This is a genomic window from Marinitoga arctica (genome assembly GCF_054657315.1).
The window spans coordinates 1-96,331 of the sequence record NZ_BAAHYY010000006.1 but is presented as its reverse complement, the minus strand read 5'-3'; the positions used below and the strand labels follow the sequence as shown (position 1 = coordinate 96,331).

Sequence of the window (96,331 nt, the reverse complement as noted above, 5' to 3'; positions counted from 1 at the left end):
AAGCAATTAAAATATCCTTTACTCCTCTTGCTTTCAAATCATTTAAAACACTCATCCAGAATCTTGAAGATTCATTCTTTTCAATATATATACCCAAAATATCCTTATAACCATCAAGATTAATACCAATAACGTTATATATAGCTTTTTTCTTTACAATACCATCTTTCTTTGTGGTTCAAATTCTCCATTTCTATCTCTTGGAACAGTTAATTCCATATCACCATTCTTAGTTATTACCGTTTTCTTTGAATAAGCATTTCGATAATTATCATTATCATCATTTTTTCTTGAATATTTTTCATATCCTAATTCATAATCCATTTCTGCTTTTAACATTTCTTCAAGCATTATTTTTACAAGCTTTTTACTTATATATTCAACATCTTCTCAATCTTTAATACCATTTTCTTTTATATACTGTTTTATGAATTCTCTATCAACATTACCAAGAATTTTTTCATTTTCTTCTTTTCTTTTCCTTGGCATTATTATCCCCCACAAATTATTTTCCTCTTATTTTTCACTTTTTTAAATTTCTAACTCCTTCACTTTTTATACTACCGAATTTTATTTATAATTGAGGCTTCTATATAGAAGCCTCAAGCTTTTAATTATTTACATGTCACCATCTAATAATTTTTTGACAATTTCATTAGCTTTTTGTGGATTAGCTTTTCCCTTTGTTTCTTTCATAACTTGACCTACAAAAAAACCAAATAATTTTGTTTTTCCATTTTTATATTGTTGATATTGTTTTTGATTATTTTCAATGATTTTCTTTGCAATTTCTTCTATAACCGAATCATCATCAATTTGTTCTAACCCTTTTTCTTTTACTATTTCAGAAGGCATTTTTCCATTTTTAAACATTTCTATAAATACATCTTTTGCTATTTTGGTTGATATTTTTCCAGAAGTTATTAAATCTTCTAATTCTGTATAATGTTCTGATTTTATTTTTACATCTTTTAGTTCAACGTTATTTTTGTTCATTTCTCTCATTAAATCAGTAATTATTAAATTACTTACAAATTGTGGATTTTTCACGTTTTTAACAGCTTCTTCAAAGTAACTTGCCAATTCTTTATCACCTGCTAAAATTTCTGCGTCATATTCTTTTATTTTATATTCTTTTATAAATCTTTTTGCTTTTTCATCAATCATTTCTGGCATTGTTTTTTTAATTTCTTCTATTTTTTCTTGAGTTACAATTATTGGAGGAATATCTGGTTCTGGAAAATATCTATAATCAGCTTCCTCTTCTTTTGATCTCATAGAGAATGTGGATTTTGTAGAGAAATTCCATCCTCTTGTTTCTTGAGGTATATTTTCACCCTTTTCCATTAATTCTATAATTCTATTTCTTTCGTATTCTAGTGCTTTTTCAACAAATTTAAAAGAATTAATATTTTTTACCTCAACTCTATTACTTTGGATGTTTTTTTCTGTATCTGTTATTGAAATATTAGCATCACATCTTAATGCGCCTTTCTCCATATCGCCAGAGGATATTTCTGCGTATCTTAATATATTTCTTAATTTTTCCATGAACTTTCTGGCTTCTTCTGGAGATTCTATATCCGGTTCTGTTACTATTTCTATTAAAGGTATTCCACTTCTATTATAGTCAACATAGCTGTACGATGCATTTTCTAAATCTTCACCTTCATGAAACATTTTACCGGAATCTTCTTCAAGATGCATTCTTTGTATTCTTATTTTTTTTCCATCTATTTCTATATAACCATTATTTGCTAAAGGGTAAAAATATTGTGTGATTTGATATCCTTTAGGTAGATCAGGATAAAAATAGTTTTTTCTGTCAAATCTTGAGTATTCATTTATTTTTGCGTTTAAGGCTATAGCAGCTTTGATACCTAAATTTAAAGCTTCTTCGTTAAATACAGGCAATGCGCCAGGTTGTCCTGTACATACAGGACAAATATTTGAATTTGGTTCACTTTCAAAAGCATTTGCAGAACAAGAACAAAATGCTTTTGTTTTTGTTAATAATTGTGTGTGTATTTCAAGACCAATTGTTGTTTTATATTTCATTTAAAGCACCTCCGCTAATTCAAGAGTTCCAAAAATATTTTCGAATTGTTTTGCTATTCTCAATAATTTAGCATCATTTAAAGGTTTTGATATTAAATGTATCCCAAATGGAAGTTCATTTATTTTTCCTGCAGGAATACTAATTGCAGGAGCGCCAATCATATTTGCTGGTATTGTAAATAAATCCATTAAATAATATTGCAAAGGAGAATTTAACTCCCCAAATTTTGGAGGTAATATAGGTGATGTGGGAGTTAATATAGCATCATACTTTTCAAAGGCTTTTTCGAAATCTTGATTTAATAAATTTCTTATTTTTGCAGCTTTTGCAAAGTATGCATCATAATATGCAGAGCTTAATGTAAATGCTCCCATAAATATTCTTCTTTTTACTTCGATACCAAAACCTTCATCTCTTGTTTGCATATATGTTTCTTTTAAAGAATTATTCTCTTTTCTTAATCCGTATCGCATTCCATCATATCTTGAAAGATTTGAACTTGCTTCAGATGGAGCAATAATATAGTAAATAGAAACTGTATATTTCAAGTGCGGAATATTTATTTCTTCTACTTCAATTCCATTTTTCTTTAAAGCTTCTACATTTTCTCTAAATTTACTTAACACATCATTTTCTATTCCCTCTAATTCAAAAACTTCTTTAGGAACAGCAATTTTTACGTTTTCTAATTTTTCGTTTATTTTCGAGGTTAAATCCCATTTTATATCTAATGATGTGGAATCATTTTCATCTTTTCCACTCATAATTTCTGTAACTATTGCAGCATCCTCTACATTTGTTGATAACACTCCAATTTGATCTAATGAAGAAGCAAAAGCAGATAATCCATATCTTGATATTGCTCCATATGTAGGTTTAAATCCTACTATTCCGCAAAAAGATGCAGGTTGTCTAACAGAACCACCTGTATCTGACCCTAAAGCAAATGGAACTATTTTAGCAGCAACAGCAGCAGCAGAACCGCCACTTGAACCACCTGGAATTCTGTTTAAATCCCATGGATTTTTAACAGGGCCAAAAGCAGAATTTTCATTTGAACCGCCCATAGCAAATTCATCAAGATTTGTTTTTCCAACTACAGTAAATCCTGAATCTAACAATTTTCGAACTGCAGTAGCTGTATATGTTGAATTATAATTTTCCAGAATTTTTGATCCGCATGTATTTTTTGTTCCTAATACTTGAATATTATCCTTTACTAAAAATGGCGAAGAATAATATTTCCCTTCTTTATTTCCTTCTATTATTTTAAATTCTAAAACAGCATTTATTTTTTCATTTATTTTTTTTGCTTTTTCTATATCGAATTTAAAGTTTTTCATCTAAATTCCTCCCAGTATAAAATTTCTTACCATCTTGTTGTTATATTAATTCCTCCAACCTTTGGAATTAAATTTAATCTTTTTAATATTTCTCTTTTATCTTCTGTTAGATAAATTCTAGAAATTTGTATTAAATTACTTTCCATAAATTTATATGCAGGATATCTTTCAAATACTTCATCAAATCTTAACACATCACCATTATAGTCTAGTATCGATACATCAGTAGATAAGAATTCTTTTGGATGCATTAGAGCTAGTTTGTATGGTGTGTCAATGATAAATAAATTGTCAAAATTATCAAGTATATAAGATAATTCTTGTTTGTCTTCTTTAGAGATATCTGTTTTTATTATATTTTCTATATTTGTTTTTAATTGTTTTAAAACATTTTCCGCCACACTAACACTTATAACTGATGGATCAAGACCTGTTGTTGAAAATGGAATTTCAATTAATAATTTCCATAAATCCCTAGATTTTAATCTTTTTACTAATTCATGAGCTTTAGCTACTTTATCGGCTTTTTGCATTAATTCAGGACTTATTTTAAATAATTCATTATTAGATTTATCATATAATTCCTCATATACAATTTCAATTTCATTTATTATCCTTTGGTCTGTTAATGATGTAAATTTATCTAAATCTTCTACTCTTGATTTTAAATCCAAAATATCATCTGCTAATCTTAGTATTTCCTGAATCATTTGATCAGCAGCTCTCGATGTTTTATGGAAATATACATTTTTATACATCATGAACCTGGCGAATAATACAGTATATATATTATCTATAATTTTAATATTATAACACAACTTTTCTCTATTATTTGCGGTTTTTATAGAGGAATTTCTTATTATTCTATCTAAATCACCTGTTCCAAAATCTCTTGTTCCTGCATAATAAGAATCTCTTAAAACGAAATCTAGTCTATCAGCACCAAGAGGACCTTGAACAATGTTGAATTCAGGACTTCCACCGGTATTTTCTGTTTCAAATAATTCATTTATCATTGTCATAACATCTTTTAATCCTTCTTTTATGGAGTTTTCTTCATCAATAACATCTTTTCCAATAGTTAAAGATAAATCTTTTAAAAAGTCTTTTTTTGTTCTAGGATCATTTAGTTTTTTATAAACATTATATGTTTGATCAATTAATTTAGTATTTAAAATTTTCTTTCTGTATTCGTCATGTCCATCTACTAGCCCCATTCTTTTGTATATTACATCATCAAATTGATGACTATATGGGCCATGACCAAGATCGTGAAGCAGTCCTGCAAGTCTTAATATTCTAGTTTTTTGATGATTATTTTTAAAGAGTTTTTTTGCATATAATCCAGCAATATGCATGACTCCTAATGAATGTCCAAATCGTGTGTGTGTTGCACTTGGATAAACATATTCTGCTCCTGCTAATTGACTAAGATATCTTAATCTTTGAACTAAAGGAGTATCTGCAATAACTATTTCCAATGGATATATAAATATTTCGGAATAAATAGGATCTCTTGAGACCTTAAAATATAATTTTTCCATATAAATCCCCCTAACTTAAAAGGTATTGTATATCAGTTATTAAAAGCCATATAAAAGATATTAATATTAAAGATAAGCTTGTATAACCAGCTATTTTCCATTTTTTATATGATGTATATGTATCAGAAACAGATGTCATCCAACCAAATGTAAAACCAACAATTAAACCACCAATATGAGCAAGATTATTAATTCCTGATGATGTAAACCCTAAAAATAAGTTTATAAGTATAACAGGTAATAACGCAGTTCCTGTCATGGGTTTTAACATAGGTGGTGTATCATCCCTAAATCCTGCACCAAATAATAATCCTATTAAACCAAATATAGCTCCACTAGCTCCAACTGAAAAGGCATCTGGCATAAATAATTGAGTTAATGCTGCACCACCTATACCAGAGGAAAGATAAATAGTTATAAATTTATATGGTCCGTATACTCTTTCTACTATGGTACCGAGATAATATAAGGCATACATGTTAAAGAATAAATGTAAAAGACCACCATGAACAAACATTGATGTTATAAATCTGAAGTATTGATGAGATATAGATATCAATTTTCCATATTGAGCTCCTGAAAAAATCAAAGTGTAAGGATTAGAAAATGCGTTAAACCCACCACCAAAAACAAACATCAATGCAAATATTACGATATTCCACGTAAAAATTTTTTGGCTGACATTATCAAAATTGAAAAACTTTTTTATATAATCCATATTTCCACCTCTATTAGTTTATAAATTATCGCGAATGATACATTGCTGCAGCAGAAGCGCCTAAAATTCCAGCATCCTCTACTAATGAAGATAACATAATTTTAAATGAATTTCTAAATGATGGCATTAAATAAAAATCTACTTTTTCTTTTATTGGTTCTAATAAGAGTTTTCCTGCTTTACTCATTCCACCACCGATAATAACCATTTCAGGATTAAATATATGTACAAAATTACTTATTGCTTTTGCTAGAGCATCTGTAATTTTATCTACAACCATTTTTGCTACCATATCATTTTGTTCTAATGCCATAAATACATGTTTAGATTCAATATTTTCTATACCACCTGCTAATTTTGCAACTTTGTTATTAGGTATTTTTACAGAGAATTCTTTCGCCCATCTTGCAGTATTTTTTGCAGATGCAATTGCCTCAATGCATCCTCTTGAGCCACAACCGCATAATGGTCCATCAGGTTCTACAATAACATGACCTAATTCTGTTCCTATGCCATCTTTCCCTGTGATAAGAATTCCATGTGAAACTACACCGCCACCTATCCCTGTTCCTAAAGTTAAGGCTACAAAATGTTTTAGACCTTGTGCTGAACCAAAATACCATTCTCCTAATGCAAATGAATTTGCATCATTTTCAACAAATGTGGGAATTTTTAATTTTTCTGAAATAAAGCGAGCTAATTCAAAATTATGAAAAGGAAGATTTGGAGCATATCTTACAACACCATGATCTCTATCTACAGAACCTGGTGAACCAATACCAATACCTTCAACTCTATTTAAATTATTTTCAGCAACGAGATTTATTGTTTTTAAAATATTTTCAACAACCTGAGTTTCTCCCATTTCGGCTTCAGTAGGTATTGCAACTTTATTTATTATTCCCTTGTCTTTTGAAACTAATCCTGTTTTTATTTCTGTTCCACCTAAGTCGACGCCTATTAAATACATCTATATCTCCCCTTTCTTAATAAAGAAATTGTTATTTTAACATATAATGTTGTATAATTAAAATGAAATAATACCATTTTTAAAAAAGGATTTTAAATAAATGAGGTGGTTTTATGAATATCGGTATTATTGTTGCTGCTGGTAAGGGTGAAAGGACAAAATTAAGCTACCCTAAACAATTTTACCAGATTTTAGATAAAAGTTTGTTAAGAATTGCATTAGAAAAATATGAATATTCAAAAATGATTCATAAAATAATAGTAGTAGCTAATGAAAAATTTATGGAAGAAACAAAATATGAATGTTATGGAATTAACAAGGTTTATGATATAATTAAAGGTGGTGATTCAAGGCAAGAATCTGTATATAATGCTTTAAAATATTTATATAATATTTTTAGTTTTGATGTTTCTATTGTGTCTATCCATGATGCTGCAAGACCTTTTATTAGTGTGTCAAAAATTGATGAAAGTGTAAAAGCAGCTCAAAAATATGGTTCTGCAATATTAGCCTTGCCTGAAAAAAATTCTGTTTCTTATGTCGTTGAAAATGTTATAAATAAAATTCTTGATAGAAATGAGATATATTTACATCAAACACCGCAAACATTCGATTTTCAAAAGTTATATAAGGCATATACAAATTTTGAGAATGAATTAAAGAGTTTTACAGATGATGCAAGTATCTTTCATAAAGCGGGTAATTTTGTGAGAATTATTCCTGGAGAAGAGTATAATATTAAAATTACTACAGAATTTGATTTGAAATTTGCAAAATGGTTGATAAAGGAAGGTAAAATAGATGTTTAAGATTGGAGCTCATATGAGTACTTCTAAAGGATTTTATAAAGTGCCTGAAGCAACAGTAAATATAGAAGGAAATACTTTTCAGATATTTTCACATAGTCCTAGAACTTGGAAAATTAAAATACCTAAAGAATCGGATATTATTAAATTTAAGGAGAAAATGAAGGAATTTAATATTGATTTTGAAGACGTTTTAGTACATTCGGGGTATTTGATTAATCTTGCAACACCAAATGACGAAAATTGGGGAAAATCTATTAAGCTAATGATTGATGAGATAAAGGTTACATCTATGCTTGGAATTAAACATTTTAATGTTCATCCTGGTTCGCATCTTGGTGAAGGTGATGAATTTGGTTATGATAGAATTGCTAAAGCGCTAGATATTATTTTAGGCGAATTAAACGATTTAGATATAATAATTCTACTTGAAAATGTGGCTAAAAAAGGTGGAAATATAGGTTGGAAAATGGAACAACTTGGCGAAATTATTAAAAGAAGTAGTTATCCTGATAAATTGGGAATTACATATGATACATGCCATGGTTTTGATTCAAATTATGATATTAGAGATAAAGATGATGTGAGAAGGTTATTGAATGAAATAGATAAATATATAGGTATAAATAAATTTAAGATGATACATTTGAATGACTCAAAGTTCCCGTTAGGTGCAGGAAAAGATAGACATGAGTTTATTGGTAAAGGCGAAATAGGAATAGAAGGATTTAAAACATTTTTATCTTTTGATGAAATAATTAAATTACCTATGCATCTCGAAACACCAGGTGATGATAGTGAGCATGCAGAGGATATAAAGACAGTAAAAAGAATTTTAGGAATTTAAGGAAGGGGTGTAAGGATGACAGATAATTTTGAAGTTTTTGATGTTGGAGAAGAAAAACCTAAGAAAAAGAAAAACTTCTTCAAAAAAATTGTGTGGCTTGTAGTAATATTATTGATTTTAGGGTATTTTAGTACAAGTGTTTATCAAGTTGGGCCGTCAGAGATGGGATTGGTTTTGACTTTTGGTAAATATACTTCTTCAACAGGGCCTGGTATTCATTGGCATTTACCTTATCCATTTCAAACACATAGGATTGTAGATATTAAAACTTTGAAAAAGATTGAAATAGGATTTAGGACGGTGAATTATAGGGGTAGGATTGAATATCAACCAGTTACAGAAGAATCTTTGATGATTACGGGAGATGAAAATATTGTAAGTCTTGAAGCAGTTGTTCAATATAGAATTTCCGATCCTGTAAAATTTGAATTTAGAGTGTTAAATGGATTCGATATGGTTAAATTCGCAACAGAAAGTGTTTTAAGAGAAATGGTTGCAATTAATCCAATCGATAATGTTTTAACATCTGAAAGGGATAGAATTGCTATGGAAACCGCAGCAAAAGTTCAAAAGATATTAGATGAATATGGTGCAGGAATTAAGGTAGAAAATGTTTATTTACAAGAAGTTGCACCACCAGATGAAGTTGTTAAGGCTTTTGATGATGTTAATAGTGCAAAACAGGATAAAGAAAAGTTTATAAATGAAGCTAATAGATATGCTAATGATGTTATTCCTAAAGCAGAGGGACAGGCACAAAAAATATTAAGGGAAGCTGAAGCATATTCATATGAAACAGTTGCTGTTGCAACAGGTGAAGCTAAAAGGTTTAAGGCAATGTTGGAAGAATATAATGCAGCTAAGGATATAACAACTAAGAGAATTATATTAGAGGCTATTCAGGATTTATTAGAAAATTCTAAGCAGAAGATTATTGTTGATAGCTCTAATACGCTTAAATTGCTTAACTTACCTGAAATAGGTGGTGATACAAAATGACAAAAAGAACAAAATTAATCATATCAGGAATAATTTTAGTGATATTAATATTATTTTTTACAACATCTTTATTCATCGTGAATCAAGAACAACAAGCAGTAGTATTAAGATTTGGGCAAATTAAGAAAGTTGTTACAGAACCCGGTATAAGTTTTAAAACACCTTTTATTGATAATGTGGTAAAATTTGAGAGAAGGTTAATGTTATATGATATTGAACCTGAAAGAATTATTACAGCTGATAAGAAAACAGTTATTGTTGATACATATACAATTTGGAGAATAAATGATCCTAAAACATTTATGGAAAGTATGAGATCTGTACAATTAGCTTTAACTAGAATTGATGATGTAGTATATTCTAATGTTAGGGATTTAGTTGCAAAATATACATTAGATGAAGTTTTGTCTAAAAAAAGAGAAGAAATGCTAACTGAAATTACCAAAAGAAGTAGTGAAAATTTGAAACAATTTGGTATTGAAATTGTTGATGTTAGGGTGAAAAGAACAGATTTACCACCAGATATTTCAAAATCTGTATATAATAGAATGATGGCAGAAAGATATTCTATAGCTGCACAAATAAGAGCAGAAGGTCAAAGAGAGTCTGAAATTATTAAAGCAGAAGCTGATAAAAAAGTAAAGATTATAACTTCTGAAGCACAAAAAAATGCCGAAATCATAAGAGGTACAGCAGATGCAAGTGTTATTGCAATATATGCAGATGCATATGGACAAAATCCTGAGTTTTTTGAATTAAGAAGAATAGCAGATATATACAAAGAATCATTTAAAGATGGAATGTTAATTTTATCTCCAGATTCACCAATATTAAAATATTTGTATGAGGAGAAATAATGAGAAAAATTTTAATACCTGTTCTATTATTAATAATAATTTTGAGTTCATGTTTTTCACAGAATAAAAAAGTAGAAATAACAATTGAAGGTGACATTGTGTCACCTTCTTTTCCCATAAAAATAGATGTTAATATTGAAAATTATGAGTTAAAGTTTTTTGATAAAAATAATGTTGAAATTAATTATGAAAAAAATGGAGACGAGTATTATCTTTTAGATTTAAATGAAGGTGAAAATGAAATATATGTTCATGTGTACTCGGAAAAAAAGAAAATATTTGAAAAAGAAATAAAAGTTTTTTATGATAGTATCCCTCCAGAAATAGCTTTTTTGAATTATTATCTTAGAGGCGGTATCTTAAATATAACAGCATCTTCACCTGCAACAGATCTTAGAATGTTTGTTTTGGAAGATAAAGGTAAAAGATATGAGTTCAATATTAATTTAAAAATCCCCATTGAAAAAAATAAAGGGATAATTGAATATAAGTTATATGCTATAGATAAATATAATAATATATCAAAACCCAAAATAATAAGATTAAATACAAATGAAGATAAGAAACCAACGATTATAAATAATGATTTAATTGTTTCTCTTTTTGGAAAAACAAATATACAGGCAATTGATGATTGGACGCCAAGTGATCATTTGAGAATATATTTAAAAACAGAAAATAATAGTTATTCTTTGATAAATATAGATGAAGTGTTATTAGAAAATTCAAAGGAAGGTACATTGGTGGTTTTTGATAATGGAAATAATTTTACCGAAAAAAGAGTAAAAATTGAAGTAGAAAAAAATATTCCATCAATTGCAACAGGAAATCCGAGGTTGATAGATTTTTCTGTAGATACTTTTGGATGGAATTATGAAACTGATGTTGAATCATATGTTGTAGAAATACCATATGATTATGGATGGGAAGCTGAATTAGATACTAAAGCTGCATATGCAAGAGTAACAGATTCTAAAATTGCAATGATAAGAAAGAAAAATAAATTTGGAACATTGAGTTTTCCGTCTTATCCTACTATTCGTTTTTCAGGTACATTTGTACATCTTGTAAGAAATATCTTAGAGTCATCTGAAGATAATTTGTATTTGCCGCAGATTAATTCAGAATTTTTGATAGGTGGTCAGACAGTTCTTGGTGAGAAAAGCATAGTAATGGTTGAATCTGGTAGTACTTTAAAATTTGTTTCAAATTCAAAATTGATAATTAAAGGATTGTTTTTCATTATGCCTGGTGCAGGAAAGTCTTTGATTAGTGGTAATGGTGAAATTATAGTTGATGGTGGTATTTTTATTGCCTCAAAAACAATATTTGATAAGGTGCGAATAATTGGTAATAACGCTAAATTAATATATTTAGAAGATTCAGAATTTTTGAATGATTCAGATTTATTTTCTTCAAATGATTATAGAATATGCTTGTATAATACTTTAGGGTATAAGAGTACTATAAATTTATATAATACAGAAGAAGTATATATAAAAGAAAGTTCATTTAAAGATTTAAATTTGCAAAATGTTAGTATGTTAAATACAAGTAAATCTTTTTTTGTTAATATCAATTTAAGTAATTTAAGTAAAATGTTTTTAAATCAAACAAATGTGAAGAATATAATTCAAAAAGGATTTTCATGGTCTAAAATGATGAAATCAACAATTGATAAAATGGATATTTCTGATTATTCTAGAAGTATATTATATGAAACAAGAGTAGGTACAATTACTGAGAATACAAGTGTGGTGGTAAAGTGAATTTGGATAAAATTTTTAGAGAATTAAATTTAGAATCACCTAATAAATTTCATTTGCCAACACATGGAACAACATTTCTTATTGAAATTTCTAAATTTTTGAAGAATGAAAAAAAGATATTGGAGCTGGGTTCTGGAATTGGTAGTGTATCACTTGCTCTGGCAAAAATATATAAAGATATTGAAATTGTAGGATTTGAATTGCAAAAAGAACCATATGAATATTCTATTATTAATGTTAAAAACAATAATCTTGAAGATAGAGTAAAATTTATAAATGATGATGTTGATAATATAGAAATTTATATAGATAGAGAATCTATAGATTGTATTATAACAAACCCACCACATTATTCAGAAAAATCTTTAAAAAGTCCATTTGAAGATCGTAAAACTGCTAGAACATTTAATGAAAAAAGTTTAGAGAAATTTTTTAAAGCAGCAAGTTATGCATTGAAAAATAAAAAAAGAATGATTTTTGTTTATCATCCAACGTATTTTATAACTTTTTTAAATTTAGCTCAAAAATATAAATTTATGCTTCAGGAAATGTATATTGCTTATGGTAATGAAAATGGGACTGCTCAATTAATAGGAGGTGTTCTTAGGAAAAACGGTGGAGAAAATCTAAAAGTATATCCCCCTGTTTTTTTTAAAAGTAGTGGAAAATAAGGAGGTAATTATGCTTATAACTTTTGAGGGAATAGAGAGTTCTGGAAAGTCAACATTATCAAAAAAATTAAAAGAATATTTTGAATTAAAGAATTATTCGGTAATTTGGAATAGAGAACCAGGAGGTACAGAATTAGGCGAAAAAATAAGGGAATTACTTTTAGGAAATTATAATATATGTCATGTTAGCGAAGCTTTATTATTTGCAGCTAGTAGAGCCCAATTAGTGGAAGAATTAATTAAACCAAATAAGGATAAAATTATTATTTTAGATAGATTTGTGGATTCTTCAATAGTATATCAAGGATATGCAAGAGAATTAGGTTGGAAGGAAGTTTATGAGATAAATAAACATGCTCTTGATGGCATAATGCCTGATTTGACTATTGTGGTTGATGTTTCTGTTGAAACTTCTTTTAAAAGAATGGCTAATAAAACTAAAGATAGAATAGAGAGAGAAGGGAAAGATTTTTTTGAGAAAACAAGAGAAGGATTTTTAAAATTAAAAGAATGGTTTCCTGAAAGGAATATTGAAATAATTAGTGGAGAATTGGATTTAAATGAAGAACTTGATATATTATTGAAATTATTAAAAAAATATATAAGATAATAGAGCCCTTGTGGGCTCTATTATTAAAGTAATATAACTTCTTTTAATTCATTAATATTTTTAATATCTTCTGGTATTTTATATAAAAAGTATTCAAAATTTGGAATGATTTTGTTTTCCCAGAAAATAGGTTTTGAAAGGATTTTTTTTACTTCTGTTTTGAAAAAATATTCTGATATATAGTTGGACAATATAAAGAATGTATCCTTTTCAAAAGAAATATAATCGTCAGGAAATAAATTATTTACTCTATCTATTAAACAACTTAAAACATTTTGATCATCTAAAAAGTTTTTATAACGTGCAGTCAAAAATATAAATTCTTCATATAAGTTAAAAAACTCTTCTGCTTTTTCAAATATGAAATCTTTAGTATAAGTACCATTATTTTCGATATTTGATTTTTTTAATAAAAACGCTTTGTTAAGCAATTTTTTTCTTTTTAATATTGAGGAATATGCTATACTTATAAAATTAGCGAAACTTTTTGATAATGAAATAATTTCATCGGTAAAGATATTTTTATCAGTGTAATTATCTATATTTAAAAAACCTATATTTTTATCGTTCATAATTATAGGTACAGATAAATATGTTTTTATTTTTAATAGGTTTCCACCTTTAACTAATAGTTCTAATTGTTCAGGATCTTCTCTTTCAACTTTTGTTTTTATAATATGAGTGCTATGGAATTTTTCTTTATATATATTTTCAGAACTAAAGCTTATTTTTTTTAAAAATTCCATATTATGACCTTTGACGGCAATATATTTATAATATCCGTCAATATCACGCAAAATAATACTTCCTGTAGTCAGGTTTTTATTCATGGAAATCAGGTTAAATAGAATGGTTTCAAATATATTTTGCATATCATAAAAATTGGAAAAATTTTGCTCAGAGATTTTTTTCAAGATACTAGAAAATAAATTTAAAAGATTTTCTTCTTTTATAATAATCAACCCCCGATTTTTAATTTTCAAATTATATTATAGCAAAATAATGAAACATATTCTCTTTTTAATTAAAATTTTACCATAATTTTACTATAAAAAAACTCCCTAAGGAGTTTTATTCTAATTCATCTAAAGAGTTTTCTAAAGTATGCCACGCTAGTGTAAAACATTTTACTCTTACTGGAAATTTAGAAATTTCTGAATATATAGCAACATTACCAATTTCATCTTCATTGAATTCATCACCTTGTGCCATTTTTTCTACTTCTTCCAATATTTTTTTTACTTCGTCTAATGTTTTTCCTTCTATAGTTTCACATAATAGGGCAGCGGATGATTGACTTACTATACATCCATGACCACTAAATTTTGCTTCTTTTACTATATTATCTTCTATTTTTAAAAAAAGAGTTATTTCATCTCCACAAGATAAGTTTTTTCCATCTTCTTTTATGGTTGCTTCAGGGATTTCGCCTTGAAATTGAGGATTTCTTGCATAATCTAATATAATATCTGAATATAAATCTTCCAAGCTCATTTAAACCACTCCTTAATATATTTTAAACCTTCAATTAGTCTATTAACTTCTTTTTCTGTATTATAAAAATAAAAACTTGCTCTACAAACAGATTTTGTACCTAATTGCTTTAAAAGTGGTTGAGCGCACAAATGACCGCTTCTAACAGCCACACCGAATTTATCACTTAAAATTTGTGCAACATCATGTGGATGGATATTATCAATATTAAATGTAATTATTGAAATTCTATCTTCTGGTCCGTATAGTTTTACGAAATCCAATTCTTTGATTTTTTCTATAGCATATTTTGTTAATTTTTCAGAATGTTTTTTTATATTATCCATTCCTATTTTATTTATGTATTCAATAGCAGCTTTTAATCCTATAGCGCCACCAACGTTAGGTGTTCCAGCTTGAAATTTTTCTGGCAGTTCGGCGAAATCAGTTTGTTCAATGCTCACCCAGTTTATCATTTCCCCGCCATAATGAAAAGGAGGAAGTTTTTTTAACAATTTTTTCTTGCCGTAAAAAATACCTATTCCCATAGGGCCCAGCATTTTATGTCCAGAAAAAGAAAGAAAATCAATATCCATTTCATTAACATCAATACCAAAATGTGGAACTAATTGGGCTCCGTCTATATGAATTAAAATATTTTTTTCATGGGCATAATCAATGATTTCTTTTATAGGAATTAATTGACCAGTGACATTTGAAAGACCAGTTACACTAATTAACTTAGTTTTTTCGTTTATATTGGATAAAAATTCATCAAGTTTAAAAATACCATCTATTGGATTATAATATTTCACATTGAAATTAAAAGTTTTAGCTAATTGTTGCCATGGAACGAAGTTTGAATGATGTTCTATTGAAGTAATTAAAACCTCTCCATTTTCAAGCCACCCGCTCTTTCCAATTGAATAAGCAAATAGATTAATAGATTCAGTTGTACCTTTTGTGAAAATTGTCTCTTGTGTTTTAGCATTTATAAATTTTGCTACAACTTTTCTTGCATTTTCATACATTTCAGTAGCTTCATTAGAAAGCAAATGTGCCCCACGGTGCACATTTGCGTTATGATAATCATAGAAATCTTTTATAGCATTAGTAACATTAACAGGTGTTAATGTAGTAGCAGCATTATCAAAATATACTAAATTTTTTCCATTAATTTTTCTATCAAGAATTGGAAAATTCTCTATCAAATCTTTTTTGTATAACATCTCTTAATTCCCCCGCTAATTTAGTATTGTATTTACTTACAAATTCTATAGATGGTTCAAAAATACCAAAAGCAATTTCCTTTTTAGCTTCATTTTTACTATAACCTCTTGTCATCATATAATACAATTGATCCTCTTCAATGCTTCCAATACTTGCTGCATGTCCAGCAGTAACTTCGTTTTCATCTACGTATAGTGAAGGATAGGCCATTACTTTTGCTTTATCTGAAAGTATAAGATTAAAATCTTGTTCATTGGCGTTAGCTTCTTTAGCTCCTTTTTTTATATCAAGATTACCTCTAAATATTACTCTAGAAGAATCCATTAAAACACCATGTCCCAATATATGACCAAATGTTTCTGGAGCATAATACCTTATTAAATAGAACATATCTATAATTTCTTCATTTTGAGTTAAATAGTAAGGATAAATATTTATATTACCTTTTTCTTCAGCCATTCTTACAATAATATGAGGAGCAGTGACCTTTCCTCCAATGTTAATATCATATATAATTACATTAGATTGTTCACCTATATCAAGAAAAATATTATCTGTTGAGATATCATTATCAAATAAATTTATGTTTATGATAGTCAATTCTGAATTTTTGCTCAATCTTCCCCGTAAAGAAGATATTTTAGAGCTATTACCTTTTGATTTAACAAATCGTATTAATGTAGCTTTACTATTTTCAGCTAAATTTATTATGCCTAAATCATATAAAGGGTTTTTATTGTCGATTATTGATTCTGTTGTATAAACAGAGTGTTCTTGGTTTTTTTCTGTTTTTAAATAGAATCCACTATTGAAAAATATGTCAGACATTAATAAGAATTTTCTATGAGATCCATCAAAGTCCATATCATTTAATATTTCAATTCCTTCATCATCAAGATCATTTAAACTTTTTAGATTTTCTGATGAAAGAGAGTTAAATTTTGAGATAAAAGGTATTGGATCAAAACCATTTAATTTAGCTCTTTTCCATTTAGGGAATCCCATTTTTTTATACTCTTCAAATCTATTTAATCTAAATTTATTTAATTCATTATTTGTAAAAACCTTTTTTGATTCATCTATTTCAATTATACCATAATCTTTTTTAGATTCTATTTCTGGCACTTGCCATTCTGTTGCGAAAAAATCATCATGTCTTAAAATAAGAGCTTTTTCATACATAGATACACCTCCGGTGATAAATTTAATTATAAATTTTTGAATACTTTTTAATCTATCCTATAGAAGATTCTACTTCTAAATTAATTAATTTATTTAATTCTAATGCATATTCTAAAGGTAATTCTTTTACTAACGGTTCAATGAAACCTCTAACAATCATGTTTTTAGCATCAATTTCTGATAATCCTCTAGACATTAAATAGTAAATTTGATCTTGTGAAATTCTTCCGATTTTTGCTTCATGTCCTACATCAGCATCATCAGTTAATACTTCAATTAAAGGAACAGTATCACTCTTTGATTTGTTATCAAGCATTAAAGCATTACATTCTACTGCAGATTTAGCACCTTTAGCATTTTCTCCAATTTTCACCCAACCTCTATAAAATGCCCATCCGCCACCTATACTAATACTTCTGGCATTTACAATAGAACTTGTGTATGGTGCTAAATGAAATACTTTTGAACCAGTATCTAGATGTTGATTTGGACCTGCATATGTTAAAGTTACAGAACTATTTTTAGCACCTTTTCCCCTTAAAATGGTCATAGGATATAACATGGTTTTAAAACTACCAAGAGATCCTGATACCCATTCCATAGATCCATCTTCATCAACTATTGCTCTTTTTGTATTTAAATTATATGTATTTTTACTCCAATTTTGAATTGTGGAGTATTTCATTTTAGCGCCTTTTTTTACATATATTTCAACCATACCAGCATGTAAATTAGTAACATTATAAAATGGAGCTGAACAACCTTCAATAAACTCAACTTCTGCTCCTTCATCTGCAATGATTAATGTATGTTCTAATTGACTCATTCCGGGATTATTCATCCTAAAATATGCTTGTAAAGGTAAAGGAACTTTAACTCCCTTTGGAACATATAAGAAAGAACCACCACTCCATAATGCGCCGTGTAAAGCAGCGTATCTATGGTTATGTGAAGGTACTAATTTCATGAAATATTCCTTAACTAAGTCAGGATATTCTTTAACAGCTGTTTCCATATCTAAAAAGACAACACCCAAATCATTTAATTCTTTTTGAATGTGTTGATATACAACTTCTGAATCGTATTGCGCCCCAACGCCAGCTAATGCTTTTCTTTCAGCTTCTGGAATTCCAAGTTTTTCAAAGGTATCTTTTATTTCTTCTGGTACTTCGTCCCAGGATGCGGATTTTTTAGCATCTGGTTTCATATATGCAACGATTTTACTTAGATCTAATTTTCTTATATCAACACCAAAATGTGGTTCATGATAATTTTCGAAAATTTTGAAAGCCTGTAATCTGTGTTCTAACATCCATTTTGGTTCGTTTTTAGCTTCTGAAATTTCTCTTATAACCTTTTCATTTAATCCTGGTGGTGTTTTATATGCATATTTTGCTTCATTTCTAAAATCAAATTTAGATTGATTTATCATTAAATCTTCATAATTTATTTCATTAACATCTTTCATATTACCACTCCTTCACAGTATTTGCGTCAACATCAGTATACTCACTTAATACTGTGTATCCCTTTTCTTCAATTTCTTCTGCAAGTTTAGCATCGCCAGTGTATACAATTTTTCCATCAACGTATACATGAACATAATCGGGATGTAAATATTTTAATATTCTCTGATAATGTGTAATCATTAATATACTCATATCATCTGATCTTAATTTATTTATAGCGTCTGCAACATCACGCAAAGCATCAACATCAAGTCCTGAATCTATTTCATCTATAATAACTAATTTTGGTTTTAAAAAGAATAATTGTAATATTTCACTTTTTTTCTTTTCTCCACCGGAAAATCCGGAATTTACATATCTATCTAAAAATTCTGGTTTGAGATTTATATCCTCACATAATTTTTTTAACCTTTTGTTTAATTCTATAGGGGAAATTTTTTCTTCAGGATGCATATGTCTATATGCGTTTATTAAAAATTGTCTCATTTTAACCCCTTCGATTTCTTGTGGGTGTTGAAATGTTAAAAATATCCCTTTTTTTGCTCTTTCATTTGTATCTAAATCTAATATATTTTCACCTTCAAATAAAATTTCACCATCAGTTACTTCGAATTTAGGAGAACCCATTATAACATTTGATAATGTAGATTTACCAGATCCGTTAGGCCCCATTAAAACATGAGTTTCTCCAGCATTAATATCTAAATTTACACCTTTTAAAATTTCTTTGTTATCTTCTATAACCTTTGCTTTTAAATTTTTCACCTCTAACAACATTTTAATTCCTCCCTTTTTTATCGTATTTATTCTACTTACATTATACTAAATATGATAAAAAAAGTCAAATTATATTTTGTACTTTTTGTAACTAATTGTAGGATTTTTTATTAATAAAAATAGAGGGTAAAAAACCCTCTATAATGAATTGACCAAAAATATGAAAAAAAGTAGGTTATAATTATTTTTGACTTTATAAATGTTTTAATAAAATTTCGGCTTTTTTTTCATCAAATTTGGTTATTCCATTTTTAAATTTTGAAAGCGATTTCAGATTAAATTTTAATACAATATGTTCTTTTAATTTATATTTAACAACTTTATTGTTTTCAGGTTTATAAATAGAAAGATTATTATTATCAAAAGAAATTATATATGTAGATAATGCTGTAGAAATAGAATTTAATTCATAATCTTCTATTTTACAAGAAATGTTATTTATAACAATAAAATAAGGATTTTCAATTCTTATATCTAATAATTGATATAATAATTCAGATGAATTGGTTAAAAAGTAAAAATTAGATGTTTTAAAATAGGTAATATTATTATTTTTAATTTTTTTAATTGTATTTTCTTTTATTAGATAAAGTTTATTTTTATATAAAATCAAAAGAGGTACACTATATATTTCTGCAATTTCAGAAATATATTTTATATATTTTTTTGAAAAATTGTTTAATACAATAAATCCTATTTTATTGCTAAATTTAGAAAAACTATGCAAATGAGATATAAATTTAAATATATGTTTTATTTTCAATAGTTTTAATGACATTGTTCCAAAATTAATTAAATATAAGTTAGAATCATCATATGATGATTCATTAGGTAAATTGTAATAATAATGCTTTAATTTTTTAAATAGCAATTTTTCAGTTAATATGTCAATAAAATTTTTCGTTGAACCCACCTACTTTTTTTACAAAAGAAGATAATTTGTTACGAAGTTTGTTTCTATAAAAACCATGAAGCATAATGATATTTTCTTTATTTTTTTTAATATCCATATAAGCATAAGGAGAATCTTTAAAAATAATAGGTTCATTTTTATTGGGATAAAAATAAGAAATTTCGTGTTTTTCTTGGTATATTTTAAATAATAAAATTGGTATATTTACAAGAAACATATTTGATAAAATCACATTTAAAAGATAATTATATGATGACTTACTTAATAAGTCAATTCTCATTACTATTAAATTGATATTTCTAATTTTGGCATAAAAATAGTTTTCAAATTTAAACCCTTCTTGTTGTAATAAGAAAAAGATTTTATTTTCATTATTTAAATTTATTATTCTATCTTCAAATGAAACTAAATTTTCTTCTGATAAACCATTAAAAATATTAACATTGTCTTTATTTAATATAACAGAAACCCCACTCTGGTCCAAGAAAGACCAGGAATGGGATGTAATATTTATATTTATATTATCATTTTCAAACTCCATTAAATGAATGGGAGAGCCAGCAAAGATTTTCAAAATTTCACTTCCAATAATTAGTTGTTATTCAAAAATACCTTGTATGCATAATAAGTTTCGTATAAATCTCCTTTTGAAGCTAATTCATAAGGAGAATGCATGCCTAAAAGTGGTACCCCAGCATCTATAACATGTAACCCTTTTTCTGCAAAAAATTTAGCGATTGTTCCGCCTCCACCTTGGTCAACTTTTCCTAATTCTCCTGTTTGCCATATTACATCGTTTTCATTAAATATTTTTCTTAATTTTCCAAATACCTCTGCATTTGCATCATTTGTGGATGATTTTCCACGAGCGCCGGTGTATTTTGCAATAGCAATCCCATAACCGAGTTTTGGAGCATTTGCAGGGTCATGAACATCTTTGAAATTAGGATCAAATGCTGCAGTAACATCAGCTGAAAGTAATGTTGAATTTAACAATGTATCGTCCATATCTAGTTCTATATTAGTGCTACCTTCTAAATGTAATAATTTTCTAACAACTTTAATCCAGAAATGATGTTTCGCACCTGTATTTCCGTCACTTCCAATTTCTTCTTTATCTGTTAAAATAATAGCAGCACTTCTTATTTTTGGTTCTGATTCAATTAATGCCGTTAAAGAAGTATAAGAACAAATTCTATCATCATGGCCATATGCGGCTATTAATGATCTGTCTAAACCAACATCTCTTGCAGGTAAAGAAGGTACAACCTCCAATTCAGCAGAAATTAAATCTTCTTCTACGATTCCATACTTTTCATTTAAAATTTTTAAAATATTTAATTTAATGCCATCTTTTACTTCCTCATCATAAGAAATAGAAATTGTTCCTAATAATAAGTTTAAACTTTCTCCTTTAAATATTTCTGAGACATCTCCTTTTCTTCTATCTAAGTGTGGTAATAAGTCTGAAATTACAAATACGGGGTCATCTGGATTATCTCCAATTGAAATATCTATTTTTGTTCCATCACCCTTTATTACTACTCCATGCAATTCTAAAGGAATATTTAACCATTGATATTTTTTCACGCCACCATAATAATGAGTTTTTGCCATAGCTACGCCTGTATCTTCTATAATGGGTTCTGGTTTTAAATCAAGTCTTGGAGCATCAACATGAGCACCGACTATATTTATACCGTTTTTTAAACTACCTTTTATTTTAATAGCAAAAATTGCTTTTGAATTATTAATATAATATACTTTGTCTCCATCTTCAATTTTACCTTTATTTAAGTAAAAATCTAAAGGTTTAAATCCATGTTTTTCCAATTCTTTTACGGTGTATTCAATGGCTTTTCTTTCTGTTTTTGAGTAATTTATAAATTTTTTATATTCTTTTGAATAACTGTCTATGATTTTTTTATCTCTTTTTTCCCATGTGGTTATTTTTTTTCTAAAAAGTTTATCTTTTAGTTTTTTTATTTCCATGATAATCACCCCTCCAAATAGTTTTTTCAATTAAATTGTATCATAATATATATATATTTCAAAGTGTGAAAATTGTTTCATAATTTTTATCATTGAGTTTAAATAGTTATATTTAGATAATATTGCATTAAACGAAGATTTTAAAAAGAAGTATTTTTTAGTATAATAATAATGGAGAAATAATATAAAAAATATAGTTAGGGGGGATTTCATGAAAGATAAAATTGATAGGGAAATAACACTTGATTTAGTAAGAGTTACTGAAGCAGCAGCATTAACAAGCAGTTTGCATTTGGGTATGGGAGATAAGAATGCGGTGGATCAAGCTGCTGTGGACGCAATGAGGGGAATGTTGGATTATATTGAAATAAAGGGTACAGTTATAATAGGTGAAGGTGAAAAAGATGAGGCGCCAATGCTATATATAGGCGAGAAAGTTGGTACTTGGAATGAAGATGATGATGAATATGATATTGCGGTAGATCCTATTGATGGTACAAGGTTAGTAGCTTATGGATTACCAAATGCAATAAGTGTTATGTTGCTAGCAGAAAGAGGTAAGTTGGCATATTTACCAACATTTTATTCATATAAACTTGCGGTTGGGCCTGATTTAAAAGGACTGTTGGATATTAGAAGTTCTATAAGAGAGAATTTAAGAGTAGCAGCAGCAGCTTTGAAAGTTCCAGTTAGTGAGATAACTGTAGTTGTTTTAAATAGAGATAGACATAGCAAAATTATCGATGAGATTAGAGAAGTAGGTGCAAGAATAAAATTAATAGGTGATGGAGATATAGCTGCAGCAATAGCTACAGCTATGCCGGATAGTGGAGTTGATATATATATAGGTATAGGAGGATCGCCCGAAGCGGTACTAGCAGCAGGAGCTTTAAGGACACTAGGTGGAGAATTACAAGTTCAATTATATCCTCAATCAAATGAAGAAAAAGATAAATTAATTGAAGAAGGTTGGGATCTAAATAAGGTATATTATACAGAAGATTTGGCTGGTGGTGAGAATGTTATTTTCTCAGCTACGGGTGTGACAGATGGAGACTTTTTAAAAGGCGTTCATTTTTATAAAGGGAAAGCTATAACAGAAAGTATTGTAATGAGATATAAAACAAGAACAATTAGAAGAATTACAACATATCATGATTTGAAATATAAAACTATTAGATTAAAATCAACAGAGGGGGATTTGAAATTATTAAATATAAATAAAAAAAGAGAGGATTATCCTGGGGGAGGTATTTAAATGATAGCTTTTTTCACTGATTGGGGAAATGATAGCCATTATGTGGGCGTTTGTAAAGGTGTAATGAAAACTATTAATAAAAATGCAGAAATAATAGATGTTTTACATGAAACTAAAAAATTTGATCCAAAAGTAAATGCATATATATTGCATAGATTTTCAAAAGATTTTCCCGAAGGGACAATCTTTTTGAGTGTTATAGATGCAGGAGTGGGTAGTAATAGAAAGCCTGTTATTATGAAAGCAAAAAAGAGGAATTATTATTTTATTGCACCAGATAACGGGCTCCTGACCTTAGTTGCAGAAGAATATGGAATTGATAAGTTGGTAGAAATAAGTAATGAGAAATATTTTTTTAAAAAACAGTATTCAACAACATTTCATGGTAGAGATATTTTCTCTCCAGCAGCAGCATACTTATCCAAAGGTGTTCCTTTAGAAGAGTTTGGTCCTGAATTAGACGATATTAATTTATTTAGATATAAAAAACCAGAGATAAAAAATGAAAGTATAGAAGGAGAAATTATATTTTTTGATACATTTGGAAATATACAAACAAATATACCTGCAGAATTAGGGGATACATTATTTAAAAAAGATGATGAAATAATAATCCATTTAGAGGATAGAAAAATTAAAGCATATTATGAAAGAATTTTTAGTGATGTATTGCCAGGTGAATTATTGATTCATCCCGAAAGTACAGGTTTTTTAGAAATAGCAATTAATCAAGGAAGTGCTAAAGATGTTTTGGAATTAGAAAGTGAGGGAGCTGAGATAATATTAAGAAAAGAAAATTCTTAGGTTGGGATTTATCAACGAAGATAGCTATTTTTCATATGGTAATATTATTTATATTGTTGTATATTCTTAATATTTTACATTATTGGTATTTGTTACCAATTGATTTTTTTGTTATGTATTTTTTGATTTATTTTTTTGTTGAAAAAAGACTTTTAAGAATATTGCATAAAGGAAATGCTTATTCAACGAAATATTATAATCTTGAATATTCGGGGATATTTAGAGATTTAGATGAAATGTTAAGGACTTATGCAATTTTATTATCTAAAGAAAGAGAAGGGTTAAAAGAATATTATGATAAATTTAATGCAATATTTGATAATATAGGTTCTGGAGTTTTAGTGTTTGATGAAAATGGGATTTTGCAAAAATCTAATCAAAAAGCAAAAGAAATAATTTATAATATTCAATTAAAATATGGGATGCAATTATCGGATATTTTTATTAAAAGTGGAATAAAAATAACGCTTGAATCTGGGCTGTATGAGATATATTCAAAAAAATTAAAAAAGAATTTGCAATTAATTGTAAGTAAGAAGAGTAATTTTATTATTATAGCTATTAATGATGTTACGTATTATAAAAAGTTAAAAAGAAATTTGGAAAATGCAAGGCACTTTGCTCGGCTAGGAGAAATATTGGCTGACGCGGCCCATGGGTTAAAAACACCAATAGCGAGATTAAAAATGACATTTCAAATGTATGAAATTACACAAGATAAAAAATATTTAATTCAGGTAAGTAATGAAATAGAGAACATACAAAAAATTGTTCAAGAAACATTACAATTGTTTAAAATGACAGAAGAAATAAAGATTTTTAATGTAAATCAAATAATGAAAGAAATAATTAATAACTTTAAAGAAACGTATCCAGAGATTAAATTTATTTTTGAAGAAAAAACAAATATCAATATAAAAAGTGATATTTGGATATTTAAATCGGCAATATTTAATGTAATTCAAAATGCTATTGATGCTGTTTTAATAAAAAAAGGAAAAAGCTGTTTGGTAATAAAATTATTAGAAAAGAAAAAATATTATAAAATAATGATTTATGATAATGGTATTGGAATGTCGTCTGAAGAAAAAGAAAATTTTTTAAAACCATTTTTTACAACTAAAGATTTTGGAACTGGATTAGGAACTGTATTTTTAGAACGATTTATTATTTTTCAAAATGCAAGGTTAAAAGTAAATTCAATAAAAAATAGTGGTACAATAATAAGTTTAATTTTAGAAAAGTAAAATTGATATTGAATAACAATCACTCATGATATTCTAGAAATTCCATTATTTTTATTTGAATATTTTGTTGTATCCATAGTGAACATAGTTCACTATTTTTTTTAGAATGTAAATTTTTTATTTTTTATTCTATAAAATATAAGCGAAGTATAAAAAATATGTTATAATTATAGTTAGACTTATTTTGGGAGGAGAATATGAAAGAAAAAGTATATATTTTAACATTGGGCTGCCCAAAGAATGAGGCAGATATGGATGTTTTAAAGGGTATTTTTTTACAAAAAGGGTATGAATTGACTGATAATCCTAATGATGCTGATTATTCTATAGTAGACACATGTGGTTTTATTGAACCGGCTAAAGAAGAGTCAATTAATGAAATTTTTAATTTAGTTTCGATAAGAGAAAATAACCCTAATATGAAAATTATACCTATAGGATGTCTTGTTGAAAGATATTATGATGATTTAAAAAAAGAATTGACAGAGGTTGACGGGTTAATAGGAGTAGTGCCTCCAGAAAAAATTGTTGATGCAATTGAAAAAAAGAATTACTTTTTTAAATTGCCAAAACCATATGATGTATATGAATGCAATTATAGAATAGTTCAAAATAAACCATTTGCATATATCAAAATTGCAGATGGATGTAATAGAAAATGTGCTTTTTGTTCAATTCCTTATTTTAAGGGAGAACCTGTAAGTAGAAAAATTGAGGATATAAAAAAAGAAGCAGAGTTTCTAATAAATAATGGAGTTAAAGAAATAGTTTTAGTTTCTCAAGACAATACTTTATATGGAGTGGATTTATATAAAAAACAAGCATTACCAGAACTTTTGAGAGAAATCAATTCTATTGAAGGTGATTTCTGGATAAGAGTGATGTATTTGCATCCGGATTTTGTAAACGATGAAATTATAGAAGCTATAAATACGCTTGATAAAGTTGTAAAATATTTCGACATTCCTATGCAGCACGGTTCAGATAATGTGTTAAATCTAATGGGAAGAGTTAGAAAAAAACAACAATTGAAGGAGATTATTTCCAAGATAAGGAAAAATCCTGATGCAATTATTAGAACAACTATAATTGTAGGATTTCCTGGTGAAACACATGAGGATTTTGAAGCGTTAATGAACTTTGTTGATGAGGTGGAATTTGATAGATTAGGCGCTTTCACGTATTTTGATGAAGAAGGTACTCCATCATATTTGTTACCTAATAAAGTTGATGAAGTAACAAAAGAGAAAAGAATGGAAGAATTAATGGAATTACAAAAGGAAATATCTTCTGAAAAATTAGAAAGATTTGTTGGAAAAACATTAAAAATTTTAGTAGAAGAGTATGAAAATGATGTCTATATAGGTAGGGCATATTCTGATGCACCAGAGATCGATGGGTCTGTATTTTTTAAATCTGAATCTAAATTAGGAATAGGAGAATTTATAGAGGTTGAGATAGTAAATTCATCCGAATATGATTTGGAGGGTATAGCAAAATGACAATTTGGACTGTACCTAATATTTTGACTTTTATACGAATTTTAGCAACGATTCCTATATTTATGATTACTTATAATGAAAAATATTATTTATTGGCTTTTTTTGTATATATTTTAGTATCATTAACCGATTTATTAGATGGATATATTGCTAGAAAATATAATCTTGTTAGCGATTTTGGGAAATTCATGGATCAAATTGCAGATAAAATTTTAATAAATGCACTATTTATCGTTTTTCTAGAAGTTCATAAATTGCCAGGATGGTTTGTTGCTATTATTATTGTTAGGGATATTTTTATTAGTGGGTTAAGAATGTATCTGGCTAATAAGAATGTAGTTGTAGCTGCAGATAAATGGGGAAAAATAAAAACATTTTTACAAACAATTTTAATAGCATCACTTTATTTGACGCCGACATTTTCATTTTTGGGGAATTTTAATTTTATATTAATTTTATTAACAGCATTTTCTTCTATTTTCTCGGGGTATAACTATTTGGCAAAAAACATGGCCTATTTTAAGGGGGAGTAAACAATGAATAATAAGAATAAACATCTACGGACATTTATAGCCCTTGACGTCAATCAAAGTGTTAAAGATATTTTGAGAGACACAATAATAAAACTTGAAAGAATGGGGTTTAAAGGTAACTGGACAAAACCCGAAAATATTCATTTAACTTTATATTTTATGGGGGATACATATATTTCAAAAATTACAGAAGTAGCAAAAAGAATGGAAGAAAGGATAACAGGATTTCCAACATTTGCATTTAATGTAAGTAGAGTTGGATATTTTAAAACAAACAATTTCCCAAGAGTAGTTTGGTTAGGTGTAGAAGGTGGAAACACTCTAAAACAATTGCATAATGAAACAATAAAGTCTTTGAAGTTATCAAATATACAGATTCCTGATAGTGAAATAAATTTTCATCCGCATTTAACTGTAGGAAGGATAAAAAAAGCACCAGATTTTTGGGAAAAACTTATTGGAGTTTTAGATGTTAAGAATGTTATTGTTCCTGTAAATTCGGTTCATATATATTCATCAACTTTAACAAAAAACGGTCCAATATACAAAAAAATGTATACTATTGATTTTGAGGGAGGAATGATTATTAATGGCTAAAAAACCAGAAAAAAAATCCGCCATAAATAAAGAAGATATGTTAGATAAATTAGTTAAAGAATTAGAAAAAAATTATGGCGAAGGATCTATAATGATTTTGGGTAAAGGGTTAGAAGAGGAAAGGAAATTGGATATAGTTCCAAGTGGAGTTTTATCAGTTGATGCTGCATTAGGTGTAGGAGGATATCCTAGAGGAAGGATTATAGAAATATATGGAAATGAGTCAAGTGGTAAAACTACCCTTGCTTTGCACTCTATTGCTGAAGTTCAAAAAAGGGGAGGAATTGCAGCATTTGTAGATGCTGAACATGCTCTTGATTTAGAATATGCCAAAAAATTAGGTGTAAATCCAAATACTTTAATACTTTCTCAGCCAGATTTTGGCGAACAAGCTTTGGAAATAGTAGATAGTATTGTAAGGTCAAATATTGTAGACCTTGTAGTAGTAGATTCTGTTGCAGCGTTAGTTCCAAGAGCAGAAATTGAAGGTAGTATGGGCGATTCACATATGGGATTACAAGCTAGATTAATGTCACAAGCGTTGAGGAAATTAGCTGGTAGTATAAACAAATCAAAAACGATTGTAATTTTTATTAACCAAACACGTATGAAAATAGGTGTTGTATATGGAAATCCTGAAACTACAGCTGGAGGAGTAGCATTAAAATTCTATTCTACAATAAGAATGGAAGTTAGAAAAGGAACAGCGCTTAGAGAAGGCAAAGAAGCATATGGTAATGAGGTTAATGTTAAAGTAGTTAAAAATAAGGTAGCGCCTCCATTTAAGGAAGTAAAAATAGATATGATATATGGGAAAGGATTAGCTAAGGATAATGATATTTTTAATTTAGCTGTTGCAAATGATATTATAAAGAGAAGTGGAGCATGGTTTTCATATACTGATTTAGAAGGAAATGAAATAAGTTTAGGACAAGGTAAAGTAAAGGCACTTGAATACCTAAAATCAAATGAATATCTATTAGACGAAATAGAATACAGAATTAGAGAAAAATTGGGTTTAATTATTCCTGAAGATTTAAAAGAAAAAATAAAAAACAAAGGAGATTCTAGCTCTAATAATGAGAAAGAAAAAGCAGATTGACCCTTTTGATGAAGAAATGGCGCAGAAAAGCGCTATAAATTTACTAAAATTCAGGGCAAGATCAGAATTTGAAATAAAAAAACGCCTTCTTGAAAAAGGATTTGATGAAAAGGTAATTAATAAAGTAATAAAAAAATTAAAAGAATTTAAAATGTTAGATGATGAATTATTTGCTTATTTATATGCATATGACAAATTAACTATTAATAAAAAAGGGCCATTTTTTATAAAAATGGAACTGATTAGTAAATTCCATATTGATGAAGATGTTGTTTATAAAGCAATAAATAAAGTGTTAAATGAAGTTAATTTGAAAGAAATTGTTCGTGAAATAGTTTTATCACAAATTAAGTTAAAAAAAGATAAAAGAAAAATAAAGGAGTATGTTTACAAAAGAGGATTTGAATCATATTTAATTGAAGAAGTATTAGATGAAGTTGGAGGTGAATAAGATGGATGTTATATATATAGGCATCGTTGTTGTTTTGGCAATAATATCTGGTGTTTTATATAAAATTGGATTGAATAATGGTCTAAAAAAAGGAAATAAAGAGTTTATTGAAAAGTTAAAGTCAGAAAAAGAACAATTAAAAATGGAAATAGAAATAGCAAAAAGAGAAAAAAATGAAATATTAAGGAATGCTGAGAAGGAAGCAGATAATATAGTAAAATCAGCACTTATTGAAAGTAAAGAAGAAATACAGAAAATGAAAGAAGAGTTTAATAGAGAACTCAAACTTGAAAAAGAAGAATTAAAATCAATGGAAGAAAGATTAATCAGAAGAGAAGAGATGATAGATAGAAAAGAACAAAATCTTGAAGAATTAAAAGCTAAATTGGATAAAGAAAAAGAAGAAACATTAAAATTAAAAACAGAATTAGAAAGCAAATTATATGAGATTGCTAATCTAACAATGGAGGAAGCTAGGGAAAAAGTATTAAATGAAGCTAAAGAAAAATATGAATTAGAATTAGCCCAAACATATAAAGCAATTAAAGAGGAATATGAAGATGAAGCAAAAAAACATGCACAATGGGTTGTAAGTATTGCGGTTCAACGATATGCGTCTGACGTAACTTCTGAAATTACAACTTCTACTATAGCATTGCCTACAGATGATATGAAGGGTAGAATAATAGGTAGAGAAGGAAGAAATATTAGAGCATTTGAAAAAATGACTGGTTGTGATTTAATTATTGACGATACACCTGAGGTTGTTGTTATTTCAGGATTTAATCCTTTAAGAAGAGAGATTGCCAAAAGAACACTTGAAGCATTGGTAGCAGATGGAAGAATTCACCCTGCAAGAATTGAAGAGGTATATGAAAAAACAAAAAGAGAATTAGAAGATATAATCAAAGAAGCTGGAAAAGAAGCCGTAATGAGAGTTGGTATTAAACCATTGCATCCAGAATTAGTAAAATTATTAGGAAGATTGAAGTTTAGAACGAGTTATGGTCAAGATGTATTGGAGCATTCAATAGAAGTAGCAAACTTTGCGGGATTAATGGCTGCAGAATTAGGGTTAAATGTAGAATTAGCTAAAAGAGCAGCATTGTTGCATGATATTGGAAAAGCTATTGATCATGAAGTAGAAGGTTCTCATGCAGTTGTTGGTGGACAGATAGCTAAAAGGTATAATGAAAAATTAGAAGTTGTTAATGCAATACAATATCATCATAATGAGGTTGATCCTATGACGCCAGAAGCAGTAATAGTAGGAGCAGCAGATGCAGTTTCAGCTGCTAGACCTGGGGCTAGAAGAGAGACTCTTGAAAATTATATTAGAAGAATAGAACAGTTAGAAGAAATTGCAAAAGGTTTTAGACATGTTGATAAAGCATATGCTATTCAAGCAGGAAGAGAGTTAAGAGTTATTGTACAACCAGATAAAATAGATGATGCGTTAGCAGATAAATTAGCAAGAGATATATCTGCTAAAATTGAAGAAACAATGGAATATCCTGGAGTTATTAAAGTTACAGTTATAAGAGAAAAAAGAAGCGTAGCTTATGCATCTTAATTAAATGGCGGCTTTAGGCCGCCATTTAGTGAATATGGGGTGTTATAATGAAAAAAATTCTATTATTTTCATCATTAATATTTTTGATTTTAACAATGTCTTCATGTGTAACTTTTAATAAACAAAGTCCACTAGTTACACGGGAATATCTAGAAGGGATGCCATTGGTTTTGGATTTTGCAAGACCAGTAATTAAAGTTGAGATTTATAATGGAAATTCATTGATTTATATTTTTGAAGGAGATATCATTTATAATCTAAAAACAAATTTGATTTTACATGATGATATAACAGTAAAAACAACAGAATTTTATAAAAATAGGCAATATACAAATGTTGTAAAAAAGATAGAGCCAAAATTGCAATTTTTATTGTATGGTGGAGCGGATAATAATCTTGATGTTAAATATGAGGATCCTTTAAGTAAAGAAACAGATTATTTTTTTGATTTAGATATAGATGAAATTAAAACATCTATTGAAAAGTCATCAATGGATATATCTGTAGCAATTTTAGGTGATAGAAATGCTAAAAGCGATGAAATAATATTCATTTCAAAATTTAAAGGAAATTATATTGAACATAGATTTTTACCACTAGAATTAGGGTTTGATAGCGAATTAAGTTCAGCATCAACACAAACATTATTTAAATTTATTGATAAATTATTAGTAAAAAATAATAACACGGTAAAAATATTAGACTTGTGGGATCATGGTAATGGGTGGGCACTTGAATCAAAAGGAATAGAACCTAAAGCTATTATACAAGATGATACAACAAATAATGTTTTAAGGATAAAAGATATAAGAGATGTTCTTAATGAATACAATAATAAATATAACTCAAAGATTGACATTCTTGCTTTTGATGCATGTAATATGACTAGTTTAGAAATTATATATGAATTTAAAGATTTAGTTGATTATTTTATTGGATCGGTGTATTCTATAGCAGGATTTGGATTTTATTATGATTTTTTTCATGATTTAGATGAGGATGATTTGATAAAATCTTTTTTAAAAAAAGTAGTGGAAGATTATAGATATTATTATTCAGATATATATCCTTTAAACAGATTATCATTGTCTGTTGCCGATATGTTTAAATTTAAAGAAATATGGAATAAAATAAATAATATTATTGGAGTGAAATATGACTATTCTTTATATAAAAATGATGGAAATAACTATGTTTCAGAACCAACAGATATGATAGATGTCAATGATTTAATATTAAACACAGGAGAGTTTTTAAGCAGTTATATTAATTCAGCAATAATAAATTCTGTTGTTAGAATTGATGGTATTGATTACCCTGGATATAGTGGGATTGGAATGATGTTTGAAGATATTTTCAATAATAGCAATTCAAATTATGCTGATTATAAATCATTATCTTTTTATAATGATTTTCAAAATTGGATAGAAATAACATGGAAAAATATTATAAAAAACAAATAGTTGTTTTTTTATATATTTTCTTGTATAATATTACTTGAAAATGATATGGGAGGAAAGAATATGGCAAAACATGATCTTGGAATAGATTTAGGGACGGCTACATTTATATTATATAAAAAGAATGAAGGTATAATTGTTAATGAACCTTCAGTTGTAGCAGTTGATAGATTGACAGATACAGTTATAGCTTTTGGTAACGAAGCTAAAGCAATGATAGGTAAGACGCCTCACGGTGTTGAAATAATCCATCCAATGCAAGATGGTGTAATTGCATATCCTTCGTTGATAGAACAATTGTTGAGATATTTTATAAAAGAAGCAAAAACAGGTTTTTTGCCTTCTAAACCTAATCTTGTAATAGGTATTCCTGCAAGAACTACTGATGTTGAAAGAAGAGCGGTAAAAGATTCTGCAGAAAAGGTTGGAGCAAATAAGGCATTTTTGGTTTTAGAGCCAATTATAGCTGCTATAGGTATTGGTCTTGATATAACAAAACCAAATGGTCATCTTATAGTTGATTTGGGTGGTGGAACTACAGATATTGCTGTAATAAGTTTAAGTGGAAGTGTTATTTCTGAATCAATAAAATTAGCTGGAGAAGCTATGGATACAGAAATAATAAAATATATTAAGAGAAAATATAAATTTTTAATAGGAGAAGCAACAGCTGAATATTTAAAAAAAGAAATTGGAAAAGCTCATAAAGATATTGAAACATTGGAATTGGAAATAAGAGGGCAAGATATTGCTACAGGAATGCCGTCTTCTAGAACAATTAATTCAGATGATATTTATGAAGCAATAGAAGGAGTATTAAATGAAATTATTCAAAAAACAAAAAATGTTCTGGAAAATACACCACCAGAATTATCAGCTGATATATTGAAAAATGGAATATATTTAGCAGGTGGCGCAGCTAATTTAAGAGGATTAGCACAATTATTTGAAGAAAAAACAGGTGTAAAAACAACAGTTGCAGAAAATCCTCAACTGTGTGTTGCTCAAGGTGCAGGTATTTTATTAGATAATCCACAATTGCTTGCTAAAGTAGCTGTTATATAATAAAAGGAAATGGTATCAACCATTTCCTTTTATTTTAATATCTATTTGTGTAAATGGAATTTCTATGGCATTATTATTTAATAATCCAAATATTTCTGTTGCAATTTTCTTGGTGCCTTCAAAAAAGTCTTCTTTTTTTAACCAAAATTTTATTGAAAAATCTATTGAGGAACTTCCAAATCCAGAAAATAAAACAAATGGTTTATGATTTTCATCTATGTAAATTGAATCTGAACTGTTTAAGTAATTTGTTATTAGGTCTAAAAACTTATTTAAATCTGTATTATATGAAACTCCTACATTTACTTCACTTCTTCTAATTTCTGATGGCCAATAGTTTGTAATAGAACTACTCCACATGGTTTTATTAGGTATTCTTACTAGTTTTCCATCAAATGTTTTCAAAATAGTATGATTTAAATCTATTTGAGAAACACTGCCAGAAATACCATTTACTTCTATAGCATCTCCTTCTTTAATAGCTTTTGAAAACATTAATAGAATTCCACAGATGAAGTTTGCTAAAGGTTCTTGAACTGCAAAAGCTATTATAACACCAGATACACCTAATCCGGTTAAGAATGGCATAAAATCTTTAAATATCAAAGATAAAATTATAAACCCACCCAGCGTATATACTGCGATGTTTATTAAAACCTTTAAAGTATTTTTATAAGATAAACTTCTCCCTGTTTTTTCAGCAATTTTTAATAATGAAGAATAAAATATTTTAGAAAAAATCCTTGATAAAACTAATATGAATATACTAATGCCTATTCTTAAGGAATAATCGATTACAATATTCCAATTTATATTCATAAAATTATCCTCCATTATCTTTTTAATGTACCAACAGTTCTTAAGAAATCATCAGCGGTTTGAACTGCTCTTGCATTTAAGTCGTAAGTTCTTTGTGCTACAATCATATTAACCATTTCTTTTACAACATCAACATTAGATTTTTCTAACGAGCCTTGTTCTATAGAACCATATCCATCTTGGTTTGGAATTCCTTCTGTGGCAACTCCTGATGCAGGTGTAGATAAAAATAAATTATTTCCTATAGATTTTAATCCGGCTGGATTGACAAACCTTACAAGTGTTAAATTACCGACATTCTGAACAGTTCCATCAGGTAGTTTTGCACTTATTATACCATCTGGAGAAACATTAACACTTTCGGCATTTGTGGGTATAGTAATATTTGGAACTAAAAGCAAACCATTTGAGTTAACTAGACGTCCATTAGCATCCACTTTAAATGATCCATCCCTTGTATAAGCAATTCTTCCATCTTGCAATTGAACTTGAAAAAATCCATCACCCATTATAGCCATATCAAATGTTCCACCTGTTTGTTCAATGTTTCCCTGTGTAAATAATCTATTGGTTGCTGCGATTCTTACACCATGACCAACATATTCTCCTGTAGGTAACATGGAGTTTTGAGCTGTGGGAGTTCCTGCTTCTTTTATTGGAGTATATAATAAATCTTGAAACTCAATCCTTTGAGCTTTATAACCAGTAGTGTCGACATTAGATAAGTTGTTTGAAATTGTATCAAGTCTTCTTTGTTGTGCCATCATTCCAGTTGATGCAGAATAAAGAGATACTAACATATTCTTTTCCTCCTTGAAATTATATTATTATATTCTTTGAGCGCTTTCGATGACCTTTCCTGTCATTGCATCCTGAGTTTGAACAGATTTTTCTAATATACTAAAAGCTCTGTTTGCATTAATTAAATTTATCATTTCTTTCAAAGTATTAACATTAGATTTTTCTATACTACCTTGTATTACTTTATAATTGCTTGCTGCTACCTCATTTCCAGTGAAGAGATTTATTCCGAATTTAGAAGGTTTTTCAAGATTAACAACTGATATTTTTTGTCCAGTTGGTTGAGAGCCATCATATATGGTTCCTTCGCTATCTACCGAGAAATTATCAGGAATTTGAATTCGTTGATTATTTGAATCTAAAACAAAATCTCCTTCAGAAGTTATTAAAAATCCTTCATTATTTCTTTTAAATTCACCATTTCTTGAATAATATATTTGTGAATTTCTTTCAATTTTAAAAAAACCATCTCCGAAGATAGCAAAATCTAAGGGATTATTTGTTTCTTCTATTTGACCTTGTGTGATAATTGGTTTTGTTTCATCTGCTATTAAGGCCGTTTCCATATATCCAATATGATTTCCTTTTTTTATATCTGTAGAGTCATAATTTCTGAATTCCTTTTCGAGATATGCTTTGAACATAATTTCATCTTTTTTATATCCTGCAGTGTTAGCATTTGCTAAATTGTTTGAAATTTTGTCCAGTTGAGCCATATTAGATAACATACCCATTGTTGAAATGTATAATCCTCTATTCATTAAATCGCCTCCTGCGATAGTACTCATTAATATATTTCTTTTCTTTTTTTACATTATCCTAAAAAAAATTACCGCATATGCGGTAATTATTCTTCTAATGTTTTAATATTATGAAGAAGCTTTAATACTTCGTTATAATTGCTTTTTAATATATTTAAAATATTTTTATTAATAGGCATCTCTTCCATGATTTTTAAAGCTTTTTCTGGGGATAATCCGTATCTATATGGTCTATTACTTATTAAAGCTTCAAATATATCTGCAATAGTAATGATTTGAGAAATTATAGGAATATCTTTTTCTTCTAATCCGTAGGGATATCCAGAACCATCTAACTTTTCATGATGATATAATATATATTTTGATAAATATTTTAGTTCATCAAAACCATTTATTAATTCAGCACCTATTTTAGGATGTTTTTTTATTATTTCAAATTCTTCATTAGTTAATTTTCCGTTTTTATTTAAAATATATTCAGGAATTCCTATTTTACCAATGTCATGTAGTAAAGCGGCATGTTTTAAAGTATTTAATTCATTTCTTTTTAAATTTATTTTTTTTCCTAAAAAATAACTGATAATAGCAACATTTTTTGAATGGTTTGCTGTATATTTGTCTCGTTTTTCATATAAATCGATTAATTTATATAATCCTATGGTTTCGTAATGAAGTTTTATAGAATGAAAGGCAATTAAAATGTATAATAATACGAATAATAAACCTATAGAAAGAGAACTAATATAATGTCCTAAAGTTAAAAAGGATTTTATTGGAATAATCTTAAAACCATATATGAAATCATAACCATTTTTAGAAAGTTTTATGGAATTTTTTGTATCTAAATCATTTAATAATTTTTTAAAGTTTAAACTTATTTCCACAAATTTATCTTTCAGATATTTTTCACCATAATCATCAAATATTTTAAATATGATTTTAAGAGAATCATTTTCATGAATATAATAATACTTATCATCAAAATAGTCAACTTTATTGCTTTCTATAATATTTATCTTTTCAATATATTCAGGGTGTAAAGAGTTAATTTCATCGAATAGTTCGTTATATGTTTTTATGTCGTTATTATCAATAGCTTCAAGCATAACATTCCATTGAAAATATCCATAAGATATTTCATTAGAAATAGTGTTTACTAAAAGTCTTATAGAATTTTTAATCGAGTTAGTGTATAGAAAGAATCTATTTTGGTTTAGGTAATAAAATGAGAATAAAGATATACTAAAAAAGAGTAAAAAAATTATAGGATGAAATATTGACTTTGATTTTGATGTCATTTAATTCCTCCTTATATTACTTATATGATATTTTTATTATTATATCACATAATATATATTTGTCTATGATTTTTAACTCATAAAAGAGGAAATTTTTGACATCTCTGATGAAATGTTTATTTCGCATGTATATTGTGAATTTTCAAAATTGTTTGATACCAAAGTGGAATCATCTTTTTGAATAAAATTTTGTAAATCTTTTAAAGTTAGATCTCCAATATAATTAATTACTACAAATACATTGGATGGTATTTCTAGAGTTAGATTACTTACTTGAATATTTATATCTATAATAGAATCAGTTTTAGCAGATGGTATCAAATGAATTTTTGAAGCTTTTGAATTTATTTTAATATAGTTAGATTTAATATTATACAAATCCAAAGTGACATCACTTACATTTGCTGAAATGTCAAATGATGAATTTATATGCTCTGAAGTGTGAATAACTGTTTCAGCTCTTTCTGGAATATTAATAGAATTTATCCTTAATTTTTCTTCAAATATTAAATTATTTTTTTCAAAGATAGATTTTTGATTAAAAATAGATTTATTATATACGCTGTTAATTTTAACAACATTTTCAAAAGTTGAGGTTATATTACATTTATTCCAATCTATATTAGCAATTATTTTTAGAGGAGAATCATTTTTTAATTCAAAGTTTTTTTCGTTTTGAATGAATTTATTTTGTGAAAATTTTAGTAATTTCTCTCTAAAGAATAATTCTATTAATCCATTAGCCAGTAACTGCGACCCAATAAATAATAATATTAATTCTCCGAAGGAAGCATCAAAGTTAAATAAATCAAGCAAATCAATTATTAGAATTATACCAAAAATTAAATTCCCAAAATTTTCACTTTTTAATTTTTTAAATATTTTCAAACCGTCAAAAATGAATATTATTGCTAATATTGATTCAATTAATATGCTCAAAGTGAAAGAAATATTAAAAATTAAATTTGCAAATATTAAAAATCCTATTAAGATAGAAATTATTCCTAAAACCATATTATTTCCTCCTTGAAAAAATTGCAGATAACCCCGAAGCAATTAACCATGATGCAAAAATAGCTAATATAACTTCCCAAAAATTAAATGATTTTTCAAAAATATTTAAACTGTCTAAAATTAAAAATATTCCTGCAATTAACCCAAAAATAAGAGACTTTAATTTAAAATTTCTATGAAAAATTTTTAATCCTTTAAAAAACCAACCTTGCTGAGTTTCTAGAATATCATCAATTACTCCTTCAGCTTCAACTCCATTTAAAATTACTTCTTTTTTCCCTTTTTTAATTTTTACTTCCTGTTTTGGATGAAATCCAAAGTATATAATAATTATACCTAGAATAAACTCCAGTGTTTTCCAAAAAGTTAAAGTATATCCCCAAAAAACCGATAAAATAATTGCTAATCCAATTAATATAAATACTAAAGCTAAAAATTTCATCACACTCACCCCTTTAAAATAATTTATATATAAATTGTATTTATAAAAATAATATACCATATTTTTTTAAAAAAATCAATTCTTTTTTTAAAAAAATCAATTTGTTATTAAAAAGTATGTATTGTATACTGTGGAATTATTACTTTGTAAAATAATTTAATTATGTTATAATTAAATTATAATATGAAAGTATATAAATGGAGGTGTTACAATGGATTTTACAGTAGATTTTTCAGAAAAGGATAAGTATTATTTAATTAAAGTAGAAGGAGAAATAGATGCTTATCATTCTGCTACATTTAAACAAAAAACAAAAGAAAAGTTGACAGAACTATCTTACACTAAATATGTTATTGATATGTCCGCTGTGTCATATATAGATAGTGCAGGGTTAGGGGCTATAGTAAGTTTATTAAAAGAGTCAAGAAATTTAAAGAAAGAATTAATTCTTGTAGGATTGCAACCACAGGTTAGGAAAGTTTTTGAAATGACTAAGCTCGATAAAATTGTTAAAATAATTGATACAATTGAAGAAGTTGAATAAAGCTCCCTTTTGGGAGCCTTTTTATATTACATTTTCATATTTTTTTGAAAAGATTGAGCTAATTTTTTTTGCAACATTTGTAATATCACCAGCGCCTAAAAATAGAAAAACACCATCATCTAAATCAAGTATCCTATCTATCATATCATTTTCGGAATTTATAAATTCGGAATTTTCGATTAATTTTGCCATCTTTAATTCATCTACGCCATCTATAGGATCTTCAAATGCTGAATATATTCTATATACAAAAACTTTATCAGCGCTTTTTAATACCTGACTAAATTTTTTATAATGTCTAAATAATCTAGTATATCTGTGTGGTTGAAATATAGCGACTATTTTAGAATTAGGGAAATACTCTTTTGCAGCTTTTATTGTATGTTCAACTTCTTCTGGAGTATGTGCATAATCATCTACAACAAAGATATGACTATTTTTAAATAGAACATTAAATCTTCTATTTACGGAATTAAATGTTTCAAAAGCATTTTTGATTTTTTCAAAATTAATACCACTTTCTAGAGCATAGGCAATTGCTGCTATTGCATCATAAGCATAATGAATACCGGGTAAATTCATTTTAATTCTTCCTATATATTTTCTTTTATAGTTCACATCGAATGTTTGATAATAACCATGAGGAGTTCTATTGGTAAAATAATAATCAGATTTATCGGTAGATCCAAATTTTATTGTTAAATTATCATAGAAACTATCTAATATAGCATCATCTCCATTTAGCAATACAAAATCCCGAGCATTTGAAGCATGGTTATATATAGAATCGATAAGATTTTCAAAGGAATTTCCATAATGTTCCAAATGGTCAGGTCTTAAATTAGTAATTATAGAAACATCGGTAATAGTATCTTTTATAAATCCATCGCTTTCATCAACTTCGCTTATTATAGGACCAGAACCAATTCTAAAATTACCATCTTCTAGACTTCCGTGTATTCCACCTAAAAATACTGTTGGATCTACAAGAGCTTCTTTTAATATATGAGAAATCATGGCAGTGGTTGTAGTTTTTCCGTCAGTTCCAGTAATACCTACACTATAATTGCTTTTTAATATATAATTGAGATACTCCATTCTATTTAGAATAGGAATATTTAAATTTAATGCTTTTTGAATTTCGGGATTATTGTTTTTTATAGCAGTACTTTTTATTATTAGATCAGCATCTAAAACATTTTTTTCTGAATGACCTATTTTTACATCAATATCTTTTGTTTTAAGATATTGAGTTCTTTCGCTTTCTGAATTATTTGAACCACTAACATCAATCCCTTTATATTTGGAATAAAGAGCTAATGAACTCATGCCTATTCCGCCAATGCCGGAAAAAAAGTATTTCATTTTAGGCGCCTCCTAAAGATTCTAAAATTGTTTTTACAATGATTTTTGAGGGATTTTCTTTCTTGATAATATAATTAGATTTTTTCTTTATACCATGAATTATATCAATTATATTTTGTGATTTCGCGTCATTTTCGGTAATAATATGTATATTTTCTCTATTAAAACTTTTTGCGTTTAAAAATTGTTGATTTTCTGCCGAATTTCCCCACGGTATAATTATAGCAGGTAAATCAAAAAAGTCAATCTCTGATAAACTTGTTGCACCACCTCGACTAATGGCCATATCACTAATTGCTAGATATTCAGTTAAATTATTAAGGTATTTAAAAGTTTTTACATTTGGCCATTTTGATATTAATTTTTTTGATACATGAATAAAATTGACGGTAGTAATTTTATTATAAACCTCAATCATAAGATTGTCAATAAATTCTGAACCAAGGCTTCCGCCAAAAACAGTGACTAAGGGTTTGTTATAATCAAAACTTAATTCTTTTAATAGTTTTTCTCTATTGATGGTTTCGGGCACTCTTAAAGGATTACCACATACCATACTTTTGTTAATATATTTATTACCTATTGTGTTTTTATATGTAAGAAATATTTTTTTTGCATATTTGCTTAAAACTTTATTAGCAACACCCATAATTTTGTTTTGTTCAAGAATAAATATAGGTACATTTAAATCTTTTGCGGCTAATCCAACAGGTACGGTAACATAACCACCAGTTAATATTACAAAATCAGGTTTATTTTTCCTCATTATTTTTTTTATGCGTAAATAATTTTTATATGTATTTAACAGTATATTGATATTTTTTATTGAGTACAGAGGTCTTATTAAGCCTTTTACTTTTAAAGGAATATTTTTGGCGTTTGGAAAATCTTCAGGGACTTTAAAATAATCCAATCTATTATAAATAGTAAAATATGTTAAATTAAACTCAATCTGTTTTTCCAATTCTTTTATTACTGAGTAAGCGGGATAATAATGCCCACCTGTTCCTCCTCCTGATACTACAATATTATACCTCATCTGTTTTTTCCACCTTTTCTATGTTCTTCGCTTCATCGGTAATATTTTTTTCATCTACTATTTCATAATAAATCATACCCATTATGTATCCTATAGAGACCAAAGTGATGAGTAGAGAGGAATTTCCATAACTCATTAAAGGTAGAGTAACACCTGTTGTTGGCAACATTCCTACAGAAACACCTATATTAATAAAACTCTGAAAGAATATCCAAAATGCAAAGACAACCATAAAATTACGTGCAGCAGAAATTTTTATATAATTAGAAATTAAAATTAATTCTCTTGATATTAAAAAGTACAGAGTTATAACCATTATTATTCCAAGTTTTCCCCATTCTTCTCCAATTACTGCAATGATAAAATCACTATATGAGTAAGGAACGTAGTATTTTTCTTCTCCTATAAAGGTTCCGGAACCGAATAATCCGCCATTAGAAATAGCATCTAAAGACTGTTGTAATTGATAATTTTCTTCTTTATTTGTGAATTTTTCTAAACGAGATTTTTGATATCCTTGGAGAAAATTTGTATTTGTAATAATAAATATGCCAATTATAGCAATTAGGAATATGGTTAGATAAAAATGAATATTTTTTACACCGTTTACAAAAATAGTAAGTATAGCAATTATGAAAATCATTATTGAAGAACTCAAATCTGGTTCTATAAATATTAATCCTATTTCGAAAAAAATTATTAGCATAGGAATAATTATACCTAGAACAAAATTATATTTTTTTTCCTTAATTTTATAATAGTACCATGATAAGTATAAAGGTAAAAATAATTTCATAAATTCTGATGGTTGAATTTGAAATCCTAAAAGAGTTAACCATCTTTTTGTACCATTAATAGGATTTTGGGTTAAAGCTAATACCAGTAATATGGTAAAAAATAAGAAAATAAGATTCATTATATGTTTTCCTTGTGTAATATATTTTGATAATATAAAAGTAATAAAGCCAAAAAAGGAGGAAATTAAGATAGTTGTTATATGTTTTTGAAACATTCGGTCAATTTGCATAGATGAAAATGTATATTCCATAGCTTTTAAAGAACTATAAACGAAAAATGTTCCTAAAACTAATGCCATACCAACGGCAACTATAAATAATATAGCTCTATTTTTTAATATCTGAGGGTTTTTCACTATACCATCTCCATTAATTTGTATACTTCTTTTTTAAAAGCTTTTCCTCTTTCCTTATAATTTTTAAATAAATCATAACTTGAACCTGAAGGTGATAAAATTATATGATAATTTTCTTTTGATAGAGATAATGCTGTTTTAATTGCAGATTTTAAATCTTTTTCTATAATAAAATTAGTAAAAAAAGTATATTTTTTTATTTCCTCTACCATTTCTCCAAATACAATAGTTTTTTGTGCATTATTTTGTAATTCTTTTAGAAAGTCTCTCATATCCTCGTTTTTAGGTCTTCCTGATAATAAAGCTATATATTTTTTGCCTCTAAATGATTTATAAGCAGAGAATGCAGCATGAACATTTGTAGCCTTTGAATCATTAAAAAATTTAATACCTTTATATTCGCCAACAAACTCTAATCTATGCTCTAATGTTTTAAATGAACGTATTTTTTCTTCTATGATATCTTTTGAAATATCAAGGTTTAAAGAAACAGCAGCAGCAGCCAACACATCTTCTCTATAAATACTCAAATTTAGGGATTCATTTTTTATTTTTATGTTAATATTATTTTTAGTTTCTATCATGTTATTTTTCCATATATAATCGCTATTTTCCCCGAAAAAGAATAAATTTTTATTGTTAAAATTAAAATATGAATTTAGGTTCTTATTAACAAATCCCAAACCATTGTTATTAAGTGTTTTTATTATTAAATTTATTTTTGTATTATAATACTCCTCTAAAGATGAATGCCAATCTAAATGATCTGGCATTAAGTTTATTAATACAGAAATTTCCGGAATGAATTTTTGCCCCCAAAATAATTGAAAACTCGAAATTTCTACTACATATATTTCACTATTAAAGTCTGCTGCGGAAAGTGGAGTTCCAATATTTCCACCAATGAATACATTATAAGAACCTTTTAATATATGTCCAATAAGTTCTGTTGTTGTGGATTTGCCATTTGTACCTGTTACTGCAATAAAAATAGATTTTGGATTTTTTTCTTTAATTTTTTTCCATGAATATTCAATTTCTGTTGTAAAAGGAATATTTTTTTCTTTAATAATTTTTATGGGTAAACTTTTTGGGTGAATGCCAGGACTTAAAATAGCTAAATCAGCTTTTTTTAAAAGTTCACCATGTTTTTCTTCGTATAAAATATTATTATTTTCAAAGAAAATAATATCTTTGTCTGAAAAAGGTTTATTATTACTAATATAGATGTCATCTTCTTCTTTTAATAATATATTTTTTAATAAAAATTCATTACTAAGGCCATAACCCACTAAACAAATTTTCATAAAATACCTCCAAGTCCCAATAATGAAATAATTATATTGATGATTATAAACCTAAAGGTTATATTTTCTTCAGGCCATTTTTTTAACTCAAAATGGTGATGTATAGGTGACATTAAAAACACTCTTTTTCCTCTTAATTTAAAAGAAGAAACTTGAATAATGACACTTAAGGTTTCTATTATAAAAATGAATCCTGTAAATATTAGGAATAATTCTATATGATAATATGAGGCAAATGCTGTTAAAATAGCTCCTAAAGCTAAAGAACCGGTATCTCCCATAAAAACTTTTGCAGGTTTTACATTAAAAATAAGAAATATAGTTATTGGTAAAACGACAGAAAATAACAAAAATATTGGCGCATTAAAGAATAATACACCGATTAAAATTGTGAATATTGCAGAGGTAACAAAAGTGCCACCAGCTAATCCATCGAGTCCATCTGTTAGATTTGTTGCGTTTGAAAAACCTGTGAACAAAAAAATATAAAATAAGAAGTATATTCTTGAATTAATATTTAATGTATATTTCGCAAATGGGATAAATAAAGTATGAGTACTGTTTGTATTGGTAAATAAGAAAAATAGCAATATAGAAAATAGCATTTGTAATAATAATTTTCTTTTTGGAGTTAACCCCATAGCATTTTTTTTCAATATTGAACTAAAATCATCAAAAAATCCTATAAAACCAAATAATAATGCTGTAACTGCAATATATACAAAAATAATTTCTTTAAAAAACAAATAACCTATGAAATTTAAAAGTGATAGAGTTGGAATAAATATAATTCCACCTGCGGTTGGAGTACCTTGTTTATAACCGTGGAGATCAGGACCTTCTGGACGTATATATTGACCAAATTGCTTTTTTCTTGCCCATTCTATATATTTTGGATATAGCATAAATTCTATAAAAATTATAATAAAGGTTAATAATAATAACATCTTTTCCTCCTTAATAATATTTAAAATCTAAAAGAGTTTTTTAATTAAAGAAAGGTTTTTAAAAAATCGTCAACAATATGCCATAAGCCTGTTCCATTAGAGCCTTTTATGTAAATTAATGAATTTTCCTTTTTTAAAATATCAAAGACATCATTTTTATTTTTTAGTGTATATTCATAATTAAATTTATTTTCTGGATCGTAAAAATAGATCTCTTCAAAGATATTTTTTGCATTTTTTAAAATTTCATCATGATAATTTTTAGAATTTTCGCCTATTTCAAGAACTTCACCCATAATGAGTATTTTCTTCTTTTTTACATTCATCTTTTTTATACTATGAAATCCACTGAAAAAAGACTCTTTAGATGCATTATATGCATCATTTATAATTATTGATGTTCCTATTTCTTTAAATTCAAATCTTTTTTCGGGTAATTCAAATGTGGCTATATAAAATGGATCAATCGGTATTTCAAAATAAAGTGAGACCATTAAAGCGACTAAAGCATCAATTAATTGCCCTTTATTCCATATTCCAGTTAAAGTAAGCATTAAATTTTCACCATAAATATTATAAAAAACACGAGTATTCCCATTTAAATATTCATAGTTTATTAAATAACCATCATTTTTATTATTTTCTCCAAATTTAAAGACCTTTATATCTTTTGGATATTTTATATTTAATAATGGTTCGTCTCCGTTAATAAATACTAGTCCAGGTTTTTCTGAATAAGATAAAATTTTCAATTTTTCTTCTGCAATTTTTTCTCGTGTTTTAAAAAATTCAAGGTGTGAACTTCCAATGTTGAGAATAATGGAAATATTTGGATTATAAAACTTTGAAAGATATTCTATATCTTTTTCATTTCTTAATCCCATTTCCAAAATAGAAACAGATTGATTTTTATAATTATTTAAGATACTTAATGGAATTCCTATTTCTGTATTATAATTTTTTTCTGTTGTAAAAACTTTAAAACCATATGATAATAAGTGAAAAAGGAAAAACTTTGTAGTAGTTTTTCCATTAGATCCGGTAATACCTATTCTTATTTTAGAAAATTTTTTTAGTTTTTTTGATGCTTCTTCATTTATAAAATCAATAACATTATCTACTAAAATAACTTCTTTTAAATAATCTCTTTTTTCTTCAACAATAGCTGTTTTAGCTCCCTTTTTAAATGCATCGTTTACAAAATCATGCCCGTTATTATGTTCTCCTTTAATAGCAATGAAAATATCATTTTCCATAATTTTTCTTGAATCTATTTCATAATGAGTATCGTTCATCGCTTCATCACCTTTCTAAATTTTTGCACAACATCATATGCTACATCATAATCATTAAAAGGTATTTTTTTACCGTTTTCATATAATTGGAATTTTTCATGACCTCTTCCTGTGATAAGAACAACATCATCTCTTGAAGCAAAACTTATAGCGGCTTTTATAGCAGTTTTTCTGTCTCTTATTATAATGTAAGTTTTTTCTTTATCAACGCCTTCCATTATATGTTCAATTATTTCATCGGGATCATCATCTTTAGGATCATCATCAGTAATTACCATCAAATCACTATATTTTGAAGCAATTTTACCCATAATTTTTCTTTTTCCTATATCAGCAGCACCTCCTGCACCGAAAACAAGGATTATCCTTCCATTAGTAATTTTTCGCGCACTTTTTAATACTTTTTCAAGAGCATCAGGGGTGTGAGCAAAATCTATATAAACTTTATATTCTATATCTTTTGTATTTTCAACTAACTGAAATCTTCCAGGGACGCCATTAAAAGTTAAAAAACCATGCCTTATAATTTCACTGTCTATATTTAACAATTTTAAGGCTATAAATGCCGCAGTAATGTTTTGAGCATTATATTCTCCTATTAAATGTGTGTGTATTTTATTTTCTGTACCATCGGGTTCTGTTATTATAAAACTCATTTGTGAATTATTATAATCAACATCAGAAATAACATAATCAGCAGTTTTATTAAAACCATATGTAATAATATTATCTTTTTCTATAGGGACATCTTCTAAATTATTACAATCTAAATTTATAATTCCATATCCAGTATTTTTTAATTGTTTAAATAATGACATTTTTGTTTTTTTGTAATCGTCAAAATTTTTGTGGTAATCTAGATGGTCTCTTGTAATATTTGTTAAAATAGCTATTGAAAATGGTATTTTATACACTCTTTTTTGTGCAATGGCATGAGACGAAACTTCAAGGCAAATATTTTTGATATCCCTTTCTTTTGAAAGGTTTAAGATTCTTGCAATTTCATCAACGCCTGGTGTTGTATTGTATGGTTCATATAGTAATTCATCATTTAATTTTATGCCAACAGTACTTATTAAAGAACTATTTTGATTTCCTTGCGTCAAAACATAATGGATTAATGAGATTACTGTTGTTTTTCCATTAGTTCCTGTGACACCAATGAAATTAAAATCATCAAAATTTATGTTATAATATGCATAATTAAGCAGTGCATAAGCTTTTTTTGTGTCACTAACAAGAATATATGGATGGTCTAATGATATTTTTTTCGGGTTTTCAGCTATAATTAAAGCAGATTTATACTCTAAGGCAGTTTTTATAAAATCATGACCATCGAAATAAGTGCCTTTTATACAAACAAAAACCGATCCCGGTTTTATTTTATTTGTATTATTGGTGAAAAATGTATAATTTTTATCCAATGGAAAATGATACTCTATTATCAGGTCTTTTAAGATTGAAATAATTTTATGGCCATCCATATTATCACGCTCCTTAATAACATTTCTTAACTAATTTTACACCAATAATTAATTTTTTACAAGCCTTTTTTTATGTTATCATATAATTAGCACTCAAAAAAAGGGAGTGATAAAATGCCAAAAGAATTAAGCAGCAGGCAAAAAGCAGTATTATTCTCTATTATAGAGAATTTTATAAAAGAAAAAAAACCTATAAGTTCATCAGAAATTTTGAAGAAATCAAATTTAAATGTTAGTTCCGCGACTATTAGGAATGATATGCAAAAATTACAACATTTAAATTTAATATTTCAACCACACTCTAGTGCGGGAAGAATTCCTACGGATAATGCATTGAGATTATATTTTGAAGCTATAAAGGAAAGTTTTTCAGTAAAAAGTAAAAACATTGAATTGCCTCAAGACTATAAATTTTATGATATAAATATTATGTTTGATAAATTTTCTAAAATCCTTTCAGAATTAACTAATAGTTTAGTGATTTTAGAACTGCCAGATTCGAGATATATTTATATTACAAGAGCTGTGGTTTCTGATTTAACAAATGATTTTTATCAAATTACATTAATGACTAATCTTGGATTATCTATTACAAGAACTGTTGAAAAGTATGGATTTCCATCACCAAAAGAATTGGAAAAAATATTAAATGAAGGTTTGATAGGAAAATCTATGCATGAAATTATTAATATAATAAAAACCAAGCGAATAGAAAAGGAACAAGATATTAGATTGGTAAATTTATATAATTTAATATTCTTATTGGCAGAGGAATTTTTTAGAAATAAATTTATCGTAAATGGATTAGCTCGTGTTATTTCTTCGGGTTATTTTAATACAAAGGAACTCCTTTTTTTATCAAAAATAGTAGAAGAAGATAAAATAAAGGTTCAATTACTTTCTATGAAGCCCTTTGATGTAGAGATAAAAGCGACTATAGGTAGTGAGTTTAAAATTGTAGAATTAAAAAATTTTGTATTGATAGAAACTTCATATTGTCATAATGTCAATCCTTTAGGGAAAATTGCATTATTGACATTTAAATATAGTGATTACAGACAAATATACTCTATTTTAAAAGAATACACTTCTAGATTATCAAAAATTATATCAAAAAACTTGTAAGGAGGGATTACAATGCCATACAAAAAGAAGAAATCAGAAGGAAAAAATAAGGAAATAAAAGAATCTGAAAAGGCATTAAATAAAGATATGGAAGAATTGAAAAAAGAAATAGAAGAATTAAAAAAAGAATTAGAAAATCAAAAAGGAGAAAAGGAAAAATTAATGGAAGAATATGAAAAAATAAAAAATTATGCTGTTAATTTAAAAGTAGATTTTGAAAGTTATAAGGATATTGTTCAAAAAGAAAAATTAAGAATAAAAAAAGAAACAAAAGAAAGTGTTATAAAACAAATTTTACCAATATATAAGAACTTTTCTATTGTAATGAATAACCAGGAAAATCTTGATATATTTGCAAAAGGGGTTGAAATGGTTTATAAATCATTAGTAAAGACAATAGAAGATATAGGAGTTGAATTTATTATTCCGCAAAAAAACGATAAGTTTGACCCATTTGAACATGATGCGATAGAGAGAGTTGAAACAAATGAAGTAGAGGAGTATCATGTGTTTAGTGTGGAATCTCCTGGAATAAAATTAGAAGGAAAGATTATTGAGCCGGCAAAGGTTAAAGTTGCTATAAAACCTAAAGATGTGGAAAAAGGAGAAATAAGAGAAAAAGGAGAAAAAGACGACTCTGGAGATATTAAAGAAAATGAAGAAAGGGGTGAATAGTTTTGAATCAAAGAAAGAAAGATTATTATGAAATATTAGGTGTTTCGAGAAATGCAACACCTGAGGAAATAAAAAAAGCATATAGACAATTGGTAAAAAAATGGCATCCAGATAGACATCAAGAAAATAAAGGTGTAGCAGAAGAAAAGTTTAAAGAAATTCAAGAAGCTTATGAGGTTTTAAGTGACCCGCAAAAGAAAGCATTATACGATAGATTTGGATTTGTTCCGGAAAATGGGATGCCACCTCCAAGCCAAGGCGGAGGAAGAGGTGGATTTGAAGATCTGTTCGAGGATTTGTTTGGAAATTTTGGAGATTTTGGAGGAACTTTTTCGGATATTTTTGATATGTTTATGGGGGGCAGTACATCATCGCAAAAAAGGCGAAGAACAAGTAAACCACCTGTGAAAGGTGAAGATAAATTCTTTTCAATTACCGTAAATTTAAAAGATGTTTTAAATGATATAAAGAAGCATATTGAGTATGATAGATACGCAAAATGTACTGCATGTAATGGAACAGGAGCAAAAAATGGAACAAGTTTTACTACATGTCCAAGATGTAATGGTGCTGGAACAATAAAAGAAGAAGAACGAACATTTTTTGGTGTTTTTGTGAGAAATTATCAATGTCCAACGTGTCATGGAGAGGGAAAAATAATTAGCGAGAAATGTAATGTTTGTCATGGAAGTGGAAAGGTAATTGTAAGAGAAAGTTTAGATATTACTATTCCGACAGGAGTAGAAGATGGTTATACATTTAGAATTCCAAATAAAGGAAATGATGGTAAAAATGGTGGCCCAGCTGGAGATTTAATTATAAAAGTTAATGTTAGAAAAGATCCAAGATTTACTAGAAATGGAAATAATTTAGAAACAACAATAGATATAGATTATGTTCAAGCATTATTAGGAGCTACTATAGAGCTAGAATTATTAAATGGAAAAACAACTTTAAAGATTCCAGAAGGAACAAATCCAGGTACAATTTTAAATTTAAAAGGTCATGGATTACCTGATTTTAGAACAGGAAGATATGGAGATTTATATGTTAAAATAAATGTTAAATTCAAAAAACCTGGATTAAGAGAGAAAAAACTGTTAAAAGAAATTGCAAAATTAAAAAAATTGGAGGAATAATAATTGGGAAAAAATTTTAATTTTAAAAAAGAAGGCGTTAATTATATTATAATTACTATAGGCACAGTTTTAACAGCTTTGGGTATAGTGTTATTTCTTGACCCTTTTTCTATTGTAGCTGGTGGTGTTAGTGGTCTAGCTATTGTGTTAAAGAATTTATTTGGTTGGTGGTTAGGTTTACAAATGTTAATTTATAATATCTTTTTATTTGCCCTAGGTTTTTGGCTTTTAGGAATAGGGTTTGGATTTAAAAGCATTTATTCTGCAACCTTATTATCTTTTTTAATTGATTATTTTGAACAGGTATTACATCTGGATACAATGATGAAGGATTTATTGCTAAACTCTCCATTTAGGATTGATCCTTTATTAATTAGTTCTATATATGGGGGAGTATTAGCAGGAGTAGGTCTTGGATTAGTTATATGGAGGAATGCTTCTACAGGTGGTACAGATATTATAGCGATGATAATAAACAAATATTTTCATATATCCACTGGAAAAGGGCTTTTAATAGTTGACACTTTTGTTACAATGTTAGCTTTTTTAATTAATCCTATAGTTCCTATGTTTGGTGTTATAACTATTTTTGTTACATCAAAGATGATAGATACTGTAGTTGAAGGTTTTGAAGCTACAAGAACTGTGTTTGTAATAAGTAAAAAATATGATAAAATAAAAGAAAGAATATTAAACGATTTAGATAGGGGAGTAACCATATTAGAAGGTGAAGGTGGTTACACATTAGAGGAAAGAAAAATTTTAATGGTGGTTTTAACAAGGAGAGAAATAGGCGAATTGAGAAGAATAATAAAAAACATTGATGATGAAGCCTTTATAAGTATAATACAAAATTCTGAAGCTTTGGGTTATGGGTTTAAAAAATTGCGATAGGAGGAATTTAAGTGGAAGACCCCAGTAGTTATAAGCAGATACTTATTATGATTTTAGAAATTGTATCTTTGTTATTTTTATCTGCATTTTTCTCAGCATCTGAAACAGCTTTAACATCTATGAGTAGACTAAAAGTAAAAGACTTAATTGAAAATGAAGATGACGAAAATACTAGGGAAAAATTGCATAACTTTTTGCATCATCCAAACCAACTGTTAACGACTATACTTGTAATGAATAATCTGGTAAACATTTTAGTTTCTTCTTTAACAACAGCATTTATTATTGAATTATTTCCAGGTAGTGCCGGAAAAGCTGTAGGTATAGTTACAGGTGTATTGACTTTAATGATTCTCATTTTTGGAGAAATTACTCCAAAGGTTTATGCTAGAGAAAATGCAGAAAAATTTTTTAATATCATTTTTCCAATAATATCATTTTTAACATATATATTGAAACCTATTATATGGTTATTAGTAAACATTTCAAATTTTTTTATAAAGCTTTTTGGAGGAGAAAAAATAAGCGAAGCACCGTTTATTACTGAAGATGAAATTATAAATTATCTAGATATTGGTCACGAAGAAGGGGTTATAGAAAAAGATGAAAAGTTTATAATGAAAAGAGGATTAGAATTAAAAGAAATATCTGTTAAGGAAATAATGACTCCAAGAGTTGATATAATAGCTGTGTCTGAAGAAGATACAGTAAAGGAATTAATTGAAATAATTAACGAAGAAGGATATTCGAGAATTCCAATATATAAAGAATCTATTGACAATGTAATAGGTGTTTGTTATGCAAAAGATATATTTAAACTTCTTCAGGATGAAGGAATGAATGAAGAAGTTTTAAAAACAAATATAAAAAATATTATGCACAAGGTAGAATTTATACCTTTAACGATGAAAGTTAGAGATGTTATGAAGTTGTTTTTAGAAAAACATACTCATATGGCCATTGTAGTTGATGAATATGGAGGAACAGCTGGATTAGTAACTTTGGAAGATATATTGGAAGAGTTGACAGGTGAAATTTTAGATGAATATGATATTGTTTCAGAAGAAATAAATATTGTGAAATTAGGGAAAAATGTTTATTTAGCTAATGGGACAACGCCAATAAATGATATAGAAAGAGAAATAGATTTAGAACTACCTGAAACAGATTTTGAAACTATAGGTGGTTTATTATTAGAAGAATTTGAGAGATTTCCAAAAGCAGGAGAAAAAATAACATTAGATGGTGTTACGTTTGAAATAGTATCTGTATCGAAAAATAAGATTGATAAAGTAAAGATAACTATTAAGGAGGATTTAAATGAAAACAAGTCAAGAGAAGGTTGAATTGCTATATGATAAGGCAAAAGAAGCTATGGAAAATTCATATTCTCCATATTCAAATTTTAAAGTAGGAGCAGCATTGATTACTAAAAATGGTAAAATTTATACAGGGACAAATATTGAAAATGCTTCATATGGTTTATCTATGTGTGCCGAAAGGACAGCTATTTTTAAAGCTGTTTCTGAAGGAGAAACAGATTTTGAAACATTAGTTGTAATAGGTGATACCGATAAACCTATAAGTCCTTGTGGTGCATGTAGACAAGTTATTGCAGAATTTGGATTTGAGGAAGTAATTCTCACAAATTTAAAGAAGGATTTTAAGGTGATGAGTGTTAAAGAATTATTGCCATATGGATTTTCTGGTGAAGAACTAGATGATAAAGATACTAATAATAGATGAAAACGAAGATCATAGATCTTTTTTAAAGCATGCCTTTATTAATGAAAAACACATATTAGAAGAAATAGGTTTTAATGAGAAGTTTGAAGTTTATGAAGCAAAAGACGGTGTCGAAGGAATAAAAATGGCTCATTTAGTTGAGCCAAATATTGTTATATTAGAAGAAAACTTTACGGATATGAACGGTATTAAAATATCTAAAAAGATAAAGGCAATGTATGATATTCCTATTATTTTTTTAACTGTAAATAACGATTTTAGGTTAAAAGAAGAGGCGTTTCAAAATGGAGCGTCAGATTATATAGTTAAACCAGCACATCCATATGAAATTTTTAGTAGGATAAAAAAACATTATGAATATAATAAGCTGCAAAAACAGTTAATAGATACACTAGAAAATTATGAAAAAGATTTAAAAATAGCAAGAAGTGTTCAAAAAAATCTTTTGCCTAAAGCGAAAAAAATTAATCATGTTTTATTTGATTATATTTATATATCTTCACATAATACATCAGGAGATATGTTAGAAGTAATATCAATAGATGATGAAAAGGTATTTGCTTATATTTATGATATTTCTGGTCACGGGGTTACTTCAGCGCTATTATCTATAATTGTTAAACAGGAGATTGAGCAAATTATCAAATATGAAAAGGTTAAAGATCTAAAAGAAATAATTTTAAAATTAGAAAATAATACTAAAGAATATTTTTTTGATGGTAGATATTTTACAGGGATTTTTTCAATAATAGGAAAAAATGAAATAGAATACGCTAATATAGCTCATAGAGAAATAATTTTTTTAAAAGATAAAAAATTAGAATTTGAAAAAAGCAAAAACTTTCCAGCAGGTGTTGGATTAATTAATAAAATGAATTTAAATATTTCTAAAAAGAAAGTAGAAAAAGAAGAATTAATTCTTTACTATACAGATGGAATTTTAGATGTAGATGAATTTAATGAGAAACAATTTTATGAAGCATTAACATTAAAAAAATATTTTTATCCAGAAGAAGTGATTAGTAGATTAAATGAACTTTTATATATATATTTAGATGGGAATTTCCCAATAGATGATATTAGTGTATTAGTTTTAAAATTGGAGGAATAAATATGAATTTAGAAGAAAAAGAATTGAATGAAAAAAAAGTATTTAAAGGTGTTTTGTTAGATGTAAGAAAAAGTATAGTAAAATTACCAAATGGGAAAAAATCTACCAGAGAATTTGTTGTACATCCTGGTGCTGTAGCTGTTTTACCAGTTGAAAATGAATATGTATATTTAGTAAAACAGTACAGATTTCCAATAAAAAATACATTATTAGAAATTCCTGCAGGAAAATTTGATGAACCCGGAGAAGAACCTTTAGAATGCGGGAAGAGAGAGTTGGAAGAAGAAATAGGGAAAAAAGCAAATATGTGGAAATATCTTGGATATATTTATACAACTCCAGGTTTTTCTAATGAAATAATTCATTTATATTTAGCAAAAGATCTTGAAGATGCTGAAATGAATTTGGATGAAGATGAATTTTTAGAGGTAAAAAAAATAAAATTAGAAGAATTTGAGAAAATGATTTTAAATAATATAATTACTGATGCTAAAACTATAGCAGCATATACAAGAGCAAAATTACTAGGAGGGATATAAATGAGCGTTAGAGTAAGATTTGCACCAAGTCCAACGGGTTTTTTACATGTGGGAGGAGCAAGAACAGCATTATATAATTATCTTTTTGCAAAAAAACATAATGGCATTTTTGTATTAAGAATTGAGGATACAGATATAGAAAGATCAACAAAAGAATCTGAAGAGCAATTAATTGATGCTTTGACATGGTTGGGTCTAGATTGGGATGAAGGACCTAATGTAAAAGGAGAATACGGTCCTTATAGACAAAGCGAAAGAACCTATATATATAAACAAATGACAGATAAATTAATTAATGATGGTAAAGCATATTATTCATATGTATATCCAGAAGAATTAGAAAAAATAAAAGAAAAACTAACAAAAGAAGGAAAACCACCACATTATTCATATGAATTATTAGAACCATACAACACTGAAGAAAGAAAAAAAGAATTTGAAGAAAAAGGTTTAAAACCTGTAGTGTTTTTCAGAATGCCAAGAAAGTCATTTTCGATTAATGATTTAATAAAAGGACCTGTTACATTTGGTGAAGGTGCAATTGGTGATTTTATAATTATGAGAAGTAACGGGCTACCAACTTATAACTATGCTGTTGTTATAGATGATATGACAATGGAAATTACTCATGTAATAAGAGGAGATGATCATTTATCAAATACGTTGAGACAAGTTGCTTTATACGAAGCATTTGGAGTTAAAGTTCCGGAATTTGCTCATGTATCAATGATTTTAGGTCCTGATGGTAAGAAATTATCAAAAAGGCATGGAGCAACATCTGTGGAGGAATTTAGAAATAAAGGATACTTACCAGAAGCATTAGTAAATTATCTTGCATTATTAGGTTGGTCTCACCCTGAAGGAAAAGAGATAATGCCATTAAGTGAAATGATAGAAAACTTTGATTTAAATAGAGTAAATTCAAGCCCAGCAATATTTGACAATGAAAAATTAAAATGGATGAATGGAGTTTATATTAGACAGGCAAATCTTGATAGAATTGTGAAACTCTCGAAATCATTTATTCTTGAAAAAGGTTTATTAACTGAAGAACAATTTGAAAATAATAAAAAATGGGTTACTGAAGCTGTGGATATAGTAAGAGAATCTGTAGAAGATTTATCCCAAATTCCAGAAAAATTAGAAATTTTCTTAAAAGATTTCGATGTAGATTTGGAGAATGAAGAATTACAAGAATTTTTGGAAGCCGAAGGGGTTAAAACAACTATAAAAATAATATATGAAAAAATATTAAACGATCCTGATTGGAAAGTAGAAACAATATTAAAAAATATAAAAGAAGCTATGAAAGAATCAAAACCTAAGAAAAAACCGTTTTACATGTCTTTAAGAAAAGTATTAACAGATTCATTTGAAGGGCCAGATTTAGTAAAGACCATTCATTTAATAGGAAGAACAAGAGTTCTTCAAAGATTAGAAAGAGTGGTGGCAAAATGGTAAGGAAGATAAAGATTTTTGATACTTTAAAAGGGGAATTGGTAGATTTTGAACCAATTAAAAAAAACCATGTTAGAATGTATGTTTGTGGTCCAACGATATATAACTTAATTCATGTGGGCAATGCAAGGCCTATGATAGTTTTTGATGCATTTAGAAGATTTTTAGAATATGTTGGATATAAGGTCACAATGGTTCAAAATTTTACAGATATTGATGATAAAATAATAAATAAAGCTAATGAAGAAGGAGTTGATTTTGAAGAAATTGCAGAAAGATATATAGTTGAATATTGGAAAGATTCATATTATTTAAGAATAAGAACTGCAAATTATCATCCGAAAACATCTAATTATGTATCTGAAATAATTGAATTTATAGAAGATTTAATAGAAAAGGGTTATGCATATGAATCACAAGGGGATGTATATTTTGATGTATCAAAGTTTGAAAAATATGGGGAATTATCGCATAGAAATCCTGAGGATATGATTTCTGGAACGAGAATAGAAATATCAGATAAAAAGAAAAATCCATTAGATTTCACATTATGGAAAGCAGCTAAAGAAGGAGAACCATATTGGGATAGTCCTTGGGGAAAAGGTAGACCTGGTTGGCATATAGAATGTTCTGTTATGTCAAACTGTTTATTAGGAGATTCTTTTGATATACATGCAGGAGGTAATGATTTAATATTTCCACATCATGAAAATGAAAAGGCTCAATCAGAAGCAAGGCATGGAAAGACTTTTGCAAAATATTGGATGCATAATGGAATGATAAGATTTTCAGGAGAAAAAATGTCAAAATCCATAGGTAACATATGGTTAGTAAGAGAATTAGTTAAATTATATGATGCGGATACAATTAAGACATTTATATTATCGAAACATTATAGAACCCCGTTAGACTTTACAGAAGAAGGATTAAATGCTCAAAAGAAATCTGTAAAAAGAGTTAATGAGGCTTTAAAAAGAGTAGAGGAGAAATATAATGAACATGTTCCGTATATTCCTAAATCTGAATATATGAAAGAAAAAATAAATGAATTCATAGATTATTTATCACTAGATTTTAATACTCCAAAAGCAATAGCATTAATTTTTGATCTTGTAAATGAATTAAATAAAGCATTTGATGAAAATAAAGAAGGAAGAGTTTTAGAAGCATATCATTTAATTAGAAATGAATTTGGACCTGTTCTTGGAATATTTGAATTGCCTACAAATGAAGAAAAATCGTTAAAGACAGAAGAATTGATGAATCTCTTAATTGATGTAAGAAATTCTTTAAGAAAAGAAAAGAATTTTCAATTAAGTGATTATATAAGGGATACCTTAAAGGATATTGGTATAATATTAAAAGATACACCAGAGGGAACAAAATATACAATAGAATAAAAGGAAGAATAATTGGAGCTCTTTGAGCTCCAATTTTTTATGAAAAAAACTTCACTTTATATTTGACAAGTATGAAAAATGTGTTATAATTGTAAAGAAATAGAAAAATTGGAGGTAGGGTGATGAATTGTGAAAATGATATTTTATCTAATTTTGAATTAATGGCAGAGCTTTCTTCCCGTTTTACTGGAGAAGAAAACGAAAAAGAATTTATGGAAAAATTATTATCAGCAGCTATAGAAAGTATTCCTGAAGCTGAAGCAGGAACGATATGGCTTATAGATAATACTTTGTATAAAGCTGTAGCAGGGTATAATTATGAAAAAGAACTAATAAAAAATTTGGTTGTTCCATTGGAAGATGCCTATATATATAAATATATAGATCATATGGATATTATAGAAATAAATTCTTTTGAGGAATTTACAAGTCCATCGAAGATATTTCATGATAATGTTAAGCGTATTCATACAAATCATGATACAATGATAACATTGGCTTATCCTTTAAAAGTTGGTGGAGAAGTAAAAGGTCATATTTATATAGATAACTTTAACTTGAAGAAATTTAGTGATACAGCAAAAAAGTCATTAAAAATTTTTGGCAGTTTTGCCTCAACATTTTTAACATTGAAATCTTTAAGAGATGAAGAAAAAAATGCAAATGAATTGAATAGCATTTATTTAAGTTTTATAACACATGAAGTAAGAACACCTTTAACGGCAATATTGGGATATGCTGAAAGTATATTAAGAGGAAATAAAGATCTATCTAAAGAAGAAATTTTAGATTTAGTGAAAAGAATATATATGAGTTCAAAACATATGAATTCATTGATTTATGATCTATCAACTTTTAATAAATTAAATAGAGAAGAAGAGTTAAACATTTCAGAAATGCATTTGAAATTTTTAGTATACGAATCTATATCTATTGTAGAACCTCAACTATCACCAGATGTTGAATTAAACATAAAGTTTGAAGAAAATATACCTGAAATGATAGAAACAGATTCTGTAAAAATGAAGCAAATATTAGTAAATATTGTTGGAAATTCTATAAAATACACTGATAAAGGATATGTGAATGTAAATATTGCATTTGACGAAAAAACAAAGGAGTTTATTATAACAGTTAAGGATAGTGGACCTGGAGTACCAAAAGACAAACTAGAAGATATCTTTAAGCCATTTGTTAGACTAGCTAAAAATAAACCAGGCAGTGGGTTAGGACTGGCTATTGTCAAAAGATTAATTGAAAAACTTAAAGGAAGAATAAGTATAGAGTCTGAAATAGACAAAGGAACATTTGTAGAATTGAGATTTCCTCAGAAAATAAATTAACAACTCCCCCAAACCGGGGGAGTTTTATTATCCTTTTTTATCTAAAGCTAATTTTTCTTCGTTATCGGCATATCTTCTCATTCTTGTTTCATAATTGTATATTCCACGTTTTGAAGGATATTTTTCTGCATAACCTTTTTCATACCATAATTTATCTGCATATGGTTTCCATCCTTCAGCTAATTTATCAATTTCTGGAGCTAATTCTGTTATAACTTTTTCACTTCCAGGATGTTGAGGAATTGCATCGAATTTTTTAACCATTGCTCTAAATACTTTTGGATTATCAATAATAGGACATGGTCTAAATAAGTTATTTGAATATGGTATAGTTCTTTTGTATGCTTCAAAGAATGGAGATTTTAATATTTCAAGTATGGATTTTTCTCTAATGTTATCAACAGCAAATTGTTGGAATACACATGGTTCTGCATAGCCTTTAGCGTTGATATGTAAGTATTTTGAACCAGCAGCCAAACATCCATGAGTTAAAAATCCATGATTCCAGAAATCAGCTACAAATGCAAAATCTCCACCAAGTCTCATTTTTTCAGTTACTTCAAATCTTTCAAATCTTTGTTCTGGAGTCGGCACTAGATCCATTGTAGGATCCATTCCAACAGGCATAAATTGATAAATCCATACATAAGCTACATTATGTTTTTTTAAGAAGTTCCAGAAATCATCACTCATTATTAAATCATGGTTTTTTCTTGTTGCTGTTACTGAAGCTCCATATATTACACCATATTTTGTTAATAATTCATATGCATGCATTATTTTGTTGAAAACACCTTTTCCTCTTCTCCAATCTGTCATTTCTTCAAAACCTTCTATCGATATTGAAAGAGTGGCATTTCCTAATTCAGATAATTTTTTAGCTTTTTCTTCGGTTATTAATGTTCCATTTGTATAAATCATAAAGAAAGAATCATTAAATTCTTCTAGCATTTCAAATAAATGTGGATAAATAAAAGGTTCTCCACCAGTTATAACAAAGAAATAAATACCAAGATCATTAAATTGTCTTATTATGCTAAATAATTCATCTTTAGAAAGTTGATATTTATGTCCATATAACCCAGCATAACACCCAACACATCTTAAATTACAAGCATATGTTGGACTGATAACAGCTAATTTAGGTAAAACAACTTTATGCTCATGCATTTTTTCTTGCCTTACCTTTTCTCCAATTGCGAATTCATTTATAATTAAATTATTTATAATCTTTTCTACGACTTTAGGATTAGATCTTTTAAATAAGTTTGACCAGTTTACAAGCATAGGATCTCTATTTTCTGCACCTTCAGCTAATTTTCTTAAGCCACTTTTTGCAGGTTCTTTTGCTAAATTTGATAATGTTCTTAATAATTTTGCTAAATCTTCAACGTCGGAGTTTCTTACAACATTAGTTACTAATTTTGAAGCTTGTTTAAACATCATAGTTTTCATACTATCAAGGATTTTCATAAAAACCCCTCCTTTATGATATAATTTTTCCTATTATATATTCTAAAGATGTACATAATTCCCCTTCTTTAAAATCAACACCAACAGATTTATAAATTCCTATTCCGTCTATCATAGCTTGTAAAATAATAGCTGTTGTTTTATTTGGAACAAATTCTGACCATAGATCAAATAGTTGTGAGTAATAATCGTGAAATAAATTACCAAGTTCTTTTATTCTTTTTTTGTCATGAATAGAATTTATTAATATTTCAAAAAGTCTTAAAAGATCGTCAGAAGGGAATTCTTTGATTATTTTTGAATATAATTTAATAATTGCTTTAGCTTTTTCCTCCTTAGAGGTTTCTTTAGGTAAAAGATTACTAATATAATTTTTTAAACGTTCTACTAATATAGCAAAAGCGGTTATAATTAAAGTATCTTTGCTATCAAAATATAAGTATAGTGTTCCTTTTGAAACCCCTGTTTCTTTGGCAACATCATCCATAGTAAAATGAGATAATCCTCTAGTTAAGATTAAATCTAGGGCATTTTCTGCTATTTTTTTCTTTTTTTGTTCTTTATATGTGCTTTTATTTTTTTTAGAATTAGATACCATTACAATCACCCCTATGACTGACTGGTTAGTCAATTATATTATAATACTTTTTACATTTCGTTTCAAACATGACAAAAAAAGTCATAAAATTGGACCGTCAACTTATTAAGTTATAAAAAATACTAATAAGGTATTATTTAAAATAATTTTGGCTGACTGACTGGTTAGTCAAGAAATTTACCTTTTTTTAAATAAAAAATAACATAAAATAAAAATTATTAGTTAGTTTTCTTTTATAAAGTAAAAATTCTTTATATTAAAGTAGTATATTGATTTTTGAATGAATTAGTGTTATAATAATAATGTAAAACCGCCGGGGGAGCTCCTAATCCGGAGCTGAGATTAAGGTGGAAGCCTTAGACCCCAGCACCTGATCCGGGTAATACCGGCGTAGGGAGAGCGGAATAAAATGAATTTAATTTAACGCCTTCCAATGCCGGAAGGCGTTTTTTAAATTTTATTAAGGAGGTAATTTATATGAAGAAGGTATTATTCTTTTTTGTGGGAATTTTATTAGTTTCAACTATTTTTGCTAACACACTTACTGTATATGTATATGATAGTTTAGATTGGATTAAAAAAGGTGTAATTCAAAAATTTGAAAAAATGTATGGAGTTAATGTAAACGTTGTTGTATTAGGAGATGGAGGAAATGTTCTAGCAAGATTAAAACTTGAAAAAAACAATCCTAAAGCAGATGTTGTAATAGGTCTTGATCAATCACTATCAGTTTTAGCCATCAATGAAGATTTAGTTATACCATATACCCCTTTAAATTTAAATAAAATCAAGGATAGCAATTTAATTTTTGATAAAACAAATCATTTGATACCATATGATTATGGAGCAATAGCAATTGTTTATGATCCTGAAAGGTTAAACGTTGTCCCTAGAAGTTTTGAAGATTTGACTAAATTAAATAAAAAATTAATTATTCAAGATCCAAGAACTTCTTCTACAGGTCAAGCTTTTTTATTATGGACTATTGCAGTTTATAAAGATCAGTGGAAAGATTATTGGAAAAGATTAAAAAATGCTATTTTAACTGTAACGCCAGGATGGAGCGAAGCTTTTGCAAAGTTTGAATCTGGTGAAGCACCAATGATGGTAAGTTATGCAACAGATGGAGCATACTCTTACTATTATTACAATTCAACAAAATATAAGGCGTTTATACCCGAAGAAGGAGCATATGTTCAAATTGAAGGTGCCGGGATTGTAAAAGGAACAAAAAATTTAGAATTATCAAAAAGATTTTTGGAATTTTTGTTATTCGATGATTTTCAAAAAGAAATTCCTTTAAATCAATGGATGTTCCCGGTTATAAATACTGAATTACCAGAAGCTTTTAATTATGCAATAATACCCGATAAGGTTGTTACTATAGAAGCAGATGAAATTGATAAAAATATGGAAAAATGGCTTGAAGAATGGGAAGAAATAATGTTGAAATAAAGAAATAAATGGAAAGGAATGGAGCGAGAAGCTCCATTTTTTTTGTTGAAAATGAATTAAAATTTGGAGTATAATAGAAATATATAGTTTGGGGGGATGTTATGATTGTTAAAGCTATAACTTTATTAATTTTCTTTTTTACGTATTATCTAATAATATTTGGAAAAGGAAATAAAGCGGTAATTGCATTTAGTATGGGACTTTTAGTTTCACTTATTAAAGTTTCTGAAAATTTAAAAATAGCAAATGTAGGAGATTTTATAGATTTTAATACTTTGGGTATTCTTCTTGGTATGATGATTATAGTTGGAATATTAAAAACAACAGGACTTTTTCAAGCAATTGCAATATATATAGTGAGAAAATCAAACGGGAATGTGGTAGCTATTTTTGTTTTTACAATGCTTTCAGTAGCCATATTATCCAGTATTTTGGATAATGTAACTACATTACTTTTATTTTCGCCGGTGATAATATATATATGTCAGGAAATAAATATAAGGCCAGAAACATTTCTTTTTCCTATGATTTTTTCAGCTAATGTTGGTGGAACTGCGACGATGATAGGTGATCCTCCCAATATTTTAGTAGGAAGTGCTTCAGGTAAAAGTTTTTTGGAATTTTTGGTAGTTATGTCTATACCCTCTGTTATAGTTTTACTTTTTTCAATAGGTTATTTTTTATTTAAATATAAAGAATTAAAAAATGTAAATAAAAATCAAGTAGAAACATTATTACAGGCAGATCCTAAAAAAGCTATAGTCGATTATGATTTATTAAGAAAAGGATTAATGGTATTTGGATTAGTTATTATAGGTTTTTTTATTCATGAATATCTTGATTATGAAGCCGCTTTAATAGCTTTAACAGGTGGAGCTATTATGCTACTTTTGTCAAAGAAAGATTTTGATGAAATTTCATCGGAAATTGAATGGGATACATTATTTTTCTTTGTTGGATTATTTGCAATTGTAAAAGCGCTGGAAGATGTTCATGTTATAGAAGATGTAACAAGTTTGATATATAATTTTACTTCCCACCCATATTTTATATTGTTAATTGTTTTATGGAGTGCAGGAATTTTAGCTGCTTTCATGGGAGCTGTGCCTGTTGCCACAATTTTTATACCAATTATTAAGGGATTATTAGGATCTTTTCCTCATAGTGATTTATTATGGTGGGCATTGGCATTAGGAGCAAGTTTTGGTGGTAATGGAACAATTAGTGGGGCTGCATCTAATATGGTCATTGTTGGTATGATTGAAAGTAATTTTGAAAGAAAGGTTGGATTTTTGGATTTTATGAAATTAGGTATGAAAATAGCTATTTTAGGTTTATTATTTTCAACCTTATATTTATATATTTTAATGAAAATCAATTAATATTAGGGGATAAGATAAAGGGGTGAAAAAATGGGTTATCTTGTAAAAACTGATTATGGAGAAATTAAAGTAAGTAAAGGAGAGCAGTTTTTTAAAATAGCTGATATTTTACAAAAAAATAATCCTTATACGATTCTTGCAGTTAATTTTAATAATGAAATTAAAGAATTATGGAAAAAAGTACAGGATAATGGTTATGCTAAAGCTGTAGATATTACTTCAAATGAAGGTATGAGAATATATAGAAGAGCTTTGCTGTTTATTGTTTATATAGCTTTAAAAAGAATAAGAAAAAATGCCAATTTAGTAGTGCATCACACAATAGGTCCAGGCTTATATTTTGAGATAAAAGGTATGAGAAATACAGAAAAAAATGTTAATAAACTTAAAGAAGAAATGAAAAAAATAATAAATGAAAATATTCTTTTTGAGAAAATAACATTAAGTAAATTTGATGCTATAAAATATTTTAATGATGTCGAAGAGTATGATAAAGCATTATTATTTAAATATAGAAAAAAAACTACAGTTAAAGTATATAAATGTGATAAATTCATAAACTATTTTTATGAATATATGCCACCTTCTACTGGTTATATAGACAAGTTTGATGTTATTTCATACGATAAAGGATTTATACTATTGCACCCAACAAATTTAAATCCCAATGATATTCCTGATTTTAAACCTTTGCCAAAGCTTTCTGCTACTTTTATTGAATACAAAAAATGGTTAGATATATTAAATATAAAAAATGTTGGAGAGTTAAATGCTTTAATAGCAAAAGGTGTAAAAAAGGGTGGAGAATTAGTTAGGATTTCTGAAGCTTTGCATGAGAAAAAATATGCTAATATAGCCGATGAAATTATGAAAAGAAAACATGTTAGATTAATATGTTTGGCTGGACCATCTTCTTCTGGTAAAACAACTAGCGCTAAAAGAATATCTTTAGAGTTAAAAGTTCATGGTAAAGAACCTTTACAAATTTCATTAGATAATTATTATCTTGATTATGAAAAAATACCATTGACAAAAGATGGGAAAAAAGATTTGGAATCTTTAAGAGCCTTGGACTTGGATTTGCTAAATAGTAATTTAAAAGATTTAATAAATGGAAAAGAAGTAGAACTACCAAGATATAATTTCGTTACTGGAAAAAGAGAGTGGACTGGAAAAAAAGTTAAGGTAGGGAAAAAACAGCCAATTATAATAGAAGGTATTCATGGGTTAAATGAAAAATTAACAGAGAGTATTTCAAGAGATCAGAAGTTTAAAGTATATGTAAGTGCACTAATACAGATGAATCTAGACGAAATGAATAGAATTCCAACAACAGATACAAGGTTAATAAGGAGGATAGTAAGGGATTATAATTTTAGAGGAGCTACAGCGTTGAGAACACTTAAATTATGGCCAGAAGTAAGAAAGGGTGAAGAAGAAAATATTTTTCCATTTCAAGAAGAGGCAGATGTTATGTTTAACTCTTATTTAGTATATGAACTTCCAATATTGAAATTATTTGCTGAACCATTATTGTTAGAAATCGATAACACATTACCAGAATATACTGAAGCAAAACGATTGTTAAGGTTTTTGGATTATTTTTTGCCATTTCCAGCTATTAATGAAGTTCCAAGAATATCTGTTTTAAGAGAATTTATAGGTAATAGCGCTTTTGAATACTGAATTATATTATAAACGATTTAATTTTTTGATATATAAAGTTTATATAAAAATGATAGAATAAAATAAATATTTGTTTTGGAGGGATTAATATGCCAGGATATGGAAAAGGACAAGGAAGGTTTAGGAGAGGATGGATAGAATCATTTGTTCTTTTGATAATAGCTGAAAAACCTGCCCATGGGTATGAAATAGCAAATAAATTATCAGATTTTGGTGTAATTTTAAATGGAATTGGTCAAATGGGTAATTTATATAGAACATTGTCTAAATTAGAAGATATGGGTCTTGTTATTACTGATTGGGATACAACAGATTCAGGGCCATCAAAAAAAGTATATAAGATTACAGAAGATGGAATTAGATTTTTAAGAAATGCAAAAAAAGAATTTGAAGAATTTAAAAATATAATAGATATTTTTATTAATAGAGTCTCTAAATTTGAAGAGTAAGTGCCGAAGGGCACTTTTTTTGTTGACAATAAAAAACAAATATGTTATAATTCACTCAGTGAATGAAAAATAAAAATAAATTTATATACTTGGAGGGGTGAAAATGAAATTAATAGAAAAAATACAGAACAAAACAGCGAAAATAGGAGTTATAGGACTCGGATATGTTGGATTACCTTTAGCAGTTGAAAAAGCAAAAGCTGGTTATGAGGTTATAGGATTTGATGTTCAAGAAAAAAAAGTTGAAATGGTTAATAAGGGTATAAATTATATTGGTGATGTAGTAAATGAAGAATTAGAAGATCTAGTAAAAGCTGGAAAAATTATAGCAACCACTAATTTTGATAAATTAGAAGAATGTGATGCTATTATGATATGTGTTCCTACACCTTTAAATAAGTTTAAACAACCAGATTTACAATATGTAATTGCATCTACAAAAGAAGTAGCTAAAAGACTGCATAAAGATATGTTAGTAACATTGGAGAGTACAACATATCCTGGAACAACAGAAGAGGTTATGCTTCCTATACTTGAAGAAACAGGGTTAAAAGTGGGGAAAGATTTTTATCTTGCGTTTTCACCAGAAAGGGTGGATCCAGGAAATATAAGATTTAAAACCAAAAATACTCCAAAGGTTGTAGGTGGTGTTACCCCTGAATGTACAAAACATGCAAAAGCATTATATGAAAATGTTTTAGAGGCAGAAGTATTTGCTGTTTCAACACCAAAAGAAGCAGAAATGGCAAAGATACTTGAAAATACATTTAGAATAGTAAATATAGCTTTAATTAATGAAATGGCTGTTGTGGCAAAAAAGTTAGGAATAAATATATGGGAAGTTATTGACGCAGCAGCAACAAAACCATTTGGATTTATGCCATTTTACCCAGGACCAGGTGTTGGAGGGCATTGTATTCCAATAGATCCATTTTATTTAACATATAAAGCAAGAGCTGTTGATTATCATACTAGATTAATTGAAATGGCTGGAGAAATTAATGATGCGATGCCTGAATATGTGGTTTCAAGACTTCAAGATATACTTAATGATAGAAAGAGATGTTTAAATGGAGCTAAAGTATTATTACTAGGTGTTGCATATAAGAACGATATAGATGATTTAAGAGAATCTCCAGCATTGAAGGTTATAGAACATCTTGAAAAGAAACATGCTAATATTATTGTTCATGATCCATACATTTCAGAATTTACACATGAAGGAAAAACATATAAAAGCGTAGAATTAACAAAAGAATTACTTAAAAGTGTTGATGCAGTAGTGTTAACAACAGCACATTCGAATGTTGATTATGAATTTATTCTTGAACATGCCCCATTTTTATTTGATACAAAGAATAAAACCAAAAACATTGAGAAAAATAAAGATAAGGTGATATTATTATGATTCGAATGGCTTTAATTGGTTGTGGTAGAATAGCTGCTAAAAAACATACAGAGGCTATAATAAAAAATAGCAATCCATTTGAGCTTGTTGCTGTAGTAGACCCTATAAAAGAAAAAGCAGAAAATATAGCCAATATAATAGAAAATGCTGGGTTAAAAAGGCCGGAAGTATATACGGATTATAATGAAGTTTTTAAAAGAAAAGATATAGATATGGTATCAATTGCAACAGAAAGCGGATATCATTATCAAATATCAATTGAGGCGATGAATAATGGGAAGCATGTATTAGTTGAAAAGCCAATGGCTTTATCCACAAAAGAAATGGATCATATGATAAAAACTTCAAAAGAAAAAAACTTGAAACTAGGTGTATGTTTTCAAAATAGGTTTAATCCTCCAATTCAAGAATTAAGGAAAAAACTTGAAAATGGAGAATTTGGGAAACTTTTACATGGACAAATTTCTATAAGATGGAATAGAAATAAATCATATTATGAACAAGCACCTTGGAGAGGTACATGGAAGCTTGATGGTGGAACGTTGATGAATCAATGTACGCATGGAATAGATTTGTTACAATGGACATTTGGGGAAATAGAAGAAGTTTCAGGTAGGATAGAGAATTTTAATCACCCATATATTGAGGCAGAAGATTTTGGAAGTGCAATAATAAAATTTAAGAATGGTGCTGTTGGAATAATAGAAGGAACAGCAAATGTATATCCCAAAAATCTTGAAGAAACTTTATCTGTTTTTGGAGAAAGGGGAACTGTTGTTATAGGAGGACTTGCTGTTAATAAAATAGAAACATGGCGATTTGATGATGAGGAATCACACCCATTTCAAAATTTACCAGATCCTGATACAGTGTATGGTGCTGGTCATGTTCCTCTATATAAAGATTTTTATGAAGCAATAGTTAACGACAGAAAACCATATATTTCTGGTGAAGAAGGGAAAAAAGCAGTAGAAATAGTTTTAGCAATTTATAAATCATCAAAAGAAAAAAAACCTGTAAAATTTCCATTTGAATTTTCTACAGAAGAAATGAAAGAATATTTTAAGAAGGTGGAAAAATGATTTCAGAATATGCAGATATACATGAAACTGTAGAATTGGGGCATAATATTGAAATAGAGGAAAATGTTATAATAGAAGAAAATGTAAAATTAGGAAATAATGTTGTTATTAAAAAAGATACAATTATAAAAAAGGGTAGTGTAATAGCTGATAATACAGTTTTAGGGAAAAAACCTTTTAAGGCTTCAAATTCTGCTGTAACTCAAGAAAAAGAATTAGAACCGTTAATAATTGGAGAATATGTAACTATTGGGGCAAATTGTGTAATATATAGAGGAGCAAAATTGAACAATTATGTTTTTGTTGGAGATTTAGCAAGTATTAGAGAAGATGTTGAAATAGGAGAATATACTATTATTGGTAGAGGTGTTGCAATAGAAAATAAAACAAATATAGGGAAAAAAGTGAAGATTGAAACGAATGCTTATATCACAGCTATGTCAACAATTGAGGATTATTGCTTTATAGCACCAGAAGTTACCTTTACAAATGATAATTTTTTAGGTAGAACAGAAGATAGAAAGAAATATTTTAAAGGGGCGATTTTAAGAAAAGGAGCAAGAGTAGGAGCAAACTCTACGCTTTTGCCCGGAATTGAAATAGGAGAGGATGCGCTTGTCGCTGCGGGTTCTGTTGTAACAAAAAACGTTCCTCCAAGAAAAATAGTATTGGGAAGTCCTGCAAAAGTATATAAAGATGTTCCAGAAGAACAATTATTAGAAAATCAAAGTTATTATAAGTAATTATATAGCTGAGGTATGAATTGCCTCAGCTATATTTTATATTTTTTACAGTATTTAACCAATTAATGGTATCTTCGATACTATTAAAAATTGGTCTAGGATTATAATTTAAGTCTTTTTGAGCTTTTTTGTGAGAAAATTTGTAATATCTATGCAGAGTATGGATGCTATAAGGACTTAATGAAAGATTTTTTTATTTGTAAGATAATTGAAAAAAGTAATATATGAAATTATATATGAGTTTGAAGGTGATATAAATTTTATTTTAAACCTTTTATTGTATATTAAATCAAGAAAATAAAAGATTTTTCTCATTGATAGATTTTCACCACTTAAAATGTATTTTTCATTGTCTTTCTCTGAAGCTTTAATAATTCCTTCAACAACATCTCTAACATCTACAAAGTCAAATGCTCCATCAACGCAATATTTCATTTTTCCATTTAAATAATCTCTGAACACTTTTGTAATTTCTGAATTTTTATAATCGTATGGACCAATAATACCTGTTGGAAAAACAATAGTAGCATTTATTTCATTATTTTGTATAGCTTTTAATACCTTTAAAGTGGCTATAGCTTTTGATTTTCCGTATGCACCTGTAGTTTTATTAGGATCGATGGGAGTATTTTCGTCAATGGTGGCTCCTTTTTCTATTTCAGAAAAAGCATGAACAGAACTAACATATAATAATTTTTGAACATTATTTTCTTTTACTGCCTTTATAATATTTTCTACCCCACCTATGTTTACCGAGTATACAAATTTATTTTTTAAAGGAAGCAAAGAAATTATAGCAGCAAGGTGAAATACTTTTTCTATGCCTTTACAAGCATTATTTACTGCAGTATAATCTCTAATATCTCCATAATAAACCTCTAAATTCATTCCTTTGAATATAGATAAATCTTCACCAGGTAAGACGAATATTCTTATTTTTTCACCCAAGTTATACAATCTTCTTGTTAAAACATTTCCAATATGTCCAGTAGCACCAGTGATTAAGATCATATTAATCACTCCCTGAAAAATTGTGATTGTATATTTCTATTATTTTATAAAATCCTTTTGAAATAATTTCTAAATCTTCTTTGGAAACTTTAGACATAAAATCATTAAACATCAATTCAAAGTTTTTAACTGTTTCGTTGAATACATTTTCACCATTTTTTGTAAGTATTATTGTAATAGTTCTTCTGTCCTCGTTGTTGCGTTTTCTTTCTACATATTTTTTATTTTCTAAGCTGTCGACAATATTTGTTATGTTGCTTTTAGTAGTTGAAAAATGTTTAGCTAATGAACTCATTTTTTGAGGACCTTTTAAACCTAAATATAATAACACATAAAATTCTAATGTTTTTAATTTTTCAGCTTCTGAAAAATCTGATATAACTTTTGTAAAATTTGAAATAAAATCAAAAAGTAGTTTCAAAGCTTTTTTTGAATCTACAATCATAATATCCCTCCTTATTAGTTTATTATTTAGACTATTAAAAAAATAAATAGTTCAAAAATTTAATTAAATTCAAAATATATAAAAATAATATTTTTAAAGTTAAAGTTTGGTTAAATAAAGGCGATATTATATAAGTATTTTGTAAATATAAGAATTTATGTGATAAAATAATATAAAAACAGAAGAATTCAATTAAATTTTATTAATTTTTTGGGGTGAAATTGTGAGAAGGATAATGTTATTATTTATTATGTCTATTAGTATTATTTTATTTGCTGTGGATTCTCCTAAACAACCTGTTTTATTTTTTAATATTGATGAATCAATTAAGGAGTTATCGAAAGATATTAATTATTTACTAAAGTTATCTATGTATAATAATTTGGATTCAGAAACAAATATTCCTTCTTTTGATTCTAGATTTTCATATAATTTTTATCCAAATGATGATGTTTATGCTGTTGAGGTTGCTGTTTCTGCAGCGAGAATTTTAGGATTAGAAAAAGAAATTTTAAACAAATATCCTTTCTCTTCACCGACATTTAATGATGTAAAAACTAATTTAGAAAAATCTTATGTTCAAAACGGATATGACTTTTCAAGAAATTTTGGATATTTAGAATACATTAATAAATATTTTATTAATAAAATAGGATTACCTTTATTAAATACCAATAATCCTTTATATAAATTGAAAAAAATAGATGCAGTAAAGGTTATTGTAAAAATTTTTACTGTTGAAGCATTAAATAATGGTTGGAATTTTGGATATTATAATCCTATGACATCTGAGAGGAATTTGGTTACATATTCTGAAGAGTTAAATTCTAGATTGAATGTGAATACAGGAATAACTAATTCGAATGATTCAGGATATTTGGCAGTTTTTGAAAGATATTTTTTAATAGAATATAATAATAAAATTATTCCAGTTATAAAGTTACCTTACTTTGAAAATGATAAAATTTTTGATGGAAACAACTTAATAAGTAGAGCTTATTTTTATTCTCTTTTATCAATTATATTTTCTCAACAACCGATGATTGTAAATGAAAAAGATTTAGTACCTGTAAGAACATTAAATAATATGATATCTTATTTACCTAAATCTACTTTAAAAGGTGAGCCTGCATTGTTTAAGATAAAAGCTCCTTTTAAATCAAAGATAAGAAATATTGTTCCATATAAATTTTCTAATGATGTGATAAAATTTATTACAGATAATGAAGAATTAATAACTTTAGATAATTCTAAAATTACTGTAAAAACTAATTACTATATTGAAAATATTGTGAATAATACCTCCCAGACAAAAAAATAAAAGCTCAAAAAGAAGAATATTTTAATGGTCAAACCTTTTCCATGAATTATAAATATTTAGATAAAATGGATTTAAATGAAAGAACATTAGAATTTTTGAGTTCCGGTACAATAAAAAAAGATAATGAAGATGTGTGGATAGTAAATATAAATCATGAACATAATCCTAAATTACAAATTCCAGAAAACTTGGAGTTAACGAATAAATTTAAAATTGATAAAAATAATATAAAAGTAAAATGGTATTCTGTAGATGTGGGTACAATATCCAGAATGGGTGATCTAATAAATAAGAGAATTTCTACAATTCCAGAGAAATACAAAAAATTATATAAAGAAGTAATGGCTGATGAAGTTCCGAATGATATTGGAGTATTTTTTAAAACTAATGTTAAATATGAATACAGAACAAAAATTATTCAATCGGATTATATAAATTCAAATATAAATTATTTTAAAGTGGTTGATAGATTAAATAGTGAGAAAAATTATGCAACATTAGAATCGTTAAATAAGTTTTTAAATAACTATAAAAATTATTTTGAAAATATTAATGATAATGAAGATCATACATTTATTTCGTATTGGAAAGATGTCTCTAATAAATTAAACGAAATTGATACTTCAAAAAATGCTTTCTTTATACCTGAAATGAATATAACAATGAATGTAATTGAAGAAAAATTTGTTCAAATGCCACAAGATATGACGATTTATTTTTGGGCATTTTATGGTGGAAAATTAATATCTTTTGAACCTGAAACATATAGATTATTTACACAGAAATTTGTCGATCCATTAAAATATAATCCAGATGCATTATTGTATGTGAAATACAAAGATGGTACTATAAAAAAAGGCAAAATGAATACAGATGGCAAAAAAATATTATATAATGATAATGGAGAATATTTAAGAGATGTATTATTATGGTTCCAAATAGCTTTAAAAGTAGATAAATATGGAAATAAATATGTGGAAATAGTATACATTATTGGTGAAGAAATATAATAGAAGTGAGATACCCTTTGGAGGTTAATCATGAAAAAAGTATATGTATTAATAATATTAATATTACTAGTTATAATAGCATTTTTGAAACCTATAAAAGTTCAAATTATTCTAAAAATACCTAATGAATTAGAAGGTATGTCTTTTAATATAAAAATAAGAAACAAAGAATATGAAAATTATTCTAATATATGGTTATTTCCTGGAAGATATAATATAGAAGTGAAATTAAATAAAAATAAAATAAATAGGGAATTTCGTATTCCCTATTTATCTTTTTCTAAAAAAACTATATTCATAAATCTTGAAAAACCTATAATAAATGTAAATTATGAAAGAAAAGATTATGATGAAATATGGATATATTTAGAATCTAAAAATTATAAATTAGATTATTGGAAAATATATTTTAATGAAAAAGAATATAAAACAACATTATCTGTATATAAATTATATACTTTGCCTTATTTAAATGGGATACTTAAGGTTAGTGGATATTTACAAAATAAAGAGATATTTTCGAAAAAATTTAATATACAAACACCATTATCAAAAATAAAAGATTATAATATTAAAATTGATGATTATATAAATATATCGCTTGAATTAGAGCATAATAAAGTAGATCCAATAAAATATGAAATATATAAAAATAATAAATTTATAGATACATTTAATACAACAATTTATCGTGATAAATTTACTTATGATAAGGTAATATACAAAATAATACCAATTTATCCATCTGGATATAAAGGAAAAGGAATTGAAATATTAAAACCCGTATTACCTGAAATACCAGAGAAGATAAATAAAAAAGTAATTAAAATGGATAAAATAATAGAATACAGTCCTAAAAAATTTGTTGAAGGTGAGAATAATGTAATATTTAAAATAAATGAAAAAATTTATTGGTATAAAAAAATTTATGTAGATACAACTCCACCTAAATTAGAGAATTATTCACTAAAATACGATAAAATATATACATTAAAATTGGTATCAAATGAAAAATCTGTGTATGAATTAATAACTGATGAAAAAAGATATAGATCTGAAGAAAATACAATTGAGTTTACAACATTTAGTAACGAAGCTACATTATTTATATATGATGATTTAAACAATGCATCACAACCAATATTAATAAATTTAAATCCTTTTCCAAGGTATGAAATAAATGAGTTTGATAATAGTGTATCATTTAAATTTGAAAAAGATTTTATAGCTGATTTTTGTGAATTGAGAATTTTAGATGAAGAAGACGATTTAATTACAAAAATAGATATAAGAAAACTAAGTGAATTTACTTTTTCGAATTTTTTACCAGGAAAAGAATATAAATTTATATTATATATAGATGATAAATTTAATAAAGAAATTTATAAAAAAATAATTCCACCAAAGTTGCCTGTGATAAAAAGCATTAGGAATATTGAAATAGGGACTTTTGAAATAAATATTTTAGATGATTATAAATATAATTTTTACAAAGTTGAGTTAGATGATTTTGTTGATAAAGGTACATTCTCTGGAAATATTTTAAAACTAAATCTACCTTTAGAAAAACTTACAAAAGAAGGAACATTAGAAATATGGAGAGAATTTAAGGGTTTAAAAACAGAAAAATTAAAATTTAATATAAGAGATAATTTTTTATTCGGGAAGAAATTATTTTATTCATTAGAGAAAATAAGTTCTGGTGAATATATAATTCCTGACAATATAAACATTAAAAATTTGGATATAGATGGTTTGGCAGAATTATATGTTTTTCCTGGAAAAAGTATAATAATAAATGGTTCAATTAATTTTAGTAATAACAAATCTAAACTAATAATAAAAGCTTTAAAAGATGAATTTGAAGGGATTATATTAAATACAGGTAATTTGAAAAATGTAGAAATATATAATGCTAATATAGGAATAACTATTAATAATAATTTTAATTTATACAATTTGGTAATAAAAAATTGCAAAGTTGGTTTATATGAAAAAAGTTTTTCAGGAACAGCCTATAATATAATTCTTTCAGATAATAAAAAAGGAATAGAAATTATTGATGGTAATGTTGAAATAAAAAATTCATTATTTTTTGATAATGAAATATCATTTAGTTTTTATAATTCAAAAGCTTATTTATATAATATATATGTAGTAGAGTCTAAGCTTGATGTAGATGTGTATAATTCTAATTTAAAAATTAAGACATCAGATTTTTTAAATAGTAATGAATCAATCAATAGTGCAAATAGTGATATATTTATAGATACAATAACATTTAAAAACAATAATAGAACAATAAAATCCAGAGAAGATAGAAGTCTGATTATTCAAAATGCAGAATTTATAAATAATAAAATTTCATTAGATATTTTTAAATCACCATTTTATGTAAATTCATCAAAGTTTGTTAATAATGAAAAAGGATTAACCATTTTTAATTCTACTAACGATAAGGAACTTTTAATAAAAGACACTATTTTTGAAGACAATTTAATAGATATATATATAAATGGAAGTAATGATGTTTATTTGGAAAATACAAGAGTAACAAATTTTTATGATGGTAATATTGAACCTACATGGGTTAATGAAAGAGGAAAGATTTTTAATAGAGGGAAAATAATATTTAAAGGAGGAAAAGAATGAAAGCAATAATTTTAGCAGGAGGTTCTGGAGAAAGATTTTGGCCATTGAGTACATCTAAAAAACCAAAACAATTCTTAAAGATTTTTTCCGATAAGTCCTTGATTAGAGAAACATTTGAGAGATTAAATTATAAATTAGAACCAAAGGATATTTATGTAGTTACAGCTGAAAAATATAAAAATGAGACGTTGAAAGAATTACCAGAATTAAATGAAAATAATGTTTTATTGGAGCCTGTGGCAAGAAATACAGCACCTGCATGTTTTTTAGGCACTTTAGTAGCTGAAGATGATGAGGTAGTTTTTATATTGCCAGCTGATCATTATATACCAAATAAAGAGAAATTTTGGAAAACAGTAGAAAAGGGTATTTATGCAGCAGAAAAATATAATGGTTTAATTACAATGGGGATAAATCCAACAAGACCAGAGACAGGGTATGGTTACATAGAAGCAGATAATGAAATAGAAAGTAATATTATGAAAGTAAAAAGCTTTAAAGAAAAACCAGATATAAATACTGCTTTGAAATATATACAAGAGGGAAATTATTATTGGAATAGTGGTATGTTTTTTTGGAAAAAAAGTGTATTTTTGGATGAAATGAAGAAGTATAATGAAGATATATATAATGATATGATTAATTTAAAGGTAAATGATACTGAACAAATACATTTAAAATATCCAAATATTAGAAGAATAAGTATAGATTATGCTTTAATGGAGAAATCAGATAAAGTTTATACAGTAAAAGCAGAATATGAATGGTCTGATGTGGGTAATTGGGTATCTGTAAGAGAAATGGATGGCTATTCAGATAATGATGAAAATGTATATCTTGTTGAAAGTAAAAATGTTTTTGTGAAATCTAATAAAAATGTAGGAATAGTAGGGTTAGAAAATATAATAGTAATAGATACAGAAAACGGACTTTTAATTTCAAAGGAAGATAAAATAAATGACATTAGAAAAGTAGTGGGAAAGTTAAAAGAGAAAAATGAGTTTTAAAATACGTAGGATATGAGCATGGATTTTGAAAAATCCATGCTTTTTTGTTATAATTTATTTGTAAAAAAGAATTAAAAAAATATATTGTATAATTTTAGCAAATGTAAAAAACAAATGATAAATAAAAATTAGAAAAGAAAAAAGGAGGGAGAAGAATGAGGATAAAAACAAAAATATATAGTTTAGTAGGAATGTTATTAATAACTCAATTTATCATTTTTTTTATGTATAATTACTCTTTTTCTAACATCTTAAATAATGAGAAACAAATGAACGAAAAATATATTGTTCATATGAAAAATATAGGAATATTTGCAACAAAATTTATGGAAGCAAGAAAATTAGTAGCTGAATATCTTGCCTTTAATGATAATGAATTAAAAATAAATGCGGAAAATAAAATGCAAGAAGTAATAGATTATATATCAAAAATGAGTTTAGATAGTGATTTAAATGATATAAAGAAAAAAGCTACAGAAGACATTTCTGCATATTTAACTTTGTTAAAAAGTTATAATTCTGTAGATGCAATAAAAAATGATGCAGATAATTTTAGAAAGATTGGAGCAAAAGCGATAAGTTCTTTTAATAAGCTTCAAGAAGAAATTGATAATAAAACTGATAATATCATTAATACTAATTTTGCATTGATAAAAAGATCTAAAACATTTGGTATTGTAGTTGTTATTTTAGCTCTAATTTTAGGAATATTTATTTCAATAATTTTAATAAATAGTATTACAAAAACATTAAATATATTAATGAAGTATGCAAAAAAATTATCAGAGAAAGATTATACTGTTAGAATTCCAGAAGTAAGATCAAAAGATGAGTTTGGAGAATTAATAAAAATATTTAAAGAAATGCATAAAGAATTGGTACAGAATATGACTCAATTAAAAAATGAAAGTACTACGCTAACAAATTCAATGAAAGAAATTATTGAAGAAATGAATGTTTCAACAGAAGCACTTCAAGAAGTAACAATTTCCGTAAATAATATATCTCAGGAAATAGAAACAGTGACAGCAGCTGTAGAGGAGACTACAGCTTCTGTTCAGGAGATTTCTTCTGCAACCAAATTAATTGCTGACAATGCTACAGAAGCAGCAGAATTTGGACATTTATCAACTGAAGAAGCAGAGAATGCGGGGAATACTGTGAAAAAATCAATAGAAAAAATGAAGGAAATTACGGAAACAACAAAAGAAATTGAAAAAGTAGTAAAAGAGTTTAATGAAAGTGCTTTAAAAATAAGCGATTTTGTTGATACAGTAGCAAATATAGCAGAACAAACAAATTTATTAGCTTTAAATGCTGCTATAGAAGCAGCAAGAGCTGGTGAAGCAGGTAAAGGTTTTGCAGTTGTTGCTGATGAAGTAAGAGTTTTGGCTGAAGAAAGTAGAAAAGCAGCTGATGAAATAAGAGAGGTTGTAGAAGGCATTCAAACTGTTTCAACAGAAGCTATGAGTGTTTCAAATATAATTAATGAAAAAGTTAAGGAAGGCTCAGAATTGTCAAATGAAGCAGGTGAGAATCTTGAAAAAATATTAAAAGCTATAAAAGATATAACCTCAAGATTAGAAAGTATTGCAGCTAGTGTTGAAGAGCAAACAGCAGGAGTTGATGAAATAGCTACAGCAATGACAGAATTATCTCAAAACACAACTAAAATTAATGCTTCTGTTCAAGAAATAAATGCTGCAACAGAAGAGCAAAGTGCAAATATTGAAAATGTTACTGCTGAAGCTAACAAAATGACAGAACTTGCTAATCGATTAATGACTATTGTTAACCAATTTAAATTAAATATATAGTTTTCATGTTCAAAAAGCATAACTACTCAAACCCTATTGCTAATCTTTAAAAATAAAATATTTCCATATTTTTGAAATATTTTACCAGTATCTTTTAGTGGTACTTTTATACTTCCAAATTTAAAAGTGAAAGTGTGGTGGAGTTGTGAAAAAAAAGATAATTGTAATATACATGTTATTTTTTGCAGTAATGGTCTTTTCAATAAAAATTGGAATATATTACAATCCACCAAAAATAATAGATAGTAAAACAGGTATTTTTCCTGAAATACTTAATTATATATTTGATAAAGAAAATATAAAATATGAATATAAATCTGATATATTTAGTAATTTAATTAAAAAGCTTGATAATGGTGAAATTGATGCAATTGCATGTGTTGGATACTCTACTGAAAGAAGTAAAAAATATGAATTTAATAATAAATCGTTTTTATCTGATTGGGCGGTTGTTTATATAAATAAAAATAATAAAGATATAGTAAACATTTTTGATCTTGAAAATAAAAAGATAGGTGTTTTGAAAAATGATATATATTATGAAGATGATGAATATGGTATAAAAAGAAAATTGGAAAATTTTGATATAAAATCCACTTTTGTTGAATTTTATACATATGAAGAAATTTTTAAAGCACTTTCAGAAAATAAAATAGATGTTGGAATTGTAAATAGAACATTTGGATTGTTGAAATCTAAAGAATATAGTGTAATTCCAACAGATATAATATTTTCTCCTATAAAATTATTAATAATGTTTAGAAAAGATTATAAAGAGAAAGAAAAAATAATAAAATTAATAGATTCAAATCTTAAACGACTAAAAGAAAATAAAAGTTCTATATATTATGAAATATTAAATAAGTACTTATATGTAGAAAGAATTTCTGAAATTCCAGAATGGGTAAAATTATTTTTATATACGTCATTATTTGTATTTATAGTGTTTATAGTGGATCATTATATTTTAATAAAATTAGTTGAAAAGCGAACAAAAGAATTGAGGAGAATGAATATAATACTTAATGTAAAAAATGATGAATTAGAATCTTTAAATGAGCAGATAGTTGCTCAAAATGAAGAACTTGAAAGTTTATATATAAGTAATGAAAGATTGAAAAATAGCTTGAAAGCTATGATAAAGATTGTATCAGATATTGGAAAGAGTGAGTATGTAGCTGAAGAAAATTATGTTACTAAATTAATAGAAACATTTAGATTTATAGTTCCGTATTTTGAATATATTGAATTTGGAAAAGAAAATATAGTGTTATTAAAGTTTGGAGAGCTTAGGGATAATTTAGAAATAATAAATTTGAACTTAGATTTTTATGGTGTTCTGGACTATTATGTTAAACTTGGGATAGTAAAAGATAAAGTAGAACTGGAAGAGATACATGAGTTTTTAGAATCATTTAAAACACTGGCATATACATATTATAAGATAAAAAATGAGGCAAAAATCGAAGAATTATTTAGAGAAGATATTATTAAATCATTGATTTCCTTTTTGGAATTACATGATGAATATACAAAAAATCATTCCAAAAATGTAGCAGAATTATCAAAAAAAATTGCGGAAAAAATGAATTTAGATAAGGAGACTCAGAAAAAGGTATATTGGGCGGCATTATTGCATGATATAGGTAAATTAATAATACCCATTGAAATATTAAATAAAAAATCAAAATTATCTGACGAGGAATATAATAAAATAAAAATGCATCCGATTTATGGATATAATGCTTTAATAAAGGCAAAAAGCTTAAGAGATATTGCTATTGGAGTAAGACATCATCATGAAAGATGGGATGGAAAAGGATATCCTGATGGTTTAAAAGCAGAAGAAATTCCATTAATTGCACAAATAATATCAGTTGCTGATGCATGGGATGCAATGAGGTCCAAAAGAGCATATAGGAATATTTTGAGTGAGGATTATGCAATATCAGAAATAAAAAGAAATGCAGGAAAACAATTTTCACCTAAAATAGTTGAAATATTTTTAAAAATAATAACGGAGGAATAAACCTCCGTTATATTATTGCTTTTTTCCAATTTCCAAAATGCACAAATGTCCAAGCAAGAATCATAGCAAGTATATTACTAATTATCATCGCATAAAAAATTCCCATAAATCCCCAGCTATTAGCCATGATTGCAATAAGGGGAATTCTAATACCCCATAATCTGGTTATATTAATAATCATTGATTGTCCGGTTCTTCCGGCTCCAACTAATGTATTTACAAATACACTCATAGAAGAGAAAAACGGCAATGAAAAAGATACATACTTAAAAAATATATTTCCAATATTTATTACTTCTGGATCATTAATGAAAAATTTAGTAAGATGTCCTCCATATAGGAAGGTTAAAGAACTTAGAAAGGCAACTATTGTAAAATTAATAATAAAGGCTGTTTTTACAGTTTTCTCAGCATTTTTAATATCATTTGCTCCTAAAAATTGACCTATCATAGTTGTAACAGCGGCACTAATACCAAAAGAAATCATAGTAATTAAATTAATTATTCTATTTCCAATTCCATATGCACTAACAACTGTTGGTCCAAATGTTGATACAAATTTCATAATGACAGCAAAACCTATTGATGTTATAGTGAAACTCATTGATCCCGGAAAGCCTATTGATAATATTTTTTTTATTAAAAAGGAATCATATTTTAAATCTGATATATGCACTTTAAACCCGCGCTCCCCTTTAAATACTAGATAAGATGATACAATACCAATAAAAATTCGTGCGATGGTAGTAGCCCATGCAGCACCTACAACCCCCATTTTTGGAATTGGACCTAATCCAAAAATCATAATAGGATCTAAAATAGTGTTGACTATTGTAGAATAAAACATCATATGCATTGAGAATTTTGAATCACCCCAGCCTCTTAAAATAGCTCCGGATATGTTAAATAAAAAAGCAAAAGGCATTCCTAACATTATAATATTGAAATATTTTATTGCATATGGAACAACAACTTTACTATTTTCTCCTGCAATTGTATTTATTATTGGTGTAGATACAAGAATACCTAACAAGGCCAGAGATAATCCAAGAATAATAGCTATAAGATATGCTTGTCCAGCAGTTTTTTGAGACATTTTTTTATTTTTTGCTCCAGTGTATTGTGAAACTAAAGCTACTGTAGCATTTGAAAAACCTATAGTAAATGAAATAAATACAAAGATTATAGGCCATGTAATTGTAGTAGCTGAAAACTCTATTTTTCCTACTTTTCCAAGGAAATAAGCATCAATTATGTTATACATAGTTTGAAGTAAATTAGAAATAATCATAGGCCATCCTAAAAGGAAAAGAGACATAATAATAGAATTATTAAAAATATCAACTTTTGTATTTTTATTTGCCATAACACACCTCTTTAGTTTGTTTTACTAACTATTATAGCATAATAATATTTAACTGTCAAGAAGACCTATTATAGCAGCCATTCTACCAGTTTTTCCTTCTCTTCTGTATGAAAATAATATATCGGTGTTTTTGTAAGTATCTACGTTTGAGATAAATATATTTTTTTCTTTAACTCCTATCTCCATTAAGGTATATTTAATAGTTGTAGGAATATCAATTAAATATTTTTCTTCATTTTTTCTTTTGATAATTTTATCAGAAAATCTAAATTTGTTTTCAAATAAAATTTTTACGTCTTCTTTTACTTCAAAACTTTCAGAGCCAATTGAAGGGCCTAAAGCTATTAACAAATCTTCAGGATTAGAACCGAAAGTTTCCGCTATTTTTAAAACGGTTTTTTTACCTATTTCTTTTAATGTTCCCTTCCATCCTGAATGAGCTAATCCTACGACATTTTTTATTGGATCAAAAAAATAGATTGGTGTACAGTCAGCATATAAAGTTATTAAAAAAAGATTTTTAATATTAGTTATTAACCCATCAACATTTTTTATCTTTCTATTAAATAGAAAATTATCAGATTTATGCGAATTATTTACAATTAAAATATTGTCACCATGAACTTGGTCAGATAATATAAAATTATTTACATCCAAATCAAATGTATTAGCTAAGTAAATGTAATTTTTATATATTTGAGGTATAGGAGTTTCTGTATTTAACCCTAAATCAAAATCACTTTCACCTAACTTTCTTGTAGTAAATATATGAAATAAATTCTTATATTTTTCGAAGTTGGGAAAGGTTAAGTATAATAAATTATTTTTTCTATTTAAATTTAAATTTCCTAATTTCATTTTCACACCCTCTTATATTTCCATTTTCCTTTTTTATAAAAATACATAGCAATTATAAATTCAAATATATCTCCAAATACAAAGGATAACCATACCCACAATACAGGTAATTGTAGAATGTTTATGAATAGAAATAATAAAGGTATTTGCACCAACCATCTTGCACCTAAACTCATAAATAAATATGGAGTATTATATCTAGAGCCGGGAAATACAATACCAATGCCAAAAGCATAAGAAACAAATAAAAGTCCAAGAGAACCAAAAAACAAAAATTCAGAACCATATTTAATTACATCAGGTTCTTTGGTAAAAAAACCTATAATATTTTTTGAAAAGAAAAATACAATAATCATGAATAAAAATATCAAAGAAGTTGTGGTATATGCTGATATTTTAGCAGTTTTTTCTGCTCTATCAATTTTTTCTGCACCTAGAGATTGACCAACTATAGCTGAGCCTCCCATTGATAATCCAATTAAAGGCATAAATGCAAGTCCAAAGATTCTTCCCGCTATTGTATAACCAGAAATAACAGAAGTTCCAAAAATAGATATAAAATATAGTATTATTGTCATCGACATTTGTCTAGCAAAAACTTCTAAGCCATTTGGAAGACCAATAGTTAATAATTTTTTGTCAATTTCCCAATTTAATTTAAATATACCTTTTAAAGAAGGTTTTATACCCCTTCTCCCACTAAGCAGAATATAAAAGCCTATTAAAAAAGCAATGCTTTGAGATATTATTGTTGCAACAGCAGCACCTTTGACTCCTAAATTGAATCCGTTGATATTAAAAAATGGAATTTTTTTAAACATTAAAATAGGGTCTAGAGTTATATTTAAAATGCTTGCAAAAATCATTATATACATAGGGGTTTTTGAATCACCAATATTTCTTAATGCAGTGTTTACAGAAAATGAAGAAAACATTATAGGTAAAAAGAATACCCTAATGTAACCATATGAAAGACCATAATTTGTCACAGTTTCATCACCAAAAATGCCTAAAATAGGTTCTAAAAATATTGCAAAAAATATAGATCCAATTAAAGCAACGAAAAATTTAAAAGCTATTGTTTGTTCTATAGCTAAATTAGTTTTTTCTATATCCCTTTTACCAAAATTTTGTGAAATTAAGGATATAGAACTTACACCTATTATTTCATTTAAAGCTTCGACTACCCAAAAAATAGTAGAAAAAATTCCTATTCCTGCTATTGCTTCTTTTGAAATCATGCCAATCCAATATATATCCACCAAGTCATATATCATTTGAAATGTAAAACCAATAGATGTAGGTATAGACATCAATAGTAATTCTTTGAAAATACTTCCTTTAGTTAAATCTTTAGCCATATTTTCCCCCTAAAATTAAAATAGTCAAAGATATTATACACTAAAAATTAAAAAATGTTAATAAAACTAACTAAATTTTATAGTATAATATGTTAGTAAAACTAACGAATGGAGTGGTGAAATGAAAAAATTATTGTACTATACTTTTTTAAGCCGTATAGCTCAATCGATATATAGAATAGTTTTTAATCTTTTTTTAAGGGATATGGGGTTTAATAATACCTTTATAAGCCATATAACCTCTTTAGAAATGATAGGATCAGCTATTTTAGGGTTATTAATTGGTGTGTTGGGAGATAAATATGGTAAAAAATTGATGTTAATGGTTTCTTCTATTACCTTTGCTATAATAACATTTTTAAGAATATCGATACCAACAGAGTCTATATTAATATATACAGCTCTTATAAATGGCGGTGTATTAACTTCAAGAATGATTTTATTAAATTCTTTAATAGTAGATATTACAACACATGAAAATCGAGGAAAGTTTTTTGGATACAACTTCGGCCTTTTTATGGGGAGTGGGTTAATAGGGAATTTAATAGGTGGCTCTTTAGGAGAAATTTTTGGATTTGGCACTGCATTATTAATAACTGGAATTACGCATTTATCTTCAAATTTCTTTTTATTAGCTGTTCACGAAAATAAAAATCATCATTCGGAAATATCTATTAAAGAGATTTTCAACTTAAAGGATTTTAATGTGTTACAGAGTCATATAGTGAAAATTCATCTTATAAGAACATTTTTAATAGGTTTTGGAGCAGGGTTATTTGTTAATTTCGGAAATGTCATATTTAAAGATTTATTTAATATGAAACCAACTATTATAGGTGTAGCTTTAGCTATAGCTCAACTTGGGGCATCATTAGGATCAATTTTTTCTTCAAAATTATCTAAAAAATTTGGTGCATATCAATTTACATTTGTTATGAATGTTCTGGTAATTCCACTAATAATATCATTTGCTTATGTCAGAGATCCATATGTATTTACTGTATTGTATGCATTAAGATTTTCTTTTATGAATATGACAAATCCCGTATCCACAACAGTTATAATGAGTTATATACCAGAAAATAAAATAACTACAATAAGTAGCTTTAGAAATTTTCTTAATTTTATAGCGAGATCATTAGCTGCTTTAGCATTTGGGTATATCACGTCTGTTTCAAATGGGTATACTTATTTATTTTTAATTAGTGCATTTTTTTATTTTATTTCCTTACTTTTATTGAGGAATTTATTTACTCCCATTTTAAATGATGAAATATTTATAAAATTATATAATAAAAAATAATATTATATTCTAAACTCTTTAGATTAATCATTTTTTTCTATTATTTCAATAAATGCAGAGGTAATTTTGCCATCAAATTGTTGCATTGATAACCTTTTTAATTCATAAATAGCTTCTTCTTTTGAAAGAGCTCTTTTATAGGGTCTTTGGCTTGTCATAGCATCATAACTATCAATAACGGCTAAAATTCTGGATTCAATAGGTATTTCGTCGCTTTTTAAGCCATCAGGGTATCCTTTACCATCATATCTTTCATGGTGGTGGCGTATTATTTTTGAAATATACTTCATCTCATCAACTTTGTTTATTAACTCTTCTCCTTTTACAGGATGAAGTTTTATTTTTTCAAATTCTTCAGGAGTTAATTTTCCCATTTTGTTTAAAATTGCTTGTGGAACAAAAATTTTTCCAATATCATGTAAAATGCCAGCCCAGTATATTTTTTCAATATTTTCTTTATCTAATCCAATTTTTTCGGCAACTAATGAGGCCCAATTAGCAACTCTTTCAGAGTGTCCTCTGGTATAATTGTCATAATATTCTAAAGCTTTCACTAGAGTTAAAGCAATTTCTTTATGAAATTTACCTTCTTGTTTTATAAATTCCAGCATTTTTAAAAAACCAGCAAAAGTTTTTCCAAAGTAATCCATTATTTTTGTATGATAATCCTCAAAATTATTTATTATATTATTATTTAAAATATCCAATGTTATAATTCCAAATAATTCATTATTAAAGGAAATAGGGGTTATAAGGGTTTCTTTAATATTTCCACCAAGTGCTTTGAAGTTGATGTATTTTTCAGAGGGCATTTTTATTTTATTAATTTCATGAATATTTTTAATTATTTCGGCGTTATTAGGGATAATTAAGTCACTTTTTTTGAGGTTTAATTCATTGATTTTTCTATAATTATAACCCTTTGCAAAAACCATTTTTGCGTTATCTTTTTCATCAAATAAATAAATAGAACCATTTTCAGCAGGATCTATTATTTCAAGCGCCAATTCTAAAACCTTTTTTTCAAAGTCGTTTTCCATTAATTTTGGAGTAGCAAAAAATGAAGATAATTCTAAGGTTTTTAAAATTGAAGAATTTAATTTTTCAATTTTATTATAAGATGATTCAAGTTCTTTGTTTGTTTCAGCTAACTCTTCATTAAGCAATTTTAATTCTTTTTCTTTTTCTAAATATTTATTTTTCAAAGTTTTTCTATCTATAACGAGAATAGTAATAGTAATAATGATCAAAATTGAATAAAAAGAAATCCCATTTTGAAATGAGATTAATAGATTATTATTTCCAAAAGTTAATCCTGCTAAAAGCATAGCTATAACTAAGAGCAAATTTTTTTTCATCTATTCACCAACCTTATAAAAAATAAGGGGATGCTCCCCTTATTGAGTTATATCAAATGTATTTAATGTAAAGACAACAGCATCTTGAGTTATTTGTGTAGAATCCATATCATCTCCAGGACTAGAAAAAATTATGGTAGGAAATATCATAGTAAATAAGAAAGTTAAAATAACAATTGTTTTAGTAATTTTTTTCATATTTTCACGCTCCTTTTAAGATTTTCAATTATATTATACATGATTCTATCTGACTTTCAAGTTTACTGATGCTTGAAATGGTTATTATATATGGAATAAAAGAATTAAAAAAAATGCTATATTGTAACAATTGAAATTTTTATAGAATAACTTCCCATTAATTTGAAAATATAGTATAATAGTAAAAAAGAGAGGTATAAATATGAGCAGAAAAAATCAGGAAATTTTTAATATTTTATCAGAATATGGCTCCTTTTCAAAGCCATTTTTAAATTATATGAAAATAAAAACAAAACATGACGGATGGAAACATCTATTTAAAAGTTTAGAGTATAGCTGGAAAAATGAAATGAATAAATCTCTTAAAGAAATAGAAAGAGGTTTAAAGCATAAAAATTCTAAAACCCTAGACTATATATTTTTGGCCAAAAAACTATATTATTTATATTCTTTAAAAAAAAATTATGAAGCAAAAAAGTTATACTCCTTCTTAAAAGAAAATTATTCAAAGATACCTAAAGGAGCAAGAAAAATAGTTTCTTCGGTTTTAATAAATATAGAGAATATAATGGGTTGGAATGAAAATACAAGACTTTGGGGAAAAATATATGAATCTGATCCTTCAACAGAAGCATTTATTTATTTAGGTAAGGCAAGAAAGGAAATAAAAGATAAAAATTTTGAAAAAGCATGGGAATATTTTGAAAGATCATATGAATTATCAAAAAAAATTCCTCATAGAGTTGGTTTAATAAATTCCCTTAATGATTGGTCTTGGTATTTAAAGAACTTTAATTTAGGAAAATCTATTAACCTTTCAAAAAAATTAATGTATTATACAGGATATTATTTTGAAAATAATGAAAATCGTTTTTGGTGTTGGGATACCTTTTTTGAAGTGAACAAGGAAAATATTGAAATTTTATATTCATATGCACCTATTATTTTTTATTTTTGGAAAAAATTACCAGAAAATGGTGAAAGAAATTCAAAAGAAAAATTTAAAACAATGTTTAAATATATTCAAAAGTTTATTATTACAAATAAATCTTTATATGAAAACACAGAAGAAATTAGAGAATATTTAAAAAAGTATATAAACAATATATCAGAAATATCAAGAAAAATAAGGGTTTCGAGAAAAAGTATTTCTGCTATAATAAATGGAAAAGCGACTAAAGTAAGAGGAGATACCATTAAAAAACTAATTACAGGTTTAAATATCACACCTGATATATTTTCGCCATTTGCAATAATAAATGAATATGGTAAATTATATTTTGAAAATGAATATAATAAATCTATTTTAGAGTTAAAAAATATGAATTTTGAAGAAAGGAAAAAGCTTTTTGTTAATAGTTATATATCTTGTTTGGATAAACCTAATCTTAGTTTAGATGATATACAAGAATTATATTTTGATAATAATGATTTTTATATACAATGGTTTATAATAGAAATGATTAAAGGGAATGAATTTATCAATGCTAGAAAAGAATTAGTAAGACATTTTTTTGAGAAAATAAAAAAATCTAAATATGATGAATTTATTACTAAATATTTTGAGTTGAAGAAAAAAGAAAAAATAGATGAATTTATTAGAAATTATTCTAGATATGATATGAAATGGAGTGTAAGGATTGAAATTCCAGAATTTTTAATTGATTTTGTGGAAAAATATTCTTTAAAAAAAATGCCTGCCGCTTTAGCGTATTGGTATTATGAAAGTGGTGCTGATAGAAGAAATTTACTGAATTTAATAAATAAATTTTAAAATTTAGGGGGGATAAATATTATGGGAGTAAAAATAGGAATTATAGGAGCAGGAAGCGCAGTTTTTTCCATGAGGTTGGTAGCGGATATTTGTAAAACTTCGGAATTATCTGGTAGTATAATTACTTTAATGGATATAGATGAAGAAAGATTAAATGCAGTTCATTTATTAGCAAGTAAAATTGTGGAAGAGTTTGAATCTGAGATAAAATTTGAAAAAACTAATAGTTTGGAAAAAACTATAAAAGATGCGGATTTTGTAATAAATACAGCAATGGTAGGAGGACATGAATATTTAGAAAAAGTTAGAAAAATTGGTGAAAAATATGGATATTATAGAGGAATAGATACGCAAGAATTTAATATGGTTTCTGATTATTATACAATATCGAATTTTAATCAATTAAACTTTGCTTTTAATGTAGCAAAATTGATAGAAAAATTATCTCCAAATGCTTGGTTAATTCAAGGAGCTAATCCAGTTTTTGAGATTACAACATTAATTTCTAGAGAAATTCCTATTAAAATGATAGGTGTTTGTCATGGTCATTATGGGGTAAATGAAATTGTAGAAAAATTAAATCTAGATAATAATTTTGTTGATTGGCAGGTTGCTGGGTTTAATCACGCAATATGGTTAAATAGATTTGAATATAAGGGTGAGGACGCTTATCCATTATTAGAAAAATGGATTGAAGAAAATAATGAATTTAACCCTAAAGATCCATTTAATGATCAATTAAGTCCTGCTGCAATTGATATGTATAAATTTTATAGAATGTTCCCTATTGGAGATACTGTTAGAAATAGTTCTTGGAAATATCATTATAATTTAGAAGAAAAGAAAAAATGGTATGGATTGCCATGGGGAGGTGCTGATTCTGAAATTGGTTGGAAATGGTATCAAAACATGCTTTTGGAAGTTACAAAAATAATTAAATATTTTGCAAAACTTGTAATTGAAAATAATAATAAGAAATTGTCTGAAATATTTGAGCTAGCATTGATTAATAATAAATTAGAAGGGCATTTTGAAGAAGAGATGAGAAAAATATTAAATCCTCATCAATTAAGTGGAGAACAACATATTCCTTTTATAAATGCTATAGTAAATAATAAAAGCTCAAGATTGGTTTTAAATATGATGAATGCTTCTGGAGCAATTAATGAAATTCCAAGGGATGTTGCCATTGAAATTCCTGTATTAGTAGATAAAAATGGAATACATCCAGAGGAAATTTATCCTAAATTAAGTCGTAGAATTATAAAATACTATCTTTATCCAAGAATGATAAGAATGGAAATGGCATTAGAAGCATTTTTAAGTGGAGATATAAATCTTCTTGAAGAATTCTTAATTAGAGATAGAAGAACAAATTCATATAAACAGGTAAAAAATGTATTAAAAGAGATAATGGAATTACCAGAAAATGAAGAAATGAAAAAACATTATTTTGGGAATATTTATTAAATCAGAGGTGATATTATGAGTGAAATACTTATAAATGAAGCACTTATATCAACTCCAGTATTTGTTGAAAAAGTATGGGGAAATGAGAAACTAAATAAAATTTTTAGTAAAAATGATTTAAACAAAATAGGAGAAGTATGGTTGTTTTCAGGTGTGAAAAATTTTGAAACAGAATTAATAGGAATTAAAAGTGGTAAGAATTATGGAAATCCTTCAAAATTAATTGGTGCATTATTTGATAAAAATTATGTAAGAATACCTTTATTATTAAAATTAATATCTACTACAGAATGGTTGTCTATACAGGTTCATCCAGATGATAAATTTGCAAAAAGTATTGAGAATGAACCATGGGGAAAAACTGAAGCATGGTATTTTTTAAATGAAACAAATGAAATTTTTATTTCTAATGATATAGAAAAAAATATAGAAGCCATAGAAAATCAAAATTGGGATGCAGTGTTTAAACCACAAAAATTAAAAAAAGATGATTTATTATTTATTCCAGCAGGAGTAGTACATACATTAGGACCAAATTCAACATTAATAGAAATCCAGCAAACATCAAATTTAACCTATAGATTATATGATTGGGGAAGACCAAGAGAAATACATATTGAAAAAGGGAAAAAGGTACTAAAGGATAGTCCATATATTATAACCAATTCACCTAAGGAATTTTTTACTCAATATTTTAAAATAAAAAAAGTTAAAGATGAAATTGTAAGAGGTTTCGGTATTTTTGTTTCCTTTGAAGACTTTACCACAATAGTTATACCTAAAAATGTTGAATATAATATAAAACATGACGGATTGTTATTTTTTCTTTAAATATAAAAAATTATGACTAAATACGATTAGATATAAAAGAGGGCATTAAGCCCTTGCTTTTTTTACTTTACTTTAATATATTTAGTCAATATGTTTCTTGAATTAATTTAAATAAAGTTTTATAATTAGTATGAAAAAAAAATCAAGGAGGAAAAAAAATGGACTTTTCAAATTTTTTAGCTTTTTTTGCTAACAGCGGATTTGCATATTTTACATGGCAACATTTATTAATGATTTTTATTGGAACTATATTAATTTACATTGCTATAGTTAAACATGCGGAACCTTTATTGTTGATTCCAATAGGTTTTGGTATAATATTAGCTAATATTCCTCCAGAAGTTACTGGTTTATTAAATCCACCTACTGGAAATCAAGTTGGAGGATTGTTATGGTATATTCAAAGAGGAATGTTTTTAGGTGTATATCCACCTTTAATATTTTTAGGTATTGGAGCTTTAACAGATTTTTCTTATTTAATAGCTGATCCTAGATTAATATTCTTAGGTGCAGCCGCTCAAGTAGGTATTTTCGGTACATTTATTGTAGCTAATTTAATGGGGTTTGATATACATAGCGCTGCTTCTATTGCTATTATAGGTGGTGCAGATGGTCCTACATCAATATATTTAGCATCTAAGTTTTCTCCAGATTTATTAGCGATTATAGCAATAGCAGCATATTCTTATATTGCGTTAATACCAATACTTCAACCACCAGTTTCAAAATTATTAACTACTAAAGATGAAAGAAAAATAAGAATGAGAAAGATGAGACATGTTAGTCAAAAAGAAAAAATAATATTTCCAATAGCAACCACAATAGTAGTTGCATTATTAGTTCCTAAGGCATTATCGTTGGTAGGTCTATTAATGCTTGGCAATTTATTAAAAGAGTCAGGAGTAACAAAAAGGTTAGCTGAAGCAGCTTCAAGATTTATACTTGATTCAGTTACAATATTATTGATGCTCTCTGTTGGTAGTACAGCAAGAGCAGATATATTTTTAAAACCATCTAGTTTAAAAATATTCTTATTAGGTGCAGTTGCTTTTATTATTGCTATGACATCAGGAATATTATTTGCTAAATTAATGAATTTAGTTTCAAAGGATAAAATTAATCCTTTGATTGGAGCTGCAGGGGTTTCAGCGGTTCCTGACTCTGCGAGAGTTGCCCAAACTGTAGCTCAATCAGAAGATTCTAGCAATTTTATATTAATGCATGCTATGGGACCTAATGTAGCAGGAGTTATAGGTTCTGCTGTAGCAGCAGGTGTATTTTTGTCAATTCTTTCATAATGAGGTGACTATTTATGGCGAGAAAAAATTATGTTGTAGAAATTAATTATTCTTTGTGTAAAAGCTGTGGAATTTGTTATAATGTTTGTCCAACAAAAACATTAGGAGAAGCTGAATTAGGTAAACCTATAGTCGAAGACGCAAGTAAATGTATTGGATGTTTAATGTGTGAAAGATTATGTCCAGATATAGCCATAAATGTTGTGGAAGATGAAAAGGTGGTTGAAAATAATGGGTAGAATAGTTTTTATGCAAGGAAATGAAGCGGTTGCTAAAGCGGCTATTAAAGCAGGTTGTAGGTTTTTTGCCGGATATCCCATTACTCCTTCGACGGAAGTGGCTGAAGTTATGTCTAGAGAACTTCCAAAAGTTGGTGGAAAATTTATACAAATGGAAGATGAAATTGCAAGTGCAGCAGCAATAGTAGGAGCTTCTTTGGCTGGGGTAAAATCAATGACTGCAACTAGTGGCCCGGGTTTTAGTTTGATGCAAGAAGTTATAGGATATGCTACAATGACAGAGACCCCTTGTGTTTTTGTTGATGTTATGAGAGGAGGTCCAAGTACTGGATTGCCTACTAAACCATCTCAAGGAGATATTATGCAAATAAGATGGGGAAGGCATGGAGATCAACAAATAATAGCATTATATCCTTCAACAGTAGCTGAAGCATATAAATATACAATAAAAGCTTTTAACTATGCAGAAACTTATAGAACACCAGTTGTTTTAGTAATGGACGAAACTTTAGGTCATATGAGAGAAAGTTTTTATCTGAGTGATGAAGATGAAAATCCTGAGATTATAAAAAGATTAGAAGAATCGGAAATCGAAGAGGAAGATTTATTCCATCCATTTGGATTTCAAGAAGAAAATGCTCCAGTTAACCCGTTAATAGAAATGGGTAAAGCTAGATTCCATGTGTCTGGTTTGGTACATGATGAAACGGGATTCCCTGTAGGAACTACAAATGTAGCTGACAAAGTTATAAAACATCTTGATTCAAAAATAAGGTTATATTCAGAAGAAATTGCTATATATGATGAATATATGATAGATGATGCAGAAATAATAGTAGTTGCATATGGAACAGTTGCTAGAAGTGCTATGAAAGCAGTAAAAATGGCAAGAGAAGATAGAATTCCTGTAGGCTTATTTAAACCAATTACAATATGGCCATTCCCTGTTTCAAAAATGAAAAACATTTTGAAAAAATCGCAAGCAGTTATTATAGCTGAAATGAATTTGGGGCAAATGGCAATGGAAATTTCTAGAATAAATAAATTTGGAAGGCATATTGAATTAGTAAATAAAGTAGATGGCGATTTGATAAGTCCTAAAGAGATTTTAAACTCTATAACTGCAGTTTGGAGAAGAATAATAGAATTTTAATAAAATCTATTTTTTCTAAGTATTTAATTGAAGGTAAATACACTATTTTATATACTTAATATAAAAAAATTGAAGCCGCTTTTTCAGCGGCTTTTGATTGATTTTTAAGGAAATATAGAGAAAAAATTTAAAAGATTTGAAAAAGTTAAATATTTATGGTAAAATTAAATTTAGAAAACGAAATAAAGGGGGCTGAACTATCCATGGAAGTTTTGAAAGTTGGACATTCTTCATCACCAAACAAAGTAGCTGGAGCTATTGCAGGCGTTTTGAGTAAAACGGATGAAGTTGAAATTCAAGCTATAGGGGCGGGGGCAGTTAACCAAGCTGTTAAAGCTATTGCTATTGCAAGAAGATTTGTTGAAACTCGTGGTAAAAAACTTTTTGTTGTTCCTGGTTTTGTAGAAGTAACTGTTGGAGAAGAAAAGAGAACAGGTATAAAGTTTAGAGTATTTGCTGAAGTTACTGAAGAAGAAGCGGAAGCTTAACAGAAAGGAAATTCATAGGTGATAGATGATAAAGTCATCAATGAAATAGTTACCGCGTGTGAAAGGGACGCGCGGCTTTTTTCTATAGTGAATGAAATAGCAAAATTAAGTGAAAATGAAAGATTAATATTAAGAAGGAAAGCTTCAATGATATTAAAAAAAGAAAAGAGTATTGATAAAGAAGCTTTAACTTTTTATTATGTTATAACAGAAGATAAAATAGCGGAGGAAGTTTTAAGGAGGATAAATAATGGGAAAAAAGAAAATGCCTAAATATGTTGGTGGGCAAGCTGTCATAGAAGGAGTTATGATGAAAGGGATAAATACTGTAGTAGCTGTTAGGAGAACAGATGGAAAGATACAGGTAAAAAAATTAAAGGAAAGTTCTTTTGGATGGTTGGAAAAAATTCCCTTTATAAGAGGTTTTTTTGTGCTGTTAAAAGCTATGATTATAGGAATGGAAGCGTTGTCTTATTCGGCTAATGTTTCCGGAGAAGAGGACATTACTAAAAAAGATATGATAATATCAATATTATTGGCAATATTGTTTGCTATTGGTGGATTTGGGTTAGGACCAATGTTTTTAACAAAATTATTTAATGTTCAAAATGAATTTTGGTTTTCGTTTATTGAAGGTGTAATAAGAGCATTTTTTGTTATATTATATATCTGGATTATTTCTTTATTTAAAGATATTAAACGTGTTTTTGAATATCATGGTGCAGAGCATAAAACAGTATATACATATGAAGATGGTAAAGAACTAGATGTTGTCAATGCTAAAAAATATACAACTTTGCATCCAAGATGTGGCACAAGTTTCCTTATAATAACTGTATTTGCTTCGATAATAGTTTTTTCTATTACAGGAGCATTAGGGTATACATCATTATTAGCAAAAATTATCACGAGAATTATTTTATTACCATTAGTAGCAGGATTTGCTTATGAATTTCAAAGATTTACAGCAAAAAGAATTGATACATGGGTTGGAAAAATTTTAGCTTGGCCTGGGTTAGCATTGCAAAAAATTACTACGTCTGAACCTGACGAAAAACAGTTGGAAGTTGCAATAATTTCATTGAAATATGCATTAAAAGAAGATTTTGATGGAGAAGAAGTAGTAGAAGTTTAAAATATTATCAATTGACTTTTAACATAATATATATTATAATATTAATACCTTAGCTCAGATAATGGTATAGACCTTATCTTGGCTAAAGGAATATATATGTGGAGGTAGAAAGTATGTCAAGAGGATTAGATCCAGAAATCAAAAACAAAGTTATTGAAGAATTCAAAATTAATGAAAAAGACACAGGTTCAGTAGAAGTTCAAATTGCATTATTGACTGCTAGAATTAGGCATTTAACAGAGCATTTAAAAGTTCACTCTAAAGATTTTCATTCAAGAAGAGGACTTATGAAAATGGTTGGTAAAAGAAGAAAAATGTTAAAATATTTGAAGAAGGAAAGACCAGAAGTTTATAAAGAATTAATTTCAAAATTAGGAATTAGAGGATAAAAATCAGCCTGCTAACGCAGGC

90 protein-coding genes, 1 pseudogene and 1 riboswitch are annotated in these 96,331 nt (G+C 27.2%); of the genes and pseudogenes, 54 read left to right on the top strand and 37 right to left on the bottom strand.

Annotation, left to right across the window (positions count from 1 at the left end; genetic code table 11):
- The 6 genes and pseudogenes from ACYQ44_RS03355 to ACYQ44_RS03330 form a co-directional block, all read right to left on the bottom strand.
- A pseudogene (locus tag ACYQ44_RS03355) lies at nucleotides 1-348 on the bottom strand (transposase); the annotation flags it as partial.
- 270 nt (nucleotides 349-618) lie between these two features.
- Nucleotides 619-2,058, bottom strand: coding sequence for an Asp-tRNA(Asn)/Glu-tRNA(Gln) amidotransferase subunit GatB (gene gatB / locus ACYQ44_RS03350; RefSeq protein WP_459995212.1), 1,440 nt, complete (start codon nucleotides 2,056-2,058; stop codon nucleotides 619-621).
- Nucleotides 2,059-3,402 carry an Asp-tRNA(Asn)/Glu-tRNA(Gln) amidotransferase subunit GatA gene (gatA, locus tag ACYQ44_RS03345; RefSeq protein WP_459995210.1) on the bottom strand — a complete coding sequence of 448 codons (1,344 nt, stop codon included), beginning with the start codon at nucleotides 3,400-3,402 and terminating at the stop codon, nucleotides 2,059-2,061.
- Nucleotides 3,403-3,428: 26 nt separating this feature from the next.
- The gene (locus ACYQ44_RS03340) at nucleotides 3,429-4,946 is read right to left on the bottom strand and encodes an HD domain-containing protein (RefSeq protein ID WP_459995208.1); all 1,518 of its coding nucleotides are present in this window, start codon (nucleotides 4,944-4,946) and stop codon (nucleotides 3,429-3,431) included.
- A 10-nt stretch (nucleotides 4,947-4,956) separates the two neighbouring features.
- Complete coding sequence (locus ACYQ44_RS03335) at nucleotides 4,957-5,664, bottom strand: rhomboid family intramembrane serine protease (RefSeq protein ID WP_459995207.1); 708 nt, start codon at nucleotides 5,662-5,664, stop codon at nucleotides 4,957-4,959.
- Between the two features lie 25 nt (nucleotides 5,665-5,689).
- On the bottom strand, nucleotides 5,690-6,634 hold the full coding sequence (locus ACYQ44_RS03330) for an ROK family protein (RefSeq protein ID WP_459995206.1): 945 nt from the start codon (nucleotides 6,632-6,634) through the stop codon (nucleotides 5,690-5,692).
- A gap of 113 nt (nucleotides 6,635-6,747) precedes the next feature.
- On the opposite strand from ACYQ44_RS03330, the gene ispD reads away from it, so the two are divergent.
- From ispD to tmk, 7 genes are read left to right on the top strand one after another with little or no spacing between them, the layout of a single operon-like run.
- Nucleotides 6,748-7,443: a 2-C-methyl-D-erythritol 4-phosphate cytidylyltransferase gene (ispD, locus tag ACYQ44_RS03325; RefSeq protein WP_459995204.1), complete on the top strand. Its 696-nt coding sequence runs from the start codon at nucleotides 6,748-6,750 to the stop codon at nucleotides 7,441-7,443.
- On the top strand, nucleotides 7,436-8,287 hold the full coding sequence (locus ACYQ44_RS03320; protein WP_459995202.1) for a deoxyribonuclease IV: 852 nt from the start codon (nucleotides 7,436-7,438) through the stop codon (nucleotides 8,285-8,287). Before ispD ends, ACYQ44_RS03320 begins: the two co-directional genes overlap by 8 nt.
- A gap of 15 nt (nucleotides 8,288-8,302) precedes the next feature.
- On the top strand, nucleotides 8,303-9,286 hold the full coding sequence (hflK, locus tag ACYQ44_RS03315; RefSeq protein ID WP_459995201.1) for an FtsH protease activity modulator HflK: 984 nt from the start codon (nucleotides 8,303-8,305) through the stop codon (nucleotides 9,284-9,286).
- On the top strand, nucleotides 9,283-10,143 hold the full coding sequence (gene hflC, locus ACYQ44_RS03310) for a protease modulator HflC (protein ID WP_459995200.1): 861 nt from the start codon (nucleotides 9,283-9,285) through the stop codon (nucleotides 10,141-10,143). Before hflK ends, hflC begins: the two co-directional genes overlap by 4 nt.
- Nucleotides 10,143-11,912: a hypothetical protein gene (locus ACYQ44_RS03305; RefSeq protein WP_459995198.1), complete on the top strand. Its 1,770-nt coding sequence runs from the start codon at nucleotides 10,143-10,145 to the stop codon at nucleotides 11,910-11,912. The genes hflC and ACYQ44_RS03305 overlap by 1 nt, the downstream gene beginning before the upstream one ends.
- A gap of 2 nt (nucleotides 11,913-11,914) precedes the next feature.
- Nucleotides 11,915-12,583 (top strand): tRNA1(Val) (adenine(37)-N6)-methyltransferase, encoded by a 669-nt coding sequence (locus tag ACYQ44_RS03300; protein WP_459995197.1) that lies wholly within the window; start codon nucleotides 11,915-11,917, stop codon nucleotides 12,581-12,583.
- Nucleotides 12,584-12,593: 10 nt separating this feature from the next.
- A complete protein-coding gene (tmk, locus tag ACYQ44_RS03295) occupies nucleotides 12,594-13,193 on the top strand; it encodes a dTMP kinase (RefSeq protein WP_459995195.1) in 600 nt (199 codons plus the stop codon).
- A gap of 23 nt (nucleotides 13,194-13,216) precedes the next feature.
- Here tmk and ACYQ44_RS03290 read toward each other — a convergent pair whose 3' ends face one another.
- The 9 genes from ACYQ44_RS03290 to ACYQ44_RS03250 form a co-directional block, all read right to left on the bottom strand.
- Complete coding sequence (locus tag ACYQ44_RS03290) at nucleotides 13,217-13,990, bottom strand: GAF domain-containing protein (protein ID WP_459995194.1); 774 nt, start codon at nucleotides 13,988-13,990, stop codon at nucleotides 13,217-13,219.
- A 274-nt stretch (nucleotides 13,991-14,264) separates the two neighbouring features.
- Nucleotides 14,265-14,687, bottom strand: a complete 423-nt coding sequence (sufU, locus tag ACYQ44_RS03285) for a Fe-S cluster assembly sulfur transfer protein SufU (RefSeq protein WP_459995192.1) — start codon at nucleotides 14,685-14,687, stop codon at nucleotides 14,265-14,267.
- Nucleotides 14,684-15,895: an aminotransferase class V-fold PLP-dependent enzyme gene (locus ACYQ44_RS03280; protein WP_459995191.1), complete on the bottom strand. Its 1,212-nt coding sequence runs from the start codon at nucleotides 15,893-15,895 to the stop codon at nucleotides 14,684-14,686. The genes sufU and ACYQ44_RS03280 overlap by 4 nt, the downstream gene beginning before the upstream one ends.
- Nucleotides 15,852-17,078, bottom strand: coding sequence for a SufD family Fe-S cluster assembly protein (locus tag ACYQ44_RS03275; RefSeq protein WP_459995190.1), 1,227 nt, complete (start codon nucleotides 17,076-17,078; stop codon nucleotides 15,852-15,854). Before ACYQ44_RS03275 ends, ACYQ44_RS03280 begins: the two co-directional genes overlap by 44 nt.
- Nucleotides 17,079-17,130: 52 nt before the next feature.
- Entirely contained in the window at nucleotides 17,131-18,546 is a 1,416-nt protein-coding gene (gene sufB / locus ACYQ44_RS03270; protein ID WP_459995188.1) for a Fe-S cluster assembly protein SufB, read from the bottom strand.
- 1 nt (nucleotide 18,547) lies between these two features.
- Complete coding sequence (gene sufC / locus ACYQ44_RS03265) at nucleotides 18,548-19,324, bottom strand: Fe-S cluster assembly ATPase SufC (protein ID WP_459995187.1); 777 nt, start codon at nucleotides 19,322-19,324, stop codon at nucleotides 18,548-18,550.
- A gap of 193 nt (nucleotides 19,325-19,517) precedes the next feature.
- Nucleotides 19,518-20,237: a hypothetical protein gene (locus ACYQ44_RS03260; protein ID WP_459995186.1), complete on the bottom strand. Its 720-nt coding sequence runs from the start codon at nucleotides 20,235-20,237 to the stop codon at nucleotides 19,518-19,520.
- Nucleotides 20,212-20,811, bottom strand: a complete 600-nt coding sequence (locus ACYQ44_RS03255) for a hypothetical protein (RefSeq protein WP_459995185.1) — start codon at nucleotides 20,809-20,811, stop codon at nucleotides 20,212-20,214. The genes ACYQ44_RS03260 and ACYQ44_RS03255 overlap by 26 nt, the downstream gene beginning before the upstream one ends.
- A 17-nt stretch (nucleotides 20,812-20,828) precedes the next feature.
- Entirely contained in the window at nucleotides 20,829-22,229 is a 1,401-nt protein-coding gene (locus ACYQ44_RS03250; RefSeq protein ID WP_459995183.1) for an aminopeptidase, read from the bottom strand.
- A 211-nt stretch (nucleotides 22,230-22,440) separates the two neighbouring features.
- Here ACYQ44_RS03250 and glpX point away from each other — a divergent pair, with 211 nt between their 5' ends.
- The 11 genes from glpX to mreB all read left to right on the top strand — a co-directional run bounded on the left by glpX (nucleotide 22,441) and on the right by mreB (nucleotide 33,821).
- The gene (glpX, locus tag ACYQ44_RS03245; protein ID WP_459995182.1) at nucleotides 22,441-23,487 is read left to right on the top strand and encodes a class II fructose-bisphosphatase; all 1,047 of its coding nucleotides are present in this window, start codon (nucleotides 22,441-22,443) and stop codon (nucleotides 23,485-23,487) included.
- Nucleotides 23,488-24,291 (top strand): SAM hydrolase/SAM-dependent halogenase family protein, encoded by an 804-nt coding sequence (locus ACYQ44_RS03240; RefSeq protein WP_459995180.1) that lies wholly within the window; start codon nucleotides 23,488-23,490, stop codon nucleotides 24,289-24,291.
- A 113-nt stretch (nucleotides 24,292-24,404) separates the two neighbouring features.
- A complete protein-coding gene (locus ACYQ44_RS03235) occupies nucleotides 24,405-25,538 on the top strand; it encodes an ATP-binding protein (protein ID WP_459995179.1) in 1,134 nt (377 codons plus the stop codon).
- A gap of 197 nt (nucleotides 25,539-25,735) precedes the next feature.
- Nucleotides 25,736-27,040: a 30S ribosomal protein S12 methylthiotransferase RimO gene (rimO, locus tag ACYQ44_RS03230; RefSeq protein WP_459995178.1), complete on the top strand. Its 1,305-nt coding sequence runs from the start codon at nucleotides 25,736-25,738 to the stop codon at nucleotides 27,038-27,040.
- Nucleotides 27,037-27,573 (top strand): CDP-diacylglycerol--glycerol-3-phosphate 3-phosphatidyltransferase, encoded by a 537-nt coding sequence (pgsA, locus tag ACYQ44_RS03225; protein WP_459995177.1) that lies wholly within the window; start codon nucleotides 27,037-27,039, stop codon nucleotides 27,571-27,573. Before rimO ends, pgsA begins: the two co-directional genes overlap by 4 nt.
- Nucleotides 27,574-27,576: 3 nt before the next feature.
- Nucleotides 27,577-28,170: an RNA 2',3'-cyclic phosphodiesterase gene (gene thpR, locus ACYQ44_RS03220; RefSeq protein WP_459995176.1), complete on the top strand. Its 594-nt coding sequence runs from the start codon at nucleotides 27,577-27,579 to the stop codon at nucleotides 28,168-28,170.
- Nucleotides 28,163-29,272, top strand: coding sequence for a recombinase RecA (gene recA / locus ACYQ44_RS03215; protein ID WP_459995174.1), 1,110 nt, complete (start codon nucleotides 28,163-28,165; stop codon nucleotides 29,270-29,272). Before thpR ends, recA begins: the two co-directional genes overlap by 8 nt.
- Nucleotides 29,250-29,723 carry a regulatory protein RecX gene (locus ACYQ44_RS03210; RefSeq protein ID WP_459995172.1) on the top strand — a complete coding sequence of 158 codons (474 nt, stop codon included), beginning with the start codon at nucleotides 29,250-29,252 and terminating at the stop codon, nucleotides 29,721-29,723. Before recA ends, ACYQ44_RS03210 begins: the two co-directional genes overlap by 23 nt.
- Nucleotide 29,724: 1 nt before the next feature.
- Complete coding sequence (rny, locus tag ACYQ44_RS03205) at nucleotides 29,725-31,296, top strand: ribonuclease Y (RefSeq protein WP_459995171.1); 1,572 nt, start codon at nucleotides 29,725-29,727, stop codon at nucleotides 31,294-31,296.
- 47 nt (nucleotides 31,297-31,343) lie between these two features.
- Nucleotides 31,344-32,759 (top strand): clostripain-related cysteine peptidase, encoded by a 1,416-nt coding sequence (locus ACYQ44_RS03200; RefSeq protein ID WP_459995170.1) that lies wholly within the window; start codon nucleotides 31,344-31,346, stop codon nucleotides 32,757-32,759.
- A gap of 60 nt (nucleotides 32,760-32,819) precedes the next feature.
- Nucleotides 32,820-33,821, top strand: a complete 1,002-nt coding sequence (gene mreB / locus ACYQ44_RS03195; protein WP_459995169.1) for a rod shape-determining protein — start codon at nucleotides 32,820-32,822, stop codon at nucleotides 33,819-33,821.
- 15 nt (nucleotides 33,822-33,836) lie between these two features.
- On the opposite strand, the gene ACYQ44_RS03190 is transcribed toward mreB, so the two are convergent.
- The 6 genes from ACYQ44_RS03190 to ACYQ44_RS03165 all read right to left on the bottom strand — a co-directional run bounded on the left by ACYQ44_RS03190 (nucleotide 33,837) and on the right by ACYQ44_RS03165 (nucleotide 38,956).
- Nucleotides 33,837-34,640, bottom strand: a complete 804-nt coding sequence (locus ACYQ44_RS03190; protein ID WP_459995168.1) for a mechanosensitive ion channel family protein — start codon at nucleotides 34,638-34,640, stop codon at nucleotides 33,837-33,839.
- Nucleotides 34,641-34,654: 14 nt separating this feature from the next.
- Nucleotides 34,655-35,440 (bottom strand): flagellar basal-body rod protein FlgG, encoded by a 786-nt coding sequence (gene flgG, locus ACYQ44_RS03185; RefSeq protein ID WP_459995166.1) that lies wholly within the window; start codon nucleotides 35,438-35,440, stop codon nucleotides 34,655-34,657.
- Between the two features lie 27 nt (nucleotides 35,441-35,467).
- Nucleotides 35,468-36,202 (bottom strand): flagellar hook-basal body protein, encoded by a 735-nt coding sequence (locus ACYQ44_RS03180; RefSeq protein ID WP_459995164.1) that lies wholly within the window; start codon nucleotides 36,200-36,202, stop codon nucleotides 35,468-35,470.
- Between the two features lie 86 nt (nucleotides 36,203-36,288).
- On the bottom strand, nucleotides 36,289-37,500 hold the full coding sequence (locus ACYQ44_RS03175) for an HD-GYP domain-containing protein (RefSeq protein WP_459995163.1): 1,212 nt from the start codon (nucleotides 37,498-37,500) through the stop codon (nucleotides 36,289-36,291).
- Nucleotides 37,501-37,572: 72 nt separating this feature from the next.
- Nucleotides 37,573-38,514 carry a hypothetical protein gene (locus ACYQ44_RS03170; protein ID WP_459995162.1) on the bottom strand — a complete coding sequence of 314 codons (942 nt, stop codon included), beginning with the start codon at nucleotides 38,512-38,514 and terminating at the stop codon, nucleotides 37,573-37,575.
- 1 nt (nucleotide 38,515) lies between these two features.
- Nucleotides 38,516-38,956 carry a hypothetical protein gene (locus ACYQ44_RS03165; protein ID WP_459995161.1) on the bottom strand — a complete coding sequence of 147 codons (441 nt, stop codon included), beginning with the start codon at nucleotides 38,954-38,956 and terminating at the stop codon, nucleotides 38,516-38,518.
- A gap of 211 nt (nucleotides 38,957-39,167) precedes the next feature.
- Between ACYQ44_RS03165 and ACYQ44_RS03160 the strand changes: the two genes are divergently transcribed.
- Entirely contained in the window at nucleotides 39,168-39,500 is a 333-nt protein-coding gene (locus tag ACYQ44_RS03160) for an STAS domain-containing protein (protein WP_459995160.1), read from the top strand.
- A 21-nt stretch (nucleotides 39,501-39,521) separates the two neighbouring features.
- Here the strand turns inward: ACYQ44_RS03160 and murC are convergent, their stop codons facing one another.
- From murC to ACYQ44_RS03125, 7 genes are read right to left on the bottom strand one after another with little or no spacing between them, the layout of a single operon-like run.
- Nucleotides 39,522-40,865 (bottom strand): UDP-N-acetylmuramate--L-alanine ligase, encoded by a 1,344-nt coding sequence (gene murC, locus ACYQ44_RS03155; RefSeq protein ID WP_459995159.1) that lies wholly within the window; start codon nucleotides 40,863-40,865, stop codon nucleotides 39,522-39,524.
- Nucleotide 40,866: 1 nt separating this feature from the next.
- On the bottom strand, nucleotides 40,867-41,904 hold the full coding sequence (locus ACYQ44_RS03150) for a UDP-N-acetylglucosamine--N-acetylmuramyl-(pentapeptide) pyrophosphoryl-undecaprenol N-acetylglucosamine transferase (RefSeq protein ID WP_459995157.1): 1,038 nt from the start codon (nucleotides 41,902-41,904) through the stop codon (nucleotides 40,867-40,869).
- Nucleotides 41,894-43,057: an FtsW/RodA/SpoVE family cell cycle protein gene (locus tag ACYQ44_RS03145; RefSeq protein ID WP_459995156.1), complete on the bottom strand. Its 1,164-nt coding sequence runs from the start codon at nucleotides 43,055-43,057 to the stop codon at nucleotides 41,894-41,896. Before ACYQ44_RS03145 ends, ACYQ44_RS03150 begins: the two co-directional genes overlap by 11 nt.
- Entirely contained in the window at nucleotides 43,057-44,364 is a 1,308-nt protein-coding gene (murD, locus tag ACYQ44_RS03140) for a UDP-N-acetylmuramoyl-L-alanine--D-glutamate ligase (protein ID WP_459995155.1), read from the bottom strand. The genes ACYQ44_RS03145 and murD overlap by 1 nt, the downstream gene beginning before the upstream one ends.
- Nucleotides 44,361-45,311 (bottom strand): phospho-N-acetylmuramoyl-pentapeptide-transferase, encoded by a 951-nt coding sequence (mraY, locus tag ACYQ44_RS03135; RefSeq protein WP_459995154.1) that lies wholly within the window; start codon nucleotides 45,309-45,311, stop codon nucleotides 44,361-44,363. The genes murD and mraY overlap by 4 nt, the downstream gene beginning before the upstream one ends.
- A 44-nt stretch (nucleotides 45,312-45,355) precedes the next feature.
- The gene (locus tag ACYQ44_RS03130) at nucleotides 45,356-46,606 is read right to left on the bottom strand and encodes a UDP-N-acetylmuramoyl-tripeptide--D-alanyl-D-alanine ligase (protein WP_459995152.1); all 1,251 of its coding nucleotides are present in this window, start codon (nucleotides 46,604-46,606) and stop codon (nucleotides 45,356-45,358) included.
- Nucleotides 46,603-48,090 carry a UDP-N-acetylmuramoyl-L-alanyl-D-glutamate--2,6-diaminopimelate ligase gene (locus ACYQ44_RS03125; protein ID WP_459995149.1) on the bottom strand — a complete coding sequence of 496 codons (1,488 nt, stop codon included), beginning with the start codon at nucleotides 48,088-48,090 and terminating at the stop codon, nucleotides 46,603-46,605. The genes ACYQ44_RS03130 and ACYQ44_RS03125 overlap by 4 nt, the downstream gene beginning before the upstream one ends.
- A 114-nt stretch (nucleotides 48,091-48,204) precedes the next feature.
- Between ACYQ44_RS03125 and ACYQ44_RS03120 the strand changes: the two genes are divergently transcribed.
- The 11 genes from ACYQ44_RS03120 to ACYQ44_RS03070 all read left to right on the top strand — a co-directional run bounded on the left by ACYQ44_RS03120 (nucleotide 48,205) and on the right by ACYQ44_RS03070 (nucleotide 59,520).
- On the top strand, nucleotides 48,205-49,215 hold the full coding sequence (locus ACYQ44_RS03120) for an HrcA family transcriptional regulator (protein ID WP_459995148.1): 1,011 nt from the start codon (nucleotides 48,205-48,207) through the stop codon (nucleotides 49,213-49,215).
- 12 nt (nucleotides 49,216-49,227) lie between these two features.
- Nucleotides 49,228-49,890 (top strand): nucleotide exchange factor GrpE, encoded by a 663-nt coding sequence (locus tag ACYQ44_RS03115; protein WP_459995146.1) that lies wholly within the window; start codon nucleotides 49,228-49,230, stop codon nucleotides 49,888-49,890.
- Nucleotides 49,891-49,892: 2 nt separating this feature from the next.
- Nucleotides 49,893-51,029, top strand: coding sequence for a molecular chaperone DnaJ (gene dnaJ / locus ACYQ44_RS03110; RefSeq protein WP_459995145.1), 1,137 nt, complete (start codon nucleotides 49,893-49,895; stop codon nucleotides 51,027-51,029).
- A gap of 3 nt (nucleotides 51,030-51,032) precedes the next feature.
- On the top strand, nucleotides 51,033-51,923 hold the full coding sequence (locus tag ACYQ44_RS03105) for a YitT family protein (protein ID WP_459995143.1): 891 nt from the start codon (nucleotides 51,033-51,035) through the stop codon (nucleotides 51,921-51,923).
- 11 nt (nucleotides 51,924-51,934) lie between these two features.
- Nucleotides 51,935-53,269 carry a hemolysin family protein gene (locus ACYQ44_RS03100; RefSeq protein WP_459995142.1) on the top strand — a complete coding sequence of 445 codons (1,335 nt, stop codon included), beginning with the start codon at nucleotides 51,935-51,937 and terminating at the stop codon, nucleotides 53,267-53,269.
- Entirely contained in the window at nucleotides 53,244-53,669 is a 426-nt protein-coding gene (locus tag ACYQ44_RS03095; RefSeq protein ID WP_459995140.1) for a cytidine deaminase, read from the top strand. The genes ACYQ44_RS03100 and ACYQ44_RS03095 overlap by 26 nt, the downstream gene beginning before the upstream one ends.
- Nucleotides 53,644-54,780, top strand: a complete 1,137-nt coding sequence (locus ACYQ44_RS03090) for a SpoIIE family protein phosphatase (RefSeq protein WP_459995138.1) — start codon at nucleotides 53,644-53,646, stop codon at nucleotides 54,778-54,780. Before ACYQ44_RS03095 ends, ACYQ44_RS03090 begins: the two co-directional genes overlap by 26 nt.
- 2 nt (nucleotides 54,781-54,782) lie before the next feature.
- Nucleotides 54,783-55,319, top strand: a complete 537-nt coding sequence (locus ACYQ44_RS03085; RefSeq protein ID WP_459995137.1) for an NUDIX domain-containing protein — start codon at nucleotides 54,783-54,785, stop codon at nucleotides 55,317-55,319.
- Nucleotides 55,320-56,780 (top strand): glutamate--tRNA ligase, encoded by a 1,461-nt coding sequence (gltX, locus tag ACYQ44_RS03080; RefSeq protein ID WP_459995136.1) that lies wholly within the window; start codon nucleotides 55,320-55,322, stop codon nucleotides 56,778-56,780. It abuts the gene before it with no gap.
- A gap of 5 nt (nucleotides 56,781-56,785) precedes the next feature.
- Nucleotides 56,786-58,177, top strand: a complete 1,392-nt coding sequence (gene cysS / locus ACYQ44_RS03075; RefSeq protein ID WP_459995217.1) for a cysteine--tRNA ligase — start codon at nucleotides 56,786-56,788, stop codon at nucleotides 58,175-58,177.
- Nucleotides 58,178-58,299: 122 nt separating this feature from the next.
- Complete coding sequence (locus tag ACYQ44_RS03070) at nucleotides 58,300-59,520, top strand: GAF domain-containing sensor histidine kinase (protein WP_459995135.1); 1,221 nt, start codon at nucleotides 58,300-58,302, stop codon at nucleotides 59,518-59,520.
- A 27-nt stretch (nucleotides 59,521-59,547) separates the two neighbouring features.
- Here the strand turns inward: ACYQ44_RS03070 and ACYQ44_RS03065 are convergent, their stop codons facing one another.
- The gene (locus tag ACYQ44_RS03065) at nucleotides 59,548-60,993 is read right to left on the bottom strand and encodes a radical SAM/SPASM domain-containing protein (protein ID WP_459995134.1); all 1,446 of its coding nucleotides are present in this window, start codon (nucleotides 60,991-60,993) and stop codon (nucleotides 59,548-59,550) included.
- A gap of 13 nt (nucleotides 60,994-61,006) precedes the next feature.
- The gene (locus tag ACYQ44_RS03060; protein WP_459995132.1) at nucleotides 61,007-61,591 is read right to left on the bottom strand and encodes a TetR/AcrR family transcriptional regulator; all 585 of its coding nucleotides are present in this window, start codon (nucleotides 61,589-61,591) and stop codon (nucleotides 61,007-61,009) included.
- A gap of 305 nt (nucleotides 61,592-61,896) precedes the next feature.
- Nucleotides 61,897-62,006, top strand: a riboswitch (TPP riboswitch).
- Between the two features lie 62 nt (nucleotides 62,007-62,068).
- Between ACYQ44_RS03060 and ACYQ44_RS03055 the strand changes: the two genes are divergently transcribed.
- From ACYQ44_RS03055 to ACYQ44_RS03025, 7 genes are all read left to right on the top strand, one after another.
- Nucleotides 62,069-63,046 (top strand): thiamine ABC transporter substrate-binding protein, encoded by a 978-nt coding sequence (locus ACYQ44_RS03055; RefSeq protein WP_459995130.1) that lies wholly within the window; start codon nucleotides 62,069-62,071, stop codon nucleotides 63,044-63,046.
- Nucleotides 63,047-63,147: 101 nt separating this feature from the next.
- Entirely contained in the window at nucleotides 63,148-64,428 is a 1,281-nt protein-coding gene (locus ACYQ44_RS03050) for an ArsB/NhaD family transporter (protein WP_459995129.1), read from the top strand.
- Between the two features lie 30 nt (nucleotides 64,429-64,458).
- Nucleotides 64,459-66,114: a nucleoside kinase gene (locus tag ACYQ44_RS03045; RefSeq protein ID WP_459995127.1), complete on the top strand. Its 1,656-nt coding sequence runs from the start codon at nucleotides 64,459-64,461 to the stop codon at nucleotides 66,112-66,114.
- Between the two features lie 89 nt (nucleotides 66,115-66,203).
- The gene (locus ACYQ44_RS03040; protein WP_459995126.1) at nucleotides 66,204-66,563 is read left to right on the top strand and encodes a PadR family transcriptional regulator; all 360 of its coding nucleotides are present in this window, start codon (nucleotides 66,204-66,206) and stop codon (nucleotides 66,561-66,563) included.
- Between the two features lie 103 nt (nucleotides 66,564-66,666).
- Entirely contained in the window at nucleotides 66,667-67,971 is a 1,305-nt protein-coding gene (locus ACYQ44_RS03035; RefSeq protein WP_459995125.1) for a nucleotide sugar dehydrogenase, read from the top strand.
- Nucleotides 67,968-69,053 carry a Gfo/Idh/MocA family protein gene (locus ACYQ44_RS03030; RefSeq protein WP_459995124.1) on the top strand — a complete coding sequence of 362 codons (1,086 nt, stop codon included), beginning with the start codon at nucleotides 67,968-67,970 and terminating at the stop codon, nucleotides 69,051-69,053. Before ACYQ44_RS03035 ends, ACYQ44_RS03030 begins: the two co-directional genes overlap by 4 nt.
- The gene (locus ACYQ44_RS03025) at nucleotides 69,050-69,796 is read left to right on the top strand and encodes an acyltransferase (protein ID WP_459995123.1); all 747 of its coding nucleotides are present in this window, start codon (nucleotides 69,050-69,052) and stop codon (nucleotides 69,794-69,796) included. Before ACYQ44_RS03030 ends, ACYQ44_RS03025 begins: the two co-directional genes overlap by 4 nt.
- 177 nt (nucleotides 69,797-69,973) lie before the next feature.
- Here ACYQ44_RS03025 and ACYQ44_RS03020 read toward each other — a convergent pair whose 3' ends face one another.
- Both ACYQ44_RS03020 and ACYQ44_RS03015 read right to left on the bottom strand, forming a co-directional pair.
- Nucleotides 69,974-70,807 carry an NAD-dependent epimerase/dehydratase family protein gene (locus ACYQ44_RS03020; RefSeq protein WP_459995121.1) on the bottom strand — a complete coding sequence of 278 codons (834 nt, stop codon included), beginning with the start codon at nucleotides 70,805-70,807 and terminating at the stop codon, nucleotides 69,974-69,976.
- A 1-nt stretch (nucleotide 70,808) separates the two neighbouring features.
- Nucleotides 70,809-71,252, bottom strand: coding sequence for a MarR family winged helix-turn-helix transcriptional regulator (locus tag ACYQ44_RS03015; RefSeq protein ID WP_459995120.1), 444 nt, complete (start codon nucleotides 71,250-71,252; stop codon nucleotides 70,809-70,811).
- Between the two features lie 250 nt (nucleotides 71,253-71,502).
- Between ACYQ44_RS03015 and ACYQ44_RS03010 the strand changes: the two genes are divergently transcribed.
- The 6 genes from ACYQ44_RS03010 to ACYQ44_RS02985 all read left to right on the top strand — a co-directional run bounded on the left by ACYQ44_RS03010 (nucleotide 71,503) and on the right by ACYQ44_RS02985 (nucleotide 81,088).
- Complete coding sequence (locus ACYQ44_RS03010) at nucleotides 71,503-72,573, top strand: hypothetical protein (protein WP_459995118.1); 1,071 nt, start codon at nucleotides 71,503-71,505, stop codon at nucleotides 72,571-72,573.
- Nucleotides 72,574-72,614: 41 nt separating this feature from the next.
- A complete protein-coding gene (locus ACYQ44_RS03005) occupies nucleotides 72,615-73,583 on the top strand; it encodes a hypothetical protein (RefSeq protein ID WP_459995117.1) in 969 nt (322 codons plus the stop codon).
- 30 nt (nucleotides 73,584-73,613) lie between these two features.
- Nucleotides 73,614-76,235 (top strand): hypothetical protein, encoded by a 2,622-nt coding sequence (locus ACYQ44_RS03000; protein ID WP_459995115.1) that lies wholly within the window; start codon nucleotides 73,614-73,616, stop codon nucleotides 76,233-76,235.
- A complete protein-coding gene (locus ACYQ44_RS02995; protein ID WP_459995113.1) occupies nucleotides 76,232-77,242 on the top strand; it encodes a mannose-1-phosphate guanylyltransferase in 1,011 nt (336 codons plus the stop codon). Before ACYQ44_RS03000 ends, ACYQ44_RS02995 begins: the two co-directional genes overlap by 4 nt.
- 155 nt (nucleotides 77,243-77,397) lie before the next feature.
- Complete coding sequence (locus ACYQ44_RS02990) at nucleotides 77,398-79,059, top strand: methyl-accepting chemotaxis protein (RefSeq protein ID WP_459995112.1); 1,662 nt, start codon at nucleotides 77,398-77,400, stop codon at nucleotides 79,057-79,059.
- 145 nt (nucleotides 79,060-79,204) lie between these two features.
- The gene (locus ACYQ44_RS02985) at nucleotides 79,205-81,088 is read left to right on the top strand and encodes an HD domain-containing phosphohydrolase (RefSeq protein WP_459995110.1); all 1,884 of its coding nucleotides are present in this window, start codon (nucleotides 79,205-79,207) and stop codon (nucleotides 81,086-81,088) included.
- 7 nt (nucleotides 81,089-81,095) lie between these two features.
- Here ACYQ44_RS02985 and ACYQ44_RS02980 read toward each other — a convergent pair whose 3' ends face one another.
- Genes ACYQ44_RS02980 through ACYQ44_RS02970 form a run of 3 tightly spaced genes read right to left on the bottom strand, consistent with a single transcriptional unit; the run spans nucleotide 81,096 to nucleotide 84,673 of the window.
- Entirely contained in the window at nucleotides 81,096-82,454 is a 1,359-nt protein-coding gene (locus ACYQ44_RS02980; RefSeq protein ID WP_459995109.1) for an MATE family efflux transporter, read from the bottom strand.
- A 48-nt stretch (nucleotides 82,455-82,502) separates the two neighbouring features.
- Nucleotides 82,503-83,312: a peptidoglycan editing factor PgeF gene (pgeF, locus tag ACYQ44_RS02975; protein WP_459995108.1), complete on the bottom strand. Its 810-nt coding sequence runs from the start codon at nucleotides 83,310-83,312 to the stop codon at nucleotides 82,503-82,505.
- A gap of 2 nt (nucleotides 83,313-83,314) precedes the next feature.
- Nucleotides 83,315-84,673 carry an MATE family efflux transporter gene (locus tag ACYQ44_RS02970; protein ID WP_459995107.1) on the bottom strand — a complete coding sequence of 453 codons (1,359 nt, stop codon included), beginning with the start codon at nucleotides 84,671-84,673 and terminating at the stop codon, nucleotides 83,315-83,317.
- A gap of 121 nt (nucleotides 84,674-84,794) precedes the next feature.
- Between ACYQ44_RS02970 and ACYQ44_RS02965 the strand changes: the two genes are divergently transcribed.
- The gene (locus ACYQ44_RS02965) at nucleotides 84,795-85,976 is read left to right on the top strand and encodes an MFS transporter (RefSeq protein WP_459995106.1); all 1,182 of its coding nucleotides are present in this window, start codon (nucleotides 84,795-84,797) and stop codon (nucleotides 85,974-85,976) included.
- 23 nt (nucleotides 85,977-85,999) lie between these two features.
- Here ACYQ44_RS02965 and ACYQ44_RS02960 read toward each other — a convergent pair whose 3' ends face one another.
- Together ACYQ44_RS02960 and ACYQ44_RS02955 are read right to left on the bottom strand one after the other, a co-directional pair.
- Entirely contained in the window at nucleotides 86,000-87,334 is a 1,335-nt protein-coding gene (locus tag ACYQ44_RS02960) for an HD-GYP domain-containing protein (protein WP_459995105.1), read from the bottom strand.
- Nucleotides 87,335-87,373: 39 nt separating this feature from the next.
- Entirely contained in the window at nucleotides 87,374-87,532 is a 159-nt protein-coding gene (locus tag ACYQ44_RS02955; RefSeq protein ID WP_459995104.1) for a hypothetical protein, read from the bottom strand.
- Between the two features lie 202 nt (nucleotides 87,533-87,734).
- Between ACYQ44_RS02955 and ACYQ44_RS02950 the strand changes: the two genes are divergently transcribed.
- From ACYQ44_RS02950 to rpsO, 10 genes are all read left to right on the top strand, one after another.
- Nucleotides 87,735-89,306 (top strand): helix-turn-helix domain-containing protein, encoded by a 1,572-nt coding sequence (locus ACYQ44_RS02950; protein WP_459995102.1) that lies wholly within the window; start codon nucleotides 87,735-87,737, stop codon nucleotides 89,304-89,306.
- 18 nt (nucleotides 89,307-89,324) lie between these two features.
- The gene (aglA, locus tag ACYQ44_RS02945) at nucleotides 89,325-90,776 is read left to right on the top strand and encodes an alpha-glucosidase AglA (protein WP_459995216.1); all 1,452 of its coding nucleotides are present in this window, start codon (nucleotides 89,325-89,327) and stop codon (nucleotides 90,774-90,776) included.
- A 15-nt stretch (nucleotides 90,777-90,791) separates the two neighbouring features.
- Entirely contained in the window at nucleotides 90,792-91,607 is an 816-nt protein-coding gene (locus ACYQ44_RS02940; protein ID WP_459995100.1) for a type I phosphomannose isomerase catalytic subunit, read from the top strand.
- A 158-nt stretch (nucleotides 91,608-91,765) separates the two neighbouring features.
- A complete protein-coding gene (locus ACYQ44_RS02935; protein WP_459995099.1) occupies nucleotides 91,766-92,905 on the top strand; it encodes a sodium ion-translocating decarboxylase subunit beta in 1,140 nt (379 codons plus the stop codon).
- Nucleotides 92,906-92,919: 14 nt separating this feature from the next.
- Nucleotides 92,920-93,144, top strand: a complete 225-nt coding sequence (locus tag ACYQ44_RS02930) for a 4Fe-4S dicluster domain-containing protein (RefSeq protein ID WP_459995098.1) — start codon at nucleotides 92,920-92,922, stop codon at nucleotides 93,142-93,144.
- Nucleotides 93,137-94,297 (top strand): 2-oxoacid:acceptor oxidoreductase subunit alpha, encoded by a 1,161-nt coding sequence (locus ACYQ44_RS02925; RefSeq protein ID WP_459995096.1) that lies wholly within the window; start codon nucleotides 93,137-93,139, stop codon nucleotides 94,295-94,297. Before ACYQ44_RS02930 ends, ACYQ44_RS02925 begins: the two co-directional genes overlap by 8 nt.
- 203 nt (nucleotides 94,298-94,500) lie before the next feature.
- Nucleotides 94,501-94,785, top strand: coding sequence for a stage V sporulation protein S (locus tag ACYQ44_RS02920; RefSeq protein ID WP_459995214.1), 285 nt, complete (start codon nucleotides 94,501-94,503; stop codon nucleotides 94,783-94,785).
- An 18-nt stretch (nucleotides 94,786-94,803) separates the two neighbouring features.
- On the top strand, nucleotides 94,804-95,058 hold the full coding sequence (locus ACYQ44_RS02915; protein WP_459995095.1) for a hypothetical protein: 255 nt from the start codon (nucleotides 94,804-94,806) through the stop codon (nucleotides 95,056-95,058).
- Nucleotides 95,036-95,920 carry a DUF1385 domain-containing protein gene (locus ACYQ44_RS02910; RefSeq protein WP_459995094.1) on the top strand — a complete coding sequence of 295 codons (885 nt, stop codon included), beginning with the start codon at nucleotides 95,036-95,038 and terminating at the stop codon, nucleotides 95,918-95,920. Before ACYQ44_RS02915 ends, ACYQ44_RS02910 begins: the two co-directional genes overlap by 23 nt.
- A gap of 113 nt (nucleotides 95,921-96,033) precedes the next feature.
- Nucleotides 96,034-96,309: a 30S ribosomal protein S15 gene (gene rpsO, locus ACYQ44_RS02905; protein WP_129408695.1), complete on the top strand. Its 276-nt coding sequence runs from the start codon at nucleotides 96,034-96,036 to the stop codon at nucleotides 96,307-96,309.
- Nucleotides 96,310-96,331: the final 22 nt, after the last annotated feature.

Coding starts and splice junctions, on each gene's coding strand:
- ACYQ44_RS03035 (WP_459995125.1), top strand. CDS start 66,667: ATGAAATTAATAGAAAAAATACAGAACAAAACAGCGAAAATAGGAGTT.
- ACYQ44_RS03160 (WP_459995160.1), top strand. CDS start 39,168: ATGGATTTTACAGTAGATTTTTCAGAAAAGGATAAGTATTATTTAATT.
- ACYQ44_RS03305 (WP_459995198.1), top strand. CDS start 10,143: ATGAGAAAAATTTTAATACCTGTTCTATTATTAATAATAATTTTGAGT.
- ACYQ44_RS03050 (WP_459995129.1), top strand. CDS start 63,148: ATGATTGTTAAAGCTATAACTTTATTAATTTTCTTTTTTACGTATTAT.
- ACYQ44_RS03085 (WP_459995137.1), top strand. CDS start 54,783: ATGAATTTAGAAGAAAAAGAATTGAATGAAAAAAAAGTATTTAAAGGT.
- ACYQ44_RS03280 (WP_459995191.1), bottom strand. CDS start 15,895: ATGTTATACAAAAAAGATTTGATAGAGAATTTTCCAATTCTTGATAGA.
- ACYQ44_RS02965 (WP_459995106.1), top strand. CDS start 84,795: ATGAAAAAATTATTGTACTATACTTTTTTAAGCCGTATAGCTCAATCG.
- pgeF (WP_459995108.1), bottom strand. CDS start 83,312: ATGAAATTAGGAAATTTAAATTTAAATAGAAAAAATAATTTATTATAC.
- ACYQ44_RS03235 (WP_459995179.1), top strand. CDS start 24,405: ATGTATTTTTTGATTTATTTTTTTGTTGAAAAAAGACTTTTAAGAATA.
- ACYQ44_RS02920 (WP_459995214.1), top strand. CDS start 94,501: ATGGAAGTTTTGAAAGTTGGACATTCTTCATCACCAAACAAAGTAGCT.
- ACYQ44_RS03115 (WP_459995146.1), top strand. CDS start 49,228: ATGCCATACAAAAAGAAGAAATCAGAAGGAAAAAATAAGGAAATAAAA.
- flgG (WP_459995166.1), bottom strand. CDS start 35,440: ATGTTAGTATCTCTTTATTCTGCATCAACTGGAATGATGGCACAACAA.
- ACYQ44_RS03010 (WP_459995118.1), top strand. CDS start 71,503: ATGTCTATTAGTATTATTTTATTTGCTGTGGATTCTCCTAAACAACCT.
- sufC (WP_459995187.1), bottom strand. CDS start 19,324: ATGTTGTTAGAGGTGAAAAATTTAAAAGCAAAGGTTATAGAAGATAAC.
- ACYQ44_RS03240 (WP_459995180.1), top strand. CDS start 23,488: ATGATAGCTTTTTTCACTGATTGGGGAAATGATAGCCATTATGTGGGC.
- ACYQ44_RS03200 (WP_459995170.1), top strand. CDS start 31,344: ATGAAAAAAATTCTATTATTTTCATCATTAATATTTTTGATTTTAACA.
- ACYQ44_RS03180 (WP_459995164.1), bottom strand. CDS start 36,202: ATGAATAGAGGATTATACATTTCAACAATGGGTATGTTATCTAATATG.
- pgsA (WP_459995177.1), top strand. CDS start 27,037: ATGACAATTTGGACTGTACCTAATATTTTGACTTTTATACGAATTTTA.
- recA (WP_459995174.1), top strand. CDS start 28,163: ATGGCTAAAAAACCAGAAAAAAAATCCGCCATAAATAAAGAAGATATG.
- ACYQ44_RS03015 (WP_459995120.1), bottom strand. CDS start 71,252: ATGATTGTAGATTCAAAAAAAGCTTTGAAACTACTTTTTGATTTTATT.
- ACYQ44_RS03150 (WP_459995157.1), bottom strand. CDS start 41,904: ATGAGGTATAATATTGTAGTATCAGGAGGAGGAACAGGTGGGCATTAT.
- sufU (WP_459995192.1), bottom strand. CDS start 14,687: ATGAGCTTGGAAGATTTATATTCAGATATTATATTAGATTATGCAAGA.
- ACYQ44_RS03125 (WP_459995149.1), bottom strand. CDS start 48,090: ATGGATGGCCATAAAATTATTTCAATCTTAAAAGACCTGATAATAGAG.
- ACYQ44_RS03335 (WP_459995207.1), bottom strand. CDS start 5,664: ATGGATTATATAAAAAAGTTTTTCAATTTTGATAATGTCAGCCAAAAA.
- ACYQ44_RS03025 (WP_459995123.1), top strand. CDS start 69,050: ATGATTTCAGAATATGCAGATATACATGAAACTGTAGAATTGGGGCAT.
- ACYQ44_RS03320 (WP_459995202.1), top strand. CDS start 7,436: ATGTTTAAGATTGGAGCTCATATGAGTACTTCTAAAGGATTTTATAAA.
- ACYQ44_RS03210 (WP_459995172.1), top strand. CDS start 29,250: ATGAGAAAGAAAAAGCAGATTGACCCTTTTGATGAAGAAATGGCGCAG.
- ACYQ44_RS03120 (WP_459995148.1), top strand. CDS start 48,205: ATGCCAAAAGAATTAAGCAGCAGGCAAAAAGCAGTATTATTCTCTATT.
- ispD (WP_459995204.1), top strand. CDS start 6,748: ATGAATATCGGTATTATTGTTGCTGCTGGTAAGGGTGAAAGGACAAAA.
- ACYQ44_RS03045 (WP_459995127.1), top strand. CDS start 64,459: ATGGGTTATCTTGTAAAAACTGATTATGGAGAAATTAAAGTAAGTAAA.
- ACYQ44_RS02980 (WP_459995109.1), bottom strand. CDS start 82,454: ATGGCAAATAAAAATACAAAAGTTGATATTTTTAATAATTCTATTATT.
- mreB (WP_459995169.1), top strand. CDS start 32,820: ATGGCAAAACATGATCTTGGAATAGATTTAGGGACGGCTACATTTATA.
- rny (WP_459995171.1), top strand. CDS start 29,725: ATGGATGTTATATATATAGGCATCGTTGTTGTTTTGGCAATAATATCT.
- sufB (WP_459995188.1), bottom strand. CDS start 18,546: ATGAAAGATGTTAATGAAATAAATTATGAAGATTTAATGATAAATCAA.
- ACYQ44_RS02935 (WP_459995099.1), top strand. CDS start 91,766: ATGGACTTTTCAAATTTTTTAGCTTTTTTTGCTAACAGCGGATTTGCA.
- ACYQ44_RS03190 (WP_459995168.1), bottom strand. CDS start 34,640: ATGAATATAAATTGGAATATTGTAATCGATTATTCCTTAAGAATAGGC.
- ACYQ44_RS03020 (WP_459995121.1), bottom strand. CDS start 70,807: ATGATCTTAATCACTGGTGCTACTGGACATATTGGAAATGTTTTAACA.
- ACYQ44_RS02930 (WP_459995098.1), top strand. CDS start 92,920: ATGGCGAGAAAAAATTATGTTGTAGAAATTAATTATTCTTTGTGTAAA.
- ACYQ44_RS03070 (WP_459995135.1), top strand. CDS start 58,300: ATGAATTGTGAAAATGATATTTTATCTAATTTTGAATTAATGGCAGAG.
- gatB (WP_459995212.1), bottom strand. CDS start 2,058: ATGAAATATAAAACAACAATTGGTCTTGAAATACACACACAATTATTA.
- murD (WP_459995155.1), bottom strand. CDS start 44,364: ATGAAAATTTGTTTAGTGGGTTATGGCCTTAGTAATGAATTTTTATTA.
- ACYQ44_RS03340 (WP_459995208.1), bottom strand. CDS start 4,946: ATGGAAAAATTATATTTTAAGGTCTCAAGAGATCCTATTTATTCCGAA.
- ACYQ44_RS03275 (WP_459995190.1), bottom strand. CDS start 17,078: ATGTATGAAAAAGCTCTTATTTTAAGACATGATGATTTTTTCGCAACA.
- ACYQ44_RS03330 (WP_459995206.1), bottom strand. CDS start 6,634: ATGTATTTAATAGGCGTCGACTTAGGTGGAACAGAAATAAAAACAGGA.
- ACYQ44_RS02970 (WP_459995107.1), bottom strand. CDS start 84,673: ATGGCTAAAGATTTAACTAAAGGAAGTATTTTCAAAGAATTACTATTG.
- ACYQ44_RS03065 (WP_459995134.1), bottom strand. CDS start 60,993: ATGAAAATCCTTGATAGTATGAAAACTATGATGTTTAAACAAGCTTCA.
- ACYQ44_RS03170 (WP_459995162.1), bottom strand. CDS start 38,514: ATGGTTTTAGGAATAATTTCTATCTTAATAGGATTTTTAATATTTGCA.
- gltX (WP_459995136.1), top strand. CDS start 55,320: ATGAGCGTTAGAGTAAGATTTGCACCAAGTCCAACGGGTTTTTTACAT.
- murC (WP_459995159.1), bottom strand. CDS start 40,865: ATGAAATACTTTTTTTCCGGCATTGGCGGAATAGGCATGAGTTCATTA.
- hflC (WP_459995200.1), top strand. CDS start 9,283: ATGACAAAAAGAACAAAATTAATCATATCAGGAATAATTTTAGTGATA.
- ACYQ44_RS02995 (WP_459995113.1), top strand. CDS start 76,232: ATGAAAGCAATAATTTTAGCAGGAGGTTCTGGAGAAAGATTTTGGCCA.
- ACYQ44_RS03175 (WP_459995163.1), bottom strand. CDS start 37,500: ATGACATCAAAATCAAAGTCAATATTTCATCCTATAATTTTTTTACTC.
- ACYQ44_RS02950 (WP_459995102.1), top strand. CDS start 87,735: ATGAGCAGAAAAAATCAGGAAATTTTTAATATTTTATCAGAATATGGC.
- mraY (WP_459995154.1), bottom strand. CDS start 45,311: ATGTTATTATTATTAACCTTTATTATAATTTTTATAGAATTTATGCTA.
- thpR (WP_459995176.1), top strand. CDS start 27,577: ATGAATAATAAGAATAAACATCTACGGACATTTATAGCCCTTGACGTC.
- tmk (WP_459995195.1), top strand. CDS start 12,594: ATGCTTATAACTTTTGAGGGAATAGAGAGTTCTGGAAAGTCAACATTA.
- gatA (WP_459995210.1), bottom strand. CDS start 3,402: ATGAAAAACTTTAAATTCGATATAGAAAAAGCAAAAAAAATAAATGAA.
- ACYQ44_RS03250 (WP_459995183.1), bottom strand. CDS start 22,229: ATGGAAATAAAAAAACTAAAAGATAAACTTTTTAGAAAAAAAATAACC.
- rpsO (WP_129408695.1), top strand. CDS start 96,034: ATGTCAAGAGGATTAGATCCAGAAATCAAAAACAAAGTTATTGAAGAA.
- hflK (WP_459995201.1), top strand. CDS start 8,303: ATGACAGATAATTTTGAAGTTTTTGATGTTGGAGAAGAAAAACCTAAG.
- ACYQ44_RS03095 (WP_459995140.1), top strand. CDS start 53,244: ATGAAAACAAGTCAAGAGAAGGTTGAATTGCTATATGATAAGGCAAAA.
- ACYQ44_RS03060 (WP_459995132.1), bottom strand. CDS start 61,591: ATGGTATCTAATTCTAAAAAAAATAAAAGCACATATAAAGAACAAAAA.
- ACYQ44_RS03165 (WP_459995161.1), bottom strand. CDS start 38,956: ATGAAATTTTTAGCTTTAGTATTTATATTAATTGGATTAGCAATTATT.
- ACYQ44_RS02990 (WP_459995112.1), top strand. CDS start 77,398: ATGAGGATAAAAACAAAAATATATAGTTTAGTAGGAATGTTATTAATA.
- ACYQ44_RS03130 (WP_459995152.1), bottom strand. CDS start 46,606: ATGAACGATACTCATTATGAAATAGATTCAAGAAAAATTATGGAAAAT.
- ACYQ44_RS03055 (WP_459995130.1), top strand. CDS start 62,069: ATGAAGAAGGTATTATTCTTTTTTGTGGGAATTTTATTAGTTTCAACT.
- ACYQ44_RS03040 (WP_459995126.1), top strand. CDS start 66,204: ATGCCAGGATATGGAAAAGGACAAGGAAGGTTTAGGAGAGGATGGATA.
- ACYQ44_RS02925 (WP_459995096.1), top strand. CDS start 93,137: ATGGGTAGAATAGTTTTTATGCAAGGAAATGAAGCGGTTGCTAAAGCG.
- ACYQ44_RS02910 (WP_459995094.1), top strand. CDS start 95,036: ATGGGAAAAAAGAAAATGCCTAAATATGTTGGTGGGCAAGCTGTCATA.
- ACYQ44_RS03090 (WP_459995138.1), top strand. CDS start 53,644: ATGATAAAGATACTAATAATAGATGAAAACGAAGATCATAGATCTTTT.
- ACYQ44_RS03030 (WP_459995124.1), top strand. CDS start 67,968: ATGATTCGAATGGCTTTAATTGGTTGTGGTAGAATAGCTGCTAAAAAA.
- ACYQ44_RS02940 (WP_459995100.1), top strand. CDS start 90,792: ATGAGTGAAATACTTATAAATGAAGCACTTATATCAACTCCAGTATTT.
- ACYQ44_RS02960 (WP_459995105.1), bottom strand. CDS start 87,334: ATGAAAAAAAATTTGCTCTTAGTTATAGCTATGCTTTTAGCAGGATTA.
- rimO (WP_459995178.1), top strand. CDS start 25,736: ATGAAAGAAAAAGTATATATTTTAACATTGGGCTGCCCAAAGAATGAG.
- ACYQ44_RS02955 (WP_459995104.1), bottom strand. CDS start 87,532: ATGAAAAAAATTACTAAAACAATTGTTATTTTAACTTTCTTATTTACT.
- glpX (WP_459995182.1), top strand. CDS start 22,441: ATGAAAGATAAAATTGATAGGGAAATAACACTTGATTTAGTAAGAGTT.
- ACYQ44_RS03005 (WP_459995117.1), top strand. CDS start 72,615: ATGAATTATAAATATTTAGATAAAATGGATTTAAATGAAAGAACATTA.
- ACYQ44_RS03000 (WP_459995115.1), top strand. CDS start 73,614: ATGAAAAAAGTATATGTATTAATAATATTAATATTACTAGTTATAATA.